Raw genomic sequence first — 85,038 nt, 5'->3', positions numbered from 1 at the left:
TTGGCACTTATCTAATATATCTACTCTTTCAAGTTTCGTCAAGGGGTTTTTCTAACTTTTTTTTCAAGTCCCTCTATCCTTTGCTGACAACGCCTTTGACCTTACCCACATCATATATATGTATATGTCTATAAGATTAAAATTAAATAGCTATGCCAAGTCTGTTGAGTATTTTTGCTCTCCTTTTCAGGACGTAGCAATCTCCAGGTTTTACCTTCTTGCTGAATTTGCAGGTAAACCTCAAATGGTTGTTGAAGTTGTTTCAACTGTCTTTTGGGTAACTTAAAAATTAAATCGTAGGTTCCTAGGACGCGGAAAGCTGGCAAATTTTGAATGGTCAGGGGTTGTTCTTGGCTGATGGATATGCGTTTGATTTCAAATCCTTGGAAATCTAAGTCCAGTTTTTTTTGTAGTTGCTGCTGGGTTTGTTCTACTTGAAGAGCGATCGCCTTTTGTACTAACTGGGTAGTGGGCAGCAGTCCCACACTGCCACAAGCTGTTATTAACATCAGCAAAATCACTGTCACAAAAAGCCGTACCATGTTTTTGACATACCATTCGCCAGCGATAGTATACAGCAATTTTCAGGTTGCTAGACTATATTGTTATGTTGGAGAGTTGCAAAGTTTATGGTCTGATAGCTTTGCTGGCAAACAGTTTCTGAAAAACTTGATGCCGTTGCTGGGGTGCTTCTGGTGTGATGTTACCCCAGAGACTTTCCCAATAAAAAAAGGAAATACCGGGAAAGGAGCGATCGCGTACTGTTTGTACTTGGGTTTGAATTTGGGTGATTTTCACAGGAGTTTTTGAGGTTCCTGTCAAAATTCCAATACCCACAGGGATGCGAGTCCGAGCAAACTTGACGCTTGGTTGTTCGAGTTCAGTAATAAAACTATTTTGGTTATTACGATATACTTGCAATATCAATTCGTCGATTAAACCTTTTCTGATCCAACTTTCCCAGTCTTGTAAATAGTATTTGTAGGCAAAACTTTGTGAGTTGGGAGACAGCGAGATGATGGCATTGGGTTTAATTGCTTTGACACTTTGATATATCTCTGCCATGAAAGCTGTAATTTTGTCAGCACGCCAACGCATCCATCTAGGGTTAAATGGGTCACTAGGGGGACTTTTACCTTGATGTTCTCTCCGATATAGATCTACAGTGAAGGCATCGTAACCCAACTGGACTGGCATTCCAAAATGATCGTCCAACTGAATACCATCCACTTCGTAACGACTAACAACTTCTACGATTAGCCCCAAAATAAACTCTTGAACCTCTGGATGCAGGGGATTTAACCAAGCTTGGCGATGCACCGAGTTGTCGTTGATTTCCTCCAAGGGAATTTCGTTGGTAGATTTTATTCCTTCTTTCCCCATTGTTAACCAGTCAGGATAACGCCTGGCTAATTTTGAATTAGGCGGCGTCATAAACCCATATTCAAACCAGGGTATGACACTTAAATTTCGAGGTTTAGCTAGTTGAACTATCTTAGTTAAAACATCCTGTCCACCGTGCATTAAATTCAGTAGCGGTTCGGCGTCGGAACCAATAGCTTTTTTCGCTACATGACTTTTATAAAAAGTATGCCCCCGATTCCAGACTACAGGGTAAATCGTATTAAAATTTAGTGCTGATAATTGATTAAGAGCGCGGTTAATTCCCCAAGGAACAAATAGTACACCACTAGCAACATTGGTTAACCAAACACCGCGAATTTCTGTTGTGCTGGGTAAGTTAGTTTTCTGGTAATAAATAGGGAGGGAAGGAAAGGAAAATACAGTTAAGTATAGTATTAATCCTAAACAGAAAAAGTAAGAAAACACATGTCTAGTCAAAAAATTCATGTGTAGGCTTGACTTTGTTTTGGAGGGATACTTTTAATTACATATTTAGTTCGCATTCCTCCGGATTATGTGGACATTTCATCATATTGTACGCATTTGGTTAGACTTGATAAAGCCAAAAAGTTGGTTTGGTAATGGGCTGTTTTTCGCCAACAAACTACCTTTGATCCTGATGAAACCCACAAGGATGCACTGTTGGCGTAGTTTGCCACAAGTGTAGGTATCGCCTGTTGATACAAATGAGAAAATATCCACAGACTCCATTAATTTAAAAACCACGTAAGCGGCCTTCCCAGAGAAAAGCCACTACGTGCCTTGCATGTGTAGATAGTTTTTTTGCTTAATCTTAGGGACGTGGGGCGTTGAAGGCTTCCCAGGCGGCTTTGGCGGCATCTTGGATGCGATCGCTAAAATCTGTGATTTCTTTAACTAATAAATGCCAGTTTTTCTCTGTTTCTTCTTGCATGGTAGTCCAAGTATTTTCCAGGCGATCGCGCTCAATGAGTTTTTCCCGTTCAATGGCTTCTCTAGCTTGGCGCACAGCATTTAAATAAGTTTCACGGGTGAGAGTACCTGCTGATTCTGCTTCGCTTTGAGCGCGTCTTTTCAAAGCTTCAATCAATGCTTTGGTTTCGCGCTTGAGTTCATCAGTTTCGCCAACCATTTCGACTTCTACCATTTCGTTGGTTTGAGGGCTGATTTCTATTACTGTGGATTCAACGTTGTTATCTGTCATGGTTAGTCCTTGATTTAACTACAAAACTTCTGAAGTGTCTGCTAATAAACTTGTGTAGGCAGTTGTTGCTCTATTTTCAGTAATTCTTCAATTCGTGCTTCAGTAGCTGGGTGACTAGAGAACAAATTCCCCAGAAACTTCCCAGAAATTGGATTAATAATCAATAACGGCTCAAAAGCTGGATTGGCATCTAAAGGCAGTTGTTTGGCTGTGGCTTCTAACCTTTGCAATGCCTTGGCTAAAGCCCGGGGATTGCCAGTTAATTTAGCAGCACCAGCATCAGCAGAGAACTCCCGTGTGCGCGAGATTGCTAGCTGAATAATTGTGGCCGCGATTGGTGCAAGTATAACTGTTAATAAAATACCTAAAGGGTTGCCACCTCTATCCCCATTTCGAGATCCTGCTCCACCAAACCATAAGCTATAACTGACCATTTGTGCCAGAAATGAAATAGCCCCGGCGATTGTGGCAGCAACGGCTTGTGTGAGAGTGTCGCGGTTAATAATATGAGTTAGTTCGTGAGCAATGACGCCTTCTAATTCATCTTCTGGCAATATATTCAAAATGCCTTCGGTAACAGCTACAGCAGCATGTTCGGGATCACGTCCTGTGGCAAAAGCATTGGCAGTCTGTCCAGGAACAATGTAAACTCCCGGCATTGGAATATTGGCACGTTGAGACAATTTCTGCACCATGCGGTAAAGTCCCGGCGCTTGGGCTTCACTCACAGGACGGGCGCGGTAAACACTTAGTGCAATTTTATCGGACTGATACCAAGACAACAGATTTGTGGCTGCTGCTAAACCAATACCTAGAACTAAGCCAGTAGTACCGCCAATTATCCAGTAACTAATGCCAATTAACAAGCCACTCAAGGCAGCTAACAAAGCAGTCGTTTTCAATTGATTTGTCATAATTTTGCTCTCCCGCTAATGCTGCATTGGTGTTTTAAGACAACAGCATTACTTAAGTCGCAATCTAATTCTATCTAGCTAAACTCAGATATTGGTGCAGAGAACCTCTCATCTTGAGTACGGATTTCCCACTTAAACTTTGGCGTGGTATTTAGACTTACACGGACTTATTTTGTTTTTTTAGATACTTTTGTTATCATAAATTAAGAACTCAACCCTAGTCACTACTATAATTATCGGTCGTTTCCCTCTAACACTTATGATAATTTTTTTAATTAAGTAAATAATTTAACATTGAATACTTGAATTTTCAAATGCCCCTTTAACTGATACACTACCCTATGATGGTAACTAAAGTGTCATACTTAGTAATATCACAAGATAATGTTTAACTAAGCAGCACGATTAAACGTGTACAAACAATGCAAGATAGTGCAAATTTAATCCCAGAATTTGAAACATTATTTAGACAAAAATTAAAATTAAATAATTGTAGACTTAGAAAGAAAAAACAAGAGAATAATTATGAAATTATTACTCCGGCCAAAGATATTTTTTTAATGTCTTGGTGCGACTTTCCCGAAATTAACTTGGTATATCAACCTATAGGGGTACGCACAAAGCAGACCATAGTTTATGAACGAGCCATCCGCTCCCACATTAATTTTTGTGTAAGTAGTATTAAAGATAATCCTCAAACTCCTGTTGAGAATTAGAGATGTGTGGGGTGGGTGCTACCCACCCCCAAGCATTACTTATTTACTTACTGGTACTTCAGTAGATGACTTACCAATCAACATTGCAGAATTTTCCTCACTTTCGAGGATACCGAATTCAATCAACAATTCTTCTAGTTCTTCCATCTCAATGGGTGTGGGAATAGTAAGATTTTTGTTGTCGATAATCTTCTTAGCCAATGTGCGGTATTCCTGACCTTGATTGCTATCAGGTGCGTACTCGTTCACAGTCATCCGGCGCAACTCAGCGTGTTGCACGATGTTGTCGCGAGGTACGAAGTGAATCATCTGGGTGTTTAGACGTTTTGCCAGAGTTTCAATCAATTCGACTTCTCGGTCAACGTTACGGCTGTTACAAATCAGACCGCCTAAACGTACACCACCAGTGTGAGCATATTTAAGAACACCGCGAGCGATGTTATTAGCAGCGTACATCGCCATCATTTCACCAGAAGTAACGATGTAGATTTCTTGTGCTTTACCTTCACGAATAGGCATAGCAAAACCACCGCACACAACGTCACCTAGTACGTCGTAAGATACAAAATCTAAATCTTGGTAAGCACCATTTTCTTCCAAGAAGTTGATGGCGGTGATAATACCACGACCTGCACAACCTACACCGGGTTCTGGTCCACCGGATTCAACACAAAGTACATCCCGGAAGCCAGTTAGCATTACTTCGTGTAATTCTATATCTTCTACAGCGCCTCTTTCAGCAGCCAATTGTAGAACACTTGTTTGGGCTTTACTGTGTAGCATTAAACGGGTAGAGTCAGCTTTAGGGTCACAACCGACGATGAGGATACGCTGACCCATTTCTGCCATAGCTGCCAAGGTATTTTGAGAGGTGGTAGATTTACCAATACCGCCTTTACCGTAGAAAGCTATTTGTCTAATTTTTTCGTCAGTCATGGTTAATGTGTCCCTACAATTTTGTTTGTTGATGGATTTGGAAGTTTCTATCTAACTTTTAGGCTGGTTTAGGTATAGTCAAATCATCACGAGTAGTAAATTAGCGGCAAATTCTGTTACTTCTTTCCAGTTGTGAAGTAGGCAGATTCTATGCAGCAAGTTCTTATCCATACAGCATCTCTACCAAGAAATTGCGTGGACGCCAAATCACTTTTTTGAAGCATCTCACAAGATATTGCAAGTGTTATCACATGCACATGTGATGCAGCTGGAAAAAGCTTGAATCAAGCATTATCGGTTGTTGTAGTGTCCCAATTGGTTGCTCAAACCTTAAGAGTAGTTACAACAGGAATTTCAGTTTATGTAAATGACATCCCTGAACTACATAACCAACCAATCATTGCAATTTACTCTCAATGGCCGCTACAATTTTCCAGATTTTGCTTATGTTATGGACGCCAAGAACTTCTTGGTGATATTTGACAATATGGTTAAATTCCTGGATATTGTAGAACAGTATCAGCTCGGCTCGAAGTTTTTGTTCTAGCCGAAAAGTCTGCCATAACTTAGTTCACGGTGGAAAATTTTTCTCCCACTTATACTAAGTCAGTAACTGTTCTAATTTCTATTGAATTGCCGATTTTTACTAAAAGTCTTTCTTCCCAGACTCTAAGTTTAATTGCATCTGGCTGGTAATGCTAACTAGGTTAGCTAACTCTTGCTGGCTCATACCAAGGCAAGTTGTGATCGACTTCAAGTCGTGATGAAAGTTACTATCCTACCTAGCCTTATTTGACCTATTCGTTACAAAAAGCGATAACGAACTGAAGTGAATTTACCAGAGCAAAAAAACTTTATTGAGCTTATCTCAATTCTTTGGAAGTCTTTTTCTGCTTTTACTTTTCTGATTCCTATATGCAGCATAACATATAAATTACTATTTTTTATATCGAGATAAAATCATTTTTCATTCAATATAATCGAATATTGTTATTAGTATCGAGACGATCAATATGTAATTAGATAATAGTTTACCAAGTTATAAAAGCATGATTTTTATAGGGAACATAAATGATATGTGAAAAAAAATCATTAATGTAGAGTAGGCAAAGTCCACAAAAACTTAGATGCTGTGCGCTTTGCTCACAATATCTATGTTTCCAAATTAAATAGTATTCCTACAGATGAGGATTTATAGTGAATGCGTTGATGGATCATGAGCGTTCACGGGTGTTGACGCGATCGCCTGAGATATAAACTTTAAAATAACTAAAAAATGGTATTGTTAATTATCAATGGCGATGGAGCTCGCCAAAACCGCCGTTTCTCAGGCTGATGGCTCCTACTTTTCCCACTTGCTGCGGGGAGGGTAGGGCTGTGTTTATTAATTACCTGACTCCCTTGTAGCAAGTATCTGTCTACAAATCGCGCCCCAAGGAGTCATAAAAATGTTAGCCAGTGTATTGTGGATTCTCATGATGGGCTTTTTTGTGGGTCAACTTGCCCGTCGTTTAGGCGCTCCCCCTTTAATTGGCATGATTATAGTGGGGATTCTTCTCGGCCCCCAAGTGCGTAATGTTCTTAGTCCAGATATCCTAAATGCTGCTGATGATTTAAGAACATTGGCGGTGATGATTATTTTGATGAAAGCTGGACTAGGGCTAGATAGAGAAAAGCTATCTCAACAGGGAACCGTTGCGCTGCGTTTGGGATTTTTACCAGCAGCTACCGAAGCGATCGCCATTGCTTTTGCTGCTATGGTAATTTTTAACTTTGATTTTCTCACTGGGTTACTTTTGGGCTGTGTCATCGGTGCAGAATCCCCCGCTGTCATTGTCCCTGGGATGCTGCGGCTGAAAAGTTTAGGTTGGGGTGTAACTAAAGGTATCCCCGATGCAATTTTGACTGGTAGTGCTTTATCGGATGTGCTGCTGTTACTAGTATTTAGCTTGTTGCTGAGTTTCTTGGGTGATGGCGGAGTTGAGCAACTTGTCCTTCCTGGTGGGTTAACTTTGACACCCCTGCAATTGCTACCGTTGCAAATCATCATGCAAATTTTTCTGGGGTTGCTGTTGGGCTACTTAGCAGCTCGTTTGCTAGTTGTGTTGTTAGTCAAACAAAACTGGACTCAAAATGCCGTTCAAGATACTGTAATTGCTGCTAGTATAGCTTTATTTCTAGTAATTACTGCTCATTGGTTGCCTTACTTTTCTGGTTATTTAGCAGCCATGTCTATGGGGTTTTTCTTGATTGAATTAGATGCACCTTTAGCTAGAAGATTACGCGGTGGTTTTGACAGTTTGTGGATAGTTGCTGAGATTTTTTTGTTTGTTTTATTGGGTGCAACTATTCAACTGCAAGTATTAGAAAAAATTCTCTTACCCGGTATTTTAATATTAGCCATTGGTTTACTTGTCGGTCGGATGCTGGGATGGTATCTTTCCACATTGGGTAGTAATTGGAATTGGCGGGAAAAACTATTTTTATTACCAGGAAACTCACCCAAAGCTACAGTACAAGCAGCTATTGGGGCATTACCACTAGCTCAAGGTATTGCTGGAGGTGAGACAATTTTAGCGATCGCCGCTTTATCAATTTTAGTTACAGCACCTTTGGGCGCTTGGGCAACTATGACTTTTGCACCTCAGTTATTAGAACGGGGAGAAGTTGATCCCACCAAAGTGACAGTGGCGACACGTACCTTATTAGTAGCAGCAGTTGACACTTCTGGTTTAGCTACAGCAGTTTTAACCAAGGTAGCAGATTTAGCACGACGCAGTAACGGTGAGGCAATCGTTTTGCATGTCGTGAATTTGCCGAATCAGCAAGAAATTGAACAACTCAAACAGCAAAGTCAACAATTACTAGCTGATATCAGATATGAGTTTTTAACTGTCAATGGTGCTGTTCCAGAAGAGATTATTCGCATCGCTCAAGAGCATAAAGCCACTGCAATTATCATCGGAAAACGTGGTCATCAGGCTTGGGAAAATGTATTAATTGGTTCTGTATCTCAAGCCGTTTTAGAAGCTAGTTCTATACCTGTAATCTTAGTCGATAATTCTTCAAGTTAAATAATTACAGACTGTTCTAGTAAGGTTGTGATTCAAAAACTTAAGTTAAATCAAGCGTTTGCATTTGATCATCACTTCCATCAATTCGGTTCTGTTAACGTTGTACCGTAAGTAGGCGATAAGCCCGCGGCATGGAGTGATATAAGAGACAAGCTCCGCTATGGTAGATTGAAACTACTGTGTAAAGTTCAGCAAAATGAGAAAGCCTAATAACTATTACGATAAAATTGCTCACCTCTATGACCAAACTCGTTGGTTAACAGAGTCTATCGCTGAGGAAGTGGCAGATTTTATTCTGGAATTAGTAAACGCAACACCTGAAACATCTTTTTTAGAACCTGGTGTTGGTACAGGCTTGAATGTTCTTCCTTTTGTCAAACGCGGCTATTCTGTCACAGGAATTGATGTTTCTCCAGAAATGCTTGACCAATTCAAGCAAAAGCTGGGAAATATTCCTCCCAATCTCAAGCTGATTAATACAGATGCTTCACAATTGCCTTTTTCAGATCAAAGTTTTGACGTTGTGCTAACCGTTCATATGCTTCATACTGTTTCCAGTCAGAAGATGTTTTTGGATGAAATTATTCGCGTATTGAAACCACAAGGTTTTTATCTCAATGCTCAATGGATTACTCCACCTGCACGTATGGAGTTTGAGCGTTATTTTAGAGAAATTGCAGCTAAATACGAAGTAAAAGAAGCACCAAAAAAAGTTAAGAAAGTAATCGAACAAATCAACACAGAAGACTATCTGCTCAACAAAGGTTATCGGTCAAACTATGTGATTGCAAAAGAGTGGACGGTAAGCAATAGCGTGGGAGAACTCCTCGGTTTTTTAAAATCACGGGCTTACGGTTTATGTTGGCTGGTGTCGGAAGAGATATTTCCTCATGTCATGAGTGAGTTTGAAGAGTTTTGTGTTGAACATTACGGTTCTTTGGAAACAGAGTTATCATCAAAAGCCAAGTTTGAGATATGGGCATATACTGCAAGCTAACACAGCGTTGGTGCGATCGCCTTCAATTATCCAGCAGTTATTTCAGCACTTTTGAACTGGACAATAGTTTTTAATTCCGCTTCCTCTTCTTTGAGAACATGGTAAAGTTCCCAATTCTGTTGTAGGTTTAACCAAAACTCTGAACTATTCCCAAAAAATTTTGCCAATCTTAATGCTGTACTAGGCGTTATACCCCGTTTTTGATTGACAATTTCATTAATTCGCTGATAAGGAACGTGGATTGCATCTGCAAGTTCTCTTTGTGATATTTCCATTGTCTCTAGGAAATCTTTGAGTAATATGTCACCAGGATGGGAGGGGGATCTATGCTTTGGGATTCTCATAACTCCTAATGGTAGTCTACTATTTCAACATCTGACGCTCCTTCGGGTGTCCATGTAAAGCAAATCCGATATTGGTCATTAATCCGAATGCTATACTGACCCTGACGATCGCCCTTTAAAACTTCTAATCTATTACCTGGTGGAACTTGCATATCATTCAATGCAAACGCTGCATTGAGTTGATCTAATTTTCTCTGTGCAACACTCCAACAGTTTTTAGGACACTGTTTTCGGGCTTCCTTTGAGTCATTACCATCAAAAATGTCTTCAGTCGCTTTATCCTTAAACGATAATATCATATTTAGCATGGTACCCGTGTTATCATGCTAGCAAAAATCAATTACATTTACCTTTAAGCGATCGCTTGTATCTCTGGGTGTGATGTGGAAAACTACAGATGGCAAATCACCCTGACTACTCATATCATAGGCTCAAGTATAAATCTATAGTTTTAGCTTGTGTATTGAGTAGGAGATATTACGAGCAAGTATGAAAAGCCAAATTTTAGCTACAGGCGCATTTTTAACTACCATTAGCCTGGCAACAATTGCCCAAGCAGCCAATTTTACACACGTTCAAAAGTTATTAGCAACCAAAGAATGTCAAAATTGTAACTTGAGTAATGCAGGTTTAGTTATGGCTGACTTATCTGGAGCCAATTTAAGTGGTGCTAATCTTGCAGGTGCTAACCTCAGCCGTGCGAATTTAAGCGGTGCTGATTTGCGGGGTGCCAATTTAAGCGGTGCTGGTTTATTTGGTGCAAACCTCAGCGAGGCGAGACTGAGTGGAGCTAACCTAGCAGGTGCAGATTTGAGAAGTACCTACTTAGCCAATACAGAATTTCAGGATGCTTACCTAAATGGCGCTAACTTTCAAGGTGCAATTGGGATACCTATGCAAATTGCGACGCCAGAAGAATTTTATGCCTTGGGTGTGGCCGAAGCACAAAAAGGCAATCAACAGCAAGCCATCAATTATTTTAATCAAGCGATCGCTTCTCAACCAGAATACCCAGGTGCTTATTTAGCCCGTGGTGTTGCCCGCTACCAAATGTTAGATCGACAAAGTGCATTTCAAGATGCTCAAATTGCCGAAAAAATGTTTCGATCCCAAAACAATGAAGCGGGAATCCAAACAGCACAGGCTTTTATCACAGAATTGCAAACACCATACTCTGATAAAGTAAGTACTGGTAAACCCAGATTTTTTGACTTTTTAGGTAGTCTTGGCTCGGTTTTACTTCAGTTTTTACCGTTTTAAATGGGGGAAGTCACAAGGAGCCAGTGGGATGGGCGGGTTCCCCAACTTGTAGCAACTGGCGTTCAAAAACGTTGAATTTTGAATTAATGACTTTATCTCATGAATTGTGGACAGCGAATCAAGATGTTGCAAAAGCTTGTTTAGAGCATCCTTTTGTGCAAGGTATCGGTGATGGTAGTCTGGAAATTGCCAAGTTTGCTTACTATGTAGGGCAAGATGCTTTTTTCTTAGAAGCCTTTGCCCGTGCATATAGTATCGCCGCAGCGAAAGCACCCGATTGGCAAGGATTTATGACTTTTCATGCCTTGGCTGATGGGGTTTTGGCAGAGTTGCGGTTACATGAAGACTACGCTACTCAATGGGGAGTTGATTTGCGTGCTGTGCAACCTGGAATGGCTACCCGGCGCTATACTGATTTTTTATTGGCTACTGCTTGGAGTGGGGATGTAGGGGTAACGGCTGCGGCTATGTCTCCTTGTATGCGTCTTTATGCTTTTTTGGGACAACAGTTAGCTAGTAATGGTATTCCTAATCATCAGTATGCTGATTGGATTCGCACTTATAGTAGTGCAGATTTTCAACCCCTGACACAACAACTAGAAGATTTGGTGGATAAATATGCTACTTCTAGTTCTGTAATTCACTCAACTTACCGTTATGCCATGTTTTGTGAGTTAGATTTTTTTCAAAATGCTTTTAGTAATTCGTAAGTACTAAACCCGGATTTTTCACCAGAGATGCACCCAAACAACCCGCTATTTTTGTCTGCAAGTTAGTTGATGGCGAATACGTCAAAAATCTATTTAGAGGAAACGACCGCATCGTTTCTCTCTGTTTCCCAGAACTAAAACTTACCGCACAGCAGATTTTTGATTCGGCTCTGTAGCTTTCCCATCATTCAAAATAATTGATACTTTCTCCTGTTACCTGTTGCCTCTCATCCGTGAGAAAATCAGATAATACAATCGCCATACAAGCGATGATGGCACGGAAGGAAAAAAGATGTCGGAGAATTTGAGAAGCCAAATTGTCACGCAAGGGGTGCAGCGATCGCCTAATCGAGCTATGCTGCGTGCAGTTGGTTTTCAGGATGAAGATTTTAATAAGGCCATTGTGGGCATTGCTAATGGTTACAGTACTATTACTCCCTGCAATATGGGGATTAATAAACTGGCGCAAAGGGCGGAAAGTGGCGTAAAAACCGCTGGAGCAATGCCGCAAATGTTCGGTACTATCACTATTAGTGATGGCATTTCTATGGGAACAGAAGGGATGAAATATTCCCTGGTGTCACGGGAAGTGATTGCTGATTCCATTGAAACCGCCTGTACTGGGCAAAGTATGGATGGCGTGTTGGCTATTGGTGGCTGTGATAAAAATATGCCTGGGGCAATGCTAGCCATGGCCCGCATGAATATTCCGGCTATTTTTGTCTACGGTGGCACAATTAAACCTGGACACTACAAAGGTAAAGATTTAACTGTTGTCAGTTCCTTTGAAGCAGTAGGTGAATACAGCGCCGGCAAAATTGATGATGATGAACTCTTAGCTGTGGAACGTCAAGCTTGTCCTGGTGCTGGTTCCTGCGGTGGGATGTATACAGCAAATACCATGTCTTCCGCCTTTGAAGCAATGGGGATGAGTTTACCTTATTCTTCCACAATGGCAGCAGAGGATGAAGAAAAAGCTGATAGTACAGAAAAATCGGCGTTTTTCTTAGTAGAAGCCATTCGCAAGCAAATTTTACCGCGCCAAATTATCACTCGTAAATCTATAGAAAATGCCATTTCGGTCATTATGGCTGTGGGTGGTTCCACAAATGCAGTATTACATTTTTTAGCGATCGCTCGCGCTGCTGGTGTTGAACTCACCATAGACGACTTTGAAACTATTCGTGGCCGTGTCCCGGTTTTATGCGATTTAAAACCTAGTGGGAGATATGTCGCTACAGATTTACACCAAGCTGGTGGTATTCCCCAAGTCATGAAGATGCTATTAGAGCATGATTTACTACATGGTGATTGCCTGACTATTACCGGAAAAACAGTCGCGGAAACTTTAGCAGATATACCAGCAGAACCACGCACCGACCAAGATGTCATCCGTCCTTGGAATAAACCAATGTATGCTCAAGGACACTTGGCCATCCTCAAAGGTAATCTCGCCACAGAAGGGGCTGTAGCAAAAATTACCGGAATCAAAAAAGCCGTGATTACTGGCCCAGCACGGGTATTTGAATCTGAGGAATCTTGTTTAGATGCGATTTTGGCAGGCAAGATTAAAGCAGGTGATATTCTCGTCATTCGTTATGAAGGCCCCAAAGGTGGCCCGGGAATGCGCGAAATGTTGGCGCCCACTTCAGCAATTATTGGGGCTGGGTTAGGTGATGCAGTGGGTTTAATTACCGATGGGCGTTTTTCTGGCGGTACTTACGGGATGGTGGTTGGCCATGTGGCCCCAGAAGCAGCCGTTGGCGGTGCGATCGCTCTGGTGGAAGAAGGTGATACTATCACCATTGATGCCCCTGCTCGTTTATTACAGCTGAACATCTCCGACGAAGAATTAGCCCGTCGTCGCGCCAATTGGCAACCCCGTCCACCTCGGTATACTAAAGGCGTACTAGCGAAATATGCCAAGTTGGTTTCTTCTAGTAGTGTTGGTGCGGTGACAGATTTAGATTTGTTTGCAAATTAACCAGCTAATTTGGCACCTAAAAATCATTAACTGTGGGGTGGGCATTTTCGCCCTCCCATAAATTGTTTCACTTCCACCAACTAAATTTTGCCTGGCAAGTCCAACTTGCGTAACTGCCGACAGTTATAGAAACCAAATACCAGCCAGAATGCCAGAATCGCTGATGTTAATAGTAAAACTGCTACAGGGCCAAACTGAACAACTAAAGGTGGTGCAGCCGCAGTAAATAAGCCTCCACCCACGATAGGTTCAAACAGTAATTGTTTATAAGCAAAACTTTCAAAAGCACCGGAACGGTTATCGGGATCTACCATTCGCAATAACAATAAGCCAGTGGAAGTCACACCCATCGATTGTCCCATGTCACCAATGCCACGTTCAAACCAATAAAAAGGTAGTAGACGCGGGCCCAAAAAGACGAAAGCGCAGATATTCCATGCAATACCAGCCACTGACAAAATAATGAAGGGAGCTAGATTGTCACCCAGTACCGACAGAGAAATACTAGCCAAAGCCGTCACAATGGTAATATCTAATGCCAGTCCCCCAATTCGCTCCATGAGGACACGGCTAATCAAATAGGTGCGTCTGGTACGTACAAGTATATACTGCACAATGATCCCACCAATGAGGGCAATGGGGAACAAGGGTACGTAGGGCATCAATAGTAGTCCAGTTTGTCCCCATGTGACTGATTCTAGCCAGCGCAGTGCTTCTAAAATTAGCCAACCAAATGCCACAGCTAGTCCCACAAAACCAAAATTGAGTGACAAAGGATCAATTAGTAAGTCCCGGAATAAATTTTCTCTAGCAGTTGTCACACTGGGGTGTTCATCTTCTATCTGATTTTCTGCATTTTCTAAATAAACCATTGGTTCACGGCTGACTTGGACTTGTCCCGTGCGGCGTCCCCAGTTAATTAAAAACGTACCTGCAACTACCCCCGACACCAGCCCTACTGTTGCTAAAGCTAAAGATAAATCAGCACCAGCCGGAAACCCTAAGTCTGTGAAAGTTTTCGCCATCCCGGCTGATGTACCGTGTCCTCCTTCAAAGGCGACTTCAATTAAACAGCCGACAATGGGAGGTAAGCCAAAAATAGGCGTTAATACGGTAATAGCTAGTAGCAAACCTACCACATACTGTCCCCAAGCGATCGCCTGACCTAAAGCCACCTGGGGCGCAGCTTTCCGCCAAAATTCCTGCAAACCCGGTACGTACTGTCCGAGAAATAAAGTGGCAAAAACAATGTTAATAAAAATACCAGGAGATTGTGACCACACTGCCTGGACATTTGCCGAAAATATGCCTGCAACTAAGGGTGAATCGGGATTTACAGCTTGAACAACTGCACCTAATGCACTTTTACCTAGTAGTAAAGCAAGTATACCAGCCACAATGGAACTAGGAATGTAGAGCGATCGCAATGCCCACAGGCGTTGTCTAATCAACCGCCCCACGAGAATTAATATAGCGATGAAAATATAAGCCCAGAATACATCTATTAGATTAAACATTCTTACTTTACAGTTGCCTTTAGCAGCTTTGCCCAATTAGAGAATTAATTGTATCTTTTGATTCTCCATGAGTCTTGGCATCTTGGCAACAACCGACCGCAAAGCGGTGTTTCTCTACTCCCTAATTACATTGATTATGTTAAATGCTAAGTGCGATCGCCGCTATGATCAAGAAAATCTCTAGGATGTAGGTTTAGCAGACCATCCCACAGGTAGCCTTGAAGTTTAAAAAGAGGTATACCCTTGTGGGTATCTGACTTTTCACGTCATGTGGAAAAGTCCACGGAAAATCTAACTTCCAAATCAGCAATTCAAAGTCTCTCGCCTCGCAGGAGAGAGATTTAGAGAGAGGTTTTCCAGATACCGTGAAAAGTTAGGTGGGTATCAGCCCAACTCCCATAAATCCCAGTGTTTTCAACCCGTATTTATCAGCCAAAATATTGTAGTAAAAGAGGAAGATGAATATTTATGCTTTTAGAGTTAAGACAATTGAGGATTCAACCGGGACAGCAACTGTTACTTGAGGACGTTAGTTGGCAGCAATTTGAAAATATTTTGGCGGAATTAGGCGAACATCGCGCTGCTAGAATTTCCTATAGTCATGGTTTTTTAGAAATGATGGTTCCCTTACCTGAACATGAAAAAGCCAAAGAAATTATTGGCGATATAGTCAAAATTTTACTGAATGAACTAAATATCAATTATGATGCCTTAGGTTCAACCACCCTCAAAAACGAGAAAATGAGTCAGGGAGTAGAACCGGATACTTGTTTTTATATTCAAAATCAAGCGGCAGTTATTGGTAAAAATCGCATAAATTTAAGTGTAGATCCACCCCCAGACTTAGCCATAGAAATTGATTTAACTTCTCGCACGCAATTGGAAAATTATCAAATTTTGGGAGTACCAGAACTTTGGCGATATGGAAAACAAGGCTTACAAATTAACGTCTTGCAAGGCGGAAAATATATAGAGTCAAATTTTAGTCCTACTTTTCCAAATATTTCGATAATTGAGCTAGTCAATCAATACGTTCAGCAAAGTCAAGTTGTTGGTAGCAGCCAAGCAATTCAAGCTTTTAGAAAAGAACTTAAGAAAAAACCTTGACAGCATCACCCACTATAGATACCTGCACCCGTGCGCCTATAGGTAAGGCTAAATCAGTGATTGTCCGAGCGTGAAGTTCTTGTCCAGAAGCAGTTTTTAAACAATATAGATACTCACGCCCTAAAAATCGTCGGCTGCGAATGACTACCGAAGAATCGTTAGCTGGTTTTAAAATAAAGTCTTCTTGGCGAATCATAATTTCGCCTGTTTCCGTAGCATGATTAATTGGTAACTCAAAACTACCAACTTCAGTTTCCCATAAATTACCTTGGCGACGGGCAGGTAGGAAATTCGCTTGTGTAACAAACTCAGCCACAAATCTAGAGGCTGGATGAGTATAAATTTCTTCTGGTGTACCTAATTGTTCTAAGTGTCCCTGTCGCATCACACCTACAACATCAGAAATAGCTAGTGCTTCTTCTTGATCGTGAGTCACAAAAATGGCTGAAGTGCCGGCTGCTTTGAGAATATCTCGAATTTCTTCCCGCAATCGTAATCTCACTTGGATATCGAGATTACTTAAAGGTTCATCTAACAGCATTAGTTGCGGTTGGGGTGCTAAGGCGCGGGCTAGGGCGACTCGTTGCTGTTGTCCACCAGATAGTTCATAAGGGTAGCGTTTTTCTAGGCCTTCGAGTCTTACCAGTTCAATAACTTCGCTGATACGTTTTTGTATTTGCTGTTTACTAGCTTGTTTCAACCCAAAGGCGACATTTTCTGCCACGGTTAAATGGGGAAACAAGGCATAATCTTGAAACACAATGCCGATATCACGCTGTTCTGCGGGCACACAAATAGAGCGATCGCATACTACCTTTGCACCTATTTCAATTTGTCCTGATTGCAGGCGCTCAAAACCCGCAATTAGTCGCAACAGGGTAGTTTTACCACAACCAGAGGGGCCGAGCAATCCCAAGACATCCCCTTGTTGCAATGTTAGAGAAACGTTATTCACAGCAGGAGAGGGATTGTCAGCAAACTGCTTGGTGACATTCTGTAATTGGACAATTGCTTGTTGCATAGTGAAAATTAGAGTTTGGTTTTGATTTCTACTTGGGGTGTGACTTGCTCTTTTTTGATGTTTTCTTGGGATAGCACCAATAATGTTGAACCCATAGACACCAATAGCATCGCTAAGGATGAGGCCGCAGCATCAGCAAAATCTACGTTTTCTGTGGCTTGCCAAATTTGTGTTGCTAAGGTGCCAAAGCCTATGGGTGCTAGCAGCATCGTGGCTGGTAGTTCTTTAATAGCTGTGAGAAACACCAATACTGCACCGCTAAGTACACCAGGCCTAACTAAAGGTAGAGTGACTTCTCTTAAGGTTTGCCAAGAATTTCTGCCTAAGCTGCGTGCTGATTCTTCTAGCTGAGGATTGACTTGTAATAAACAAGTGCGGACTGTGCCGACTGATTGGGGTAAAAATAATACTAAGTATGCAAATATGAGCATTGGCAAAGTTTGATACAAAAATGGTAAGTAATTTGCACCAAAAAATACCAACGATAAAGCCACAACAATTCCCGGTAAACCAAAGCCTACATAAGAACAGCGCTCAATAATAGCGGTAGTTCTTGTGGGAAATCTGACTGATAAAATTGCTATAGGTAAGGCAAATATAGTAGTAGCTATAGCGGCTAATCCAGCTGCGGAAACTGAGTTGAGGATGCTGGGTAATAAATTAGGAAAGTTGTAGCCAGTATTAAGTCCGCGAATTAACCAAAATAAGGTAATGCCTACTGGTAACACTACACCGAAGCTAGTGATCAGTAAGCAAAAAGCCATAGCCGGCCATTTCCAAATTCCCAACTTGACAATTTTGGGTGGACGCAAAGAAGCAGAACCACGACTGTAATATGCAGCCCGCGATCGCACTCGATATTCTAGCCATAAAATTAATAATACTAATGCCACCAACATCAGTGCCAAAACAGCGGCTGTGTTGCGATTAAAGCTGGCTTTGTATTGAATGAAAATTGCTCTGGTAAAAGCATCAAACCGCATCAACGAAGGTGTACCAAAGTCACGTAATGAATACAAAGCTACTAATAATCCTCCCGCAACCATTGATGGTTTTAACTGGGGTAACACTACCTTAAAGAAAGTTTCTCTACTGGTGTAACCCAAACTGCGGGCGGCTTCCTCTATGGAAGGATCTATGCCTTGTAGTCCAGAACGCACACTTAATAGTAGATAAGGATAGGTAAATAAGGTGATGGCTAAAACTGTCCCTGGAAAACCATAAATAGAAGGTAATTCTTCTATTCCCAAAGGTTGCAGCAATAACTGTAAAAAGCTACCTCTTGGCGCTAAGGTAGCAATTAAAGCAAAACTACCCACATAGCTAGGAACTGCTAAGGGTAGTGTGGTTGCTATTAACCAAAAACTTCTGCCGGGTAAATCTGTCCGTACAGTTAAAAATGCCAATGGTACAGCAATCAGTGTGGAAAATAAAGTCACTGTGGCTGCCATTGCGGCACTGTTGAAGAAAATGGTGATATTGCGGGGACGAGAGATCAATGCCCAAAACTCATCCCCACCAATACCTACAGCACGGATCACCAAGTAGACTAACGGCAAAGTAATGGCAACTGCGACTACCGCCGCCGCTAGAATCAGGAATAATGGAGGGCGAACCGAAGATTTCAACTTTTACAAAACTCCTGCCTGCTGTAATAATTCTAAGGTTCCTGGCAAATCGTTTAAGTTTGTCAGGTTCACATTAGGTGTCTTTATCTGAACTTAGTAGTAATTGATTGGCTGGCCCTGCTACGCCTGAAACTACAGGATATTCATTAGTCTGTTTGGCAAAGTAAGTTTGTGAACTTGGTTTGAGCAAGTAGCCAATGAATTTTTCCACTGCGGCTTTTTGCTTGGTTGAGTTCATGATGGCTACACCGGCGATGTTAATCATCTTCCCAGACTCCATTTTTCCTTACTAGGAAGTTTTTGCAATAATTTTGCTATTTTTTACTAGTACCATTAACTTGTACTGGTAAGCAAGAAAACTTTTGAAAGAATTAATTTTTTCTTGGCATACCAGACTCCAAGCTGTTATCAACAGTCTAAATGACCGCTGTTTGCTGCATTAACTTTAATGTATTATCCAAATCGTTGAGGTTACTCAAATCAATTTTTTTGGCTTGTGTTTGTAGTTGAGTGAGTGATTTGAGATTGCCTTTAGGTTCAACTCCCGCAGCTAAAGGATACTCAAATGTTTGACCAGCAAAGTAGTTTTGAGCATTTTCATTCAGCATAAATTCGACAAATCTTTGGGCAATATTTGGATGGTTAGCAGTATTGAGAATTGCCACACCAGCGACATTTACCAAAGAACCAATATCTTCAGTGAAATGATGTTCTACTGGAACGTCGGGATTATCTTGTTTGATGCGTTGCAAGTAATAGTGATTGACGAATCCTACACTTGCTTCGCCACGAGACAATGCTTCTACTATTGATGTATTGTTGGGAAAAACTTGAGGATCATTAGCTTTGATACCTTCTAGCCATTCCTTAGCGCGTTCCTCGCCCTCAGCAACTCGTAAACCTGTGACAAAAGATTGAAATGAGCCATTGGTGGGGGCCCAAGCAATTCTTCCTTTCCATTTCGGGTCAGTAAAACCGAAGATAGATGATGGTAATTCCTCAGCTTTGACTAAATTAGTGTTGTAATCAACTGTACGCACTCTACCAGTAACACCTATCCATTGCCCCTCTGGGGAACGATAAGCACTATCTACCTGATTCAGCAATGATGTTGGTAACTGTACTGTTCTCCCTGCTTTTTGCAAAGCGCCGAGAGCGCCTGCATCTTGACTAAAAAATACATCAGCAGGGCTATTTTGTCCTTCTTCTAAAATTGCTGATGCTAACTCAGCCGTATCACCATAACGGACTTGAATTTTAGCATTAGTTTGTTGTTCAAACTGCTTAATTAGTTCACCAATCAGCTTTTCGTTGCGCCCTGAATATACAACTAATTCGTTTTCTAACTCTGGGGCAGCTTGGTTTTGATTAGGATTAGTATCACAAGCGATCGCTAATCCACCACTAGCCGTTGCTAGTCCCACTACATAAATAAATTGGCGACGCTTCATAATTTCCTCCGATAACAAAAAACTATTACATAAAATATTTCTAATACAAGAAATAGTCTTGTATTAAAAAACCCAGTTTTTCACATTACAGAATAAGCAAAATAATAGTGGTTTTCATAAACTAATTATTTTACTTGTTTCTTGAATTATGTCATTTTTTTATCATATATTATCAATAATTAATATGAATAAAATTCCAATAAATACTTGATAATAGTTTCTATTAAATCAAAAAGGTTGCCAAAAAGCAATACAGATAAGAATTATTCTCTAATACTAATTGGGTGTGAGATATCAATCATGTTGTCAAATCAACGCCAGTTGCTCATGGGGGAAACCACGCCAGTTCCTGCTCTGCGAGAAGCCGAGCAGAGCGACTCTACAAGTCGGCGTAGCGCAAGAGCGTGCAAGGCTACGGTGTACACAGAAGCCTTTAAAAGCTTAATTCTTCGTTGGTAATTAAGCATATTTAAGCCCCTCTCCGCGTCGGAGAGGGTTTGGTGAGAGGTTCATAGAACTCACGATATATCAGGGCGGGGACGCTCACTGGGATCATCTAAACTAGTATTTACTCAAAGAGCGTAAATTTAGGAGTAAACCTCTGTCTCTGCAAATTATTAATGTTCCCCCCTCCACTTCTCAACCACCCACAGGTTTAATCGTCTGCTTACATGGTTGGGGAGCTAATGCTGAAGATGCAGCATCTTTATTACCTTTTTTCAACTTACCAAATTACCAGTTTATATTTCCCAATGCCCCCTTTCCTCATCCTCATGCGCCTACAGGTAAGGCGTGGTATGACCTGAGAAGGGAGAATATGTATGAAGGTTTAGCAGAAAGTAAGCAAATGCTCATGGATTTGCTGCAATCTTTAGAAAGTACTACAGGAGTGCCGTTATCGCGCACGATTTTGAGTGGATTTTCTCAAGGTGGGGCAATGACTTTGGATGTAGGATTACAATTGCCTTTAGCTGGATTAGTAGTGATGAGTGGATATTTGCATCCCGATGTAGTCACAACAGCTAAAAGAGATTTTTCACCAACAATAATTATGCATGGTAGGTACGATGAAGTTGTACCACTGCAAGCTGCTTTAAAAACACGAGAAACCGCAGCATCTCTAGGCGTTGCCGTAGAATATCACGAGTTTGACACAGGACACGAAATTAGCCCACAAATGTTAGAAGTGCTGCGAAGATTCGTAATCAATGCTATTGCTTAGTCTGGAGTACAAATTCTTGCCAAAATTTGGGAAAAATCCTGAAAGTTTTTAGGAAATACATGTCCTCTAATGAGTAAGATAGATTGGGTGGGTGCGTTAAGCGCAACTTAACCCGTGCTGAGTGCGAATTCTGCATAAGGGAGGGGCAAGCATTATGAAAACTCTAAGCATTTCCCAGAAAGAAATTTCTGCTATGACTACAGCAGATGTGGAAGAGTTGGCTAATCGTCTGGAGCTAGATAATTACAGCAATGCTTTTGAGGGTTTAAATGATTGGCATCTACTGCGAGCGATCGCGTTTCAGCGTCCGGAGTTAGTAGAACCTTATGCCTATCTGTTAGACTTAGAAGCCTACGACGAAGCTTAATAATTAATTTTGGATTTTGGATTGGGGTTAACTAGCTAAAATCAGAGATATTGATCTGTACTGTGCCAATGCCGTCTGCGTTAATTCCCAAATCCGATCTTAAACATCCAAAATTGAATAAGGTTCTAATTGGTGTAGGCGGCGGTATCGCCGCTTACAAAGTCTGTGAAATAGTTTCCACGCTATTTAAAACTGGTGTAGAAATCCGCGTAATTCTCACCCATTCTGCACAAAAATTTATCACGCCCTTAACTTTAGCTACCTTATCGCGTCATTGTGCATACACAGATGACGATTTTTGGCAACCAATTCACTCACGTCCGCTGCATATCGAGTTAGGTGAATGGGCAGATTTGTTAGTTATTGCACCTTTAACGGCGAATACATTAGCCAAGCTCACTTATGGGATGGCTGACAATTTGCTGACAAATACGGTACTAGCTTCAACCTGTCCTGTGTTGTTAGCACCAGCCATGAATACAGATATGTGGGAACAGGCGGCAGTACAGCGAAATTGGCGACAGTTACTCACAGATAACCGATATCATGGACTGGGTACAGCATCAGGTTTATTAGCTTGCGATCGCATCGGTGCTGGGAGGATGGCAGAACCTCCAGAAATTGTCACTTACATTCAATCACTGTTACACACCCGTGGCAAACGCGATTTAGTTGGTAAGCGTGTATTAATTAGTGCTGGGGGTACACAAGAATATCTTGACCCCGTAAGATATATTGGTAATCCCTCCACAGGGAAAATGGGACTAGCCTTAGCACAAGCAGCATGGCATCGCGGGGCAAATGTGACGTTAGTTCATGGCCCAGCTAACTGGGATGTGCCTTTAGGAGTGCAAGCTGTATCTGTGGTTACTGCGGAAGAAATGCAGCAAGTAATGCAGTCAAATTTACATCATGCTGATATCATCGTCATGTCCGCCGCCGTAGCAGATGTCAAACCCAGAGATTATAGTACAGAGAAATTACCCAAGCGATCGCTTCCCCAAACCTTACCGCTAGAACGAGTACCAGATATCATTGCTCAATTAGCAAAACTCAAACAACCCCATCAAAGTTTAATCGGGTTCGCCGCCCAGACAGGAGATATTATCACTCCTGCAAAAGAAAAGTTGCAGAATAAGAACTTAGATATTATTGTTGCTAATCCCATTGATAAACCTGACAGTGGTTTTGGCAGTGATAATAATCAAGCCATATTTTTAGATAAGCAAGGACGACAAATAGAAATTGCACCTTGTTCTAAATTAGACATGGCGCATCATTTGTTTGATTTTGTTTTATTTTGACAAAGTTCCCTAATCCCTCGTTCTCCAATCTTCAGTAGCGCGCCAAGACACAAAAAGTTCTGTTTGCGTCGTGTTGGTGTATTGACATCTATAATTACATCATTTAGTGTAAACAGTAATTAATGTAAAAAATATCTGATTACAGTTATGTACTTTGAAAACGTGCGTCAATGGCAGGGAACTGCGGATGTACTTACAAAAGAACTTAAACGCCAGATTGAACACCTTAAACTTTCAATCGAACCACCAGCCTTACGAACCGTGCGGTCATGGAGAGCAAAGCAACTTTTATCACAACCTAAAGGGAGAGAATTTGGCTTTCGTCAAATTTTAGAGGGATTGGCAACAACTTTACTACTAAAGAAGGGTTGGACACTAGCAGCGATCGCTCAAATTTTACCGTCTTTCTCAGAAGAGACTTTGGAGATCCAAATTCTGGCAGAGGCTCAAGGTCAAGACCCTACATGGCTACCCACAATTACTGCAACTCCTTTACCGTTACCGACTGGACACAGACCAGCAATACATCTGGCAGAAGATGCTGTAGTTTTGTTTGCACAAGGAATTATTCGCCAATATGACCGAGTGCTACCGGGTCAACAAATTGTTCGTCAAGAGGATAGTACATTGCCGCCAGAACTCTATCAAGCAATGTGCAAATTAGGTCGTTTATATATTGAAGAAGGACAATGCGATCGCGCGGCTTGTGTACACACTGTTTTGGATAACGCACGCTACCCGCTTGGTTCTGAGCGTTGGGGGTTAGGAATTTTTAGCCAATCAGATTTTCGCTTTGCTAACGCAACCATCATTGATCCAGATTTGCGAGTTCCTACCTCAGACTGTGCAGAGATTGCCAACCTCAGTGGCGGTTTTGGGGAAAATAATGTCATTGAACATCGGCTTTATACTGAGTTATGCGATGCAACTCAAAGGTTGGGCGGCCGTCGTCAACACAAAGCTTACACTGCATTACGAGAGTTGCTGGGTAGGTATTCCCTAATAGGACAACGTCAACTATTTGATTATTTAGTTGACAATGACTTAACTCCTTTACAGGGAATGATCATTGATAGATTTTTCGACCTAGTACCGGATATTTGGCTAATTGATGGTTTAGCACACCGTTGCGCCCACTGTGGCACACTTATGCGACCTCACCCTAACAATAGACTTTTTGCACAAGGGCGTTGTCCTATTCGTCAGTGTATTGGTCATGAATTGCCAAAAGTATCTGAGAAACTAGATCCCGACAAAGATATTTTACGAATTGCCAAGCCGCAAATTCTTACTTACTGGACAGGCCCAGCAATTGATGAATTAAAGATATTTGATACAGCTAGAGAAAACGGACTAGATGCTGAACTTTATCCAGAATCGGATTTATGCGATATAGCGATTAATGAAAAAGCTATTGGCATTGATGCTAAGTCTTACACAAGTCCGGTGACTTTAGCTTTGCGGCTCAATCGTAGTATTGGCGGTCTGATTTATTATCGTCGTCGGATTTTGGCTGTGAGCGATCGCTTAATTGAGGATAATTCAAGTTACATCTCTACCCTCAAATCAACACTTGATAAAAAAGGTGATGCGGCCAGTTTAGAGATTATGTCAGTTTCCGCCGTCATTGAGTTTTTAAAGAAGATGCCCTATGCGAACCAAACCTGATTTTTGGAAAGGTGCAGAGCGAATTTGTTGGCTTTGCGTCTTTATGGAAGAATTTATCGGTACTAATTCACTGGAATATGCACCAGTAGTCATGTCAGGTATGGCCAGCATTTTAAATGCACCTACCTTTGCACAAGCTCGTCAAGCTATTTTCAATATGCGCCAAATGTCACTGGCTTATGTAACGCACCAGTCAGTGAAGCACGCGATCGCTCTCTATAACAATTATCATTACTCGAACAATACTCAAGGGACGTATGAAATTGATATTGAAACGCTTCAGTTTCACAGGACTGATGCTTTAGAAGATTCGCAAATTACAAAGGCGCGGCAAATTCTCAGTTCCCCTTTACCCTACGATAACTATGGTTTTACAGTTGCCGATCCTCGTCAGCCAATGGCTGTGGCGTTAGGTGAAGACTCAACCTCCGTGAAGTTAGACATTCCGCGTATATCTGCCCCGATTGCTGCACATCGTACCCATTCCCTCAATCGCCAACCAAGAGGAAAGATTCGCATTCCCTTAAAAGAACTGTGTGATTTGGCTCGTAAAATGGACGAGCGTGAACAGCAATATCCTGAACGACGACCTGGAAACTGGGCAGATCGCTTTAAACGCTTTGACCTGATGGTTTCAGAGGCTGGAAAAGGACTGCGGAAAGAAGATGATGTACTGGAATTAGAGGATATTAAACACTTAATTGGTTTACCAGGGTCGGGTAAAACTACCTTGCTGGTATTGATAGCTGTCTGGTTGGGGCTACATGATTATAAAGCAATGTTTGTGTTTCCCTCTATTGAAGTTGCTAGACAGTACATGGCTGATTTGGCATTTCATCAAGTTAAGGTGGGAATGCTTGTCGGTCAAGGTGATGAAACTCGTCGTCGCCATGCAGATAATATTGCAGAAGCGATCGCCGCTACAGGAAACAATGGTGGTTTTGCTTACACCTTAGAACAGGCAGAAGTTTTTGGACTGAACTGCGTTCTACCAGCCTTTTCAACTGCGGATATGTCTTTGTGGGGCTTTGGTTATGCACCTTGCAATGAGGTATTGCAAGGAGGGGGGAAACAGGGAAAGATGAAAAAATGCCTGTGTCCCCTCTGGACAATGTGCGGTCGTAACAAAGCACAGCGAGATTTATTGGATGCTAATATTTGGGTTGGTCATGTGCGATCGCTCGATACTCAAATATCACCCCATGCGACTTACGAACAAATCCGATATTTTGAATTAATTGCCCGTACCTTCGACCTAGTGGTTTTCGACGAAGGCGACATGGTGCAGAAAGTCTTAGATGATTATGGCGCTGCAACTTTAAGTATTTCTGGCTCAGAACACTCAATTCATAGAGTCATTCTCGAACAAATTCATAATCGCTTTGCTCGTGGTGAAAACTATCGACTATTTGATCGGGATATAGAACTTTACAGTCGTGACTTAGCGGAATTTGGTAATCATAATACCTCTTTGATTACCACCATCCATAATATGTCAGGGTCGCGGGTAAAAGAACGCTACGAAAATCAATTGTTGACTGTATTACGAATTGTTAGCGAACTCTTGAATATTCTGAAAAAATCTACTAAACAAGATGAAATTGATGAACAAGAGGTCAACACAGAAGTTACCAGAAGTCGAGCGTTAGCTGAATTTTGGGAAAAAGCAGCATATAACGCCTTTTATGACCGCACAGGTGTTAATAACCCTCAAGATTTTAAAGCAGATTTTTGGCCTCATTATATAGGAATAAACAAAGAAACCTTAGAACAACAATGGAAGACTCTCATTAATCATTTTCGTCGCTACTTAGCTGAAAATCTGATTAAACAACGTGATGCGATTGTCCAAGAAATTATTGAATTATTTTTCAAACTCTGTTTTCCCAAGCATCAATTAACTATCGAAGCTGAGGATTTAATTAAATTACTGATAACTGTTACATTCGTAATTCTAGGTTATCAGCGAATTGTACCAGGAACAAGAACAATGGTTGCGGAAGGCTTCATTCGTGATCCAATTGTAGAATCCACTGCATCACCAGAACTAAGAAAATTTATTCCAGAAAGCATTTTAGGTTCATTTTCTGGTGTGCAATACAGTTTTTTCAAAGCACAAACAACGCGCACTGCTGCGAGAAATATGGAATTATCCTACATTACATTTGTAGGTGCGCCTCGGATGTTAATGCACCGCTTTCATCGGTTGTTAGAAGCAGATAATGGACAAGCAAGCCCAGCTATTTTAATTACCTCAGCTACATCATTTTTACAAGCAAGTCCAGCCTATCATATTAACGCCGGGCCACATTATTTACTCAAAGCACGTCAGCCAAAAAATCATACATCAGCAAAAAGCATTTATCGTTTCAAATGGTTTCCAGATAGCCAACGGGGTGATCAACCTTTACTATACAGTGGCGCAGGCGATACCGATTTGCAGAAACGTAATCTTCAACTGATGGTAGATGCTCTTGTTAAAGGAGGAACTACTAAATCTGAAATTTATAAAGCTATGGATAAATTTGATGTCAAGTCTGGTATTCGACGCAAAGCCGCTTTAGTTGTCAACAGTTATGACCAAGCTCGTCAGATTAAGAAATACATCAATAACTATTATCCTGACATTGGTAGGCATACAAAAGCAGTTGTTAACTCCTTGAGAGAAGGGGAACAACCAAGGGATTTTATCACTTCTGCTCAATGTGAAGCATTAGGAGATGATGAAAACTGTGATATTTTAATTTTTCCCATGCTGGCAATTGGTAGAGGTGTCAACATAGTTTTCACCAAAGGGGACAGGAAACTAGATGCAGCAATTGGCTCAATTTACTTCCTCACTCGTCCTCACTCTACCAAAAATGATATGCAACTTTTGTACAGCTTGGCAGGACGAGCAACACAAGAATTTGATAGTCGAGTTTTTAGTGAAACAGAAGATTTGAATGCCATAACAACAGCTTGGCGACAATCAAGAAAAGACCTCTGGTTAACTGCCAATAGATTGTTACGTGAACCCTTAATGGCAAGCCGTTTGGGGACTGAACTATTCAAATCATTTACGGCTAATCAAATGGTAGCTATTCTGCAAACAATTGGTCGAGGGATGCGGAATGGATGCCCAGTATCAGTTTACTTTGTTGATGCAGCTTGGGCTAAAAAATCAACAGAAGATAAACCCGACTCTGGACGAGATAGTATGCTAGTTCAGATGCGAATTATTTTAGAAGAATGTGTGAACCATGAAGACCCCGTGATTCGAGAAATTTATCAAGAACTGTATGGCGCATTTCTAGAACCTTTACAGCGCATTCAAGGAGTAATTTATCCTGATGAATTACATTCTTTAGAAGAATCGGCGGATGAAGAAGAAGGTTTTGACGAGTTTTCAACATTACTGGAGATGTAAAAATGACTAATAACTTTGTTGATGAAACTGAATTGGAAGAAGATTTATTAGCAGAAGAGGAAGACGAAGAAACTGAAGGTGATTGCGTATCAGATACATTGTATATTCAGCAATGCTTCAAATCAATTGAAGAATTTCCTTTAGCTTTTACCGTACCAGATAATCTTTCTCCAATCATGGTAGAGGGTTATACTCTTAGTTGGACAAAAGTAGGTTTGCAATGTTTTAAAGAAATTCAAAAAGGAGCTAATGTCAAAAACCTCCCCTATGCCTCATTGCGAGGTTTTCTACAAGTAGTATTAGAAGATGCTACGCGAATTGAACCGGATGTGGGTCTTAGCAAGTATGACTGGAATTATGCTAAAGCTGATGTTGTGCCAGAACCTTTTGTTTACTTGACTGGTAGCAATGAAGAAGAAATAAATAAAGCACTTCGCCCAATTATTAACGATTGGTTCACAAATCATCTCAGACCTTTTGCTGAAGAAGAAGATATACCAGTAGGCATTATTGACCGCTTAGAAGATTTGCACGAAAGGAGAGAGTTATTACAAATTTCTCAACTCAAATCTCAAGTATTACCTTGGAGTTGGTCTAAACAGACAGGTACAACTCAACCAAAAGACCCAAACAATAAATATGCTTATCGAATGCTTGCAGATTATGTAGCTCGACAAATTGCTGGAAAAGTTATTTTTCCAGGTTTAGGGCCGATAAAACGCACTATTTTCAGCAATGGTACATTTACTTCTGGTGTTGCAGAACTAATTACTGATCCGATTAGCTTGGAGGATACAAAAGGAAAATTTAGTTTTGTAGTAAGTTTAAAAATTATTAATTACCCATCTTTTCATCAACCTTTATTACAAATTGAAGTTTCTAAACGTCGCTGGTTGACTCAGTTAAAGGCTCCTAAATATGACCGCAATAATATTAGCGGTTTCATCTTTTCTCAAGAGCATAATGATAGAGCCTTTAGCTATCAAGTCAAATGCGAGCGAGATAAAAACAGCAAAAATGGCGAAACTAACAAAGAAGAAAAAGTAAAATGGGTTTGGAAAACAGATACAGAGTTTGAAATACTGCGTAGCAAATTAAATCTGGGGTCATCTTGTGATGGTCAAGAAGTTGCTTTAGGTTCAGCTTCTACTAATAGCTGTAAGGTACTTCTAACTTACCGAAATGGACTTCAAGATAATTCAGAAGACGACGAAGAAACTTCTGAAAAATATGGTATCGAAACAGGTGTACCAGAAATTGATAAATTAGATGCTTTTGAGGCGATCGCTAAAATTCTTCAACCATTAGGAATCGAAATATTTCAGGATTACACAGAAGTAAAATCTAAGCATAAACCAGATGATACAGCATCACGCATGATTAATCTTCCTACACTGCTTGGTGGTGTTTTGGAAGCTCTAGAAACAGATGCTAACTTGGAATTTACCCCGAAATATCTCGATCAACTCAACGACCAACAAATTGATGATTTGCTAAATAAATACTTTAGCATTCGTTTAGAAGGGATTGATTGGGGAAGGAAAGCTCTTCAATTCAAAAGACGCACATTGAATCAGACAGCTGAACTTAAAGCCTTAATTCAAGCAAACCAAACAGCAATACAACGATTGTATCCTAATGAACGACCTTTATTATTTATATTTTATGAATCTCAGTTAAAAACGGAAGCAAAACTGTTGCAGAAAGTTGCTCAACTTTTGTGGGGAAAAACGCTTGAAATAGAAATTAATCACTTGCCAAAAGATACCCACGGACCAAGAGAAGGTTTACCAGGAAAACAGTTAAATGCTAAAGAGCGTTCAAATGAGCGAATTAAAGCATGGGAATCTACTGCACAACAGATTAAAAAGTTCAATCAGCCAACTTTCTGCTTAATAATGGCGCGACAGTTTTATCCAAATCCTAATGGTCAAAACACTGTTAAACCTGACGATAAGGTTAATAAACCCTCAACCCGCAAAGCATTAGCAATGGCTGGTTTTGGTGTCCAGTTTCTATTACCCATTGAAAATAAAAGGAAAACAAACGGTCTTAAACTTGCAGACTTTTTCCATCGGATGCAGTCAGCATTGAAAGATTTGCTCTTTGCTCATTCTGGTCGCATTGATGATATCAAAGAAAAAGTTGATAAGTATCTGCAAAATATTTCACCAGAGGCTAGACCAAAAGAAATTATTTCAGTTACAATCGAACGAAAACAAAAAGGTCGCGTTCGTGGCAAAATTGAAAATACATTTTTACCCATAGCAATGCGCCTCAATGTAGATACGGGAAAATGTGAATTTCGCTGTGCTTATGAAAAAGGAAACAGTTTAGAAACCAGTCCGTGGGAAAGTTTTGCTAATGCACGAGCTTTTATTTCTCAACTTACTCCCATTAAGCTAGGTAATGATAAAAAGGTGTGCCAGACTCGATTCATGGAATTTGTGAAACAGATTATTTCTGAATCTGTGGAAGCAGGTAAGCAACCGTTAGTGATGATTGATTATACCAACTGCGTTCAACTATGGTCTTGGTTAGCTGATAGCAGAATTAATGTTAAACAAATTAACCTTGGTCAGGAGCATGAAAATATGGAGGTTGACTGGCAAGGCGCACGTATAATTCGTATACGCCAAGGATTTGCCCCTGGTTTTATTGAGAAAAAAGCCAGACACTTAATAGAAACCTCTGTAGAAGATACCAGAACTAAAGAGGAACTAAAAAACCTGCCATCTGCGCTAGAAATTCCCTCAGCATCTAGTGCAAAAGGGTTATTCCGACTCAGTGCAACTAAGCAAACTGGATGCGTAGCTTATCTATCTGTGGCGCGTGAATTACCACATCAATATACTCGTGGACAAAGTTGCTATCGCTCAACCGACACTTTAGTTAAAAAAACGGATGATTCTAAAAAACAAATTTGTAACAAAGCTGGGTTAAAGGTACATCAACTCACTAAAAAAGCTCCTTTTACTGGTCGCTGGCCTACTCCCAACCCCCTGGAGATTGTTGTTACCTTACGTCAACCAGAAGATAACGCTGATGATTTAGCAGCTCTTGTAGAGTCACTGCGCTACGGCTTTGGTCATTACAGCGATTGGACTGCTTTACCTGCTCCCTTATTTTTTGAGCGAGTTGTGCGTGACTATATCAGCGATTTTACTATTGAGGATGAGGAAACTGAATCAGACTAAAATGTCTCACCACTAAACAACAAGCTTCCCAAGAAATCCACAACCCCACAACTTTAGGATTTCATATCCTAACCAAAGTGCGATCATCAAATTGTCAAGCTGCATTATTTGGGCAGACTACAGATGGCGTTATACATTAATAAATATATCTGTAACACCTGACTAATTTGGGCTTGGTATTTCACAGCGAAGGGTTTAGAAATGTTTACTTCGTCAGAGACTCCCATCATTGGGACAATTTTACTAATTGCTTTGGGTATTTTAGGTTGGGGCTTTTATCGCGCTAGACCTTTTGGGAAACTGGGAATCTTAGCCTGGTTGCAGTCGGTGGTATTGATGACTCCCTGGCTGTTATTCTTTGGTTTGTTTGCCGCAGGAATTTACATTAACATAGTTGGTATCTTGATTTTGGTGGTAGTTTCTGCTGGTGTGTATGTTTATTTAGGCAGACAGTTACGCACCGCTGGGCAAGATGCCATACTTAAGCAACGGGCAACCGAAAGATTAGCCGCTAGTTCTGCACAGGAAGCAGAAAATAATCCGCAAGTAGTGCTTGAGGAATTAAAAATTGAACCACTACGCATCCCTGATGAAGATTTAAGCGCCATTAAAAGTATTTTCGGTATTGACACATTTTTTGCCACAGAAACTATTTCTTACCAAGATGGAGCTATTTTTAAGGGAAATCTGCGGGGAGAACCAGAAGAAGTTCATAATCGACTGACTGCAAGTTTACAGGAACGCTTGGGTGAGCAATATCGACTATTTTTGGTAGAAAACACAGATACGAAACCTGTGGTGATTGTTCTACCTAGCCGTAATGATCCCCGTCCCATGACGTTATCGCAAAAATCCTTTGCAGTGATTTTGTTGATTGCAACTATCGCCACCAGTCTAGAAACTGCGGGATTACTGCTGAATTTTGATTTATTTGCTGACCCAGAAAAGGTTGCAGCAGCTTTACCTATAGGTGTGGGGATATTTGCGACTTTGGCAGCTCATGAAATTGGTCATTGGGTACTCGCCCGTCGTCACCAAGTCCGCCTTAGCTGGCCGTTCTTTTTGCCGGCTGTGCAAATCGGCTCTTTTGGCGCCATTACTCGCTTTGAGTCTCTGTTACCTAACCGTAAGGTACTATTTGACATTGCTTTAGCGGGGCCTGCTGCTGGCGGAATCGTTTCTTTGTTAATGTTAATCACCGGTTTACTGCTTTCCCACCCTGGTAGTTTATTTCAATTACCCAATCAGTTTTTTCAAGGCTCAATCTTAGTAGGTAGCTTGGCGCGGGTTGTCTTGGGTTCGGCTTTACAATCACCCGTAGTGAGTGTCCATCCCTTGGTGGTGATTGGTTGGCTGGGTTTGGTAATCACTGCTTTAAACTTAATGCCAGCCGGACAATTAGATGGGGGCCGTATCGTCCAAGCAATTTATGGACGCAAAACCGCAGGAAGAGCCACCATAGCAACTTTAATTTTACTAGGGATAGTATCTCTGGGTAATGCTCTAGCTGTTTACTGGGCAGTAGTTATTTTCTTTTTACAACGGGATTTAGAACGCCCCAGTTTAAATGAAATCACCGAACCAGACGATGCTAGAGCCGCTTTAGGTCTTTTGGCTCTCTTCTTAATGATTACCACCCTCTTGCCTTTGACTCCTGGTGTAGCAGGAAGATTGGGAATTGGAGGATGAGGGTTAGGGACATGGGGGCTTTTACTTCCCCAATCCCTAGCCATACAATTTATCGTCAAGCCCTGATGGGTAGAGCTGCGCTGACTGCGGAGCGTCTCGCACAGGAGTGATTGGGGACTTTTGAATTGATTTGTCCCCAGTCCCTACCCTACGGTTTCCAACCTGCGAGCAAATTCGGATAAGCGGTTGGTGTGGGAAATAATCTCTGGAATCCGTTTTGACGCGCTTGGGGCTGTTCTCGGCTTAGATTCCAGAGGGTTTCATAAAAGAAGAAGGAGACTCCAGCAAAATTGCGATCGCGCGCTGCTTGTACTTGGGTTTTAATCTGTTCTATGGGTACTGATCTGTTCTTTAAGCCAGATAATATGCCGATACTTACAGGAATATGGCTACGGGCGGCTTTGACTTCGGGATACTCTAATTCTTGAGTGAATACTTTTAAGTCATCCCGATATATCTGCAATACCAAGTCTTCGACAATTCCCATGCGTTCCCAGCGTTGCCAGTCTGCTAAATAATATTCGTAGGAGAAACGCTGGGGATTAGGAGCAACTGAAACAATGCAATTTTTTTTACTGGCTTTGATGGCTGTAAATGTCCGCTTCATGAAGTCGGTAATTTTGTTAGCTCTCCATCTCACCCATTCGGGATTTTTTGGGTCTTTGGAGGGGGCTTGACCACGGTGTTCTTTTTTGTATAGAGCTACTGTGTAGGGATCGTAGCCTAATTCTGACGGTAAGCCGAAATGATCATCAAATTGAATGCCGTCAATATCGTAGTTTCTGACGATTTCCACGACTAAATCTTGAATGAATTTTTGGACTTCTGGATTAAAAGGATTTAACCACACCCGCTCATGTATACCTTCTTTGACAATTTTAGTACCGTCGCTGCGACTGGTAAGCCATTGGGGACGATTTTTCGCTAAGAGGGAATCAGCTGGGGCCATGAAGCCAAATTCAAACCAGGGAATTACTTTTAATCCTTTTTGATGTCCCTCTGTGACCACTTCTTTGAGCATATCTCGCCCTTGCAGTCCAGGTTCAGGATCAAGCGATCGCCCAATTACTCTGGCTGCTACTCTACTAGGATAGAGCGTATATCCCCAATTCCACACCACAGGATAAACGGTGTTGAAGTTAAGTTCATTCAGGCGTTGTAAAGCATTCTTCAGGCGATCGCGTTCAAATAGTACATTACTATCAATATTGGTTAACCACACTCCCCTTAACTCTGAGTTAGGCGGTGGCGTAGGTCTAGTTTGAGCGTTCAAAGGCAGGGATAGCATCACTGTAGCTATCATGCTCAAGGAAACTATCACGGCAAACAAAGCCTGTTTTTTACCAGGAAGGATTTTTCCCCCAATTAACTCCACACACCACTTGACAAATTTTTTCATAACTTGCTGGAGAAAGCATAAAACGTTAATCATGACTAGTATATGGGGATAGAAGTTGCGTTGTTACCTACTAGTCAAGACAGTTACTAAATTTTTGCCAGCAATTTATTCTCTTTTTGTCTCCAAATTACTGCCACTACATAGTTATTCTTTTTACAAGAAGCTTGATACATTTATACATATGAATCAATAAATCTTAAACCTAGCCACTAGCTTATATTTAAGATTATGCTAAGTACTAGAGAAGAATAATTTTCCTATCAAATACTGTGGGACACACAGAAATTCAAGCTTGTGGAGAATCAGTAAGACTCGTTGGTACTTGTGCCAAAAAGCGTGTTTCTGAGAAGCAAGAATCTCCCGCTACATTGCGTTCGCGGAGCGTTCCGAAGGAAAGCAATTAGCGGTGAGAGTGTCAATTTAATCGTATATCACTGATAACAGAAGTCATTTGTATATCAGTCTGTACTATTTTTTGCTGCAAGTACAGGAATTATAATGAAAAGCTTAAATAATTCAGAAGACAATTTAGCAAATATAACAGCATCTGTCCAGAGGCTTGTAAGGGCGATTATGCTGGCCACTGGTCAATTTTCTTTGATATTAGCCTGTTGTAACTCTGTAAAAGCACAGCCACAAATATTGAATTTATTACAGGAATTGTCATCTGTAGATATCCAAGAGATTGTCATTTCACCTACGGCGGAGAAACTCTATACAACAATTGCCGATACAATCGGGACAAATCAACCCGAAGCTTTAATGGTGAAAGGTTTAGAGTCTGTGGTAGAAATTAATCAACTAATTATCAGCACTAATCTCATGCGCGATGAGTTTCGCAAAAACCTACACTTTCCCCTAGTGCTATGGGTTAATGATGACATCCTGGGTAAGCTAGTTTGGCTAGCACCTGATTTGAAGAACTGGGCAGCTAGTACTATTAGATTTGATAACTATGAACATCAAGCAACGCCAAATTCAGCATTCACCGCCTCAGAAGTTTAATTTTAATTTACCCAAGTAATGCCAATTCGGATGACGTGGACTTTCCAATTCGCTATATATAAATTTACTATAAAAATTTAGGAACAAACTCTCAGTATACTAGAGTCTAGTATTACATCAATAACAGAAGATAGATAATTCATATATTCCCCACATTTCAGTTGTGGGACTGATTACTATTTTGTGTTTAATTGCTAAATCTTAGTTTTTCATACTTTTGATCCGGACTAATACAGCATTTTATTAGTTGGTAGCAAATTAAATTTAGCAACACTCTGTGTACCTTGGTTTTTACCTTAGGTAACTTTGCGTTGAAAAACGTCAAGATTGTACGTACATCCCTACTAAGTATTGTTATTACATTATGAAGATTAAACTAAAAAAATATCCTTCCACAAATCAAACCCGAATTATCACCGCTTTATTTTTAACAGGTGTGTTGTCTGTTGGTAGTGGGTTAACACTGATGAAAAACGCCACTGCTAATTCTGTAAAATTAACACCAGAAATCAGTAACCTTGTAGCAAACCGCCAATCAAACCGCTTACCACGTCCAGTAGCTAACGCGGTACGGCGAGATTTAGCCCGCAGACAAAGAATTTCCATCAGAGAACTGAAAATTAGTGATTATAGTCAACAAACTTGGCGTAATGGTTGTTTGGAACTGCCTCAACCCAATGAACTCTGTACCCAAGCTTTAGTTCCTGGTTGGCGGGTTGTGGTAACTAATGGTAAACAAAACTGGACTTATCATACCAATAACAACGGACGTTCTTTAAGGTTAGCTACGGCAAATGCTCCCACGAATCCATCAGCCAATCTACCGCCATCTGTAAGAAATGCGGTTTTACAAGCAGCCTCTAAGCGTTTGCAACAGCCAATTGCCCGCCTCAATATTATGCAATCTCAACAGCAAACTTGGACTAATGGCTGTCTGGATTTACCTGGTGCTGATGAGAACTGTAGTGAGGCTCTAGTAGGTGGTTGGCGCGTAATTGTCGGCGCTGTTGATCAAACCTTGGTTTATCACACCAATCACACAGGTTCTGCCATTAGGCTAAATGAACAGGCTAGTGAAATTACTGGACAACAACTGCCCCAAAATGTCAGAAATGCTGTTTTGCAAGCAGCCTCCAGACATTTGCAACAGCCAATTTCCCGCCTCAGTATTATGCAAGCTCAACAACAAACTTGGAGAGATGGCTGTTTGGAATTGGGAAATATCAATGAATTATGTCTTGCTGCTTTGGTTCCAGGTTGGCAGGTAATTGTTCGTGCTGCTGACCAAAAATTAATTTATACGAATATATAATTACTTCCAAGGATAGATGAGTAACCAAAGTCGATACTCACACCACAGTTGGGTGCAATCTCATAATCCTGCCAAATCAGAGTTAAAACTGCAACAACAGCGACAAAAAGAGCCGATGTTTTATTATTTTGCTTATGGCTCTTGTATGTGTCCAGTGGATTTAAAGCGATCGCTTGGTGAAAACACCCATCCTTACATCATTGGCCCGGGAATTTTAAAGGGTTATCGACTGGGGTTTTATTCTTATTCTCCGACTCGCAAATGTGGGGTTTTGGATGTAGTCAAAGATTCCCAAGCCAGCGTTAAAGGTGTACTTTATCACTTACCCTGGCGTTTAAGTGAATATTTAGATATCCGCGAAGGTGTATCCCAAAGTTTATATCGTCATGAAACAGTGGAAATTCACTGTCAGCATCAGGTATATATAAATGCGCGCACTTATGTAGTTGTTAATAAGCTTATAGAAGAAATGGCACCCAATGATTGGTACTTTAACGTTGTACTGCGCGGTGCTGTTACCTGTGGACTACCAGAGGAATATTGCTGGCATTTATTTAATCATATGTATCAATTGCAACAGAATTATCAAAAACAGGCAACCAGGCAATCTGCTTAGTAAACAATTACAAAGAAAGTGTAAAGATATCCCTCTCAAGACATGGCCGGCGATCGCCTAACATGCCACAATTCAAAGTAATTAAATATATTTTTACAACTTCTTAAAGGAGTCAAGACCATGACTCATGCTTGCTGCGGGCTTGGTTATGCTTCGCCGGAAGCCGCTACTCAGGCGGAACGAGAAAAAGTATTATGTGCGATCGCACTTTACACGGGTACAGGTATCGAAGAACCAGATTACCTGGCCACTGTAGACGTTGATCCCAAGTAATGTTTGGCATTGGCATCAGCCTCACGAGAGATAATATATATAATTAGCAGGATTTACAATTAAAAAATGGTAGAAAATTCTTTAACACCAACACCTGCAAATAAAGAAGTGCAAATATTTGGGCCAGATGAAATTGATATATTTTTGAATGTCAATAATATTTCTTATTCCTTGAAAATAGAACCTCGCATCACTTTACTCGATGCATTGCGGGAAAAACTAGGGTTAATGGGTACGAAAAAAGCTTGCGATCGCGGCGAATGTGGAGCTTGTACTGTCTTGGTTGATCATCGACGGATTAACTCTTGTATGACTTTAGCTATCATGCATACCGATGCCTTGATTACCACCATAGAAGGTTTGGCAACAGATGGTGAACTTCACGCTTTGCAAACAGCTTTTATTACCCATGATGCTTTTCAATGTGGATACTGCACTTCAGGTCAAATTGTATCTGCCCTAGGAATGATATTAGAAGAACCACCAAAATCTGAAGCAGAAATAAAAGAAAAGATGAGTGGTAATCTGTGCCGTTGTGGGGCATATCCTAATATTATGGCAGCGATTTGTGATGTGCTAGAGGGTATGAAAAATGCAGCCATTTAGTTATGCCAAAGCTACCTCCAAAGAAAGTGCGATCGCCTGTGTTGATCAGGATAAAAATGCTGTATTTATCGGCGGAGGTACGGATTTATTGGGATTAATGAAAGATGGGATAGCAGCAGCCAATAAGTTAGTTGATATTAACTCTTTACCATTAGCAGAAATTGAATTTTCAGCAAATAGTATCCGCATTGGTGCAGTTTGTCGGCTAAGTGATGTCGCTTTTCATCCCCAAATTCAAGAATGCTATCCAGTTATTAGCCAAGCATTACAACAAAGCGCTTCACCTCAATTGCGAAACATGGCAACGGTGGGTGGTAATTTGTTGCAACGAGTCCGCTGTAGTTATTTTCGTGATCCTGTGTTTCCTTGTAATAAGCGCACCCCCGGTGTAGGCTGTTCGGCAATTACAGGTTACAACCGGATGCACGCCATCTTTGGGGCGAGTGAACATTGTATTGCAGTGCATCCTTCTGATTTAGCTGTGGCGTTGACGGCATTAAATGCAGTAATTTGTGTTCAAGGTGTGGAAACCCAACGGCGAATTGCCATTGATGATTTTTATCTGTTACCAGGTGAAACACCAGAAACAGAAACTGTTTTACAGCCTGGGGAAATGATTGTGGCTATTGAAATTCCCCATGTTTCATCTCAAAAATCCCATTATTTGAAAATTAGAGACAGGGCTAGCTATGAATTTGCTTTGGTTTCTGTTGCTGTCGCTTTAGATATAGAACAAGACATGATCAAATCTGCAAGCATAGCTTTGGGGGGAGTAGCGCCTAAACCTTGGCGGGCTGAGGAAGCAGAAAGCTTACTGAGAGAACAACCAATTAATGCAACTACATTTACAGCCGCAGCCACCGCAGTTGTGCAAGCCGCCAAGCCGCAACAACATAATCAATTCAAAATCGAATTAGTTAAACGGGCTGTAGTCCGCGCCCTTTCAGTTGTGGCCACAAAATCATGAATAAAATTATTGGTAAACCACTGGATCGGGTTGATGGTAAGTTGAAAGTCACCGGAGACGCACCTTATACTGCCGATGTGACTATAAGTAATCTGGCTTATGGAGTGATTTTTCAAAGTGCGATCGCTAAAGGTAAAGTTATTGCCATAGACACAACCGCCGCCACCTCCGCCCCTGGTGTAGTAGACATTATTACCTATCAGCAAACTCCCACTTTAGTCAAAATACCCTTCTTCCCCACTCCAGAAAATTTGCCCACCGAATCAGATGACAATATTTATTACAACGGTCAACATCTGGGAATTGTGATTGCGGAAACCTCAGAACAAGCTGAATTTGCCGCCTCTTTAATTAAAGTTACCTACGAACAAACAGAACCCACCATGACAATGGCACAAGCAGAAGTGTTTGAGCCAGAATCCATATTTTTTGGTATTATGCCCGGCAAAATCACCAGAGGAGATATTGCATCTGGGAAAGCCCAAGCAGATGTCTTGGTGGAACAAGTTTATACCACCCCAATGGAACACCATAATCCTCTGGAACCTTCGGCAACAGTGGCCATGTGGGATGGGGAAAGCTTGACATTATATGAAACTACTCAAGGTATTTCCGCAACTCAACGGTCAATCGCCGCAGTTTTGAATATTCCCCAGAAAAATGTGCGTGTCATCTCCAAATATTTAGGTGGTGGATTTGGTTGCAAAGCCTTACTGCGTTCTCATACCATTTTGGCAGCAATGGCAGCTCGTCAGGTACAGCGACCAGTTAAAGTTGTGTTAACGCGATCGCAAATGTACACATCTTGCGGTTATAGATCTGCAACCGAACAACACCTAAGTTTAGGTGCAACCCAAGACGGCAAACTCACATTCATCAATCACATTGGCACATCTTTAACTTCCATGTTTGATGACTTCGTGGAACCTGTAGGCGCGCCTACCACCATGATGTACGCCTGTCCCGACCTGCAAGTTAAATACCGTTTAGGGCGCATTAACACCATCACGCCTACCTTCATGCGGGCGCCAGGAGAAGCACCAGGCATGTTTGCCCTAGAATCAGCAATGGACGAACTCGCCGCAGCATTGAATATTGACCCGATAGAACTGCGACTGCGAAATCATGCTGATATCGACCCCCAAACCAACTTACCTTGGTCAAGTAAATCCCTCAAAGAATGTTACCTACAAGGCTCAGAACTATTTGGTTGGTCGTTACGCAATCCTCAACCGCGTTCCATGATTGATGGTCATTTCCTTATTGGTTGGGGAATGGCAAGTGCCACATTTCCTAGTAATTCTAGTAAGGCGACTGTGAAAGTCGAAGTTTTTGCCAATGGAGAAGTAGAAGTTAAAACTGGTACTCAAGACTTAGGTACAGGTACTTATACAGTCATGACCCAAGTTGCGGCTGAAGCTTTAGGTGTGTCCAGCCACCAGGTAAAATTTGAACTCGGTGATAGTAACCTGCCCAACGCCCCCATGACAGGTAATTCCATGACAGTGGGTAGCGTTTCCCCAGCCGTACATCAAGCCGCCAACGCCGCCAGAGAAAGAATTATCCAGATGGCGATGGCCGATATTCATTCCCCTGTTTATCATGCTCAAATAGCAGAGATAAGCGTCGAATCAGGACAAATATATTTAAAAAAAGACCCAGCCCAAAGAGACAGCTACAGTGAAATTCTGCTTCGTCATGGGTTAGACAGCTTAGAAGTCACAGAAGAAACCGCACCCAACCCAGAAACCAAAAAATACTCCAAACACTCATTTGGTGCCATCTTTGTCGAAGTAGCTGTAGACGAATTATTAGGAGAAATCAAAGTTAGACGTTGCGTAGGCGTGTATAGCGTCGGCAAAATTCTCAACTTAAAAACAGCACGTAGTCAAGTTGTTGGTGGTATTACCTGGGGAATTGGCATGGCCCTAATGGAAAAAACCGTTATGGACAATCATCACGGGAGAGTAGTAGGCGCCAATCTTTCCGATTACCTAATTCCCGTTCACGCCGACATGCCCAAAATGGAAGTGCAATTCATCGAAGAAACCGATCCTTATGTCAACGCCCTAGGAACTAAAAGCCTAGGGGAACTTCCTATAGTCGGCGTAGCAGCTGCGATCGCCAATGCTGTGTATCATGCCACAGGTCAGCGCATTCGTGATCTACCAATAACACCAGATAAGTTGATTTACTAGATTTCAGATTAGTAGCCTAGTACTATTCGGCGTCAGGATATATCTCTGGATATGTGTATTAACAATTAATTTTTTTCTAAAATAAGATTGCGAGCAAAGTTTAGTTCATAAATATAAATAACCAAGTCCGCAAGAGCAATTGCCTAGACAAAATAACTATTAATAAAACAGCATTGGGGTAAAACCAATGAACGCTAAAATCGTTGCTGCTTTGTCATTTATGGTAGCTTTAGTAAGTTTAGGAAGCCCAGTTCGCGCTCAGTCATCAGAAATAAGCAATTCCAATCCAGATGACTATAAATTAACTGGTGATTCTCTAGAAGGAATCGACACTAGAACAGCCCAGGATGACTTCCAACAGTTTTTCGATGTCCAAAATTCACAAAGTCCCTCAGGCAGATTTGGCTTAAGTGAAACCATATCACTGCCAAGAAATCCGATTTTTTTGCAGCCGGCTCAGTCCGTGGATAGCAATGATGGAGTACAAGTACAGTTAGATTTAGGGAACGAGTAATTTTCGTCTTGCTGGTTTTGCGTCAAACTGAGCCTAAAAATTGTGTTTTTTGCTGCGTTGGGGTTAAGAATCTAAATCTAGCGATCGCATTCCTTGGCGTTGGGCAAAACTTAACATACTACCTAGTTGTAACCACACAAGTAAGCAAGTCAAAAGACTCAATGGTAAGCCCACTCCTAAAGCTAATACAGACGGAAAGCCAAATATTTCTAACCCTGAGGAGAGAAACAGACAAACACCAGCAGTTATCCCTAAAAATGGGACAAGCAATTGTCTGAGTAAAGAAGGAGGTGGGGAATTTTCGGCACTATCTGTTGACCATTGCTGCACCATTACTTTCAGGGTGCCAGATAAAGCGAACCCTGAAGTTAATGCCATTAAAAAACCAATAAGTATCAATAAATAAGGCGGTTCGGCAGGAAAATAGTACATGAAAACTCCGGATTTATCTTGAGAACTCCATAAAAAGTCACCGATACAAGTAATACATGCAGAAAAGATGATGTTTTTACTTGTTATTGTGGGGTTGAACATCGCCAAAGGCAGCGAAGAACGAAGAATAAGGAATAATAGCAGCTACACTTTCTCTAGATAACTCTGCCAACATACCGATGGCTACGTCAAATAGACGAGTCGGTTTGATGTCATCTTTAACTAAATCCCAGAGACGCTGGACTTCTTCGGTATGCAGACGGTCATCTTCGGTGAGTGCTAATACCAACTGTCGCCGGAGAAATTTACCTTCGTCAGACAGCAAAAATTGTAATCCCATGCGTGCTGTGGGTAAGACATCAAAGTTGCTATCAGTCCGAGCGATCTCAATTAAATTCTCTAAACGCTGCCACTGGAATTTACCATCTTTAAACAACACGTTTAGTAATCGTCGCCGTAATTCTGTTGATTCCCCAGTTAGCAATCTTCGTGCTATGTAGGGATAACCTACTTCTATAATTTTGAAATTAGGGTTGAGACTGAGGGCTATTCCTTCTTGGGTTACCAAAGAGCGAATAATTAAGGCAAAATTGGCGGGAACTCGGAACGGATATTCATACATCAGTTCCGAAAACTCCTCGGTGGTGGTTCTGAAGTTAAATTCCCCGACATTTTTACCAATGGCATTTCCTAGCACTGATTCTAACGCCGGCACAATGGGACAAATATTGGTATCTGGAGTCAGAAAACCTAATTTGACAAAATCCGAGGCTAAATCAGTGTAGTCTTTGTTAACCAAGTGTACTAGCGCGTCAACCAAACTTTCTTTGGTGTTTTCCTCCAACTGATCCATCATGCCAAAATCAATGTAAGCCATTCGGCCATCAGGCATGGCAAACAAATTTCCTGGATGGGGGTCAGCATGGAAGAAACCATGTTCCAATAGCTGTTGTAAACCCGAAGTTACACCAATTTGGATAATCACTTCTGGATCTAAACCTGCTGCTGTGATACTTTTGGTATCTGTCAGCTTGAAGCCGTTAATCCATTCCAGAGTTAAAACACGAGTATTGGTGTAACGCCAGTAAATAACTGGAACTTTGACTTGGGGGTCGTCCCGAAAATTAGTCGCAAATTTTTCCGCATTGCGACCTTCATTGATGTAATCGATTTCTTCAAATAACTTGATGCCAAACTCGTCCACAATTAAAGTCAAGTCGTGTCCGAGATTCAAGGGTAGAAAGGGGGCTAACCAACCGGCCGCCCATCGCATCAAATACAAATCGAGTGTAATTACTGGACGTAAGTGGGGGCGTTGCACCTTAACTGCCACTTCTTCGCCACTGAGTAATCGTCCGCGATAAACTTGACCCAAGCTAGCTGCGGCAACTGGACTTGGTGACAACTCACTATAAACTTCGGTAATTGGCCGGTCTAACTCGTTTTCGATAATTTGATAAGCCAGTGCATTATCAAAAGCTGGTAATTGGTCTTGCAGCTTAATGAGTTCGTCTAAGAAATCTTTGCGTACCAAGTCCGGCCGAGTGGATAGGGCTTGACCAACTTTAATAAAAGTCGGGCCAAGTCTGGTAAGCAATTCTCGTAACTGGATGGCACGTTTACCCTTGTTCAGCTCGATTTGGTCTTGCCATTCGTCCCACTTGAGACTCAAAATAAATCCGGCGAAATACCAAATTATTTTTAGCATTCGTCCCCAAGCTAACCAGGGACGATAACGATAATGACGAGCGATCGCGTCTGGATTGTAGCGCCTTAGCTGAGCAGGTTGATACTGACCCACGCCTTTATTTGCCTCTTCAACTGAGAAATCTACACTGTTGTTTGTTCCTCAACTCACAAACTAGTTGCTGGTCGAGGATATTAGTAGTTTTATCAAAAACTATTAAACTTAAAATGTTTCTGGGGAGTATTTTCGGCCGTTTGAGCCTACCTTACTATCCAGGCTTTTTTATCTTTTTCTTAATTATACTTTATAAAAGTACAACTATTTCCGCGATTAGGGGCTAAGGGAAAAAAACACGCCCTAGGGTCTATTTTTGAGACCACCGACAAGAGAAAATACACCTTAGCCTCTGCTATTAATTACGATGCCAACGAGTACCATCACGACTGTCAATTAAGGTGATTCCCTGTGCTTGTAATTGATCCCGGATGCGATCGCTTGCGGCAAAATCCTTGGCTTGACGGGCTGTTTGCCGTTGTTGAATCAAATCTTCAATTTCGGTATCACTTAAACCTTCAACAGTAGAAGTTACCGCTTCTGGTTTAGCTTCTAAACCCAAAACATCTGCCAAAGTCACAAGTGTTCGCCACTGTGTTTGTAACTCCTGCATTGGCGTGTCGGTTTTCCCTTGATGGACAATAATATTACCCTCACGGCGCAGTTCCTTAGCTAACTCAAATAGCACAGCTAACCCGCCAGGAAAATTAAAGTCATCATTTACAGCTTCTTGAAAACGCTCAACATAAGCAGTTAAACACTCCCCAGATTCTGGTTCCCCAGCCCCCAATTGATAGCCAAACAATAAACCTTCTTTGAGGGTATGCCAGCCGTTGGTAGCTGCGGCAATGGCTTCTTCAGTAAAATCAATGGGTTTACGATATTGGGCCATGAGGACAAATAACCTCACAGCCATTGGCTCTACGCCTCGATTGAGTAAATCCCGAATGGTGGTAAAGTTGCCCAAAGATTTGGACATTTTTTCCCCATCAACTTTTACCATGCCGTTATGCAGCCAGTAAGTAGCTAGGGGTTTACCTGTAACTGCTTCTGATTGGGCAATTTCGTTTTCATGATGAGGGAAAATTAAGTCAGCACCACCAGCATGAATATCTATTGTCTCACCCAAGCGATCGCGCACCATTGCCGAGCATTCAATATGCCATCCCGGACGACCTGCGCCCCACGGTGATTTCCAAGCTGGTTCTCCTGGTTTCGCCGCTTTCCACAAAGCAAAATCAAAGGGGTCTTTCTTTTTTTGATATTCTGGATTTTCTATCTGCACGCGATCGCTAGCGCCTGCTTGCATATCATCTAACTTGCGTCCAGATAGCTTGCCATACTCATCAAATTTGCGGACAGCGTAATAAACATCACCATCGGCCGGGTAAGCAAAACCTTTATTTTCCAACTCATGAATTAACCGCTGAATGCCATTCATTGTGTGGGTAGCACGGGGATACTCATCGGCTTCTTTAACTCCCAGCCGTGCCATATCCTCAAAATAAGCCTGGATATAGCGTTCAGCCACCGCTTCCATTGACGAATGTTCTTCGCGCGATCGCTTGAGAATTTTGTCATCAATATCGGTAAAATTTTGGATATAGCGCACCTCATAGCCGATAAACTGGAGATAACGCCTGACTACATCCCAAACAATACAAGCTCGGGCATGACCCAAATGACAGTAATCGTACACCGTCACGCCGCAGTAGTACATCTTTACCTTACCTGGTTCTACGGTGGCAAATGGTTCTTGACGACGGGTGAGAGTATTGTAAACAGTCAGGGTCATAACTAGAGTAATTATGGAATTAGAGATACGTAATAATAGGAGAAAGCAGCTGAAAAAAGTCCAGCATCCCTATGCTAGTACGACAGGGCAGAAATAAACCATTTATCTTCCCACACTAATTCCGGATATCGGTGCTAGTGTTTTCTGGACTCTCTGCACCACATTCATATTTGCTATTTTTTTGTTACCAGCGCCATGCAATCAGTAGTTTCTTCCGAATCATCAGCGATGGATGCACCCAAACAAGGAATGCCAGTCACAATTATTACTGGTTTTCTTGGTAGTGGCAAGACAACTTTATTGAATCATATTCTCAGCAATCAACAGGGTTTAAAAACTGCCGTTTTAGTCAATGAATTTGGCGAAATTGGCATTGACAACGAGTTAATTGTTTCCACCGACGAAAACATGGTGGAGTTAAATAACGGTTGTATTTGCTGCACAATTAATAATGATTTAGTAGATGCCGTTTATAAAGTTTTAGAACGCCAAGAAAATTTAGATTATTTGGTTGTAGAAACAACTGGACTTGCAGACCCGTTACCAGTTGCTTTAACATTTCTTGGTACAGAATTACGAGATTTAACTCGTCTTGATTCCATAATTACCGTAGTTGATGCAGCCAACTACAGCTTAGATTTATTTAACTCCCAGGCGGCATATAGTCAAATTGCCTATGGGGATGTAATTATTCTCAACAAAACAGACTTAGTTGAGCCATCTGCACTCGATGAATTAGAAAGCAAAATTAATGAAGTCAAAGAAGGTGCGAGGATAATCCGCACCAAGCGATCGCAAGTGCCACTTCCTTTAATTCTCAGTGTCGGTCTGTTTGAATCTGACAAGTATTTTGAGAGTGAACATCAACACGATCATGACCATGAACACCATGATCACGATCATTCCCAATGTGAACATGATCATCACGATCATGACCACCATGATCATTCTCACCATTTAGAAAATGACGGTTTTACATCTATCTCTTTTCAAAGTGATAAGCCTTTGGCTATCAGGAAATTCCAATATTTCTTAGATAATCAATTACCCTCAACTATTTTCCGAGCCAAGGGGATAATCTGGTTTGATGAAAGTCCCAAGCGTCATATTTTCCACCTTTGCGGTAAACGCTTCACCCTAGATGATGAAGAATGGAAAGGCGAACCCAAAAACCAATTAGTGCTAATCGGGCAAAATTTGGATCGTGAAACTATTCTCACGCAGCTAGAAAACTGTATTTGTCTTCCTTCTACTAGCAAAGGTCAAGGCTTTGGTAAATAGCCATAAGCCAGAAGTGCATAGTAGTAACTCAATAGCGTAGTAGTGGAGTGACACGCCTAAAATTTTGCATTAATTAAATTTATCTTGTAGGATGGCGTCTCGCCCGTCAGGTTCAGGCAAGATGCCCGCACTACAAGAGTTATATCGATCACACCATTTTAGTCGTGTCACGCTAGTAGATAAATATCAATGCGCGTTATTATCCAGCGAGTTAAATCATCTCAAGTCACCGTTAACGGCGAAATTGTTGGCAAAATTGGCCGGGGGCTAAATTTGCTTGTGGGGATTGCTAGCACAGATACTAGTGCTGAAATTGACTGGATGGTATGGAAATGTTTAGATTTGCGATTATTCCCTGACCCTGAAGGTGATGAAAGGTGGCAAAAATCAGTGCAAGAAATTGGCGGTGAATTACTGGTAGTTAGTCAATTTACCCTTTACGGCGATTGTCGCAAAGGTCGTCGTCCCTCTTTTGACCAATCGGCTAATCCCCAAGTAGCCGCAGATTTGTATGAACGCTTTGTGAACAAATTACGAAGCAGTGGTTTGCAGGTCGCTACCGGCCAATTTGGTGCCATGATGCAAGTTGCTATCGAGAATGATGGCCCAGTTACTTTATTGCTAGAAAAGGACGCTATGTGAAATTCTGATCGTCAAATTGATGCTGTGGGAGCAGATTCTCAGTTCATGTTGCACATCCTTTCCCCTCCCATAAAGCCCTCGTATGGCTGTAGTCAGAAGTTACGCGTAGTAGAGGCAGAGAATTAACTTCTCGCAGAAAATTAAATCTGTATAAAGATTTGCAAGAAATTTGATCAACCCTCGATGTTTGCGATATTCTAAATAACGTTTAAATATGCGCCGTGAATTTTCTTGACCGTTGTGCAAAAACCTTTAAAAAATCCCAGGTTCTATGGTTTTTTAACAACTGCACAGATTCTGGTGGCGATCAACCCCATAAAATTTTACAAGTTGTCCCCACTCGTGATTTCCATATAATTTTCCGGACGACTAACTTTTTCGTTTAGCATTAACTTATAGATGCTTGGAGGGATTTTTGTTTTGTGGTGGTAATTACCGTACCAAACCGAATTTTCCCACAAATTAGTAGAGTTTGTTATGTTATAGTTAGAATGTTAAGACTAGCTTTGCCAATCACAATACTCTACGCATCGAAGAAAATTGCCAAACGGAAAGCAGTTTTGATTAAGCATTTACCAAACAAAATCTGAATTGAATTGAGGCTATGACTCAGCAAGTGATTCACCCAATGGTGAAATTGCAACGTAACGTGCAATCACTAGTAGAATCCAATATTATCAAGCCAACTGATAGCATTTGGAAAATTGCATTGCTCTATGGTAATGAATGGCAGCACTGGAAACAGGAACTGCTAGATTTTGGGTTTAGTATGCAAGACCCAATTGGCGAATTACTAGCAGTAGAAGCTTGGGACGAAGAGTAGGCAATAGAGTATCGGGAGTAAGTCTTTTTCCATAATTACCACTCCCTACTCATTAATCCCCACTTTCTATCCTTGACAATTGGCCAATGCTACAGCCAGTTCCTTGGCGCTTTGATAGCGATCGCGTGGCAATTGCTCCGTAACGCGTTCGATAATCTCTCTTAACTTGGGAGTAATTGTAGGCATATTGGTCAAATCAAATCGAGAATTTAATCCTCGGTGACGATAAAATTTAAAAGGATTTTCGCCTGTGAGGAGGAAAATCAACGTTGGCCCAATGGCATACAAATCGGATTGAGTCAGAGGTTGTCCCCGTTCTTGTTCCGGAGCGCAGTAACCCTCTGCACCAATGCGAGTACCTGGTGTTGTACCAATCTCCTTAACAGCGCCAAAATCTAGCACAACTATATGATTATCAGCATTCCTTACCATCAAGTTAGCGGGTTTAATATCGCGGTGTATTAATGGTGGGTCTTGGCTATGGAGATAGTCTAAGATATCGCAAGTTTGAATCATCCAAGCGATCGCTTGGCGGGGTGTGACTGGGCCAGTAGCATAAACTCTTTTTTCCAAATCTTGCCCATGAATCAATTCCATTGCTAAGTATTTTTTACCACCAACTACAAAAAAGTCATAATACTGGGGAATACCAGAATGGTTCAAAGATTTGAGAGCATATGCTTCCCGTTCAAATAATTCTTGGGCCTTGGCAATTTTAGCCATATCAGCATTCATTTGCTTTAACACCAACAATTGAGGTTTGCCGGTGATTGAACCTACTGCATCCCAAGCAAGATAAGTAGTTCCCATACCTCCCTGTCCTAAAGTTCGCAACACCTGATATTGACGAATTTGGTGTTGAACCGACAGAGGTTGACCGCAGTGAATACAAAATAGATTATTCGGCGAGTTGCCTTCATGCTTGCAAGTGTAAGATAAACTTGCAGAAATGCTAGCCGACGACACTTGTACAGGATTATTTTCATTCACTTCGCCATTTTCTGGCGATCGCAGCCAAGTATCTGGTATCTGTTGAACTTGAAATTGTAATAGTGGCCCGCCCTGTGCCAATTGCAGTAGGGAATTATCTGGCAATGAACTTTGAATTACCAGAACACCATTCAAAAAAGTGCCATTTGTGCCTTGACTAATTACCTGCCAAGAGCCAACATTTTTGGCAGAAGTTACTTGTCTTAGCTCTAGATGATACCGCGAAACCAAACTATCAGATAAAACAACATGATTATCTGAGGCCCGTCCAATGCGAATCACGGAAGAGTCCTCAAAGCACCACTGTTTGAGTGGCGTTTTTTGTTGCGGTTCCAACAAAGTCAGAATAACCACAATACAACCTGCATAAGCTAAAAAAGAAATTAGAGGCGCTTAGGTTAGAGACTCGAGGCTAGAAGTAGAGGTTAAATAAAAATTTCACTAGTACCTCATCCCCAGTCTCCAATTCCTCAACTTTGCATATTTGGGCGCACTTTTGCCCGAATAAGTATAGCAGTAATATTGTCATGGCCATTATGTTGATTAGCTAAATCAATTAGTTCTGTAACGCCCTGTTCTAAGTGAGTACCAGAACTTAGAAAGGGTATGAGATGAGTTTGCCCATGAATTTCTAGTAAATCATTATCTGATAAACCATCTGATACCAGAACGAAGAGGCTATCTTCAGTAATCTCAAAAAACTGGATATCAGGATTGATAGAGTTTTGATCACGCGGCCCCAATGCTTGAGTTAGTTGGTAAGCATCAGGACGAGCATAAGCTATGTTTGCTTCCACTCCTCTAGAAATTTCTCTTTGACCTACTTCGTGATCTACGGTAATTTGTTCCAGTCCCCGCTTGCGTGTCAAGCGGTAAAGACGACTATCTCCCACATGAGCAACGGCAGCTTGAGTATCGTGAATTAAGAGCATGACTAAGGTAGTACCCATGCGCTTGATACCAGAACGGGCTTCTTGTTGATTGATTTCATAAATTGCTTGATTAGCTAAATACACTGCCTCACGGATGTTATCTTCTGTGGGTATTTGATTAGTAATCCAGCATTCATCAAAATATTGGCGTAGAGTTTTCACTGCCAACTCACTAGCTATTTCACCGCCCGCATGGCCACCCATCCCATCGCAAAGAATATACAAACCACAGGCGTGTAAAACTCGGCTTTTGGGTAATTCTAGCTTGTCGATTTTGGTATTAATACCAAAGCAGTCTTCATTATGATTACGTTGACGCCCTACATCAGTGCGTCCCGCATCTTCTAAGCTGCTTAGTTGCATGGACAGCACAAATGTTGGTAAGTCATCAGATCTAGTAGCAAAATCTGCTGGCTCTTCTAGTTGCAAAATGGTGGGTGCAGTGGTGCCCTTTTCTTTAATTGGGGCAACACCTGGGGTTATGGGTGTTTCTAGTTCAGCGGCAATTTCTTCTAAACGCGATCGCAACTGCTCAACTGTCTGAATTTTATTGAGTTCCAAATCTTCTAAAATTTGCACCACAGCACCAAATTGAGTCCGTTGCGACTGTCGAAATAGTGCTTGCCACACTTGTCCCAAAGCTTGAATAGTTAACGGTGGCGCCGGAATCGTCAGTGTTTCGATATCTTCATCTGTAGATAATGCGATCGCGGATTGACCATTCAGTGGTTCCACATACAAACGTTGTAGCGCTAGAGTCTGGTCTTCATCCAACCGGAGATTCGATAAATCCAACAAACTTTGACAACAATTTACTGGTTCCAAAACAGACCAGAGTTGAGTCATCTGGTAAAACCAGTGTAAAATTTGTAACGAGCTTGTTGAGTCCTCCTGCCACAATTCGATTAAATATTGCCAATTTGAGCGATCTTCGATTAGTAGAATCTGTGTATTATTTTGCTGCCAAGCATCGTGAATTGGTGGTATTGCTGAATCACTTGGGGATTGTAAGGCAATATAAGCTTTAGCAAGTTGAGAAATTCCATTAGCTTCCACTGACGGCATTACCAACCCCTGTTGCTGATGAGCAAGTACTGCCTCAACAGGTGATATTTGATACGGTTGACAATCTAACACTCTCACGCATACTTCATTGGGAGCAAAGTTGCTTTCTGCGGCAGATAGCGGTTCTAATAATTGATAACGCTGCTCTGGGTCTAAAAATGAGCCTGTCGTGAGTTGTGATAGGTAAATAGAGGAAGAAGGTGAAATTTCTGGCTCTACTTGTCCCACTTGTCCGACAGTCGTATCTTCTCTTTCTTCGCTAATCTCTCCTTCAGGTGATACCTCCGGCACCTCTTCGACTAGTATCGGTTGCTTATGGGAAAAATCCCCAAGCTCATTTTGATTCACTAGTTCCAGTTGTACCTGCTCACCAAGGGGTTCCTCAAGTTCCCCAGTTTCAATCCCGATAATAATTGCCTGCCAAACCGTTCCGCATTCTGCACCACAGTTTTGACAAAGTTGTGCATTTACAGGTACTTCGGCACTGCATTCAGGACATACCTTGTGGGTCAGGGACGCACCACAGTTTTGGCAAAATTTGTTAGTGTGAGGGTTTTCAAATGTACACTGAGGGCAAATCAGCATAGTGGAAGTTCCTTAATTCCCGTTCCAAGGTGCTTCTAGCCACTAAAATATCCAAAGTGCCACAACTACAGTAGACGTACAAAAAATTGTGGTTTTACCAGTGAATCTTGGTGGCCGTATTAATTGTGACGCATCTTAGCTAAATATTTCATATATTGGTAGCCAATTCTTCATATTCGGTTAGGGAATAGGGCACAGAACAGTCATAGGGCAAGACTTTGGGCTGTTCTACAATTCTTTTTGCTCATTTCCCTCATCCCTGATTCTTCAGACCTAATTGAATAGTAAAACAGGTAATGTTAGACCCACTTTCCACCTCTATTGTTCCTCCTAAGTGCTTAATCAGTTTTTGTACTAGTGCCAATCCTAACCCTGTACCACCCTGCTTCCACGGCTCATTGCTAGGAATACGATAAAACTTGTCAAAAATCCGTGGTAATTCAGAGTGAGGAATTTCTACACCGGAATTTATCACTTGGAATTGGATATTATCAGGTATCAATCGGGCAGAAACAGTAATTTTGGCATCTGGTGGACTAAATTTACAAGCATTAGTCAGTAGTTCTACAAAGATGCGTTCTAGACTAAATGGATCACACGCTAATGGGGGTAAGTTAGGAGCTATGTTAAGGTGCAAGTCTTGCTTACAAGCATGATGATGACGCGATTTAAATAATTCTACAACTCGCCACAGCCATTGTTGCACCTGAATTGTTTCTAATACCCAAGGCTTGGCGTTGGTATCCAAGCGTTGCAAATCTAGAAAATTATTGATTAAGTTGATTTCTCGTTCACACTCGTTATCTAAAATTTCAAAATAGCGAAATGCTTTTGAGCGTTCTGCTTGTGGCTTGGCCATTGCCGACAAAAAATTTTGCTCTCTATGCAAGGTAATTCCCAGCATTTGAATCGCCATTTTCATGTTAGCCAATGGCGTGAGTAGTTCGTGAGAAACAGTGTTAAGAAATTCTTCTTTGAGGCGATTAAGTCCTGCCATTTCCGCTAAATGTGTCTGCACCACGGTTTGACTTTGTTTGACGGCTAATGCTGCTAATTCTTGTACCTTTACTTCTGCTTGCTTATAAGCAGTAATATCTTCACACACCATCAAAATGAACGAATTTTTTTGCGGCGACTGTGCTGTATAAATTCGTTCGTTTATAGCCACTAACCCTTGATTAACGGGTGAAACACAGTTTTTATCTCCACTGGGTAACAACCGCATCATCACTTTTACCCAAACTACTTTACTAGCAGGGCAGTTTAAACGAAATTCCCCGCTAGCAGTTTGGCTTTGAGGCGTAGTTGTTAATGCCCTCATGAAGACATTAGATAGCTGTTGTTGATCTGACTCCTCAAACAAGTCAAATACAGATCTGTGAATTAATTGTTCCGGGGTATAACCCAGACAAGTTGCGCCAAACTGGTTTACAGACAAAATGATGCCAGTTGCATCCAAACTGAAATATACAGCAGGAGTTTGCTCATAAAGCTGGCGATACCACTGAAGTTCTGCTTGGGTACGACGCAGCGTTTCTGCTGTGCCAAGTTCTAAATCGGAGACTCGTTCCGGCTCCAGTTCCAAGTACACAGGCGTTGTCGGCGATATATCTTTTGGTTGGTGAGTTTGATGCCAGAGCGATCGCCTCTGGCGCTGCGCTCCGCGTAATCGCTGATTCAGGCTCATAAAACTTAAACTTGTACCCAAGGACTGATGTTAACTAGGAAGTCATAAAAAAAGAACATTATAGTTGTTTTAGACGATTTTAGGCTAAATTTAGCAAATAAAAAATTAAATAGTCTCCTTAGCTCCGGATTACATAGCTTTACATCCAATTTCTTTATCTGGTAAATATGGAGCAGGGAGTAAGGAGTAGGTACTGGGGAGAGATATTTTCATCATCTTGCTGTGTAATAAATTACACATTTAGCTAGCTAATAAGTCTTTTTATCCCTTCGTCTTAGAAACTCTTCTGTAGTTTTTAGACAAATTATGCAAAAATTGCACTTCCGTTGAGGTGAGGTCGCGCCACTGACCTAGCTGTAGACCATCTAAATTGAGATTGGCAATACTCACCCTGACTAGTCGCAATGTCGGAAACCCCACAGCCGCAGTCATTCGTCGCACTTGGCGGTTTTTTCCCTCAGTCAACGTCATTTCCAACCAAGCTGTTGGGACATTTTTGCGAAATCTAATTGGCGGATGACGTTCTGGTAAATGCGGTGCTTCTAACAACAGCCTAACTTGGGCTGGTTGAGTGCGGTAATTTTGAATATCCACACCTGTTTGTAACTTGTTTATAGCATCTACATCAGGAATGCGCTCTACCTGCACCCAGTAAGTACGTTGATGTCCAAACTGAGGATGAGCCAGACGATGCTGTAACTGTCCATCATTTGTTAATAGTAATAAACCTTCGCTATCCCAGTCCAAACGCCCTACAGGATAAACATCAGGAACTTGAATATAGTCCTTTAAGGTAACGTGTTTGGGACTTTCCTGTGTAAATTGGCTGAGGACTCCATAGGGTTTATAAAAAATAATATATTTATAGGACTTATACATTGACAGGAAAAACTAAATATAAGGAGTATATCGGTGAGAGTTCAAGGTTTTCTGCTGTTGTTGGTGTGTTTCTGCTCGGTCTATCACCCAACCAGTTGCCTTACCATGACAGCCACTCGCACGCTATTGTATTCGGTTGTCTCGATGATTTTCCGCCCAACGGTGAAATTGTGCGGTTGCTAGCAGCTTTTGCAGCCCAACCAATCAATCCTCTCCAATCGGGTTATTAGCTGGCTGGTTGCATGGAACTTATTTGCCCTAACTCAACACTCACAGTATCAAAACGGTCGTCCCCAGGGCGGTAGGACAAAACCTCTAACCCAATTGGCTCACCACTTGTCCCATCTTTTATCAAGATCACACCATCTCCCAGCTCAGTAATAATTTGATTTTTTCTTGGAATTTGCCAAAATATGCTTAATAGTTCTGTCTCCGGCTCGTAAAACACCTTTATTTGAGCCATACTGTTTCTCCCTCCTTAATCGCATCAGTTTGGTAAGCTGTGATGAGGAATCCATTTCCATTTAAGCGCCGTGCAACCGCAACAACCCAACGTTCTTCTCCTCGTACCCGATAAAACAATAATACTTCTGCATCTCGACTACTGCGTCGAACTTCGTCCAGCGTGGCTAGAGCTAATCGAACTAGCTCCTCTAACTCCTCAATATCAGGATGCTTGATGATCAAGCGTTGCCAATACTCTTCGGATGATCTAACCGTAAATCCGAGAGGCGTAAAAATTTCAAACTTCATGAAGATGCGGTAAATGCTGCTATTGCTTCAAGCGTTGCTTTTGGCGTAATCTTTGCCTGAATCCACGAACTAGAAGTTCGTAGAGTGGCTCATCTCATAAATTGTAAACACCTTCTCCGCATTCATAACCAAGGTGGTACAATTTACATTCATGCTAGGGGTGCCTGAAAATACAGGCTGAGATCAGACCCTTAACACCTGAGTCTGGCTAATACCAGCGGAGGGAAGCTGTTTATCGAGGAATTTAATATGCGGACAGAATGGGTTGCCAAGCGTCGTGGACAGAGTAATGTTACTCAAATGCACTACGCGCGTCAGGGTGTTATTACTGAAGAAATGCACTATGTCGCCAAGCGGGAAAATCTTCCTGCTGATCTCATTCGTGATGAAGTGGCGCGGGGACGGATGATTATTCCTGCAAACATTAATCACACCAATCTAGAACCGATGGCGATCGGCATCGCGTCCAGATGTAAAGTTAATGCAAATATCGGGGCTTCTCCCAATTCTTCTAATCTGCAAGAAGAAGTAGATAAGTTAAACCTAGCTGTGAAATACGGTGCTGATACCCTCATGGACTTGTCCACAGGTGGCGGTAACTTAGATCAAATTCGCACCGCTATTATTAATGCTTCACCTATTCCCATTGGCACGGTACCAGTTTACCAAGCTTTAGAAAGTGTCCACGGCACAATTGAAAATCTCACCGCCGATGATTTTCTGCACATTATCGAAAAACACGCCCAACAAGGTGTAGATTATCAAACCATCCACGCCGGGATTTTAATTGAACATTTACCTTTAGTAAGAGATCGCATTACAGGTATTGTTTCCCGTGGTGGCGGGATTCTGGCGCGGTGGATGCTACATCACCACAAACAAAACCCCCTGTATACCCATTTCAACGACATCATTGAGATTTTCAAAAGATACGATGTCTCCTTCAGTTTGGGTGATTCCTTGCGTCCTGGCTGTACTCATGATGCTTCAGATGCTGCACAATTAGCAGAACTCAAAACCCTTGGACAGCTAACCCGCAGAGCTTGGGAAGATGACATCCAAGTAATGGTAGAAGGGCCTGGACACGTACCAATGGATCAAATTGAGTTCAATGTCCGTAAGCAAATGGAAGAGTGTTCTGAAGCACCTTTCTATGTATTGGGGCCATTGGTGACAGATATTGCGCCTGGATATGACCACATTACCTCCGCAATTGGAGCTGCAATGGCTGGGTGGTACGGTACAGCAATGCTGTGTTATGTGACACCGAAAGAACATTTAGGCTTACCCGATGCTGAAGATGTCCGCAATGGTTTGATTGCTTATAAAATAGCGGCTCACGCAGCGGATATTGCTAGACATCGCCCAGGTGCTAGAGACAGAGATGATGAACTATCAGCAGCCCGTTATAACTTTGATTGGAACCGTCAGTTTGAATTATCTTTAGACCCCGAAAGAGCTAAGGAATATCACGACGAAACTTTGCCAGCAGACATTTATAAAACTGCTGAATTTTGTTCCATGTGTGGGCCGAAGTTCTGCCCCATGCAAACCAAAGTTGATGCTGAAGCATTGACAGAACTTGAGAAGTTCTTAGCAAAAGAACCTGTAGCACAAGGTTAAGTAAGATAGTTCTCTCTCGTTAAATATCGTTACTGGGGTTAACCTGGTAACGATATTAGTGTTGAGGGTAACTTTACATTAATTCAAATTTTTATATCAAAATTAATCCCTAAAAATCAATGAGTGAATCAATTGAATGGACTGCTGAAGCTGAGGCTAAACTCAAGGAAATCCCTTTTTTTGTCCGTCCTTTTGCCCGCAAAAAAATTGAACCCTATGCTGAAGAGAATAGTATATCTCTAATCATTCTTGAAATTTATGAACAGGTTAAACAACAATTTAATTAAGATTTAAATTAACATATCCACCTAAATCTTCATGATGTCAAACTATTGAGCAATGAATACAGCATCAAATAAATTAAGTCCTAACTATTCCCCATTAATTTGCTTTACCTAATACCGAAGTTTTGTTACGAAAAGAAGGAAACCGATTAATTATTGAACCTCTCTCCTTTCCTTCCTAACCACACTAGAAGACATTACAAACGATTTTCTCAATGTGGATGAAAATATGAGAGAATGTGATCGCATTACAAAATATCTCGCAAATCTTCAACTGTATTAGCAGTTTTAATTGCCTGTTGAAATGATTTTAATCGCTCCAAATCATTCACTTGAGATATTGTAGGCATCAATTCTAAACCTTCGTTGCCAAACTTCATCTCTAATAGCATCTCAATACTCAAAAATAGCTCTTCCCTTCGTCCTTGTTCTACTCCACGCTGCTCAATTTCTTTATACCAAGGCGATTCGCGTAATACAGCCATATCCCACCTCATGATTTCCTGAACTAAGGCGCTATCTAATACAAAAGTAGCAAAAAATGCTAAAACCGTCTCCAGTTGGTTTAATTGTTCATCAGCCCGGAGTATTTGTAGAGCTTCACGAATTGTAGACTCATTTTCACCACCTTTGAGAATTGGCACAAACGGCAGCAAAGATGGTAAAGGTTGTTCAAAAGCAATATTTACATCAACTTCCCACAAATTAATCACACGATAATCTTGAATTGCCCGTAAACCAGCAATATTTGATTCATAAGTGGTAGATATTTCTGCATTTGTAGTTTTGAGAATGTTGATTAATACAGGATACGTCAGCAACTTATATTTTTCTTCTGCAAGTGCGGCATAAGCACGCATTCTCCGGGGCATATCCAGTGTGGGACGCAGTTGTAATTCATTGAGAACGAGAAAATTTCCATGCTGGGGACTTTTAGCACGAATTAAAACATCACTTTCTCGACTTATCCATTGAAATTCTGAGTTGAGTATTTCCTGTGCTGTAATATCGGGAATTTGCGTTACCCATTGTACCCAATTATCAGGTGCAAGGCTAATCAAACGTTTTGTGCTGACATCTGCGGATTTTGTCATGGGGTTGTAGATGCGCCTACAAGTGGTAAAGATTAAAAACTCTGTTGGGAGAGTCGCCGCGCGACCCTAATTCCCCAATTAATTGCTTAATTCTCGATACCGTTCCTGAATATCCTTAATTGTGAACACCGCCTGAAAGTTTAACCCTACTGACTGATAAAATTCAGAGCCACCTTGTAGTCTGTCTACTAGTGAAATTACTGTATCAACTGTATAACCTGCATCTCTTAGCCGCTCAACAGCTTTCATGGCAGATTGTCCGGTAGTGACGACATCTTCCAAAACGATGACTTTTGCACCTATCGGCAAATTTGGCCCTTCAATATAAGCCTTGGTTCCATGTCCTTTGGCTTCTTTACGAATAATTAGTGCTGGTATGGGGCGATTTTCATACGCAGAAACTACACTTACCGCTGACACAATAGGATCAGCACCCAATGTTAAACCAGCAACAGCTTGGGTATCTGTAGGTAACAGGGATAAAATAATGCGCCCAATGGCTAAAGCGCCTTGGGGATGAAGAGTTACCTGCTTACCATTGATGTAGTAAGAACTACTTTGACCAGAAGATAGAACAAAATCACCTTCTTGATAAGCGAGTTGACAAAATAAGTTTAGGAGCTTGTGGCGCAGGGTTTCTAAATCAGTAGTAGCTGCACAAATATCTGATTGGGTAAAGGTTTCAGTAGTATACGTCATTACAAAACATGCAAACTTATGTTACACCAAAGGTTGAACTTATGAGAGTTCTGAATTTAAGCATAAATGAAGATTTGCCTAAAAACTGAGGAGTACAGAAGATGGGTATAAAATTTCCAAGCTTTGGTAGTTTATTAGTATTGTTAGCTGCTACTGTGGCTTTTCCTTCTGTTGTAGTTGCTGAAACAGAAACACCCAATTATGAAACCACAAACGATGTCTTTGAGCGAGCTTTTTTTAGACACGATCGCAACTTCTACGAAAATACTACCCCTAAGCGTCAACTAGACGCAATACTAGGTTCTGGTTCTGGTTTCCGTAATTCCTTTCCAGAAAATGAAATTGCCCGCGATGCTGAGTTGGTTAACACGCTTTATCGTGATGTCCTGCAACAGCAGGTAAGCAATGACCCTTATCTTCGTACTCCAGATTTACCTAATCCTTATGGTACATCTTTACTGATGTCTCCCCGCTTGAATGCTAATCAACTAAGAGTTGGGACTGAGTTCAGATTTGAAAATATGTCACAACGATAAAAAAGGTGCTGGGTGTTGGGGACTAGTACTAAAAGGCGGAAGTCCAAATTAGTCCGTAGAGTAATAGAGACAAGTATTTTGTCCTCAGCTTTCAGCACTCAAATAATCCAGGGTGCAGGAGTTGAACCTGCCTTGGGCGAATTATGAGTTCGCTGCCTCAACCGCTCGGCCAACCCTGGTCGAATATAAACTATAGCGTAATTTTACAGTCTTGTGTAGACTCAAATAAATTTTATGAGATTTTATACAACATGTTTTCTGGGAAATGGTGCAGACTAGTATTAATTAAGTTCTTTTAAAGATTGAGGTACAAAGCCTCAATGCTTTTAATATTCAATACGCTTAAAATAGACCAGCATTTTTTTTGCAATAGCTTAATCAGCGATGAAAATAAATTCCACTGTACTTCTGACTTTAATTTTGTTAGTCCTGATGCTGGGAGCAGGTTCTGTGAGTGCGCTTTTGGGTTTCGAGATGGGGAGTTCGGCACTCAAAGGTGTAAGCACACCAGATGGTCGCCCTACCAGCAAATTTCCTAGCAGTCGGACAAATGGCTCTCAACAGTTAGGGGTGGCATTATTGAAAGAAGACGAAATATTAAAAATTGTTAAGGCTCGGATTGAAGGCAAGACCAAGGCTGCTAAATCAGAGAAGCTAGAGGAAGATGATGAAGAAACCAACAGCAGTAGACAAAAGCCCCAAGAACAACCTCCAGCAGTAGTGCCAGAAAAATTCTCACCTGGTTTTCCTGTGACTGCTGAAAGTGAGGGCGTAACTTTTGCGGTGCAATCTGTTCGTTACTCTGGTGGTGATTTACTCATGAGAGTGAATATGCAGAATAAAGGTGCTGATTCTGTGCGTTTCTTGTATAGTTTTTTAGATGTTAGTGACGAAAAAGGACGAACCCTGAGTGCCAGTACAGAAGGTTTACCAGCTGAATTGCCTGCAAATGGCCCAGTAGTTTCTGGCACGGTGATCATTCCCACAGCTTTACTGGATGATGTGAATAAGATATCCCTGTCTTTGACAGATTATCCCGCTCAAAAACTGAAGCTAGAGGTGTTGGATGTTCCTGTAGAAAGGTAGGTAGGTTTAGGGATTGGGAGATGAGGAAGATCAGGAAGAAAAATTGTGATATTGGCTCACTATGCTCACGCCTGCTTCTTCTTTGTTCTACACCCTACCCCTGCACCTCTGCCTTTTTTCCATGCCCAATGCCCAAAATAGGAGCGTGAGTTTTACACGAACTTTGGCTGTGAGTGGTTTTTCTAATTTAATTTGGACGGATGTGGGGCTGCGATTGTTATCAGTGCTGTTGCTGATTGCGATCAATGCTTTTTTTGTGACGGCAGAGTTTTCCATGGTGAATGTCAGGCGATCGCGCATCCATCAGCTGGTGCAAGCTGGTGACATTCCGGCGATCGCTGTTGAAGGACTACAACGTAGTATCGAAAGACTATTATCTACAACTCAGTTGGGTATTACCCTTTCTAGTTTGGCCCTGGGATGGATCGGCGAAAGTTCCATTGCCGTACTGGTGGATCTATGGCTAAAATCTTGGCCTTTACCTACAGGGATGAGTAATTTAATCGCTCATTCCCTATCAATACCCATCGCCTTTTTCTTGATTACCTATCTACAAATTGTTTTAGGTGAACTATGTCCTAAATCAGTAGCGATGCTTTACTCAGAGGATCTGGCAAGATTTTTGGGGCCCTCGGTAAAAGCAATCATGCGCTTTTTCAGCCCCTTCATCTGGGTTCTCAACCAATCAACCAGTTTTCTGCTGCGGCTTTTTGGCATCGAATACACTGGACAAAGTTGGCGATCGCCTGTGACTCCTGAAGAATTGCAACTAATTATTTCTACTGAACGAGAATCTACTGGTTTACAACTTTCAGAGCGAGAATTGCTCAACAATGTGTTTGAGTTTGGGGATGTGATGGCCCAAGATGTGATGATTCCTCGTACGGGCATTGTAGCTTTACCCAAAAATGCCACTTTCCAGACCTTACTTCAGGAAATGATCACTGCTGGTCACTCACGTTATCCCATCATTGGCGAATCTTTAGACGATATTCGCGGTATAGTGTATTTTCGAGACTTGGCACAACCATTGGCCATGGGAAAACTGACTCCAGAAGTACATATCCAACCTTGGATGCGTCCTGCCCGATTTGTACCAGAACACACGCCTTTAAGTGAACTCTTGCCGATGATGCAGCAAGAGAAACCCGCAATGGTGATAGTAGTTAACGAATTTGGTGGCACTGTGGGATTGGTAACCATCCAGGATGTGATTGCAGAAATTATCGGCAACGCTGGCGAACCTGATAACAGTGATGACTTACTGATTGAGATGTTAGATAAGCAAACTTTTTTAGTGCAAGCCCAGATTAACTTAGAAGACCTCAATGAAGTTTTGCATCTCAATTTGCCTCTAACCAAGGAATATCAGACCTTAGGAGGTTTTGTGCTGTACCAATTACAGAAAATCCCCACTAAAGATGAAATATTTCACTATGAAAATCTTGAATTTACCATAACATCAGCCGTCGGCCCACGCTTGCATCAAATTCAGGTGCGACGCTTGGAGGCAGAGTGATCAGGAATATGAGGGAAATGAGGGAGATGGCGAGAAAAGTATGTATTATTTGTGATTAATTATTAGTTGTTAGCCTCTTGACATTGACTAATGACCATTGATTTACCCTGAGCGTAGCCGAAGGGCTAATGACTAATGACTAATAGAACTATTTTTATACTTGTGTTTGCTAGTGTGAGTTTTTTAGGTGGCTGTGTTGGCTACCCCCGCCTAGTTAATTATCCTTTTGATCCTGGTGGTCGCGGTCTTAACAGTCTGGCTTCAGAACTCAATCCCCAAATTTCTGGGAGGTATATTGTGTTTACGAGCGATCGCCGGGGTAGCCAAGATGTTTATATGTTTGATACGCTGACACGTAGTTTGGTTGATTTACCAGGTTTAAATTCTTTAGATACCATCGCCTCTCATCCTAGTGTGGCTGAAAACGGTCGTTATGTTGTTTTTACTGCTAGTCGTCAAGGCCGTTCAACTATTTTTCTCTATGACCGAGAAACACGCCAATCCAGAAATTTAACGGGTAACCTGCAAGCAGAAGTTCGCCACCCTACTATTAACGCTGATGGTAGCAGGATTGCTTTTGAGTATAGTAACAATGGGCAATGGGATGTTTTAGTTTATGAGCGTTCTGGGCAACCATTGAATATTCCTCAAGATCCGCGTTAGAGGCGCTTAGGCTAGAGGCTTATTCCTCAATCTCCTCAGCCTGCACAGATTCAATGAGCGATCGCACTTGTTGAGTTCCTGGGGACGATTCAAAGGATAATGGGAATTTACCCCTGGCTATCATCCGCAAGCCCAAGGGTGCAAGACTGAGTAATCCTTTCAAGTCTCGAAAGTAGTTACCCACTACTTGGATGCCAAATTTACGTTCATCGATCCAACCACCTTCTTTGACTAACTCTATTAATACTTTGCGGTGGCGAATTGAGCGACTATCGTCGGCTTGTTTACGGTCGAGAATTTCTTGTTTAATTTTAGTGATTTGCTCTAATGGTGCTACCTCCATTGGGCAAACTGAATCACAGTAAAAACAACGGGTACAACCCCACACTCCTTTAGTACCTTTGTTGTAATTTTCTAAGCGATTTTCAGTTTCACTATCACGAGAGTCGGCGACCATGCGATAAGCCTTGGCTAAGGCGTGAGGCCCGACAAAATCTGAATTAACTTCACGGGCATTGCATTCAGAGTAGCAAGCACCACACATGATACAATTGCCAGTCTGATCGAGGCGCGATCGCTCTAATGGTGTTTGTAAAAACTCTCTTTCTGGGACTTGTCGTGCTGCGGTACTCACATAAGGAGCTACAGCCTCTAAATTATCCCAAAAAGTACTCATATCTACGACTAAATCTTTAATCACAGGCATATTACCTAGAGGAGCTATTGTAATTTCCGAAATAGTCTTTGTTTGATTTGCCGTAGCAGATATTTGTTCCAATCTGGCAAGTTCACTGCCAACATTTTCTTTACAAGCTAAAGCCGAACGCCCATTGATTCGCATAGCACAGCTACCACAAATGGTATTTCGACAATTTTTGCGAAATGCCAGCGTTCCATCTTGTTCCCACTTAATTTGATTGAGGCAGTCCAAGATTGTATTACCAGGTTCTGCATCTAACAGATAAGTTTTTACAACAGGAGAGGAATTTTGTTGCTGCCGAATGATCTTAAATAGAATTTCCATTACTACCAACCAAAGACTTAAAATTGCATTACCAGCCTGAAAAACCTTGAGTTAAGGCAGACGATTGCAAAAATTCTGCTAAATATACTGTTGTTGCCCTTAATTCAGAACCAGGTATTAAGAGGCTGATGATAAAAGAGCAACTGATTCTAGTTTAAGGATAACCATTAAAATTTGTTTTGAAGAAGCCCAGTAGCAGAGATTAGTCTGAATATTCAAACCCAAACGCCAAAAAAGGTAATTGTGGCTTCGTGTTCAATTTGCCTGTTTGAAGCCGCAAGGACAAGTAAGTGGATCACAGGAGAACGACTAAGGTTGATCTGCTGCTTAGTGAATATATCTAACCTAACTAACTGCACCAATGCTTCTCAATAAATCTTGATGTCAACAGTATTTAGTGGTATTGCTAGGAAAATCCCTCATATAGTCATGAAAGCAGATTTTTTGGTTATGGTAGGACTCCTATTTGATTTTTCTTAGCGTAGCCTGTACTTTGGGTTTACGAAACTAAGTACAGATCATACTTTCTTAACTGTTCTCTGTTCGGTGACACGCAAATAAATTTAAGAATCAAACCGGATTACTATATAAATGATAAATATCTGGTCATGGCAATAAAGCATTTGCAAGATGTAGATAAATTTATTCTTCCCCAAGACAGACGTTTAAAATACCTTACCGCTTTTTGTCTCATGACAATCAGCCGGGAAGTCAATCCTTACTACTTTTTGTCTGTGTTCAATCAAGAAAATCTGGGATTCAACTCAATTTTCAAAACTGCTCGTCTAATTTTAGATTAATTTTTATAAAAGTCATGCGGCAATACTCTCTAGGATAATAAAGCAAAAGGAAAATCCTCAGCGCTTTTTGCCTCCCTAAGTCCAGAGATTTAGATAAAACTTTACGCGCAAGTTAATTTTAAAACTAAACAATAATTTTGCTATTATTAGTCCATGCTAGTATTTAATATAAAATTACGAAGTAACAAATCCAGTATCAATAGCCGTATAAGCGCGGCTAATGCTGCTTTGTTGATTCGTAATGTAGAGACAATAAATTTCATGTCTCTACAGGCAGGATAAAAGGTGAATATCCGTCAGACCCTGTTTAAATACTAAGCTGTCCTAAGCTTAGGAGGGAGAGTAAGGAAAGCCTTACAACTCAAGGGCAATAAAGACAAGCACTGGAAGTAGAAAGCCCACAATTTATTGGGTCTACGACTTATTTGTAGTAGAACTCTAACAAGTTGTAAAAGTGGCTGTAAGTCACCCTGCTACAGTAGCGCCAAAAGAAAAAAAAATTTATTTCTGATGGCGAATAATCGTTAAAAGTGCCGTAAAATCACCGAAATTAATGCCTGTGACAACCATGACGTTTAATATGTTGTGGGTAATCATAATATAGGCATTTGTAGCTCATCCTATCAGTAGGAATTTACTTCTCACCCTAGGGGTGTGAGTATCTCTGTGCAGATGATAAAAAATCAAATACTGCCATGAGACAACATTGTTTATCAGTTTGGAGAGAGTAAGGAAAACTTGAGCATAATGACTGAAACTGCAACCGCACCATTAACTGGAAAAGCACTGCTTGCTAAGGTAAAAGAACTTTCTAATTTACCACGTCGAGAAAGAGCCAAGCAATGCGGCTATTACACTGTTACTAAAAATAATCAGGTTCGTGTCAATCTGACAGATTTTTATGATGCTTTGCTATCGGCTAGAGGAATTCCCCTCAGTCCAGAAGCACCAAAAGATGGCCGTGGTCGTGAACCGACATATAGAGTGAGCGTTCATCAAAATGGTCAAATTGTGATTGGTGCTACCTACACCAAGGCCATGAACTTAAAACCTGGAGATGAGTTTGAAATCAGACTGGGATATAAGCACATTCACTTGATTCAACTCGGTGAAACTGATAAAAAATTAACCCCAGATGATGTAGACATTGACGAATCAGACGAAGATTTGGAAGACGAAGAGTAAATTTACTGCGCGTCGGGATAAGTTAACAAGAAATAATTTAGGAGTCAGTCGCCAGAATTCAGCATCAGTTCTGTGCAACTGATGGGCCAATAGATGATTTCCAGACACCACTAAATCTATCATTTGGTGGTCTTAATCGTCTGCCTGTTACATTCCACATTTGGCATTTTTCTACAAAACTTATTCTGGCTCTGACAGTAAATTAGCAATTCTATTGAAGAATTTTGTTACGTATAAATGCGATTAGACCGCTTGCAAAAATTACAGACTCTAGTAGAGTCTTGAATAATAAGCAAGAAGTCTATCGTGTTTTTTTTGTGTCTATTTTGATAAATTACTTGGAACCATCAATCAACTCCCTACGAGTATTGATGGCAGATGCATCAGGACTAGTTGTAGTGGTGGCCTTTTTTGTTTGCTGGATAGGATGCTGGTTACCAATAGCAACAATAATAGCGATACCTTCGGTAAGCTCCGCTAACGCACTTCATTGGCGACCCGGTAAACCTTTACAATCAGAGCAGAAATTACCCTTATTAGTGTCACTTTACTTATTAGCTCCCCTAGTTCTCTGGGGAGTTATTTGGCTAACTGATCAATCTTTCTCAGATTACGGCTTTGCAGGAAATCTTTCGCTGCTGGGTTCCTTAGCACTGGGTTTTGGGTTGGGAGTAATTAGTCTAGCGATGATGTTTACCTGCCAATTTTGGCTGGGCTGGTGCCATTTAGAAAAGTCTAATATCAACTTAATACCATCCATCTTGCCAACCATTTTATTGATAGCGTTATTGGTTGGAGGTATAGAAGAGTTAGTTTTTCGTGGTTTTTTGTTAACTGAATTAGAACGTGACTATCCTATTTGGGTAGCAGTAGCACTTTCTAGCTTAATTTTTGCTCTATTACACCTGGTTTGGGAACAGCGTGAAACCATACCCCAAATCCCTGGATTATGGCTAATGGGAATCATGCTGGTGTTAGCCAGGATTGCTGATGGCGGTAGTTTGGGCATAGCGTGGGGACTACATGCAGCCTTGATCTGGGCGATCGCTACTGTAGATACCGCAGGACTAATTACTTACACCGGTAAAACGTCGGAGTGGTTCACTGGCAAAAATAAAAAACCCCTCGCTGGAGCGGCGGGAATTATTTGTGTATTGGTTACTGGATTAATTCTGTGGTTGTTGTCTGAATATTAATTTTGTAGTTAGAGGCTCTAGTTCTTGGAACCCTTTGAATGCTCACTAAAGCATTTACGACCAACCTATATTTTCTGAAAACTTTTCATCCTAAGTGCGATCGCGCCATCATAGCCAACGCGATCGCCAGATGATCCATTTAGCTAATAAAATGCAGCTGGCTGATTACCGCACTCATCAGACTATGGGTAATGGGGAGGCTATCAATTACCATACCCAGGCACAACAGCATCATGTAAGAAATGGAATACAGAAATAATTCTCTGGCTACAGTGCGATCCTCTGGGTTTTGCAACAAGCGCCAAGACTTATGGATAAATAATCCACCCAAACTTACTGCAATGGCCGCATAGACAAATCCACTGGCGTGTAAAGGATAAACCAGTAACAGAGTCGCACCGACTGTCACCAGTGTGTAGTACCAAATTTGCCTGACTGTGGCCGTATCACCTGCAACCACAGGCAGCATAGGTATGCCAACTTTAGCGTAGTCATCCCGAATCATCAGTGCTAGGGCCCAGAAATGAGGAGGTGTCCACAAAAAGACAATGGCAAAAATTAACCATGCTGCCCAGCTTAAAGTATCTGTCACCGCAGCCCAACCCACTAAAGCGGGAATTGCTCCAGCAGCCCCACCAATAACAATGTTTTGGGTGCTGTGGCGTTTTAGCCAGTGGGTGTAGACCAAAATATAAAAGATGATGCCAGAAAATGCTAGACACGCAGCCAGTAAATTTGCGAATACTGTCAGTAATGTAAAAGACATTACAGCTAAGGCGATCGCAAAAATTAGTGCATCCCGTGGCTGTACCTTACCGGAAGGTAGAGGACGATGGCGCGTCCGCTCCATATCATAATCAATATCCCGGTCATAGATACAGTTAATGGTTTGGGCACTAGCAGCAGCCAAAGTGCCACCAGTAAGAGTTACTAGCAACAACAATGGGTCTACTTGTCCCTGAGCAGCAATCCACATACTGCCAGCTGTAGTAATCAACAGCAACGGAATAATCCGGGGCTTTGTGAGCTGATAGTAGCTGTGGATGACTTGGAGAAATGTTTGGTGGTGGCGAGAGACATTAGTCTCAATCATGTTGACTCTAGTTCCTTATTTTTCAACAACTTCTATGCAGCCCCGGCTGATACTGAGTTGACATTAAAGTATAGTTACTGAAGCTCAGGGAAGATGAGGAAGATGAGGAGGATAGGGAAGATCAGGAAGATGTTGCTTACTAATCTGCCCCTGCTCCCCCATTTTCCCAGCTCAGACTGACTCAGAAAGTCGAGACTTTTTTAGGGGTACAGGCAATTTTGGTTTGTCGGGTTCCACCACTCTAGTTGCTAGGGATTGTTGCTAGATGTGATATTGAGTTACTTCATCACTAAATGGCTCATGGCTAACAGCTAATTGCCATTAGTCATTAGTCATCATGGTGATTACAGCAATGGAGAAATGCAGTTGAGTTAACTTACAAATTCGTTCCATTTACTTGTGTACTCGTCACAGTTGCTGTTACACCCACAGGATAAGCATTGATCTCCCGGGCCGAGCTACAGTCACGTAGCCCTAGCACCGTAAAAGCCACTAACGTACCCAGCAAAGTAGCTCCTACCACTTGGTGAGAAACTGTCAGCGGCTCGGCTTGGAGATGTAATCGGAAAGTGGCAACTCCCAACAAAATTTGTAACAGCAACAACATACCAGACATATTTGCCAGCCTGCGTAAAACTGGGTGTAGTGCTGGTGTGCGCCAGGAGATAAATACCACTGCCAAGGTAGCCACAGTTGGTGGTACCAAGCCAAAAATATGGCTATACATCACACTGCAAAGCTGAGAATCACCAAAACATTGGTGTAATGCCCAACGAGAACCAACTAAGGCACCTAGTAAACTTTGCAAGTAAACCAAGATAGCAGCAGTTAAGCCCACCCAAGGTAACTTACCCACGGTTCCAGTTCCCTTATAAGGAGTTAGGGCTATGCCAACAATCAGTAAGGTGGTGAAAAACAACAACGCTGTTCCCAAATGAGCAGTCACAATATCAAACCGCAACAATTCAGTCACAGTGAGTCCTCCCAAAATGCCTTGGAAGACAATTAAAAACAGGGCAAATGTAGATGCCCAAGGGAGCCAATTAGGTAGAAAACGACGATGCCACCAGGATAAACCAGCGAGGGCGATCGCGCTTAACCCAATCAACCCTGCATCTAGTCTGTGGAACCATTCCAAAAACACTTGGAGATTCATTTGTTTTGCCGGCACCAGTTCTCCATAGCATAATGGCCAGTCTGGGCAAGCAAGTCCAGCATTCATCACGCGGGTGGCACTGCCTATGGCCATCAAAATCAAGGTGGCTATGCACATTTTCCACACCAAGCGACGAATCACTTCCTTGGGCTGTCGCTGCTGAGTTGCCGCTTCATTTTGTTGTTCTAGGACAAATTCGTTCATCATGAACAGTACCTTACGCCCGCTCTGGGTTGAGCTTCTCTTAAAATTTGCAATTTTCTACCGACTTATATACACCCTAGCGTATGAACCAGAGTTGAAAAGATTGGCTTGCACTTATACTTTGGATCACTCTAGCTACTTTTAGCTTGAGCTTTAGGTATTTTTTAAGTTGTCAGCAATTGATCAATAACCATTAATTTTGCTAATCTAAATTCTTTATTAAATTTTTTCACTGATTTTTACTGATTTACATCTACTCTTGGCAGTATCTAATAAATCTCTTGTACTCAAAATTAGTAAATTAGCGGCAAAAATTAATAAAAATTTCAGACCATGAGACTTTATCTTTCACTACCTGCACTACCTTAGTAAGTGAGTAGCATAGAGATAACGTAGTAAATTTATTTAAGTAAACCGTGAAGATTCCAAGTTCCATCTGGACACTACTAATTGGCATCGTACTAACGCTTGTCAGCCTTTGGTACGGTCAAAATCACGGTCTGTTACCTACAGCCGCCACAGATGAAGCCCTGTTAGTGGATGGTCTGTTTAACACAATGATGATCGTTTCCACAGGCATATTTCTACTTGTCGAAGGTATTTTAATTTACTCTGCAATTAAATATCGTCGGCGGGCAGGTGACAATGACGACGGGCCAGCAATTGAAGGTAATGTGCCTTTAGAAATACTCTGGACAGCGATCCCTGCAATTATCGTTATCGGTATTTCTGTTTATAGCTTTGAGGTGTACAACGACATCGGTGGCTTTGATCCCCACGCTGTGCATGAAGCCCCAATTACTCAAGAATCGATGACAATGCCAGGGGCTGCCATCGCTGCCACCTTGAGTGATACGCCTCCCAGCACAGGGACAAACCTCAATCAAGAAAAATCTGATGAGGCTATGCAAGACCCAGCCACAGCCGCAGTGCGTAATGCCGATCAAATTCCCCAAAAACGAGATGCTCCCGGTGTAGGTAGTGTTGCGCCCACCATTGGGGGTAGTCCAGAAAAAGCAGGTCTACCACCCGAATTACGGGTCAACGTCACTGGTCTACAATATGCATGGCTGTTTACCTATCCTGATACAGGTATCACCACAGGTGAACTACATGTTCCCGTTGGTCGGGAAGTCCAAATCAACATGACAGCCAACGACGTGATACATGCTTTTTGGGTACCAGAGTTTCGCTTGAAACAGGATGCTATTCCTGGTAGACAAAGCGAGATTCGTTTTACACCCAGAATAGCTGGTACTTACGACTTAATTTGCGCTGAACTTTGTGGCCCCTACCACGGTGCCATGAAAACCCAAGTAGTAGTAGAAGCAACCCAAGAAGCTTATGAAGCTTGGATGCAAGAGCAATTAGTTGCTAGCAACGAAACCCTAAATCAAGCCGTGGCCGTTAACCCTGCGGATCTATCCCCAGATGAATTTCTCGCTCCTTACACCAAGGACATGGGAATACAGCCAGAAATGCTAAATCATGTTCACACTGCTCATCACCACTAGTCAGCAACTCAGTGAGCAGCCTGCTCACTGATAACTGATAATTAATTTCTATGACACAAACTCAGTTGCAAGAAACTGCCAATATCCCGGTTCATGAAGAACCAGAGGAAAGACATTGGCGAGACTTTTTTGGTTTCAGTACCGACCATAAGGTGATTGGGATTCAATATCTAGTCACTTCGTTTGTTTTTTACTGCATTGGCGGCGTCATGGCTGACTTGGTGCGGACGGAACTACGTACACCAGAAGTAGATTTTGTCACTCCAGAAGTTTACAACAGCCTCTTTACACTGCACGCCACAATCATGATTTTCCTGTGGATTGTGCCAGCTGGGGCAGGATTTGCTAACTATCTGATTCCCCTGATGATTGGGGCGAGAGATATGGCATTTCCCCGCCTCAATGCTGTAGCTTTTTGGATGATCCCCCCGGCTGGTGTATTGCTAATCGCTAGTTTAGCGGTGGGTGATGCGCCTGATGCTGGTTGGACTTCCTACCCCCCCTTGAGCTTGGTTACAGGTCAAGTGGGTGAAGCCATTTGGATTATGAGTGTGCTGCTGTTGGGTACATCTTCGATTTTGGGGGCGATTAACTTTATCGTTACCCTGTTGAAGATGCGTGTCCCCAGTATGGGAGTGCATCAAATGCCCTTGTTTTGTTGGTCGATGTTGGCAACTTCGGCGCTTGTACTCATATCTACACCAGTACTAGCAGGGGCGCTGATTCTCCTTTCCTTTGACTTATTGGCAGGGACAACATTTTTTAATCCCACTGGCGGGGGTGACCCGGTAGTTTACCAGCATATGTTCTGGTTTTACTCCCATCCAGCGGTTTACATCATGATTTTGCCGTTTTTTGGGACAATTTCGGAGATTTTGCCAGTTCATGCCCGTAAACCGATTTTTGGCTATAAGGCGATCGCCTATTCATCTTTAGCTATTAGTTTCTTAGGGCTAATTGTCTGGGCGCATCACATGTTTACCAGTGGTATCCCTGGTTGGTTACGGATGTTCTTTATGATCACCACCATGATTATTGCCGTACCCACAGGAATTAAAATTTTTGGTTGGTTGGCAACTATTTGGGGTGGCAAAATCAGCCTAAATTCCCCCATGATATTTGCCATGGGTTTCTTAGGAACCTTCGTTATTGGTGGGATCAGTGGTGTCATGTTAGCCGCAGTTCCTTTTGATATTCACGTTCATGATACTTATTTCGTAGTGGCACACTTACACTACGTGTTATTTGGTGGTAGCGTTTTAGGAATTTTTGCCGCTATTTACCACTGGTTCCCGAAAATGACGGGACGGATGATGAACGAATTTTGGGGTAAAGTTCACGCTGTTTTAACCATTGTCGGTCTGAATATGACCTTCTTACCCATGCACAAGCTGGGAATGATGGGGATGAACCGCCGGATTGCTCAATATGATCCCAAATTCACCTCATTAAATGAAATCTGCACCTACGGGTCTTATATTCTGGCGATTTCTACATTACCCTTTATCATCAACGCGGTTTGGAGTTGGTTGTACGGGCCAAAAGCGCCCAACAATCCTTGGCGGGGACTCACCCTAGAGTGGATGACTACTTCCCCACCGGCAATTGAGAATTTTGAACAACTGCCAGTATTAACTACAGGGCCTTACGACTATGGCGTCAGTCACAAAGAAGTTGATACTGAAGCGGTATTACGCGCCAAACCTGATGAACCGTACCCGACTATTGAGTCTGGTGTCTGAGAAGAAGCAGGGGAGCAGAGGGGAGATACTTCTGGCTATCACCAAAATCTTACCTAATCCCTAATCCCTAATCCCCAATCCCCAGTCCCCATTACATTTTTAAAGATTCATGCAAAGTCAAATAATTGACCCAGCGAAAACTGAACTAAATCATCATCCCGCAACAGCAGATGCTCATCATGAAGCACATCCAGATCATCGCCTGTTTGGGTTAGTGGTATTTTTGATTGCTGAAGGAATGATTTTTTTGGGGATGTTCGGAGCTTATTTAGCTTTCCGTTCTACCTTACCTGTGTGGCCCCCAGAAGGTACACCAGAATTAGAACTTTTGCTACCCGGTGTTAATACTGTCAATCTGATTGCTAGCAGTTTTGTGATGCACAATGCTGATACCGCCATCAAAAAAAATGATGTCAAGGGTATGCGTATTTGGTTGGCTATTACGGCGTTGATGGGTGCTGTTTTCTTATTTGGTCAGGTTTATGAATACGCCCATTTGGAATTTGGTTTAACTACCAATTTGTTTGCCAGTGCATTTTATGTTTTAACTGGGTTTCACGGACTCCACGTTACCATTGGCGTTTTAGCGATCGCATCGGTGTTGTGGCGATCGCGCGTTCCGGGTCACTACAGTAACGAAAAGCACTTTGGCATTGAAGCTGCGGAAATCTACTGGCACTTTGTGGACGTGATTTGGATTATTTTGTTCGGATTACTGTATTTACTTTAAGTATTCATTATTAGTTGTTCACTCCACGCGAATAACTAAATAAGCCCCCAAAAGGGGGTTTTTTTCTGTCCTAAAAATCAGCCATTAGTGCTACATGTCTGATCTCAAAAGATAGATTTTTATACCTATCTTATAGGTGATAAATATTTTGCTATTGCTGGATTATCTTGTGAAAATCTGACGCAGAGCCGGAATTATCTATTTCCATAAACAACGAAGAAGGTTTTATTTAAACCTTGCAAAAATGGGTAAAGATGTATTAAGCTATGCGGAAACCCAATGTAGATGGTGTTCTCAGGCTACTAATAAAACGGTAAAGGGAAGTATTTGCTGTCACATCCATTATTTAGTGCATCTTTGAGGAAAAATTCAACAAGCTTGATTTTTTGAAAAACATTTTCCTTGCTCATGCAAAACGAGTAATATTCACGGAAGAAATAATTATGTTAAAGCAACTTTTGAAAGTTAGCTCTGTTTTTATTTTTTTGCTTGCAGGCAATCTTTCGGCTCTAGCACAAGCTCCAGAAGCACAACCTCAAGGTACGCCAGCGCCAACAGCTCCTCAAACTCAACAATCTCCCGAACAAGCTGTTAGTCCAGAAGAACTGCAACAATTTGCCAACGTCATTCCGAGATTGCAGGAAATTGGTCAAACAGCTCAACAGAAATTCGCACAAGTGATTGAAAAATCTGATCTCAGCGTAGAGCGTTTTCAAGAACTTGTTCAAGCCCAGCAGTCACCAGAGGCTAAACCGTCTACACCAGTGACTCCAGAGGAGCAGCAATCCTTTAACCAAGTAGTTACTCAAATCCAGTCAATTCAACGGGAAACCTTTTCTGAACAAGAGCAAGTAGTTCGGTCTGGGGGCATAGAACCAGAGCGATTCAGTCAGATAGTAGCTGCTGTTCAACGAAACCCAGCTTTACAACAGCAGGTACAACAGCTGCTCCAAAATAATCAGAAGAATTAATTACCTTAGTCATTGGTCACTGATACTAGGGGCCAATGACTTTATAAATTACGAATTAATTTAAAAACCGCCTGCACTAAATCTTCTGGTGCTACAGGCTTAGGCAGATGTATTTGAAATCCAGCAGCTAAGGCTTGCTGTTGGTTAATTTCTCCGGCATAAGCAGTAAGTGCGATCGCGGGGATATTCCCTCCCTCTTGGGGAAGCAATTTTCTAATGTGGCGAATTAAGGAATAGCCATCCATCTCTGGCATCCCGATGTCACACAATAGCAAAGCAGGAATAAACTGATTTAAAATTCCTAATGCTTGGGCAGCTGAAGCCGCTGTGGTTACTTGGGCACCAGATTGGGTCAAGATGAAGTCTGCTAATTCTCGCATATCCGCATCATCATCCACAACTAAGATCTGCACACCTGCTAAGTGTGTCTCACTTTCTACATGGCTGACATCCGCAGAGAGCGCTGGCTCAACTAGGTTTAATGGTAGCTGGACAGTGAATGTTGTCCCTAAATTGTGACCTAGACTGCTGGCTTCAACAGTTCCACCGTGTAATTCCGTAAAATGGCGGACGATAGCCAACCCCAATCCCAAGCCGCCAAATTTTCTGGTAGTTGTACCATCTTCCTGGCGGAAGTATTCAAATACATAAGGTAAAAACTCCGGACTGATGCCTTTACCCGTATCTTTGACTTGAATTTGAGCATAGGTACCAACTTGCTGTAGTTGCACCTCAACTCGCCCTCCAGATGGCGTGAACTTCACAGCATTAGACAAGAGATTCCACACAACCTGTTGTAAGCGGTTTTGATCACCTAAAACGTTTCCAGAAACTGGGTTGAGGGTGATCTGGATGTAAATGCTTTTAGCTTCTGCTGCGAGTCTTACTGTTTCTTGGGCTGCTTCAATTGTGGAAATAAGATTCACTGGAGCAATGTTTAAAGACATTTTGCCTTGGAGAATGCGGGAGACATCCAATAAATCTTCAATTAGTTGCGCTTGTAGCTTGGCGTTACGTTCAATGGTTTCTAGGGCTTGCTCCGCTTTGGTGGACTCTAACCGTTTAGTCCGGAGCATTTTTGTCCAACCTAAGATGGGATTGAGGGGCGATCGCAACTCATGAGATAGTACAGCCAAAAACTCGTCTTTAACTCGATTAGCGGCTTCGGCTTTGGTACGAGCAAGTTGAGCTACCCGGTACAATTGAGCATTATCAATGGCTAAGGAAGCACGGTAAGCTAGCTCTTCTGCTAGTTGCAAGTTCATCTGGCTATATCGTTGCCCAGATTCGGCTGAGACAAAAGAAATTACCCCAAAAATTCGTGTTTTGGTGCGTAATGGTACGGTCATGACCGATTTGAAACCAACTTGCCGCAAAATTTCTAAATGTTCTGGATCACGGGCTGCTTGGACAAGCAATTCATCAGGAATATCTGGTAAGATATCAGACTGCCCAGTTCGTAATGTAAATGCCGCACCGCGAGGCTCATCTGGGTTTAGAGGATATTTATCTTTGGTTTGTTGCGCCCATTGTAGTTTAGCCGGGTCGATGTGAGCTACAGCAATCTGCTCGATAGAATCATCTGCTGCCACTATATGCACTGTACACCAATCGGCCAACTCCGGTACTGCCAGATGTGCTACTTGTTCCAGGGTTATTTGATAATCGAGGGAGGATGCTAAAACTGCGCTGGCTTCTGAAAGAAAGTGTTGACCGCGCTCTAATCGGACTTGCTCAGTTACATCTACGACATAAACTAAAACCTCTTCTACCTGATTATTTGAGTTCTTTGTTGGCAAGTAGTAAACATTGTAGTATCCGGGTTGGCGATCGCTACGTCCTGGAGTTTTAACAGCAAAGTTAGGTGAAACAAAAGGCTGGCCTGTGGTGTAAATGTCGTGAAATATTGCCACTAAATTGGCATCATATTGACTAAAAATTTCGGCAATGGAATGCCCTAAGTGTTGCTCACGGGTAAGTCCGTTAATTTCCGCTAAGGCTTCATTAATAGCCACAAATTGCTGCTGGGCATTTAATAAACCAATTCCCACAGGGGATGTTTCAAAAATAGTTGCCAGTTGGCGTTGTGCTGTTTCGGCTTGAGTACGGGCAATTTGTTCGCGTTCTAGCAGTTTTTCCCGTTCTGCTTTAGCTTGCTGATGCTCAGTGATGTCAACCACAGCACCGATGGAATGTAGAGGATTTCCTTGAGAATCGTAAATAAATTGTCCTCTCACTTCTACCCAGTGAATAGAGCCATCTAACCAACGCAGACGATATTTGTGATGATATTCTTTCTGTTCGCGTTTGGCTTGCTGAAGTTTAGCCTTGGTTTCCACTAAATCATCGGGATGCACCCGACTTGCCCAAACTTGGTAACTGGGTTCGCATTCATAAGGTTGCAGACCTAAGACGTTAAAGTGACCTGCCGACCAGACTATTTTCTTAGTTTGTAAATCCCAGTCCCATGTTCCCATGCGTCCCACCTTGAGGGCGAGTTGCAAGCGCTCTTCACTTGCTCGTAATGCCTGCTCAATCTGTTTATAATCCGTAACATCACGGGCAATATTCAGTACGGTTTTGACAGAACCATCACTAGCAAATTCCGGGACGATATGTGACTGATACCAGCGTAAACCTGTGGGTGTCGGAAAACTAAATTCAAAAGTTTTTTCCTGACCTGTGGCGAAAACATGCTGCAAATTTTTATACCAACCGCTATAAATTTCTTCTGGCATTCCTAGTTCAGCGTTGGTTTGACCAATAAATTGCTCTGCGGGAATACCTGTGGCTGCTTCTATAGAACGGCTGACATAAAGATGGCGAAAGTTAATATCAAGACGGCTAATAATATCTGGAGCATTATCCAGGATGGCGGCTAATTCTTGTTGTTGACACTTTAAGGTGGCGATCGCCTGTTGCTGCTCTACAATGCGTTGCTGTAGCACCGTGTTTTCACCACTACCGTCAGTATCATTTCCCAGACTACGAGCAATGTGTTCAATTACTTCTGAACGAGAAATTCCGCGTTTTTGAGCTTCCTCATCCAGTAATCGCCACGCTGTACTGGTAAGAGATACACTAACTCGTTGTTTCGGTTCTGAGTCCCAATTGCTAACAAACTTACCAGTGATATCGCGTTTCATGAAGATTCACCCGTATACGTACACGGTTTCTTCTATTCAACTGGAGTTACTATATAATCAGGATCTGCCTGAGGACAGAGGTTTGGGTTTAATATTTACTTAGTAGGGCTTTGCTATTGCTCTGTGATCACGTTGGGCTGTAATCCCCAGATATTCACTTTGCCATCAAATCCACCACTGGCGAGAATTTGCCCATCAGGACTAAAGACGACGGTACTTACCCAGTCGGTATGTCCTCGCAGTGTATTTAATAACTCCCCTGTAGATAAATTCCATATTTTAATGCCATCCCTACCCGCACTCGCTAAAGTTTGTCCATTGGGATTGATGGCGATGGCATTCACCCAATTATTGTGTGCTGTCAGGGTGCGGACTGGTGCATCTGAGGTTAAAGGCCAAATTTTAATTGTGCGATCGCGGCTGGCACTGACTAAGTTTGCTCCATCTGGCGTAAAAGATATATCTGTAACTGTCTGAGAATGCCCCGTAAATTCACGCATTAATTCACCAGTTGTCAAGTTCCATAGCTTAATCGCACCTTTGCTGTCACCACTAGCTAAAGTCTGACCATCCGGACTCATGGAGAGTGTATGAATGGAATTATTAAACCGGACTAAAGTAGCTAGTGGGCGTTGTTGTAGCAAATCCCACATGCGTATTCCGTCTAAAGCACCACTGACAAGAACACGACTATCTGGAGATACAGCTAAAGACATTACATGGCTGCTATGTCCGACAAAAGAGCGACTAAATTGATTATTTTTGAGATTCCACAGATTAATGGTGTTGTCGGTGCTACAGCTAACTAGGGTTTGTCCATCGGGCGAAATTACCAAAGACTCGATGCTTGTTTTGTGTGCTTTGTTAATATTCGCCACCCTTTTGCCTGTGGCGGGATTCCACAATCGAATTACGCCTTCGTTATCACCACCACCACTGACAAGAATTTGACTATCAGGACTAAAGGCTAAAGATTTGACGCTACCTCTGTGTCCACTGAAGGTGTGAAGCAGTTGTGGATTGGCAATTGTGTTTCTCAGTGGGGAGTTGGGGATGATTTCCACCGCCGCATGAGCCGCATAAACGGAAAATCCTTGCCAGATAGTTATTGGTATGGCGATCGCTGCCATCAATGCCAAAATAACAGACGGGTGCCGTATAGAATTGCTCCCGTTTTTTCCCTCACTCCTCACTCGCTTTCCTCTCTTGTTGAATAGTGACGCCAATCCAATTGACCTGCTACCTTAACGGCACTGGGCCGGATTTATCGCGGTGGTTTTTTCTTAGAAATCGACAGCATGGGCAGAGTCGGACTAGATGATTGAGAAGGCAAGTAATGTTGGACTACAGGCTCATCTGGCAGGGGTTGCCGTTGTTGGATACGCCACAACTTAAAGCCCAGACTGATTCCAGCCATGCCCAAGCCAAAGGCGAATAATGTCCAACTATCATCGAGTCCCCCAATCAGCGCATCTACCACACCCATCGTCATTAATACGCTGATTATGGGGTCTTTTCTATAAGTTGACTTCAAAAAACGAGGTAATACAGCATTCATCACAAATTGGTTTGTCCAGATTACCTGATGTTTAACTTGATTGAGAACACCTTACACATTAACTACCCTGCTGATGATCACCAGCTAAAGAAATATGAGATTTTTTCAGTAGGGGCAGTTGTATTTAACCTGCTTGCAGGTATGATGTGCAAGTTTAAGTTAACAGTAACACTGTTTTGCTATTAGGTATTGATACGGTCAAAACCAGCTAGTTGTTCCAGCTGGTTCAAACTCTTCTAATTAATAGCTTACAACTTCAAGCCTGATGCTTTATAGCAGGGCTATTTGAGACCGAGCCATGATAACACACCTTGATCGGTGACGTACTCAATTACCACCATTAATAAAAAACCAATCATGGCAGCTCGACCATTCAAGCGTTCAGCATATTCATTAAAGCCAAACTTAGGCTCTTCTAATTTGGGCGTAATCGTTGGTTGTGTTTGTGTCATTTTTTCAAAACCTTTACTCGGCAAACGGGACTTGATTAGTGAAAAGTTATGATTGGAGAGTGTCTTTACTCATAACTTCGGTAACTTTTAGGCTGATGCTAGGGCGGGAATGCCAGGATACGTGACAGGCGCTTTACCTAAGAAAGCTATCCCCACACTTTTTAACATTTTGTAATTATTCTTTATATATTGTAGAAAGACTGGGGGAATAGTCAAGGGTAAGAGTTTACAGCTTCAATAATGGAGTTAATACAGATGGTTTGGTAGTTAGCTATCCCTAATACGGAAGTGCAAGCTAAATACTGGCAGGCTAAAGTTGAACAAAAAAATCATTAGAGGCGATACATGGAAATCGGCGTTCCTCAGGAGACTAAGGATCAAGAGTTTCGGGTAGGGTTGAGTCCTTCTAGCGTGCGGGTGCTGCGAGAGAATGGTCATGTGATCTTTGTTCAGACTCAAGCAGGTAGTGGTGCGGGATTTACAGATGATGATTACAAAGAAGCTGGGGCAGAAATTGTTACTACACCAGAAGCAGTTTGGCATCGAGAGTTAGTTGTTAAAGTCAAAGAACCCCTAACTAGTGAGTATAAGTTTTTACAAAAAGGGCAAATATTATTTACTTATCTGCATTTAGCAGCCGATCGCAATTTAACTGAGCATTTAATTGATTGTGGCACTTGTGCGATCGCCTACGAAACCGTAGAACAACCTGGTGCTAACAAACTACCCTTGTTGACTCCCATGAGTATTATTGCTGGTCGGCTAGCAGTACAATTTGGGGCGAGATTTTTAGAACGTCAGCAAGGTGGTAGAGGCGTTCTATTAGGCGGTGTCCCTGGTGTCAAAGCAGGCAAGGTAGTAATTTTAGGCGGCGGTGTTGTTGGTACAGAAGCAGCTAAAATTGCCGTAGGCATGGGTGCGATGGTGCAAATTTTAGATGTGAATGTCGAGCGTTTATCCTATTTAGAAACCTTATTTGGCTCTAGAGTGGAACTGCTTTACAGCAACTCTGCCCATATCGAAGCTGCCATCAAAGAAGCCGATTTACTCATTGGTGCTGTTTTAGTCCCAGGACGAAGAGCGCCAATACTAGTATCCCGTGAATTGGTCAAACAAATGCATCCTGGTTCAGTAATTGTGGATGTTGCAGTTGATCAGGGCGGTTGTGTGGAAACTTTACATGTGACATCCCACACTAATCCTGTATACATCGAAGAGGGTGTGGTGCATTATGGTGTACCTAATATGCCCGGCGCAGTTCCTTGGACAGCTACCCAAGCACTTAATAACAGTACTTTACCTTATGTTGTGCAGTTGGCAAATTTAGGAATCAAGGCACTGGATATTAACCCCGCATTAGCTAAAGGCTTGAATGTGCAAAATCATCGCTTGGTACATCCGGCTGTGCAAGAGGTGTTTCCTGATTTGGTTAGTTAATCAACAAAAATCTGTAGTAAGCGTTTTCGAGCTAAAGCGCTTACTTTTAAATACTTTATTTTATCGGCCGCGATCGCGTTCTAAATCATCGATAACTTTTTGCAAATACCACTCATCTGTCATCCCCGGATGATATTCTTGTTTTTGGTCAATTAATCGTTGGGCAATTTCCCAATATCCCCCTACCATCCGTAAAAGTCGCTGACGCAGCAATTTATAGTTTTGCTGTTTTGACTCAGGGCTAAATTTCTGGATTTTTTGCAAGCTTTCTAATACTTGGTGGTAATTTTCCCAGTCTTCTTGTTCACAGAAAATACTCGCTGCTTGCTGATAGTCTGCTATGGCGTTTTGCATTTCTTCTAAACAAGCATAAGCGATGCCGCGATTGTAGTAAGCTTGAGCATAATCTGGATGTATTTTCAATGCTTGACTGTAATCTTGAATGGCATCTAAATAATTGCCAGATGTGCGATAGGCATTACCTCTAGCAACGTATACTAAAGCATCCTGGGGTTGAATTTTCAGTGCTTGATTAAAATCAGCCATAGCCCCTTGATGATCTCCCAATAGCGCACGGGCTTTACCTCGGTTGCGATAGACTACAGCATCGGGAAAATTTAATAATATAGCTTGATTAAAATCCGCGATCGCTTCTCGATATTTTCCCATTTTGCAGCGTACCACGCCCCGACAGCAGTAAGCTTGGGCATCTTGGGGATCAGCTTGTAATAACCAGTTTAAATCTGCGATCGCCTCTGGTGTATCTCCCTTTTCGGCTTTGTCTAATAACTGTCTAAAATATGCGTTTGTAGATAATATGGGCGCACTAGTAATATTCACTGTTTGTACTACAGGTTTTAGTGGCGGTTGTAGCTGTTTAATTTTTTCCAGACACAGACGACAATTTTCCGTATCCTGTTGTGCTAAATATAATTCTGCCGCCTTTTTAAAACTAGCGATCGCATCTTGAATAAATCCTTGTTTACGCCGTATCGTCCCCCGCAGACTATGAGCAGCCGCATAATGGTAATTCAGGCGAATCGCATTATCTACATCATCTAACGCTCCCGGCAAATTTTTCAGTGTTAACCTTGCTAAACCCCGACAATAATAAGCTTCTGGACTCTGGGGATACAATCTCAGCGCTTCAGTATAATCTGAGACAGCTTGGTGAATAGCACCTGAATCATAATAAGCCAAACCCCGGTGTAAAAAGGCCTCAGGAAAATAAGGAGTCAGTTGTAAACAATGGTTAAAATCCTCAATAGCGCCTGCGTAGTCTTTTTCCTTAGCCTTAGCCAATCCCCGATGATAAAATTCATCACTCATAATTGATTCCCAACAAATCTAGCTGAGTAGCCATTTTATCGACTACTTATTACATATTAAATATTTCATCCAGAATTGGTATCAAACAAATTAAGCGGTTTTGGTAATTTCTCATCCAATATACAAGCGATACCTTTGGTCAGCTTCGCTATCGCACTTAGCAAGATACCAATAGTATTTAATTTTCAACCTTCAATATCAAGTTTCAAGTCTTGTTCTAATTGCAAGGCTTCATTTATAATTACATTTGTCAAGCTTATACTTTTCCAGTAAGTATAGTAAGCTGCTACTGGCACTGTCAATACATCACTCCAGTCCTGTTCTGCTTGATAAAAATCTTGAATTTTAGAGTCATTTATAGAGTGTACGCTTTTATGTATAAACTCCAATTGCTGAATTTCCGTTATTGTCGGCAGTTGAGCAAGCAAACCATAATGATAGTCTCTAACAGATAGTAAATATTCATAAATCTGGCGAGACAGTCGTTTTCCAACTGGCTTTATTAAATTACAAACTAGTGCAGGAATAATATGCCAAGTTTCCGCCAATAAATCTTTTTCTAATCCTGATATTTTAGCGGGAATCAACAAATCTATATTACTAATATAATCGGTTTCTACTGATAGTAACATCACATAAACAATCAACCACTGCTTCTCTATATCTTCAGCTACAGATTTATCAGGTTCTTTGACAATCATTACATAACGTGGTGGTGAGTTACCTGTCAAAAAACTTCGTGCCAAGGAGGAGTACAAAATTTGTTGCTCTTGACTAGTAAAATTTAGAGGACTTCGTACTATATAGTTTACTTGCCAAATTTCTCCAGGTTGTGGCACTATGGTATTATTATTTTGTTTATTTAAAAATAATTCACTCAAATTTATACGCATTTTCTTACTTTAACAAAACAACATTTAATGAGAAAAATTAGTTTTTTGCCATTCCATTTAGATGGGATATATCAAAAATTAGTAGTAAGTAAGTCAACACAACACCTACCCAATAATGATTGTCGATTAATAATCAAGCTATCATCTAAAAAATTATTGACTTACCATTGCTTTACTGAGCGATGATTGACTAGATTTTGATGGCATTTTTTTTGCAGGTTATCCTTTATTTCTTGAATTTCTGATAGTCCTAATAACTCAGTAATACGCCCTAAAAGTTCTTGCCATCTCTTGGATACTGCACCCTGACTAATATTTAATTCAGCAGCAATTTGACTTTGCGTTTTACCATCAACTTTTCCTTTCCATAATTTAAGATAATTTCGACTGGGATAGCATTGATCAAGTTGATAAATAGACTCTAGAGCTTTCAAAATTAAATCTGCACGCTCTATTGCATCTAATGTACAAAATTCATCAGGAATTGTATCTAATAAAGATATATTTGTCCCTGGAATATTATCATCCAAACTCTGGCACCGCTGCCGATTTTCTTTACGAACAGAATCAATAATTACACATCTAGCTACAGCAATAGCCCAGTAATAAAACTGTTGTACACTTCCTTGCCTAAACTTTCCTGCTTGAAAGGCTAAAAAAACTTTTAAATTGGCTATCTGAAAAGCATCTTCCCAAGATAAACCTGTTCCTTTCGTATATTTGCGGGCAATTTTTTCTAATCTCTGGCGATAGTCCAACCTGAGCAGAACTTCTTGATAAGAAGACAAAGTTTCCTGTTCTAACAGCATAATTTATTAGACAAAATTAATTTTTTAGTCCAGATACGTTTACGCTTTGAAAATTATTATTCATATAGTAATAAAGTCCTTTGCTCCTTGTTACCTACTTGCTTTTAATTTTGATTATGTATGTCTTTTGGTATTAATTAAGTGATTTTCTAGCAAAGAACTTATCTTTCTAAAATAAAGCTTATGCCAAATATACAAAAAAATAATTTAATTGCATAAGCAAAATAGACAATAATACATGTATTGTTAGTATTAAATTTTTATCAAGACATAAAAAAAAGTCAAAAATTTCTATTAATTAGCATTGATTAAGAAGAAAAAATGATTAGTAGAAAAAATATTGATGACTTAATGAGAAGTTATTTAATATCTAGAAAATATTTATAAGACAATATTTGAGGAAATTAGTCTATAATTTTCTAATAATTAAAATGCAAAAAAAATATACACGCATTTTTCAGGAAATAGTATATTAAAATTATTACACTTAACACCAAAGACAGAGACAAAAAAATAATTTATGTCCTATAAATATCGTAAAGCCTCTGTTTTTATAGAAAAAATTACATATAATAGTCAGAGTAAACACATCTAAATAAACATCATAGTAAATCAATAAATCAAAGTTGATTTTACTTATGTCGGAGTAAATAACATTGTGAATAAAATCATAATTGCCTCGTTACAAGCTAATTCTA

The 85,038-nt window shown here is 41.5% G+C and carries 74 protein-coding genes, 1 tRNA gene, 2 pseudogenes and 2 riboswitches; of the genes and pseudogenes, 42 read left to right on the top strand and 35 right to left on the bottom strand.

Annotated elements, in window-relative coordinates:
- Positions 1–128 precede the first annotated feature (128 nt).
- The 4 genes from ACM0OT_RS08660 to ACM0OT_RS08645 form a co-directional block, all read right to left on the bottom strand.
- Entirely contained in the window at positions 129–542 is a 414-nt protein-coding gene (locus ACM0OT_RS08660) for a hypothetical protein (RefSeq protein ID WP_414563968.1), read from the bottom strand.
- A gap of 85 nt (positions 543–627) precedes the next feature.
- Positions 628–1,851: a glycoside hydrolase family 10 protein gene (locus ACM0OT_RS08655; RefSeq protein ID WP_414563958.1), complete on the bottom strand. Its 1,224-nt coding sequence runs from the start codon at positions 1,849–1,851 to the stop codon at positions 628–630.
- Positions 1,852–2,197: 346 nt separating this feature from the next.
- A complete protein-coding gene (locus ACM0OT_RS08650; protein ID WP_414563957.1) occupies positions 2,198–2,587 on the bottom strand; it encodes a hypothetical protein in 390 nt (129 codons plus the stop codon).
- A gap of 41 nt (positions 2,588–2,628) precedes the next feature.
- Entirely contained in the window at positions 2,629–3,501 is an 873-nt protein-coding gene (locus ACM0OT_RS08645; protein ID WP_414563956.1) for a zinc metalloprotease HtpX, read from the bottom strand.
- Between the two features lie 422 nt (positions 3,502–3,923).
- Between ACM0OT_RS08645 and ACM0OT_RS08640 the strand changes: the two genes are divergently transcribed.
- Positions 3,924–4,217: a hypothetical protein gene (locus ACM0OT_RS08640; protein ID WP_414563955.1), complete on the top strand. Its 294-nt coding sequence runs from the start codon at positions 3,924–3,926 to the stop codon at positions 4,215–4,217.
- A gap of 39 nt (positions 4,218–4,256) precedes the next feature.
- Here ACM0OT_RS08640 and nifH read toward each other — a convergent pair whose 3' ends face one another.
- The gene (nifH, locus tag ACM0OT_RS08635; protein WP_414563954.1) at positions 4,257–5,153 is read right to left on the bottom strand and encodes a nitrogenase iron protein; all 897 of its coding nucleotides are present in this window, start codon (positions 5,151–5,153) and stop codon (positions 4,257–4,259) included.
- A 1,288-nt stretch (positions 5,154–6,441) separates the two neighbouring features.
- Positions 6,442–6,505, top strand: a riboswitch (Fluoride riboswitch).
- 96 nt (positions 6,506–6,601) lie between these two features.
- Here nifH and ACM0OT_RS08630 point away from each other — a divergent pair.
- Both ACM0OT_RS08630 and ACM0OT_RS08625 read left to right on the top strand, forming a co-directional pair.
- Positions 6,602–8,227, top strand: a complete 1,626-nt coding sequence (locus ACM0OT_RS08630; RefSeq protein WP_414563953.1) for a cation:proton antiporter — start codon at positions 6,602–6,604, stop codon at positions 8,225–8,227.
- A gap of 196 nt (positions 8,228–8,423) precedes the next feature.
- A complete protein-coding gene (locus tag ACM0OT_RS08625; RefSeq protein ID WP_414563952.1) occupies positions 8,424–9,224 on the top strand; it encodes a class I SAM-dependent methyltransferase in 801 nt (266 codons plus the stop codon).
- Positions 9,225–9,250: 26 nt separating this feature from the next.
- On the opposite strand, the gene ACM0OT_RS08620 is transcribed toward ACM0OT_RS08625, so the two are convergent.
- Both ACM0OT_RS08620 and ACM0OT_RS08615 read right to left on the bottom strand, forming a co-directional pair.
- Complete coding sequence (locus tag ACM0OT_RS08620; protein ID WP_414563951.1) at positions 9,251–9,568, bottom strand: HigA family addiction module antitoxin; 318 nt, start codon at positions 9,566–9,568, stop codon at positions 9,251–9,253.
- Positions 9,569–9,573: 5 nt separating this feature from the next.
- A complete protein-coding gene (locus ACM0OT_RS08615; RefSeq protein ID WP_414563950.1) occupies positions 9,574–9,867 on the bottom strand; it encodes a type II toxin-antitoxin system RelE/ParE family toxin in 294 nt (97 codons plus the stop codon).
- A 190-nt stretch (positions 9,868–10,057) separates the two neighbouring features.
- On the opposite strand from ACM0OT_RS08615, the gene ACM0OT_RS08610 reads away from it, so the two are divergent.
- The 4 genes and pseudogenes from ACM0OT_RS08610 (at position 10,058) to ilvD (ending at position 13,522) form a co-directional block, all read left to right on the top strand.
- On the top strand, positions 10,058–10,828 hold the full coding sequence (locus ACM0OT_RS08610) for a pentapeptide repeat-containing protein (protein WP_414563949.1): 771 nt from the start codon (positions 10,058–10,060) through the stop codon (positions 10,826–10,828).
- 86 nt (positions 10,829–10,914) lie between these two features.
- Positions 10,915–11,538, top strand: a complete 624-nt coding sequence (locus ACM0OT_RS08605; RefSeq protein WP_414563948.1) for a TenA family protein — start codon at positions 10,915–10,917, stop codon at positions 11,536–11,538.
- Between the two features lie 32 nt (positions 11,539–11,570).
- A pseudogene (locus ACM0OT_RS08600) lies at positions 11,571–11,714 on the top strand (Uma2 family endonuclease); the annotation flags it as partial.
- Positions 11,715–11,830: 116 nt separating this feature from the next.
- Positions 11,831–13,522, top strand: a complete 1,692-nt coding sequence (gene ilvD / locus ACM0OT_RS08595) for a dihydroxy-acid dehydratase (protein ID WP_414563947.1) — start codon at positions 11,831–11,833, stop codon at positions 13,520–13,522.
- 80 nt (positions 13,523–13,602) lie between these two features.
- Here ilvD and ACM0OT_RS08590 read toward each other — a convergent pair whose 3' ends face one another.
- Positions 13,603–15,039: a sodium/glutamate symporter gene (locus ACM0OT_RS08590; protein WP_414563946.1), complete on the bottom strand. Its 1,437-nt coding sequence runs from the start codon at positions 15,037–15,039 to the stop codon at positions 13,603–13,605.
- Between the two features lie 468 nt (positions 15,040–15,507).
- On the opposite strand from ACM0OT_RS08590, the gene ACM0OT_RS08585 reads away from it, so the two are divergent.
- On the top strand, positions 15,508–16,146 hold the full coding sequence (locus tag ACM0OT_RS08585; RefSeq protein ID WP_414563945.1) for a Uma2 family endonuclease: 639 nt from the start codon (positions 15,508–15,510) through the stop codon (positions 16,144–16,146).
- On the opposite strand, the gene ACM0OT_RS08580 is transcribed toward ACM0OT_RS08585, so the two are convergent.
- From ACM0OT_RS08580 to ACM0OT_RS08565, 4 genes are all read right to left on the bottom strand, one after another.
- On the bottom strand, positions 16,130–17,167 hold the full coding sequence (locus ACM0OT_RS08580; protein WP_414563944.1) for an ABC transporter ATP-binding protein: 1,038 nt from the start codon (positions 17,165–17,167) through the stop codon (positions 16,130–16,132). The genes ACM0OT_RS08585 and ACM0OT_RS08580 overlap by 17 nt on opposite strands.
- A gap of 8 nt (positions 17,168–17,175) precedes the next feature.
- Complete coding sequence (locus tag ACM0OT_RS08575; RefSeq protein WP_414563943.1) at positions 17,176–18,795, bottom strand: ABC transporter permease; 1,620 nt, start codon at positions 18,793–18,795, stop codon at positions 17,176–17,178.
- A 73-nt stretch (positions 18,796–18,868) separates the two neighbouring features.
- A complete protein-coding gene (locus ACM0OT_RS08570) occupies positions 18,869–19,060 on the bottom strand; it encodes a hypothetical protein (RefSeq protein WP_414563942.1) in 192 nt (63 codons plus the stop codon).
- A gap of 151 nt (positions 19,061–19,211) precedes the next feature.
- On the bottom strand, positions 19,212–20,246 hold the full coding sequence (locus tag ACM0OT_RS08565) for an iron ABC transporter substrate-binding protein (RefSeq protein ID WP_414563941.1): 1,035 nt from the start codon (positions 20,244–20,246) through the stop codon (positions 19,212–19,214).
- A gap of 300 nt (positions 20,247–20,546) precedes the next feature.
- Here ACM0OT_RS08565 and ACM0OT_RS08560 point away from each other — a divergent pair, with 300 nt between their 5' ends.
- The 8 genes from ACM0OT_RS08560 to ACM0OT_RS08525 all read left to right on the top strand — a co-directional run bounded on the left by ACM0OT_RS08560 (position 20,547) and on the right by ACM0OT_RS08525 (position 33,102).
- Positions 20,547–20,705, top strand: a complete 159-nt coding sequence (locus tag ACM0OT_RS08560) for a hypothetical protein (protein ID WP_414563940.1) — start codon at positions 20,547–20,549, stop codon at positions 20,703–20,705.
- A 142-nt stretch (positions 20,706–20,847) separates the two neighbouring features.
- Entirely contained in the window at positions 20,848–21,468 is a 621-nt protein-coding gene (locus ACM0OT_RS08555) for an alpha/beta hydrolase (RefSeq protein ID WP_414563967.1), read from the top strand.
- 154 nt (positions 21,469–21,622) lie between these two features.
- The gene (locus ACM0OT_RS08550; RefSeq protein WP_414544863.1) at positions 21,623–21,835 is read left to right on the top strand and encodes a DUF2555 domain-containing protein; all 213 of its coding nucleotides are present in this window, start codon (positions 21,623–21,625) and stop codon (positions 21,833–21,835) included.
- A gap of 68 nt (positions 21,836–21,903) precedes the next feature.
- Positions 21,904–23,139, top strand: a complete 1,236-nt coding sequence (gene coaBC / locus ACM0OT_RS08545) for a bifunctional phosphopantothenoylcysteine decarboxylase/phosphopantothenate--cysteine ligase CoaBC (RefSeq protein ID WP_414563939.1) — start codon at positions 21,904–21,906, stop codon at positions 23,137–23,139.
- Between the two features lie 147 nt (positions 23,140–23,286).
- Positions 23,287–24,807, top strand: a complete 1,521-nt coding sequence (locus tag ACM0OT_RS08540; protein ID WP_414563938.1) for a hypothetical protein — start codon at positions 23,287–23,289, stop codon at positions 24,805–24,807.
- The gene (locus ACM0OT_RS08535) at positions 24,791–28,216 is read left to right on the top strand and encodes a hypothetical protein (RefSeq protein WP_414563937.1); all 3,426 of its coding nucleotides are present in this window, start codon (positions 24,791–24,793) and stop codon (positions 28,214–28,216) included. The genes ACM0OT_RS08540 and ACM0OT_RS08535 overlap by 17 nt, the downstream gene beginning before the upstream one ends.
- A gap of 2 nt (positions 28,217–28,218) precedes the next feature.
- Positions 28,219–31,413 carry an RNaseH domain-containing protein gene (locus tag ACM0OT_RS08530; protein ID WP_414563936.1) on the top strand — a complete coding sequence of 1,065 codons (3,195 nt, stop codon included), beginning with the start codon at positions 28,219–28,221 and terminating at the stop codon, positions 31,411–31,413.
- Between the two features lie 201 nt (positions 31,414–31,614).
- A complete protein-coding gene (locus tag ACM0OT_RS08525; RefSeq protein WP_414563935.1) occupies positions 31,615–33,102 on the top strand; it encodes a site-2 protease family protein in 1,488 nt (495 codons plus the stop codon).
- Between the two features lie 148 nt (positions 33,103–33,250).
- Here the strand turns inward: ACM0OT_RS08525 and ACM0OT_RS08520 are convergent, their stop codons facing one another.
- A complete protein-coding gene (locus ACM0OT_RS08520) occupies positions 33,251–34,501 on the bottom strand; it encodes a glycoside hydrolase family 10 protein (RefSeq protein WP_414563934.1) in 1,251 nt (416 codons plus the stop codon).
- A 498-nt stretch (positions 34,502–34,999) separates the two neighbouring features.
- On the opposite strand from ACM0OT_RS08520, the gene ACM0OT_RS08515 reads away from it, so the two are divergent.
- The 8 genes and pseudogenes from ACM0OT_RS08515 to ACM0OT_RS08480 all read left to right on the top strand — a co-directional run bounded on the left by ACM0OT_RS08515 (position 35,000) and on the right by ACM0OT_RS08480 (position 41,992).
- Complete coding sequence (locus ACM0OT_RS08515) at positions 35,000–35,506, top strand: hypothetical protein (protein WP_414563933.1); 507 nt, start codon at positions 35,000–35,002, stop codon at positions 35,504–35,506.
- Positions 35,507–35,870: 364 nt separating this feature from the next.
- Complete coding sequence (locus ACM0OT_RS08510; protein ID WP_414563932.1) at positions 35,871–36,818, top strand: hypothetical protein; 948 nt, start codon at positions 35,871–35,873, stop codon at positions 36,816–36,818.
- Between the two features lie 16 nt (positions 36,819–36,834).
- A complete protein-coding gene (locus ACM0OT_RS08505) occupies positions 36,835–37,434 on the top strand; it encodes a gamma-glutamylcyclotransferase (protein WP_414563931.1) in 600 nt (199 codons plus the stop codon).
- Positions 37,435–37,554: 120 nt separating this feature from the next.
- Positions 37,555–37,701: pseudogene (locus ACM0OT_RS08500) on the top strand (selenium-binding protein SBP56-related protein); the annotation flags it as partial.
- Positions 37,702–37,773: 72 nt separating this feature from the next.
- The gene (locus ACM0OT_RS08495) at positions 37,774–38,313 is read left to right on the top strand and encodes a (2Fe-2S)-binding protein (protein WP_414563930.1); all 540 of its coding nucleotides are present in this window, start codon (positions 37,774–37,776) and stop codon (positions 38,311–38,313) included.
- The gene (locus ACM0OT_RS08490; RefSeq protein WP_414563929.1) at positions 38,300–39,280 is read left to right on the top strand and encodes an FAD binding domain-containing protein; all 981 of its coding nucleotides are present in this window, start codon (positions 38,300–38,302) and stop codon (positions 39,278–39,280) included. The genes ACM0OT_RS08495 and ACM0OT_RS08490 overlap by 14 nt, the downstream gene beginning before the upstream one ends.
- A complete protein-coding gene (locus tag ACM0OT_RS08485; protein ID WP_414563928.1) occupies positions 39,277–41,478 on the top strand; it encodes a xanthine dehydrogenase family protein molybdopterin-binding subunit in 2,202 nt (733 codons plus the stop codon). The genes ACM0OT_RS08490 and ACM0OT_RS08485 overlap by 4 nt, the downstream gene beginning before the upstream one ends.
- Before the next feature lie 187 nt (positions 41,479–41,665).
- The gene (locus ACM0OT_RS08480) at positions 41,666–41,992 is read left to right on the top strand and encodes a hypothetical protein (protein ID WP_414563927.1); all 327 of its coding nucleotides are present in this window, start codon (positions 41,666–41,668) and stop codon (positions 41,990–41,992) included.
- Between the two features lie 63 nt (positions 41,993–42,055).
- Here the strand turns inward: ACM0OT_RS08480 and ACM0OT_RS08475 are convergent, their stop codons facing one another.
- The 3 genes from ACM0OT_RS08475 to cysS all read right to left on the bottom strand — a co-directional run bounded on the left by ACM0OT_RS08475 (position 42,056) and on the right by cysS (position 45,960).
- Entirely contained in the window at positions 42,056–42,424 is a 369-nt protein-coding gene (locus ACM0OT_RS08475) for a hypothetical protein (RefSeq protein WP_414563926.1), read from the bottom strand.
- A gap of 76 nt (positions 42,425–42,500) precedes the next feature.
- Positions 42,501–44,225 (bottom strand): ABC1 kinase family protein, encoded by a 1,725-nt coding sequence (locus ACM0OT_RS08470; protein WP_414563925.1) that lies wholly within the window; start codon positions 44,223–44,225, stop codon positions 42,501–42,503.
- Positions 44,226–44,523: 298 nt separating this feature from the next.
- Positions 44,524–45,960, bottom strand: a complete 1,437-nt coding sequence (gene cysS / locus ACM0OT_RS08465) for a cysteine--tRNA ligase (RefSeq protein WP_414563924.1) — start codon at positions 45,958–45,960, stop codon at positions 44,524–44,526.
- A 195-nt stretch (positions 45,961–46,155) separates the two neighbouring features.
- Here cysS and ACM0OT_RS08460 point away from each other — a divergent pair, with 195 nt between their 5' ends.
- The 3 genes from ACM0OT_RS08460 (at position 46,156) to ACM0OT_RS08450 (ending at position 48,706) form a co-directional block, all read left to right on the top strand.
- The gene (locus ACM0OT_RS08460) at positions 46,156–47,241 is read left to right on the top strand and encodes a CobW family GTP-binding protein (protein WP_414563923.1); all 1,086 of its coding nucleotides are present in this window, start codon (positions 46,156–46,158) and stop codon (positions 47,239–47,241) included.
- Between the two features lie 189 nt (positions 47,242–47,430).
- Complete coding sequence (gene dtd, locus ACM0OT_RS08455) at positions 47,431–47,883, top strand: D-aminoacyl-tRNA deacylase (RefSeq protein WP_414563922.1); 453 nt, start codon at positions 47,431–47,433, stop codon at positions 47,881–47,883.
- Between the two features lie 604 nt (positions 47,884–48,487).
- Positions 48,488–48,706 (top strand): DUF4327 family protein, encoded by a 219-nt coding sequence (locus ACM0OT_RS08450; RefSeq protein WP_414563921.1) that lies wholly within the window; start codon positions 48,488–48,490, stop codon positions 48,704–48,706.
- A gap of 66 nt (positions 48,707–48,772) precedes the next feature.
- Here the strand turns inward: ACM0OT_RS08450 and ACM0OT_RS08445 are convergent, their stop codons facing one another.
- The 4 genes from ACM0OT_RS08445 to ACM0OT_RS08430 form a co-directional block, all read right to left on the bottom strand.
- On the bottom strand, positions 48,773–50,050 hold the full coding sequence (locus tag ACM0OT_RS08445) for a protein kinase domain-containing protein (protein ID WP_414563920.1): 1,278 nt from the start codon (positions 50,048–50,050) through the stop codon (positions 48,773–48,775).
- Positions 50,051–50,166: 116 nt separating this feature from the next.
- Positions 50,167–52,278: a serine/threonine phosphatase gene (locus tag ACM0OT_RS08440; RefSeq protein WP_414563919.1), complete on the bottom strand. Its 2,112-nt coding sequence runs from the start codon at positions 52,276–52,278 to the stop codon at positions 50,167–50,169.
- A 253-nt stretch (positions 52,279–52,531) separates the two neighbouring features.
- Entirely contained in the window at positions 52,532–53,965 is a 1,434-nt protein-coding gene (locus tag ACM0OT_RS08435; RefSeq protein ID WP_414563918.1) for an ATP-binding protein, read from the bottom strand.
- Between the two features lie 261 nt (positions 53,966–54,226).
- Positions 54,227–54,844: an rRNA large subunit pseudouridine synthase E gene (locus ACM0OT_RS08430; RefSeq protein ID WP_414563917.1), complete on the bottom strand. Its 618-nt coding sequence runs from the start codon at positions 54,842–54,844 to the stop codon at positions 54,227–54,229.
- A 65-nt stretch (positions 54,845–54,909) separates the two neighbouring features.
- On the opposite strand from ACM0OT_RS08430, the gene ACM0OT_RS08425 reads away from it, so the two are divergent.
- Entirely contained in the window at positions 54,910–55,074 is a 165-nt protein-coding gene (locus ACM0OT_RS08425) for a hypothetical protein (RefSeq protein ID WP_414563916.1), read from the top strand.
- On the opposite strand, the gene ACM0OT_RS08420 is transcribed toward ACM0OT_RS08425, so the two are convergent.
- Together ACM0OT_RS08420 and ACM0OT_RS08415 are read right to left on the bottom strand one after the other, a co-directional pair.
- A complete protein-coding gene (locus ACM0OT_RS08420) occupies positions 55,071–55,307 on the bottom strand; it encodes a hypothetical protein (RefSeq protein ID WP_414563915.1) in 237 nt (78 codons plus the stop codon). The genes ACM0OT_RS08425 and ACM0OT_RS08420 overlap by 4 nt on opposite strands.
- Positions 55,295–55,597 carry a hypothetical protein gene (locus ACM0OT_RS08415; RefSeq protein WP_414563914.1) on the bottom strand — a complete coding sequence of 101 codons (303 nt, stop codon included), beginning with the start codon at positions 55,595–55,597 and terminating at the stop codon, positions 55,295–55,297. The genes ACM0OT_RS08420 and ACM0OT_RS08415 overlap by 13 nt, the downstream gene beginning before the upstream one ends.
- 146 nt (positions 55,598–55,743) lie before the next feature.
- Positions 55,744–55,840: riboswitch (TPP riboswitch) on the top strand.
- A gap of 6 nt (positions 55,841–55,846) precedes the next feature.
- On the opposite strand from ACM0OT_RS08415, the gene thiC reads away from it, so the two are divergent.
- Positions 55,847–57,220 carry a phosphomethylpyrimidine synthase gene (thiC, locus tag ACM0OT_RS08410; RefSeq protein ID WP_414563913.1) on the top strand — a complete coding sequence of 458 codons (1,374 nt, stop codon included), beginning with the start codon at positions 55,847–55,849 and terminating at the stop codon, positions 57,218–57,220.
- 119 nt (positions 57,221–57,339) lie between these two features.
- Positions 57,340–57,507, top strand: coding sequence for a PCP reductase family protein (locus ACM0OT_RS08405; protein WP_414563912.1), 168 nt, complete (start codon positions 57,340–57,342; stop codon positions 57,505–57,507).
- Positions 57,508–57,752: 245 nt separating this feature from the next.
- Here ACM0OT_RS08405 and ACM0OT_RS08400 read toward each other — a convergent pair whose 3' ends face one another.
- Positions 57,753–58,598, bottom strand: coding sequence for an Rpn family recombination-promoting nuclease/putative transposase (locus ACM0OT_RS08400; protein WP_414563911.1), 846 nt, complete (start codon positions 58,596–58,598; stop codon positions 57,753–57,755).
- A 78-nt stretch (positions 58,599–58,676) separates the two neighbouring features.
- Positions 58,677–59,297 (bottom strand): orotate phosphoribosyltransferase, encoded by a 621-nt coding sequence (pyrE, locus tag ACM0OT_RS08395; protein WP_414563910.1) that lies wholly within the window; start codon positions 59,295–59,297, stop codon positions 58,677–58,679.
- A gap of 101 nt (positions 59,298–59,398) precedes the next feature.
- Between pyrE and ACM0OT_RS08390 the strand changes: the two genes are divergently transcribed.
- Positions 59,399–59,833 (top strand): hypothetical protein, encoded by a 435-nt coding sequence (locus tag ACM0OT_RS08390; RefSeq protein ID WP_414563909.1) that lies wholly within the window; start codon positions 59,399–59,401, stop codon positions 59,831–59,833.
- A gap of 106 nt (positions 59,834–59,939) precedes the next feature.
- Here the strand turns inward: ACM0OT_RS08390 and ACM0OT_RS08385 are convergent.
- Positions 59,940–60,012: transfer RNA gene (locus ACM0OT_RS08385), tRNA-Ile, on the bottom strand.
- Between the two features lie 205 nt (positions 60,013–60,217).
- Between ACM0OT_RS08385 and ACM0OT_RS08380 the strand changes: the two genes are divergently transcribed.
- The 3 genes from ACM0OT_RS08380 (at position 60,218) to ACM0OT_RS08370 (ending at position 63,101) form a co-directional block, all read left to right on the top strand.
- Positions 60,218–60,919 carry a hypothetical protein gene (locus tag ACM0OT_RS08380; RefSeq protein ID WP_414563908.1) on the top strand — a complete coding sequence of 234 codons (702 nt, stop codon included), beginning with the start codon at positions 60,218–60,220 and terminating at the stop codon, positions 60,917–60,919.
- A gap of 145 nt (positions 60,920–61,064) precedes the next feature.
- Positions 61,065–62,438: a hemolysin family protein gene (locus tag ACM0OT_RS08375; RefSeq protein WP_414563907.1), complete on the top strand. Its 1,374-nt coding sequence runs from the start codon at positions 61,065–61,067 to the stop codon at positions 62,436–62,438.
- Positions 62,439–62,573: 135 nt separating this feature from the next.
- Positions 62,574–63,101, top strand: coding sequence for a TolB family protein (locus tag ACM0OT_RS08370; protein ID WP_414563906.1), 528 nt, complete (start codon positions 62,574–62,576; stop codon positions 63,099–63,101).
- Between the two features lie 19 nt (positions 63,102–63,120).
- On the opposite strand, the gene ACM0OT_RS08365 is transcribed toward ACM0OT_RS08370, so the two are convergent.
- Positions 63,121–64,125 carry a succinate dehydrogenase/fumarate reductase iron-sulfur subunit gene (locus ACM0OT_RS08365; protein ID WP_414563905.1) on the bottom strand — a complete coding sequence of 335 codons (1,005 nt, stop codon included), beginning with the start codon at positions 64,123–64,125 and terminating at the stop codon, positions 63,121–63,123.
- 608 nt (positions 64,126–64,733) lie between these two features.
- Here ACM0OT_RS08365 and ACM0OT_RS08360 point away from each other — a divergent pair.
- From ACM0OT_RS08360 to ACM0OT_RS08350, 3 genes are all read left to right on the top strand, one after another.
- Complete coding sequence (locus ACM0OT_RS08360; protein ID WP_414563904.1) at positions 64,734–64,925, top strand: hypothetical protein; 192 nt, start codon at positions 64,734–64,736, stop codon at positions 64,923–64,925.
- A 747-nt stretch (positions 64,926–65,672) separates the two neighbouring features.
- Complete coding sequence (locus ACM0OT_RS08355) at positions 65,673–66,110, top strand: AbrB family transcriptional regulator (protein ID WP_414546033.1); 438 nt, start codon at positions 65,673–65,675, stop codon at positions 66,108–66,110.
- Positions 66,111–66,481: 371 nt separating this feature from the next.
- Complete coding sequence (locus ACM0OT_RS08350) at positions 66,482–67,306, top strand: lysostaphin resistance A-like protein (protein WP_414563966.1); 825 nt, start codon at positions 66,482–66,484, stop codon at positions 67,304–67,306.
- 139 nt (positions 67,307–67,445) lie between these two features.
- Here ACM0OT_RS08350 and ACM0OT_RS08345 read toward each other — a convergent pair whose 3' ends face one another.
- Complete coding sequence (locus ACM0OT_RS08345) at positions 67,446–68,399, bottom strand: heme o synthase (RefSeq protein WP_414563903.1); 954 nt, start codon at positions 68,397–68,399, stop codon at positions 67,446–67,448.
- A 376-nt stretch (positions 68,400–68,775) separates the two neighbouring features.
- Positions 68,776–69,759, bottom strand: coding sequence for a COX15/CtaA family protein (locus tag ACM0OT_RS08340; RefSeq protein ID WP_414563965.1), 984 nt, complete (start codon positions 69,757–69,759; stop codon positions 68,776–68,778).
- Between the two features lie 416 nt (positions 69,760–70,175).
- On the opposite strand from ACM0OT_RS08340, the gene ACM0OT_RS08335 reads away from it, so the two are divergent.
- The 4 genes from ACM0OT_RS08335 to ACM0OT_RS08320 all read left to right on the top strand — a co-directional run bounded on the left by ACM0OT_RS08335 (position 70,176) and on the right by ACM0OT_RS08320 (position 74,716).
- Positions 70,176–71,273 (top strand): cytochrome c oxidase subunit II, encoded by a 1,098-nt coding sequence (locus tag ACM0OT_RS08335; RefSeq protein WP_414563902.1) that lies wholly within the window; start codon positions 70,176–70,178, stop codon positions 71,271–71,273.
- Positions 71,274–71,323: 50 nt separating this feature from the next.
- On the top strand, positions 71,324–73,015 hold the full coding sequence (gene ctaD / locus ACM0OT_RS08330; protein WP_414563901.1) for a cytochrome c oxidase subunit I: 1,692 nt from the start codon (positions 71,324–71,326) through the stop codon (positions 73,013–73,015).
- Positions 73,016–73,124: 109 nt separating this feature from the next.
- Positions 73,125–73,745: a cytochrome c oxidase subunit 3 gene (locus tag ACM0OT_RS08325; protein ID WP_414544953.1), complete on the top strand. Its 621-nt coding sequence runs from the start codon at positions 73,125–73,127 to the stop codon at positions 73,743–73,745.
- A gap of 443 nt (positions 73,746–74,188) precedes the next feature.
- Positions 74,189–74,716, top strand: a complete 528-nt coding sequence (locus ACM0OT_RS08320) for a DUF4168 domain-containing protein (RefSeq protein ID WP_414563900.1) — start codon at positions 74,189–74,191, stop codon at positions 74,714–74,716.
- Positions 74,717–74,757: 41 nt separating this feature from the next.
- Here the strand turns inward: ACM0OT_RS08320 and ACM0OT_RS08315 are convergent, their stop codons facing one another.
- From ACM0OT_RS08315 to ACM0OT_RS08300, 4 genes are all read right to left on the bottom strand, one after another.
- A complete protein-coding gene (locus ACM0OT_RS08315) occupies positions 74,758–77,862 on the bottom strand; it encodes a PAS domain S-box protein (RefSeq protein ID WP_414563899.1) in 3,105 nt (1,034 codons plus the stop codon).
- 113 nt (positions 77,863–77,975) lie between these two features.
- On the bottom strand, positions 77,976–78,992 hold the full coding sequence (locus ACM0OT_RS08310) for a WD40 repeat domain-containing protein (protein WP_414563964.1): 1,017 nt from the start codon (positions 78,990–78,992) through the stop codon (positions 77,976–77,978).
- A 134-nt stretch (positions 78,993–79,126) separates the two neighbouring features.
- A complete protein-coding gene (locus ACM0OT_RS08305) occupies positions 79,127–79,420 on the bottom strand; it encodes a hypothetical protein (protein ID WP_414563898.1) in 294 nt (97 codons plus the stop codon).
- A 281-nt stretch (positions 79,421–79,701) separates the two neighbouring features.
- Positions 79,702–79,872 (bottom strand): chlorophyll a/b-binding protein, encoded by a 171-nt coding sequence (locus ACM0OT_RS08300; protein WP_414544957.1) that lies wholly within the window; start codon positions 79,870–79,872, stop codon positions 79,702–79,704.
- Positions 79,873–80,217: 345 nt separating this feature from the next.
- Between ACM0OT_RS08300 and ald the strand changes: the two genes are divergently transcribed.
- Positions 80,218–81,309 carry an alanine dehydrogenase gene (gene ald / locus ACM0OT_RS08295; RefSeq protein ID WP_414563897.1) on the top strand — a complete coding sequence of 364 codons (1,092 nt, stop codon included), beginning with the start codon at positions 80,218–80,220 and terminating at the stop codon, positions 81,307–81,309.
- Positions 81,310–81,369: 60 nt separating this feature from the next.
- Here ald and ACM0OT_RS08290 read toward each other — a convergent pair whose 3' ends face one another.
- The 3 genes from ACM0OT_RS08290 to ACM0OT_RS08280 form a co-directional block, all read right to left on the bottom strand.
- The gene (locus ACM0OT_RS08290) at positions 81,370–82,638 is read right to left on the bottom strand and encodes a tetratricopeptide repeat protein (protein ID WP_414563896.1); all 1,269 of its coding nucleotides are present in this window, start codon (positions 82,636–82,638) and stop codon (positions 81,370–81,372) included.
- Between the two features lie 185 nt (positions 82,639–82,823).
- Entirely contained in the window at positions 82,824–83,531 is a 708-nt protein-coding gene (locus ACM0OT_RS08285) for a hypothetical protein (RefSeq protein ID WP_414563895.1), read from the bottom strand.
- A 161-nt stretch (positions 83,532–83,692) separates the two neighbouring features.
- The gene (locus tag ACM0OT_RS08280; RefSeq protein ID WP_414563894.1) at positions 83,693–84,340 is read right to left on the bottom strand and encodes a sigma-70 family RNA polymerase sigma factor; all 648 of its coding nucleotides are present in this window, start codon (positions 84,338–84,340) and stop codon (positions 83,693–83,695) included.
- Positions 84,341–85,038: the final 698 nt, after the last annotated feature.

Source organism: Anabaena sp. CCY 9613 (assembly GCF_963920895.1).
Classification (GTDB): domain Bacteria; phylum Cyanobacteriota; class Cyanobacteriia; order Cyanobacteriales; family Nostocaceae; genus Cyanocohniella.
Note: the sequence above shows the minus strand (reverse complement) of the source record. Positions and strands in the feature narration are given on the sequence as shown.

Bases quoted from the DNA above. Each gene is read 5' to 3' on its own strand.
- ACM0OT_RS08660 (WP_414563968.1), bottom strand. From the start codon at position 542: ATGGTACGGCTTTTTGTGACAGTGATTTTGCTGATGTTAATAACAGCT.
- ACM0OT_RS08655 (WP_414563958.1), bottom strand. From the start codon at position 1,851: ATGAATTTTTTGACTAGACATGTGTTTTCTTACTTTTTCTGTTTAGGA.
- ACM0OT_RS08650 (WP_414563957.1), bottom strand. From the start codon at position 2,587: ATGACAGATAACAACGTTGAATCCACAGTAATAGAAATCAGCCCTCAA.
- ACM0OT_RS08645 (WP_414563956.1), bottom strand. From the start codon at position 3,501: ATGACAAATCAATTGAAAACGACTGCTTTGTTAGCTGCCTTGAGTGGC.
- ACM0OT_RS08640 (WP_414563955.1), top strand. From the start codon at position 3,924: ATGCAAGATAGTGCAAATTTAATCCCAGAATTTGAAACATTATTTAGA.
- nifH (WP_414563954.1), bottom strand. From the start codon at position 5,153: ATGACTGACGAAAAAATTAGACAAATAGCTTTCTACGGTAAAGGCGGT.
- ACM0OT_RS08630 (WP_414563953.1), top strand. From the start codon at position 6,602: ATGTTAGCCAGTGTATTGTGGATTCTCATGATGGGCTTTTTTGTGGGT.
- ACM0OT_RS08625 (WP_414563952.1), top strand. From the start codon at position 8,424: ATGAGAAAGCCTAATAACTATTACGATAAAATTGCTCACCTCTATGAC.
- ACM0OT_RS08620 (WP_414563951.1), bottom strand. From the start codon at position 9,568: ATGAGAATCCCAAAGCATAGATCCCCCTCCCATCCTGGTGACATATTA.
- ACM0OT_RS08615 (WP_414563950.1), bottom strand. From the start codon at position 9,867: ATGATATTATCGTTTAAGGATAAAGCGACTGAAGACATTTTTGATGGT.
- ACM0OT_RS08610 (WP_414563949.1), top strand. From the start codon at position 10,058: ATGAAAAGCCAAATTTTAGCTACAGGCGCATTTTTAACTACCATTAGC.
- ACM0OT_RS08605 (WP_414563948.1), top strand. From the start codon at position 10,915: ATGACTTTATCTCATGAATTGTGGACAGCGAATCAAGATGTTGCAAAA.
- ilvD (WP_414563947.1), top strand. From the start codon at position 11,831: ATGTCGGAGAATTTGAGAAGCCAAATTGTCACGCAAGGGGTGCAGCGA.
- ACM0OT_RS08590 (WP_414563946.1), bottom strand. From the start codon at position 15,039: ATGTTTAATCTAATAGATGTATTCTGGGCTTATATTTTCATCGCTATA.
- ACM0OT_RS08585 (WP_414563945.1), top strand. From the start codon at position 15,508: ATGCTTTTAGAGTTAAGACAATTGAGGATTCAACCGGGACAGCAACTG.
- ACM0OT_RS08580 (WP_414563944.1), bottom strand. From the start codon at position 17,167: ATGCAACAAGCAATTGTCCAATTACAGAATGTCACCAAGCAGTTTGCT.
- ACM0OT_RS08570 (WP_414563942.1), bottom strand. From the start codon at position 19,060: ATGATTAACATCGCCGGTGTAGCCATCATGAACTCAACCAAGCAAAAA.
- ACM0OT_RS08565 (WP_414563941.1), bottom strand. From the start codon at position 20,246: ATGAAGCGTCGCCAATTTATTTATGTAGTGGGACTAGCAACGGCTAGT.
- ACM0OT_RS08560 (WP_414563940.1), top strand. From the start codon at position 20,547: ATGTTGTCAAATCAACGCCAGTTGCTCATGGGGGAAACCACGCCAGTT.
- ACM0OT_RS08550 (WP_414544863.1), top strand. From the start codon at position 21,623: ATGAAAACTCTAAGCATTTCCCAGAAAGAAATTTCTGCTATGACTACA.
- coaBC (WP_414563939.1), top strand. From the start codon at position 21,904: ATGCCGTCTGCGTTAATTCCCAAATCCGATCTTAAACATCCAAAATTG.
- ACM0OT_RS08540 (WP_414563938.1), top strand. From the start codon at position 23,287: ATGTACTTTGAAAACGTGCGTCAATGGCAGGGAACTGCGGATGTACTT.
- ACM0OT_RS08535 (WP_414563937.1), top strand. From the start codon at position 24,791: ATGCGAACCAAACCTGATTTTTGGAAAGGTGCAGAGCGAATTTGTTGG.
- ACM0OT_RS08530 (WP_414563936.1), top strand. From the start codon at position 28,219: ATGACTAATAACTTTGTTGATGAAACTGAATTGGAAGAAGATTTATTA.
- ACM0OT_RS08525 (WP_414563935.1), top strand. From the start codon at position 31,615: ATGTTTACTTCGTCAGAGACTCCCATCATTGGGACAATTTTACTAATT.
- ACM0OT_RS08520 (WP_414563934.1), bottom strand. From the start codon at position 34,501: ATGAAAAAATTTGTCAAGTGGTGTGTGGAGTTAATTGGGGGAAAAATC.
- ACM0OT_RS08515 (WP_414563933.1), top strand. From the start codon at position 35,000: ATGAAAAGCTTAAATAATTCAGAAGACAATTTAGCAAATATAACAGCA.
- ACM0OT_RS08510 (WP_414563932.1), top strand. From the start codon at position 35,871: ATGAAGATTAAACTAAAAAAATATCCTTCCACAAATCAAACCCGAATT.
- ACM0OT_RS08505 (WP_414563931.1), top strand. From the start codon at position 36,835: ATGAGTAACCAAAGTCGATACTCACACCACAGTTGGGTGCAATCTCAT.
- ACM0OT_RS08495 (WP_414563930.1), top strand. From the start codon at position 37,774: ATGGTAGAAAATTCTTTAACACCAACACCTGCAAATAAAGAAGTGCAA.
- ACM0OT_RS08490 (WP_414563929.1), top strand. From the start codon at position 38,300: ATGCAGCCATTTAGTTATGCCAAAGCTACCTCCAAAGAAAGTGCGATC.
- ACM0OT_RS08485 (WP_414563928.1), top strand. From the start codon at position 39,277: ATGAATAAAATTATTGGTAAACCACTGGATCGGGTTGATGGTAAGTTG.
- ACM0OT_RS08480 (WP_414563927.1), top strand. From the start codon at position 41,666: ATGAACGCTAAAATCGTTGCTGCTTTGTCATTTATGGTAGCTTTAGTA.
- ACM0OT_RS08475 (WP_414563926.1), bottom strand. From the start codon at position 42,424: ATGTACTATTTTCCTGCCGAACCGCCTTATTTATTGATACTTATTGGT.
- cysS (WP_414563924.1), bottom strand. From the start codon at position 45,960: ATGACCCTGACTGTTTACAATACTCTCACCCGTCGTCAAGAACCATTT.
- ACM0OT_RS08460 (WP_414563923.1), top strand. From the start codon at position 46,156: ATGCAATCAGTAGTTTCTTCCGAATCATCAGCGATGGATGCACCCAAA.
- dtd (WP_414563922.1), top strand. From the start codon at position 47,431: ATGCGCGTTATTATCCAGCGAGTTAAATCATCTCAAGTCACCGTTAAC.
- ACM0OT_RS08450 (WP_414563921.1), top strand. From the start codon at position 48,488: ATGACTCAGCAAGTGATTCACCCAATGGTGAAATTGCAACGTAACGTG.
- ACM0OT_RS08440 (WP_414563919.1), bottom strand. From the start codon at position 52,278: ATGCTGATTTGCCCTCAGTGTACATTTGAAAACCCTCACACTAACAAA.
- ACM0OT_RS08435 (WP_414563918.1), bottom strand. From the start codon at position 53,965: ATGAGCCTGAATCAGCGATTACGCGGAGCGCAGCGCCAGAGGCGATCG.
- ACM0OT_RS08430 (WP_414563917.1), bottom strand. From the start codon at position 54,844: ATGTATAAGTCCTATAAATATATTATTTTTTATAAACCCTATGGAGTC.
- ACM0OT_RS08420 (WP_414563915.1), bottom strand. From the start codon at position 55,307: ATGGCTCAAATAAAGGTGTTTTACGAGCCGGAGACAGAACTATTAAGC.
- ACM0OT_RS08415 (WP_414563914.1), bottom strand. From the start codon at position 55,597: ATGAAGTTTGAAATTTTTACGCCTCTCGGATTTACGGTTAGATCATCC.
- thiC (WP_414563913.1), top strand. From the start codon at position 55,847: ATGCGGACAGAATGGGTTGCCAAGCGTCGTGGACAGAGTAATGTTACT.
- ACM0OT_RS08405 (WP_414563912.1), top strand. From the start codon at position 57,340: ATGAGTGAATCAATTGAATGGACTGCTGAAGCTGAGGCTAAACTCAAG.
- ACM0OT_RS08400 (WP_414563911.1), bottom strand. From the start codon at position 58,598: ATGACAAAATCCGCAGATGTCAGCACAAAACGTTTGATTAGCCTTGCA.
- pyrE (WP_414563910.1), bottom strand. From the start codon at position 59,297: ATGACGTATACTACTGAAACCTTTACCCAATCAGATATTTGTGCAGCT.
- ACM0OT_RS08390 (WP_414563909.1), top strand. From the start codon at position 59,399: ATGGGTATAAAATTTCCAAGCTTTGGTAGTTTATTAGTATTGTTAGCT.
- ACM0OT_RS08380 (WP_414563908.1), top strand. From the start codon at position 60,218: ATGAAAATAAATTCCACTGTACTTCTGACTTTAATTTTGTTAGTCCTG.
- ACM0OT_RS08370 (WP_414563906.1), top strand. From the start codon at position 62,574: ATGACTAATAGAACTATTTTTATACTTGTGTTTGCTAGTGTGAGTTTT.
- ACM0OT_RS08365 (WP_414563905.1), bottom strand. From the start codon at position 64,125: ATGGAAATTCTATTTAAGATCATTCGGCAGCAACAAAATTCCTCTCCT.
- ACM0OT_RS08360 (WP_414563904.1), top strand. From the start codon at position 64,734: ATGGCAATAAAGCATTTGCAAGATGTAGATAAATTTATTCTTCCCCAA.
- ACM0OT_RS08355 (WP_414546033.1), top strand. From the start codon at position 65,673: ATGACTGAAACTGCAACCGCACCATTAACTGGAAAAGCACTGCTTGCT.
- ACM0OT_RS08350 (WP_414563966.1), top strand. From the start codon at position 66,482: ATGGCAGATGCATCAGGACTAGTTGTAGTGGTGGCCTTTTTTGTTTGC.
- ACM0OT_RS08345 (WP_414563903.1), bottom strand. From the start codon at position 68,399: ATGATTGAGACTAATGTCTCTCGCCACCACCAAACATTTCTCCAAGTC.
- ACM0OT_RS08340 (WP_414563965.1), bottom strand. From the start codon at position 69,759: ATGAACGAATTTGTCCTAGAACAACAAAATGAAGCGGCAACTCAGCAG.
- ctaD (WP_414563901.1), top strand. From the start codon at position 71,324: ATGACACAAACTCAGTTGCAAGAAACTGCCAATATCCCGGTTCATGAA.
- ACM0OT_RS08325 (WP_414544953.1), top strand. From the start codon at position 73,125: ATGCAAAGTCAAATAATTGACCCAGCGAAAACTGAACTAAATCATCAT.
- ACM0OT_RS08320 (WP_414563900.1), top strand. From the start codon at position 74,189: ATGTTAAAGCAACTTTTGAAAGTTAGCTCTGTTTTTATTTTTTTGCTT.
- ACM0OT_RS08315 (WP_414563899.1), bottom strand. From the start codon at position 77,862: ATGAAACGCGATATCACTGGTAAGTTTGTTAGCAATTGGGACTCAGAA.
- ACM0OT_RS08310 (WP_414563964.1), bottom strand. From the start codon at position 78,992: ATGGCAGCGATCGCCATACCAATAACTATCTGGCAAGGATTTTCCGTT.
- ACM0OT_RS08305 (WP_414563898.1), bottom strand. From the start codon at position 79,420: ATGAATGCTGTATTACCTCGTTTTTTGAAGTCAACTTATAGAAAAGAC.
- ACM0OT_RS08300 (WP_414544957.1), bottom strand. From the start codon at position 79,872: ATGACACAAACACAACCAACGATTACGCCCAAATTAGAAGAGCCTAAG.
- ald (WP_414563897.1), top strand. From the start codon at position 80,218: ATGGAAATCGGCGTTCCTCAGGAGACTAAGGATCAAGAGTTTCGGGTA.
- ACM0OT_RS08290 (WP_414563896.1), bottom strand. From the start codon at position 82,638: ATGAGTGATGAATTTTATCATCGGGGATTGGCTAAGGCTAAGGAAAAA.
- ACM0OT_RS08285 (WP_414563895.1), bottom strand. From the start codon at position 83,531: ATGCGTATAAATTTGAGTGAATTATTTTTAAATAAACAAAATAATAAT.
- ACM0OT_RS08280 (WP_414563894.1), bottom strand. From the start codon at position 84,340: ATGCTGTTAGAACAGGAAACTTTGTCTTCTTATCAAGAAGTTCTGCTC.